105 protein-coding genes and 2 pseudogenes (2 of these 107 only partly in view) are annotated in these 111147 nt (G+C 60.8%); 60 read left to right on the forward strand and 47 right to left on the reverse strand.

The window, feature by feature from the left end; genetic code table 11:
- On the forward strand, nt 1–1152 hold the 3' portion of the coding sequence (locus FGZ14_RS15535) for a zinc-dependent alcohol dehydrogenase (RefSeq protein WP_139925124.1). 6 nt of this gene lie to the left of the window's left edge; 1152 of the gene's 1158 nt are visible here — the last part of the coding sequence; its start codon lies beyond the left edge, outside the window; the stop codon is at nt 1150–1152.
- Nucleotides 1153–1165: 13 nt separating this feature from the next.
- Nucleotides 1166–1678: a hypothetical protein gene (locus FGZ14_RS15540; protein WP_139925125.1), complete on the forward strand. Its 513-nt coding sequence runs from the start codon at nt 1166–1168 to the stop codon at nt 1676–1678.
- 157 nt (nt 1679–1835) lie between these two features.
- Here FGZ14_RS15540 and FGZ14_RS15545 read toward each other — a convergent pair whose 3' ends face one another.
- Entirely contained in the window at nt 1836–3107 is a 1272-nt protein-coding gene (locus FGZ14_RS15545; RefSeq protein ID WP_308217154.1) for a multidrug effflux MFS transporter, read from the reverse strand.
- Between the two features lie 245 nt (nt 3108–3352).
- Between FGZ14_RS15545 and FGZ14_RS15550 the strand changes: the two genes are divergently transcribed.
- The 7 genes from FGZ14_RS15550 (at nt 3353) to FGZ14_RS15580 (ending at nt 9363) form a co-directional block, all read left to right on the forward strand.
- Nucleotides 3353–3613, forward strand: a complete 261-nt coding sequence (locus FGZ14_RS15550; RefSeq protein ID WP_139925127.1) for a 4a-hydroxytetrahydrobiopterin dehydratase — start codon at nt 3353–3355, stop codon at nt 3611–3613.
- Nucleotides 3614–3809: 196 nt separating this feature from the next.
- Nucleotides 3810–4547 carry a 16S rRNA (cytidine(1402)-2'-O)-methyltransferase gene (gene rsmI, locus FGZ14_RS15555; RefSeq protein WP_139925128.1) on the forward strand — a complete coding sequence of 246 codons (738 nt, stop codon included), beginning with the start codon at nt 3810–3812 and terminating at the stop codon, nt 4545–4547.
- Nucleotides 4547–6241, forward strand: a complete 1695-nt coding sequence (gene lnt, locus FGZ14_RS15560; protein WP_257883246.1) for an apolipoprotein N-acyltransferase — start codon at nt 4547–4549, stop codon at nt 6239–6241. The genes rsmI and lnt overlap by 1 nt, the downstream gene beginning before the upstream one ends.
- 134 nt (nt 6242–6375) lie before the next feature.
- The gene (locus FGZ14_RS15565) at nt 6376–7170 is read left to right on the forward strand and encodes an inositol monophosphatase family protein (protein ID WP_139925129.1); all 795 of its coding nucleotides are present in this window, start codon (nt 6376–6378) and stop codon (nt 7168–7170) included.
- 130 nt (nt 7171–7300) lie between these two features.
- Nucleotides 7301–7501, forward strand: a complete 201-nt coding sequence (locus tag FGZ14_RS21790; RefSeq protein WP_180754373.1) for a FeoB-associated Cys-rich membrane protein — start codon at nt 7301–7303, stop codon at nt 7499–7501.
- 132 nt (nt 7502–7633) lie between these two features.
- The gene (locus tag FGZ14_RS15575) at nt 7634–7972 is read left to right on the forward strand and encodes a hypothetical protein (protein ID WP_139925130.1); all 339 of its coding nucleotides are present in this window, start codon (nt 7634–7636) and stop codon (nt 7970–7972) included.
- A 95-nt stretch (nt 7973–8067) separates the two neighbouring features.
- Entirely contained in the window at nt 8068–9363 is a 1296-nt protein-coding gene (locus tag FGZ14_RS15580) for an erythromycin esterase family protein (protein ID WP_139925131.1), read from the forward strand.
- 101 nt (nt 9364–9464) lie between these two features.
- Here FGZ14_RS15580 and FGZ14_RS15585 read toward each other — a convergent pair whose 3' ends face one another.
- From FGZ14_RS15585 to radA, 5 genes are all read right to left on the reverse strand, one after another.
- On the reverse strand, nt 9465–10439 hold the full coding sequence (locus tag FGZ14_RS15585) for a hypothetical protein (RefSeq protein WP_139925132.1): 975 nt from the start codon (nt 10437–10439) through the stop codon (nt 9465–9467).
- Between the two features lie 131 nt (nt 10440–10570).
- Nucleotides 10571–11188 carry a helix-turn-helix domain-containing protein gene (locus tag FGZ14_RS15590; protein WP_139925133.1) on the reverse strand — a complete coding sequence of 206 codons (618 nt, stop codon included), beginning with the start codon at nt 11186–11188 and terminating at the stop codon, nt 10571–10573.
- 241 nt (nt 11189–11429) lie between these two features.
- Nucleotides 11430–12452 (reverse strand): SPASM domain-containing protein, encoded by a 1023-nt coding sequence (locus FGZ14_RS15595; protein WP_139925134.1) that lies wholly within the window; start codon nt 12450–12452, stop codon nt 11430–11432.
- A 171-nt stretch (nt 12453–12623) separates the two neighbouring features.
- Nucleotides 12624–14078 (reverse strand): redoxin family protein, encoded by a 1455-nt coding sequence (locus tag FGZ14_RS15600; protein WP_139925135.1) that lies wholly within the window; start codon nt 14076–14078, stop codon nt 12624–12626.
- A gap of 278 nt (nt 14079–14356) precedes the next feature.
- The gene (gene radA / locus FGZ14_RS15605) at nt 14357–15748 is read right to left on the reverse strand and encodes a DNA repair protein RadA (RefSeq protein WP_139925136.1); all 1392 of its coding nucleotides are present in this window, start codon (nt 15746–15748) and stop codon (nt 14357–14359) included.
- Between the two features lie 308 nt (nt 15749–16056).
- Between radA and FGZ14_RS15610 the strand changes: the two genes are divergently transcribed.
- The 4 genes from FGZ14_RS15610 to FGZ14_RS15625 all read left to right on the forward strand — a co-directional run bounded on the left by FGZ14_RS15610 (nt 16057) and on the right by FGZ14_RS15625 (nt 20967).
- Nucleotides 16057–17463: a sensor histidine kinase gene (locus tag FGZ14_RS15610; RefSeq protein ID WP_139925137.1), complete on the forward strand. Its 1407-nt coding sequence runs from the start codon at nt 16057–16059 to the stop codon at nt 17461–17463.
- A 133-nt stretch (nt 17464–17596) separates the two neighbouring features.
- The gene (locus FGZ14_RS22260; RefSeq protein WP_308217155.1) at nt 17597–19222 is read left to right on the forward strand and encodes an FAD-dependent oxidoreductase; all 1626 of its coding nucleotides are present in this window, start codon (nt 17597–17599) and stop codon (nt 19220–19222) included.
- Nucleotides 19223–19468: 246 nt separating this feature from the next.
- On the forward strand, nt 19469–20296 hold the full coding sequence (locus tag FGZ14_RS15620; RefSeq protein WP_139925138.1) for a metallophosphoesterase: 828 nt from the start codon (nt 19469–19471) through the stop codon (nt 20294–20296).
- Nucleotides 20296–20967, forward strand: coding sequence for a hypothetical protein (locus FGZ14_RS15625; protein ID WP_139925139.1), 672 nt, complete (start codon nt 20296–20298; stop codon nt 20965–20967). Before FGZ14_RS15620 ends, FGZ14_RS15625 begins: the two co-directional genes overlap by 1 nt.
- A 145-nt stretch (nt 20968–21112) precedes the next feature.
- Here FGZ14_RS15625 and FGZ14_RS15630 read toward each other — a convergent pair whose 3' ends face one another.
- On the reverse strand, nt 21113–22483 hold the full coding sequence (locus FGZ14_RS15630) for a lysophospholipid acyltransferase family protein (RefSeq protein WP_180754374.1): 1371 nt from the start codon (nt 22481–22483) through the stop codon (nt 21113–21115).
- A gap of 350 nt (nt 22484–22833) precedes the next feature.
- Here FGZ14_RS15630 and FGZ14_RS15635 point away from each other — a divergent pair, with 350 nt between their 5' ends.
- The gene (locus FGZ14_RS15635; protein ID WP_139925141.1) at nt 22834–23643 is read left to right on the forward strand and encodes a tetratricopeptide repeat protein; all 810 of its coding nucleotides are present in this window, start codon (nt 22834–22836) and stop codon (nt 23641–23643) included.
- A 139-nt stretch (nt 23644–23782) separates the two neighbouring features.
- On the opposite strand, the gene FGZ14_RS15640 is transcribed toward FGZ14_RS15635, so the two are convergent.
- The 5 genes and pseudogenes from FGZ14_RS15640 to FGZ14_RS15660 all read right to left on the reverse strand — a co-directional run bounded on the left by FGZ14_RS15640 (nt 23783) and on the right by FGZ14_RS15660 (nt 29559).
- Complete coding sequence (locus FGZ14_RS15640; protein ID WP_139925142.1) at nt 23783–24856, reverse strand: proline iminopeptidase-family hydrolase; 1074 nt, start codon at nt 24854–24856, stop codon at nt 23783–23785.
- A 311-nt stretch (nt 24857–25167) separates the two neighbouring features.
- The gene (locus FGZ14_RS15645) at nt 25168–26274 is read right to left on the reverse strand and encodes a chorismate mutase (protein WP_139925143.1); all 1107 of its coding nucleotides are present in this window, start codon (nt 26272–26274) and stop codon (nt 25168–25170) included.
- 209 nt (nt 26275–26483) lie between these two features.
- A pseudogene (locus tag FGZ14_RS15650) lies at nt 26484–27368 on the reverse strand (prephenate dehydrogenase); the annotation flags it as partial.
- A gap of 57 nt (nt 27369–27425) precedes the next feature.
- The gene (locus FGZ14_RS15655; protein WP_139925145.1) at nt 27426–28589 is read right to left on the reverse strand and encodes a pyridoxal phosphate-dependent aminotransferase; all 1164 of its coding nucleotides are present in this window, start codon (nt 28587–28589) and stop codon (nt 27426–27428) included.
- Nucleotides 28590–28728: 139 nt separating this feature from the next.
- Nucleotides 28729–29559 carry a prephenate dehydratase gene (locus tag FGZ14_RS15660; RefSeq protein ID WP_139925146.1) on the reverse strand — a complete coding sequence of 277 codons (831 nt, stop codon included), beginning with the start codon at nt 29557–29559 and terminating at the stop codon, nt 28729–28731.
- A 654-nt stretch (nt 29560–30213) separates the two neighbouring features.
- On the opposite strand from FGZ14_RS15660, the gene FGZ14_RS15665 reads away from it, so the two are divergent.
- Complete coding sequence (locus FGZ14_RS15665) at nt 30214–30996, forward strand: porin family protein (RefSeq protein WP_139925147.1); 783 nt, start codon at nt 30214–30216, stop codon at nt 30994–30996.
- Between the two features lie 333 nt (nt 30997–31329).
- Here the strand turns inward: FGZ14_RS15665 and FGZ14_RS15670 are convergent, their stop codons facing one another.
- The 3 genes from FGZ14_RS15670 to FGZ14_RS15680 all read right to left on the reverse strand — a co-directional run bounded on the left by FGZ14_RS15670 (nt 31330) and on the right by FGZ14_RS15680 (nt 34426).
- Complete coding sequence (locus FGZ14_RS15670) at nt 31330–33291, reverse strand: VWA domain-containing protein (protein WP_139925148.1); 1962 nt, start codon at nt 33289–33291, stop codon at nt 31330–31332.
- A 447-nt stretch (nt 33292–33738) separates the two neighbouring features.
- Complete coding sequence (locus FGZ14_RS15675; RefSeq protein WP_139925149.1) at nt 33739–34092, reverse strand: carboxypeptidase-like regulatory domain-containing protein; 354 nt, start codon at nt 34090–34092, stop codon at nt 33739–33741.
- Between the two features lie 43 nt (nt 34093–34135).
- Nucleotides 34136–34426 (reverse strand): hypothetical protein, encoded by a 291-nt coding sequence (locus tag FGZ14_RS15680; RefSeq protein ID WP_139925150.1) that lies wholly within the window; start codon nt 34424–34426, stop codon nt 34136–34138.
- Nucleotides 34427–34610: 184 nt separating this feature from the next.
- On the opposite strand from FGZ14_RS15680, the gene FGZ14_RS15685 reads away from it, so the two are divergent.
- Entirely contained in the window at nt 34611–35246 is a 636-nt protein-coding gene (locus FGZ14_RS15685; RefSeq protein WP_139925151.1) for an RNA polymerase sigma factor, read from the forward strand.
- On the forward strand, nt 35233–36663 hold the full coding sequence (locus tag FGZ14_RS15690) for a TonB family protein (RefSeq protein ID WP_139925152.1): 1431 nt from the start codon (nt 35233–35235) through the stop codon (nt 36661–36663). Before FGZ14_RS15685 ends, FGZ14_RS15690 begins: the two co-directional genes overlap by 14 nt.
- A 183-nt stretch (nt 36664–36846) precedes the next feature.
- On the opposite strand, the gene FGZ14_RS15695 is transcribed toward FGZ14_RS15690, so the two are convergent.
- Nucleotides 36847–37137: a hypothetical protein gene (locus FGZ14_RS15695; protein WP_139925153.1), complete on the reverse strand. Its 291-nt coding sequence runs from the start codon at nt 37135–37137 to the stop codon at nt 36847–36849.
- A 186-nt stretch (nt 37138–37323) separates the two neighbouring features.
- Between FGZ14_RS15695 and fumC the strand changes: the two genes are divergently transcribed.
- The 8 genes from fumC (at nt 37324) to FGZ14_RS15735 (ending at nt 46853) form a co-directional block, all read left to right on the forward strand.
- Nucleotides 37324–38730 carry a class II fumarate hydratase gene (gene fumC, locus FGZ14_RS15700; RefSeq protein ID WP_139925154.1) on the forward strand — a complete coding sequence of 469 codons (1407 nt, stop codon included), beginning with the start codon at nt 37324–37326 and terminating at the stop codon, nt 38728–38730.
- A gap of 93 nt (nt 38731–38823) precedes the next feature.
- Entirely contained in the window at nt 38824–39888 is a 1065-nt protein-coding gene (locus FGZ14_RS15705) for a DHH family phosphoesterase (RefSeq protein WP_139925155.1), read from the forward strand.
- A gap of 164 nt (nt 39889–40052) precedes the next feature.
- On the forward strand, nt 40053–40679 hold the full coding sequence (locus tag FGZ14_RS15710; protein ID WP_257883248.1) for a GNAT family N-acetyltransferase: 627 nt from the start codon (nt 40053–40055) through the stop codon (nt 40677–40679).
- Nucleotides 40672–41079 (forward strand): diacylglycerol kinase family protein, encoded by a 408-nt coding sequence (locus FGZ14_RS15715; RefSeq protein WP_139925156.1) that lies wholly within the window; start codon nt 40672–40674, stop codon nt 41077–41079. Before FGZ14_RS15710 ends, FGZ14_RS15715 begins: the two co-directional genes overlap by 8 nt.
- A gap of 110 nt (nt 41080–41189) precedes the next feature.
- A complete protein-coding gene (locus tag FGZ14_RS15720; RefSeq protein WP_139925157.1) occupies nt 41190–41657 on the forward strand; it encodes a hypothetical protein in 468 nt (155 codons plus the stop codon).
- 81 nt (nt 41658–41738) lie between these two features.
- Nucleotides 41739–42242, forward strand: a complete 504-nt coding sequence (locus tag FGZ14_RS15725) for a DinB family protein (RefSeq protein ID WP_139925158.1) — start codon at nt 41739–41741, stop codon at nt 42240–42242.
- A 119-nt stretch (nt 42243–42361) separates the two neighbouring features.
- Nucleotides 42362–42985: a thioredoxin family protein gene (locus FGZ14_RS15730; RefSeq protein WP_139925159.1), complete on the forward strand. Its 624-nt coding sequence runs from the start codon at nt 42362–42364 to the stop codon at nt 42983–42985.
- A gap of 397 nt (nt 42986–43382) precedes the next feature.
- The gene (locus FGZ14_RS15735; protein ID WP_139925160.1) at nt 43383–46853 is read left to right on the forward strand and encodes an Ig-like domain-containing protein; all 3471 of its coding nucleotides are present in this window, start codon (nt 43383–43385) and stop codon (nt 46851–46853) included.
- A gap of 72 nt (nt 46854–46925) precedes the next feature.
- Here the strand turns inward: FGZ14_RS15735 and FGZ14_RS15740 are convergent, their stop codons facing one another.
- Nucleotides 46926–47765, reverse strand: coding sequence for a DUF4382 domain-containing protein (locus FGZ14_RS15740; RefSeq protein WP_139925161.1), 840 nt, complete (start codon nt 47763–47765; stop codon nt 46926–46928).
- 115 nt (nt 47766–47880) lie between these two features.
- Nucleotides 47881–50964, reverse strand: a complete 3084-nt coding sequence (locus FGZ14_RS15745) for an AsmA-like C-terminal region-containing protein (protein ID WP_139925162.1) — start codon at nt 50962–50964, stop codon at nt 47881–47883.
- Nucleotides 50965–51242: 278 nt separating this feature from the next.
- On the opposite strand from FGZ14_RS15745, the gene FGZ14_RS15750 reads away from it, so the two are divergent.
- Nucleotides 51243–52280, forward strand: a complete 1038-nt coding sequence (locus FGZ14_RS15750; protein ID WP_180754376.1) for a PorP/SprF family type IX secretion system membrane protein — start codon at nt 51243–51245, stop codon at nt 52278–52280.
- A gap of 68 nt (nt 52281–52348) precedes the next feature.
- Nucleotides 52349–53605, forward strand: a complete 1257-nt coding sequence (locus tag FGZ14_RS15755) for an SUMF1/EgtB/PvdO family nonheme iron enzyme (protein ID WP_180754377.1) — start codon at nt 52349–52351, stop codon at nt 53603–53605.
- Between the two features lie 283 nt (nt 53606–53888).
- On the opposite strand, the gene FGZ14_RS15760 is transcribed toward FGZ14_RS15755, so the two are convergent.
- Nucleotides 53889–54593 (reverse strand): ComF family protein, encoded by a 705-nt coding sequence (locus FGZ14_RS15760; RefSeq protein ID WP_139925164.1) that lies wholly within the window; start codon nt 54591–54593, stop codon nt 53889–53891.
- Between the two features lie 203 nt (nt 54594–54796).
- Here FGZ14_RS15760 and FGZ14_RS15765 point away from each other — a divergent pair, with 203 nt between their 5' ends.
- The 3 genes from FGZ14_RS15765 to FGZ14_RS15775 all read left to right on the forward strand — a co-directional run bounded on the left by FGZ14_RS15765 (nt 54797) and on the right by FGZ14_RS15775 (nt 56412).
- On the forward strand, nt 54797–55174 hold the full coding sequence (locus tag FGZ14_RS15765; RefSeq protein ID WP_139925165.1) for a carboxymuconolactone decarboxylase family protein: 378 nt from the start codon (nt 54797–54799) through the stop codon (nt 55172–55174).
- Between the two features lie 2 nt (nt 55175–55176).
- Complete coding sequence (locus FGZ14_RS15770; protein ID WP_139925166.1) at nt 55177–55530, forward strand: hypothetical protein; 354 nt, start codon at nt 55177–55179, stop codon at nt 55528–55530.
- Nucleotides 55531–55641: 111 nt separating this feature from the next.
- Nucleotides 55642–56412 carry an exodeoxyribonuclease III gene (locus FGZ14_RS15775; protein WP_139925167.1) on the forward strand — a complete coding sequence of 257 codons (771 nt, stop codon included), beginning with the start codon at nt 55642–55644 and terminating at the stop codon, nt 56410–56412.
- 113 nt (nt 56413–56525) lie between these two features.
- Here the strand turns inward: FGZ14_RS15775 and FGZ14_RS15780 are convergent, their stop codons facing one another.
- The 6 genes from FGZ14_RS15780 to thrA all read right to left on the reverse strand — a co-directional run bounded on the left by FGZ14_RS15780 (nt 56526) and on the right by thrA (nt 64593).
- On the reverse strand, nt 56526–57815 hold the full coding sequence (locus FGZ14_RS15780) for an NAD(P)/FAD-dependent oxidoreductase (protein ID WP_139925168.1): 1290 nt from the start codon (nt 57813–57815) through the stop codon (nt 56526–56528).
- A 72-nt stretch (nt 57816–57887) separates the two neighbouring features.
- On the reverse strand, nt 57888–58724 hold the full coding sequence (locus FGZ14_RS15785) for a toxin-antitoxin system YwqK family antitoxin (protein WP_139925169.1): 837 nt from the start codon (nt 58722–58724) through the stop codon (nt 57888–57890).
- Between the two features lie 76 nt (nt 58725–58800).
- Nucleotides 58801–59478 carry a DUF3365 domain-containing protein gene (locus FGZ14_RS15790; RefSeq protein ID WP_139925170.1) on the reverse strand — a complete coding sequence of 226 codons (678 nt, stop codon included), beginning with the start codon at nt 59476–59478 and terminating at the stop codon, nt 58801–58803.
- 131 nt (nt 59479–59609) lie between these two features.
- Nucleotides 59610–60914: a threonine synthase gene (gene thrC / locus FGZ14_RS15795; protein WP_139925171.1), complete on the reverse strand. Its 1305-nt coding sequence runs from the start codon at nt 60912–60914 to the stop codon at nt 59610–59612.
- A gap of 88 nt (nt 60915–61002) precedes the next feature.
- The gene (locus tag FGZ14_RS15800) at nt 61003–61965 is read right to left on the reverse strand and encodes a homoserine kinase (protein ID WP_139925172.1); all 963 of its coding nucleotides are present in this window, start codon (nt 61963–61965) and stop codon (nt 61003–61005) included.
- Between the two features lie 99 nt (nt 61966–62064).
- The gene (gene thrA, locus FGZ14_RS15805) at nt 62065–64593 is read right to left on the reverse strand and encodes a bifunctional aspartate kinase/homoserine dehydrogenase I (protein ID WP_257883249.1); all 2529 of its coding nucleotides are present in this window, start codon (nt 64591–64593) and stop codon (nt 62065–62067) included.
- A 327-nt stretch (nt 64594–64920) separates the two neighbouring features.
- Here thrA and prfA point away from each other — a divergent pair, with 327 nt between their 5' ends.
- From prfA to FGZ14_RS15825, 4 genes are all read left to right on the forward strand, one after another.
- Nucleotides 64921–65991 carry a peptide chain release factor 1 gene (prfA, locus tag FGZ14_RS15810; RefSeq protein WP_139925173.1) on the forward strand — a complete coding sequence of 357 codons (1071 nt, stop codon included), beginning with the start codon at nt 64921–64923 and terminating at the stop codon, nt 65989–65991.
- Nucleotides 65992–66135: 144 nt separating this feature from the next.
- Nucleotides 66136–67662: a hypothetical protein gene (locus FGZ14_RS15815; RefSeq protein WP_139925174.1), complete on the forward strand. Its 1527-nt coding sequence runs from the start codon at nt 66136–66138 to the stop codon at nt 67660–67662.
- Between the two features lie 15 nt (nt 67663–67677).
- The gene (locus FGZ14_RS15820; protein ID WP_139925175.1) at nt 67678–68100 is read left to right on the forward strand and encodes a secondary thiamine-phosphate synthase enzyme YjbQ; all 423 of its coding nucleotides are present in this window, start codon (nt 67678–67680) and stop codon (nt 68098–68100) included.
- Between the two features lie 98 nt (nt 68101–68198).
- A complete protein-coding gene (locus FGZ14_RS15825) occupies nt 68199–68774 on the forward strand; it encodes a hypothetical protein (RefSeq protein ID WP_139925176.1) in 576 nt (191 codons plus the stop codon).
- Between the two features lie 207 nt (nt 68775–68981).
- On the opposite strand, the gene FGZ14_RS15830 is transcribed toward FGZ14_RS15825, so the two are convergent.
- On the reverse strand, nt 68982–69560 hold the full coding sequence (locus FGZ14_RS15830) for a hypothetical protein (protein WP_139925177.1): 579 nt from the start codon (nt 69558–69560) through the stop codon (nt 68982–68984).
- A complete protein-coding gene (gene gpmI / locus FGZ14_RS15835; RefSeq protein WP_139925178.1) occupies nt 69553–71100 on the reverse strand; it encodes a 2,3-bisphosphoglycerate-independent phosphoglycerate mutase in 1548 nt (515 codons plus the stop codon). The genes FGZ14_RS15830 and gpmI overlap by 8 nt, the downstream gene beginning before the upstream one ends.
- Nucleotides 71101–71244: 144 nt before the next feature.
- On the opposite strand from gpmI, the gene FGZ14_RS15840 reads away from it, so the two are divergent.
- The 7 genes from FGZ14_RS15840 (at nt 71245) to FGZ14_RS15870 (ending at nt 76035) form a co-directional block, all read left to right on the forward strand.
- Nucleotides 71245–71646 carry a DUF4783 domain-containing protein gene (locus tag FGZ14_RS15840; protein WP_139925179.1) on the forward strand — a complete coding sequence of 134 codons (402 nt, stop codon included), beginning with the start codon at nt 71245–71247 and terminating at the stop codon, nt 71644–71646.
- A 288-nt stretch (nt 71647–71934) separates the two neighbouring features.
- Entirely contained in the window at nt 71935–72795 is an 861-nt protein-coding gene (gene nadC / locus FGZ14_RS15845) for a carboxylating nicotinate-nucleotide diphosphorylase (protein WP_139925180.1), read from the forward strand.
- Between the two features lie 88 nt (nt 72796–72883).
- Nucleotides 72884–73504, forward strand: a complete 621-nt coding sequence (locus tag FGZ14_RS15850; RefSeq protein WP_139925181.1) for a hypothetical protein — start codon at nt 72884–72886, stop codon at nt 73502–73504.
- A gap of 67 nt (nt 73505–73571) precedes the next feature.
- The gene (locus FGZ14_RS15855) at nt 73572–73952 is read left to right on the forward strand and encodes a hypothetical protein (RefSeq protein WP_139925182.1); all 381 of its coding nucleotides are present in this window, start codon (nt 73572–73574) and stop codon (nt 73950–73952) included.
- Nucleotides 73953–73962: 10 nt separating this feature from the next.
- Nucleotides 73963–74235: a heavy metal-binding domain-containing protein gene (locus tag FGZ14_RS15860; RefSeq protein WP_139925183.1), complete on the forward strand. Its 273-nt coding sequence runs from the start codon at nt 73963–73965 to the stop codon at nt 74233–74235.
- Nucleotides 74236–74361: 126 nt separating this feature from the next.
- Nucleotides 74362–75105 (forward strand): cyclopropane-fatty-acyl-phospholipid synthase family protein, encoded by a 744-nt coding sequence (locus tag FGZ14_RS15865; protein WP_139925184.1) that lies wholly within the window; start codon nt 74362–74364, stop codon nt 75103–75105.
- A 198-nt stretch (nt 75106–75303) separates the two neighbouring features.
- Nucleotides 75304–76035 carry a ZIP family metal transporter gene (locus tag FGZ14_RS15870; protein WP_139925185.1) on the forward strand — a complete coding sequence of 244 codons (732 nt, stop codon included), beginning with the start codon at nt 75304–75306 and terminating at the stop codon, nt 76033–76035.
- A gap of 60 nt (nt 76036–76095) precedes the next feature.
- On the opposite strand, the gene FGZ14_RS15875 is transcribed toward FGZ14_RS15870, so the two are convergent.
- The 4 genes from FGZ14_RS15875 to FGZ14_RS15890 all read right to left on the reverse strand — a co-directional run bounded on the left by FGZ14_RS15875 (nt 76096) and on the right by FGZ14_RS15890 (nt 79723).
- Nucleotides 76096–76557 (reverse strand): hypothetical protein, encoded by a 462-nt coding sequence (locus FGZ14_RS15875; RefSeq protein WP_139925186.1) that lies wholly within the window; start codon nt 76555–76557, stop codon nt 76096–76098.
- A gap of 122 nt (nt 76558–76679) precedes the next feature.
- Nucleotides 76680–78251, reverse strand: coding sequence for an OmpA family protein (locus tag FGZ14_RS22265; RefSeq protein WP_139925187.1), 1572 nt, complete (start codon nt 78249–78251; stop codon nt 76680–76682).
- Nucleotides 78252–78422: 171 nt separating this feature from the next.
- Complete coding sequence (locus FGZ14_RS15885; RefSeq protein ID WP_139925188.1) at nt 78423–78755, reverse strand: chaperone modulator CbpM; 333 nt, start codon at nt 78753–78755, stop codon at nt 78423–78425.
- 44 nt (nt 78756–78799) lie between these two features.
- Nucleotides 78800–79723, reverse strand: coding sequence for a DnaJ C-terminal domain-containing protein (locus FGZ14_RS15890; protein ID WP_139925189.1), 924 nt, complete (start codon nt 79721–79723; stop codon nt 78800–78802).
- A 194-nt stretch (nt 79724–79917) separates the two neighbouring features.
- On the opposite strand from FGZ14_RS15890, the gene FGZ14_RS15895 reads away from it, so the two are divergent.
- The gene (locus FGZ14_RS15895) at nt 79918–80334 is read left to right on the forward strand and encodes a DUF6799 domain-containing protein (RefSeq protein ID WP_139925190.1); all 417 of its coding nucleotides are present in this window, start codon (nt 79918–79920) and stop codon (nt 80332–80334) included.
- A gap of 68 nt (nt 80335–80402) precedes the next feature.
- Here FGZ14_RS15895 and FGZ14_RS15900 read toward each other — a convergent pair whose 3' ends face one another.
- The 3 genes from FGZ14_RS15900 to FGZ14_RS15910 are packed head-to-tail and all read right to left on the reverse strand — an operon-like array spanning nt 80403 to nt 81867.
- Nucleotides 80403–80603 carry a hypothetical protein gene (locus tag FGZ14_RS15900; protein ID WP_139925191.1) on the reverse strand — a complete coding sequence of 67 codons (201 nt, stop codon included), beginning with the start codon at nt 80601–80603 and terminating at the stop codon, nt 80403–80405.
- A 34-nt stretch (nt 80604–80637) separates the two neighbouring features.
- Nucleotides 80638–81027 carry a septal ring lytic transglycosylase RlpA family protein gene (locus FGZ14_RS15905; RefSeq protein ID WP_139925192.1) on the reverse strand — a complete coding sequence of 130 codons (390 nt, stop codon included), beginning with the start codon at nt 81025–81027 and terminating at the stop codon, nt 80638–80640.
- Between the two features lie 15 nt (nt 81028–81042).
- A complete protein-coding gene (locus tag FGZ14_RS15910) occupies nt 81043–81867 on the reverse strand; it encodes a glycoside hydrolase family 25 protein (RefSeq protein WP_139925193.1) in 825 nt (274 codons plus the stop codon).
- 122 nt (nt 81868–81989) lie between these two features.
- Here FGZ14_RS15910 and FGZ14_RS15915 point away from each other — a divergent pair, with 122 nt between their 5' ends.
- From FGZ14_RS15915 to FGZ14_RS15925, 3 genes and pseudogenes are all read left to right on the forward strand, one after another.
- Nucleotides 81990–82265, forward strand: coding sequence for a VF530 family DNA-binding protein (locus FGZ14_RS15915; RefSeq protein ID WP_139925194.1), 276 nt, complete (start codon nt 81990–81992; stop codon nt 82263–82265).
- Between the two features lie 1180 nt (nt 82266–83445).
- Nucleotides 83446–84191 (forward strand): annotated as a pseudogene (locus FGZ14_RS15920) (IS5 family transposase).
- 162 nt (nt 84192–84353) lie between these two features.
- On the forward strand, nt 84354–84677 hold the full coding sequence (locus FGZ14_RS15925; RefSeq protein WP_139925195.1) for a hypothetical protein: 324 nt from the start codon (nt 84354–84356) through the stop codon (nt 84675–84677).
- A 96-nt stretch (nt 84678–84773) separates the two neighbouring features.
- Here the strand turns inward: FGZ14_RS15925 and FGZ14_RS15930 are convergent, their stop codons facing one another.
- The 3 genes from FGZ14_RS15930 to FGZ14_RS15940 all read right to left on the reverse strand — a co-directional run bounded on the left by FGZ14_RS15930 (nt 84774) and on the right by FGZ14_RS15940 (nt 87159).
- Entirely contained in the window at nt 84774–85157 is a 384-nt protein-coding gene (locus tag FGZ14_RS15930) for an Hsp20/alpha crystallin family protein (RefSeq protein ID WP_139925196.1), read from the reverse strand.
- Nucleotides 85158–85392: 235 nt separating this feature from the next.
- The gene (locus tag FGZ14_RS15935) at nt 85393–86493 is read right to left on the reverse strand and encodes an acyltransferase (protein WP_139925197.1); all 1101 of its coding nucleotides are present in this window, start codon (nt 86491–86493) and stop codon (nt 85393–85395) included.
- A 93-nt stretch (nt 86494–86586) separates the two neighbouring features.
- On the reverse strand, nt 86587–87159 hold the full coding sequence (locus tag FGZ14_RS15940; protein ID WP_139925198.1) for a GNAT family N-acetyltransferase: 573 nt from the start codon (nt 87157–87159) through the stop codon (nt 86587–86589).
- A 110-nt stretch (nt 87160–87269) separates the two neighbouring features.
- Between FGZ14_RS15940 and FGZ14_RS15945 the strand changes: the two genes are divergently transcribed.
- Complete coding sequence (locus FGZ14_RS15945; protein ID WP_139925199.1) at nt 87270–87695, forward strand: hypothetical protein; 426 nt, start codon at nt 87270–87272, stop codon at nt 87693–87695.
- 117 nt (nt 87696–87812) lie between these two features.
- Here FGZ14_RS15945 and FGZ14_RS15950 read toward each other — a convergent pair whose 3' ends face one another.
- The 4 genes from FGZ14_RS15950 to FGZ14_RS15965 all read right to left on the reverse strand — a co-directional run bounded on the left by FGZ14_RS15950 (nt 87813) and on the right by FGZ14_RS15965 (nt 90337).
- Nucleotides 87813–88064: an acyl carrier protein gene (locus tag FGZ14_RS15950; RefSeq protein WP_139925200.1), complete on the reverse strand. Its 252-nt coding sequence runs from the start codon at nt 88062–88064 to the stop codon at nt 87813–87815.
- A 54-nt stretch (nt 88065–88118) separates the two neighbouring features.
- Nucleotides 88119–88703, reverse strand: a complete 585-nt coding sequence (locus FGZ14_RS15955) for an efflux RND transporter periplasmic adaptor subunit (protein ID WP_139925201.1) — start codon at nt 88701–88703, stop codon at nt 88119–88121.
- Between the two features lie 147 nt (nt 88704–88850).
- Nucleotides 88851–89300: an Rrf2 family transcriptional regulator gene (locus FGZ14_RS15960; protein ID WP_139925202.1), complete on the reverse strand. Its 450-nt coding sequence runs from the start codon at nt 89298–89300 to the stop codon at nt 88851–88853.
- A gap of 182 nt (nt 89301–89482) precedes the next feature.
- Entirely contained in the window at nt 89483–90337 is an 855-nt protein-coding gene (locus FGZ14_RS15965; protein WP_139925203.1) for a pirin family protein, read from the reverse strand.
- Nucleotides 90338–90558: 221 nt separating this feature from the next.
- Between FGZ14_RS15965 and FGZ14_RS15970 the strand changes: the two genes are divergently transcribed.
- Nucleotides 90559–91632: an NADH:flavin oxidoreductase/NADH oxidase gene (locus tag FGZ14_RS15970; RefSeq protein WP_139925204.1), complete on the forward strand. Its 1074-nt coding sequence runs from the start codon at nt 90559–90561 to the stop codon at nt 91630–91632.
- A gap of 209 nt (nt 91633–91841) precedes the next feature.
- Here the strand turns inward: FGZ14_RS15970 and FGZ14_RS15975 are convergent, their stop codons facing one another.
- Nucleotides 91842–92417: a hypothetical protein gene (locus tag FGZ14_RS15975; protein ID WP_139925205.1), complete on the reverse strand. Its 576-nt coding sequence runs from the start codon at nt 92415–92417 to the stop codon at nt 91842–91844.
- 58 nt (nt 92418–92475) lie between these two features.
- On the opposite strand from FGZ14_RS15975, the gene FGZ14_RS15980 reads away from it, so the two are divergent.
- From FGZ14_RS15980 to FGZ14_RS16020, 9 genes are all read left to right on the forward strand, one after another.
- Nucleotides 92476–93684: a TlpA disulfide reductase family protein gene (locus FGZ14_RS15980; RefSeq protein WP_219601029.1), complete on the forward strand. Its 1209-nt coding sequence runs from the start codon at nt 92476–92478 to the stop codon at nt 93682–93684.
- A gap of 356 nt (nt 93685–94040) precedes the next feature.
- A complete protein-coding gene (locus FGZ14_RS15985; protein ID WP_139925207.1) occupies nt 94041–95270 on the forward strand; it encodes a TlpA disulfide reductase family protein in 1230 nt (409 codons plus the stop codon).
- A gap of 206 nt (nt 95271–95476) precedes the next feature.
- A complete protein-coding gene (locus FGZ14_RS15990; protein ID WP_139925208.1) occupies nt 95477–97591 on the forward strand; it encodes a M13 family metallopeptidase in 2115 nt (704 codons plus the stop codon).
- Between the two features lie 238 nt (nt 97592–97829).
- A complete protein-coding gene (locus FGZ14_RS15995) occupies nt 97830–99974 on the forward strand; it encodes a M13 family metallopeptidase (protein WP_139925209.1) in 2145 nt (714 codons plus the stop codon).
- A gap of 138 nt (nt 99975–100112) precedes the next feature.
- Nucleotides 100113–100478 carry a BlaI/MecI/CopY family transcriptional regulator gene (locus FGZ14_RS16000; protein WP_139925210.1) on the forward strand — a complete coding sequence of 122 codons (366 nt, stop codon included), beginning with the start codon at nt 100113–100115 and terminating at the stop codon, nt 100476–100478.
- Nucleotides 100475–102055 (forward strand): M56 family metallopeptidase, encoded by a 1581-nt coding sequence (locus tag FGZ14_RS16005; RefSeq protein ID WP_139925211.1) that lies wholly within the window; start codon nt 100475–100477, stop codon nt 102053–102055. Before FGZ14_RS16000 ends, FGZ14_RS16005 begins: the two co-directional genes overlap by 4 nt.
- Nucleotides 102056–102166: 111 nt before the next feature.
- Nucleotides 102167–102541 (forward strand): hypothetical protein, encoded by a 375-nt coding sequence (locus FGZ14_RS16010; protein WP_139925212.1) that lies wholly within the window; start codon nt 102167–102169, stop codon nt 102539–102541.
- A 135-nt stretch (nt 102542–102676) separates the two neighbouring features.
- Nucleotides 102677–103090 (forward strand): hypothetical protein, encoded by a 414-nt coding sequence (locus FGZ14_RS16015; protein ID WP_139925213.1) that lies wholly within the window; start codon nt 102677–102679, stop codon nt 103088–103090.
- Nucleotides 103091–103388: 298 nt separating this feature from the next.
- On the forward strand, nt 103389–103697 hold the full coding sequence (locus FGZ14_RS16020) for a hypothetical protein (RefSeq protein WP_139925214.1): 309 nt from the start codon (nt 103389–103391) through the stop codon (nt 103695–103697).
- A 131-nt stretch (nt 103698–103828) separates the two neighbouring features.
- Here FGZ14_RS16020 and FGZ14_RS16025 read toward each other — a convergent pair whose 3' ends face one another.
- The 3 genes from FGZ14_RS16025 to FGZ14_RS16035 all read right to left on the reverse strand — a co-directional run bounded on the left by FGZ14_RS16025 (nt 103829) and on the right by FGZ14_RS16035 (nt 106493).
- Nucleotides 103829–105130, reverse strand: coding sequence for a YgcG family protein (locus FGZ14_RS16025; RefSeq protein ID WP_139925215.1), 1302 nt, complete (start codon nt 105128–105130; stop codon nt 103829–103831).
- Between the two features lie 166 nt (nt 105131–105296).
- A complete protein-coding gene (locus tag FGZ14_RS16030) occupies nt 105297–105920 on the reverse strand; it encodes an Hsp20/alpha crystallin family protein (RefSeq protein WP_139925216.1) in 624 nt (207 codons plus the stop codon).
- A gap of 105 nt (nt 105921–106025) precedes the next feature.
- Entirely contained in the window at nt 106026–106493 is a 468-nt protein-coding gene (locus FGZ14_RS16035) for a hypothetical protein (protein WP_139925217.1), read from the reverse strand.
- A gap of 418 nt (nt 106494–106911) precedes the next feature.
- On the opposite strand from FGZ14_RS16035, the gene FGZ14_RS16040 reads away from it, so the two are divergent.
- The 4 genes from FGZ14_RS16040 (at nt 106912) to FGZ14_RS16055 (ending at nt 110007) form a co-directional block, all read left to right on the forward strand.
- Nucleotides 106912–108369 carry an aldehyde dehydrogenase family protein gene (locus FGZ14_RS16040; RefSeq protein ID WP_139925218.1) on the forward strand — a complete coding sequence of 486 codons (1458 nt, stop codon included), beginning with the start codon at nt 106912–106914 and terminating at the stop codon, nt 108367–108369.
- Nucleotides 108370–108560: 191 nt separating this feature from the next.
- A complete protein-coding gene (locus FGZ14_RS16045; RefSeq protein ID WP_139925219.1) occupies nt 108561–109004 on the forward strand; it encodes a hypothetical protein in 444 nt (147 codons plus the stop codon).
- 190 nt (nt 109005–109194) lie between these two features.
- Nucleotides 109195–109524 carry a hypothetical protein gene (locus FGZ14_RS16050; RefSeq protein WP_139925220.1) on the forward strand — a complete coding sequence of 110 codons (330 nt, stop codon included), beginning with the start codon at nt 109195–109197 and terminating at the stop codon, nt 109522–109524.
- Nucleotides 109525–109605: 81 nt separating this feature from the next.
- Nucleotides 109606–110007, forward strand: coding sequence for a nuclear transport factor 2 family protein (locus tag FGZ14_RS16055; RefSeq protein WP_139925221.1), 402 nt, complete (start codon nt 109606–109608; stop codon nt 110005–110007).
- 42 nt (nt 110008–110049) lie between these two features.
- On the opposite strand, the gene FGZ14_RS16060 is transcribed toward FGZ14_RS16055, so the two are convergent.
- The gene (locus FGZ14_RS16060) at nt 110050–110937 is read right to left on the reverse strand and encodes a DUF5694 domain-containing protein (RefSeq protein ID WP_139925222.1); all 888 of its coding nucleotides are present in this window, start codon (nt 110935–110937) and stop codon (nt 110050–110052) included.
- Between the two features lie 139 nt (nt 110938–111076).
- Nucleotides 111077–111147 carry the 3' portion of a hypothetical protein gene (locus FGZ14_RS16065; protein ID WP_139925223.1) on the reverse strand. Its footprint extends 493 nt past the window's final position, so 71 of the gene's 564 nt are visible here — the last part of the coding sequence; its start codon lies off the right edge, out of view; its stop codon occupies nt 111077–111079.

Below are 111147 nucleotides of genomic sequence, written 5' to 3' on the forward strand. Positions count from 1 at the left end.
GCAATGGACTACCGGGGCCCTAAAAGGGTCCGTGCCACACAGAAACCCATGCCGGAAATCAAGCATCCGCAGGATGCCATTGTCCGGGTTACCCGTTCGTGCATTTGCGGCTCCGACCTGCACCTATACAATGGCAACGTGCCCGACACTCGGGTTGGCATGACCTTCGGCCACGAGTTCTGCGGAATTGTGGAGGAAGTAGGATCTGAAGTAACCAAAATCAAAGTAGGCGACCATGTGCTGGTGCCTTTCAATGTGGCCTGCGGCGAATGTCACTTCTGTAAGCAGGGCATGTTCGGCAACTGTCACGAGTCCAACACCCAGGCCAGCGCCGTGGGCGGTATCTTCGGCTACTCGCACACCGCCGGCGGCTACAACGGCGGCCAGGCCGAATATGCCCGGGTGCCTTATGCCAACGTGGGCCCCACGGTAATCCCGGAAGGCATGGACCCCGATGATGCCGTGCTGCTCACCGACGTAGTACCCACCGGTTACCAGGCCGCCGAAATGGCTGGTATTCAGAAGGGTGACACGGTAGTAGTATTCGGTGCCGGTCCGGTAGGCATTATGGCTGCCCGTTGCTCCTGGCTGTTTGGCGCCGGCCGCGTTATCATCATCGACAAGGAAGACTACCGCCTGGAGTTTGCCCGTAACTATGCCAACTGCGAGGCTTACAACTTTGAGAAGGACATGGACGACCCGGTGGTGTTCATCAAGAAGCAAACCGACTTCATGGGTGCCGACTGTGTGATTGACGCCGTGGGCGCTGAGGCTGCCGGCAACGCCATGCAAACCATTACGGGCCGCAAGCTGCTGCTGCAGGCCGGCTCGGCCACGGCTATGCACTGGGCCATCAACTCCGTGAAGAAGGGCGGGGTAGTGTCGGTAGTGGGTGTATATGGCCCCACCGACAACCTGATTCCGATGGGTAACGTGCTGAACAAAGGCCTGACCATCCGGGGCAACCAGGCCTCGGTGAAGCGCCTGCTGCCGCGCCTGATTGAGCACGTGCAGAATGGCGTGATTAACCCCAAGGCGCTGATTACGCACCGGATTCCGCTGGAAGAAGTAGCAGAGGGCTACCGCCTGTTCTCGGCCAAGCTCGACAACTGCATCAAGCCGCTGCTGGTTTTCCCTTCCTCCAACATTTAACCTCGCCTGACCCATGGAAAATACTCTGAGAGACCCGCAGAAGCTACCCGGTTGGGGAATTGATGCGAACCCCGAAAACGACCCGACCTACCCCATGCGGGAGCCCCGCATGAACGTGTCGCAAGACCCCGACAGCAAGCACCGCCCGGCTTCCTTGCAGCCCGAGGATGTGGAAGTATTGAAGTCCATTGAGCGGCCCAACGTATCGGCCGTGTTCGGTGAGTCGTCGCCGCCCGTGGGGCTGAGTGGCATGATCCGGCGCTTTGCCTTTAAGTACAGCGAATCGCACTACGGCCACTGGCTGCCCCTGCTGCTCGCCGACCGTGTGAACGTGGTAGAAGGCATTATTGAGGACCTAGGCCAGGGCAAAGTGCCCAACATCTTCGCCGAGAAAGGCTACGCAGCCGAGTGGAAGCACAACCGCACGGCCTTTGTGGCAAAAATGGCAACCATTGCCGCCGTTACCATCGGTAGCATCCTCATCCTGACCCGCGACAACGACAAAAAGAACAAGTACCAGTACTAAATGCTGGTAGGCTTCTGCATTCAGCAGAAGCGCAGAACACAGAAAAGCCCCACCGTTGCTTTCCGCAACGGTGGGGCTTTTCTGTGTTAGAGCTATGTTGACGTTGTGCGGCAAAAACAGTAGCTCGAAACAGATTTTCGCGCTACTGGTGTGCTTCTTAGTGCACTAACACCACAGCATCCTCGGAGGCGGCTACAGGCTCCCCGATAACGCGGTGGCCGATGAGCTGAATGAGCAGAGCCAGCAGGGCGGTGGAGGCCATAATGGCTACCATAGGCACGGCCGTACGGGTGTTGAACATGCTGACCCCAAACGAGGCCAGCGCGCCCACACCCATTTGGGTGGCCCCCATGAGGGCAGCGGCGCTACCCGCGTTTTTCGAGAAAGGAGCAATGGACAAAGCCGACGCATTGGGGTTGGCGTAGCCCAGGCAGCACAAAAACAGGAATAGCATGACCACGGTGCCTACCACCCCGAACCAACCCTGCCAGGTCCCCACCAGAAACACCAGCCCAATAACCGACTGGCAGGCCATGGCCGCCAGCACAATTTGCTCGCTGCGGTAGTAGCGCAGTACCCAACTGTTCACCTGGCTGGAGCCAATAAAGCCTACTGAGAGTAGGGCGAAAATCCAGCCGTAGGTTTTCTCACTGACCCCGAAGATGTCCATGAACACCAGGGGCGAGCCTGATACGTAGGCCAGTAGCCCTCCGAACGTCATGGCGCCGGTGAGGGCGTAGGTGAAGAACTGCGGCTCCCGTAGCACCGACCAGAAGGTGGTGAGGATAGGTTTGGGGTGCAGGGAGTAGGTAGGGTCGGGCTGGTAGCTTTCGGGCAGCCAGAAGATGCTGGCCAGCAGCATCAGGGCCCCCATTAGAAACAGCACCAGAAACACCGACTGCCACCCGTAAGCCGATATCATATAGCTACCAATGGTAGGCGCCAGCATGGGCGATACGCTGATAACCAGCGTAAGCAGGGAAAACACCTTCGGCGCATCCTGCACCGGAAACAGGTCACGTACCATAGCTACGGCGGCCACGGTAGCCGCACAGCTCCCGATAGCCTGCAGAAAGCGCAGGGCTACCAGCGCATCAATGGAGTGGCAGAGGTAGCAGCCCACCGAAGCCGCCACGTAGAGCAGCAGGCCCACGTACAGCGGCTTCTTGCGCCCGAATCGGTCCAGCAGGGGCCCGTAGAGCAGCTGCCCGGCCGATACGCCCACAAAAAAGCTCGATAAGGACAGGGCTACTTTGGCAGGCGTGGTGTGCAGGTCCTGGGCAATGGCCGGAAAACCCGGCAAGTACATGTCAATGGAAAAAGGACCTAGCGCCGACAATGTGCCCAGGATCAGAATCAGAAAAAAGTAGCGTTGCTTGCTCATGCAGGGGTAGGAAATGCCGCCCGGCCACGGGTGGGTCGGGGGCATTTCGGAAAGAAAAACCGGGGGGTTGAAGTAGTTGGGGTTTTAAACCACGAACGGCCCGAGAAGATTAGCTCGACAGGGAAATGTTTTTTTGCCAGCTGCTCCGTGGGGCGCCGCCGAAAGCACAAAGGTAGAACCGGGGTAACGGTTGGCTGCTTGGTACTCGTTGCATGCCGGTCAGGGGGCCCGCATCGGTTTCCGAACTGCGAAGCCTACCTTGCGCTACCCCTTTCCAACCCCGCAACCCTATGTGGACCCAGCAAGACAACGCCCTGACCCGCACCTTCCGCTTCAAAGATTTCAAGATGGCCTTCAGCTTCATGAGCGACGTAGCCGAGGAAGCTGAGTACCAGGAGCATCACCCTTGGTGGAGCAACGAGTACAACGTGGTCAGCTTCCGCCTGCGCACCCACGACGCCGGTAACACCGTCACGGAGAAGGATCAGAAGCTCGCCGCCGCCATCGACCAGCTGGCCGCCGAGTATGGCGGCGTGGTGCAGGAGGGGTAGGAGCTTTAAGAAGATCATCCTGATAGAACGTCATTCCGAGCTTGCCGAGGAATCTCGCGTGCTGATGTACGAGTACTACTACAACGTCAGCACGCGAGATTCCTCGGCAAGCTCGGAATGACGTTTCAGTAAGCAGCGGTGCTATTCGTCTGATGTTCTGTTACCAACCAGCAACCTCCCGCTACCTTTGCTTTCTATGACAACTGCTACCCCCGCCCCTACGCTTTTGTACCTGGTGCCCACACCCATCGGTAACCTGGAGGATATTACCCTGCGGGCCATTCGGGTGCTGGGCGAAGTGGATACGGTGCTGGCCGAAGACACCCGCACCAGTGGCCGGCTGCTGCAGCACCTGAATATCAAGAAGCCCATGCTCAGCTACCACCTCCACAACGAGCACCAGCAAGTGCAGCGCCTGCTGGAGCGGCTGGAAAAGGGCGAAACCATGGCCCTGGTATCAGATGCCGGTACGCCCGGAATTTCCGACCCCGGCTTTTTGTTGGTGCGGGAGTGCCTAGCCCGGGGGCTGAAAGTGGAATGCCTGCCCGGGGCTACCGCCTTCGTGCCGGCCCTGCTAAAATCAGGATTCGGGGCCGAGCGGTTTACCTTCGAGGGCTTTCTGCCCGTGAAGAAAGGCCGGCAAACCCGCCTCAGGGAACTGGCCCAGGAAACCCGCACCATGATTTTCTACGAGTCGCCGCACCGGATTGTGAAGACCCTGGAGCAGCTCGCAGAAGTGCTGGGCCCCGGGCGCATGGCCTCCGTGAGCCGGGAGCTGACCAAGCTGTTCGAGGAAACCCTGACGGCCCCCCTTGCGGAGCTGGCTGCCAACTTCGCAGCCCGCTCGGCCATCAAGGGCGAAATTGTGCTGGTGGTGCAGGGCCACAAGGAAGAGCGCACCAAAGAAGACCGTTATACTGACGACGAACGATAGTGCTGACACAAACTACTTCTGCTGCTGCCGCCGCGCCGGTGGCCGCTTCTGATAAGCTCGCGGCCTGGCAGCCGGCTTTGCTGGCCGTGCTGAGCGCGGTGCTCTTGTGGCTGGGCTGGCCGGTGCACCCCGCTGTACTGGCCTTGCTACTGCTGGTGGGCTGGGTTCCCTACCTCCGCATGGAGCAGCAACTCACTACGCGCGGTGCCAGCGGCTGGAAGGTGTGGCGCTACAGCTACTTGCTGCTGGTGCTCTGGAACCTGTTTACTACCTACTGGGTGAGCTACAGCACCTTGGGCGGTGGCATTACGGCCGTGGTCTGCAATGCGTTGCTGATGAGCCTACCCCTCACGGCGTTCTACCACACCAAGAAGCGCTTCGGCCCGAAGCTGGGCTACCTCTCCCTCCCTATCTACTGGATTGCCTTCGAGCAAGTGCACCTGCACTGGTTCCTGACCTGGCCCTGGCTGACGCTGGGCAACGGCTTCGCCCAAGCCAACCAGTGGGTGCAGTGGTACGAGTACACCGGCTTCCTGGGCGGTTCCGTCTGGGTCTGGCTGGTGAACCTGCTGGTATTCCGGGCGTGGTTTGGCTTTCGGCAGCCTAGCCCTACCCCCCATCCTCAGGGCAAAGCCTCCGAGAGGAAGGTAAGCTGGCTGTGGCCCGTGCTGGCGGCCGTACTACCGATAGGGGCATCCTATCTCATTGGGAGCCAGTATCAAGAGAAAGGCCCCACGGCCGAGGTGCTGGTGATTCAGCCCAACGTGGACCCGTTTAATGAGAAGTTCGAGGGCGGCGCCAACTTTATTTCCCACGACTTGCAGCTGCAGCGCATGCTCACCCTCACCGAGCAGAACCTCACCCCCCAGACCAAGCTCGTGCTCTGGCCCGAAACCTCCCTCGATGAAACCTACTTCGAGTCGAATATCGACGGCTACCCCAAAATTCAGCACCTGCGCCAGTGGTTGGGCCAGCACCCGGGGGTAGAGCTGATTACGGGCCTGACGACGGTGGAGCAGTACGGCCCGCAAAAGGAAAAAGCTAGCCCCACCGCCCGCTTCCGCGAAGACCTGGGCTACTACGACATTTTCAACGCCGCCCTGCACCTGGGTAGCGCCACCGGCCCGGCCGAGTTCTACCATAAGTCGAGGCTGGTGCCGGGGGTAGAGGGCGTGCCGCCGTGGCTATCGGCCTTCGTGATTGACCTGGGCGGCACGGCCGGCGGCCTGGGCTCCCAGCCTGAGCGCACGGTGTACCGCACCGCTACTCCGGGCCTAAGCGTAGGGCCGGTTATCTGCTACGAATCGGTGTACGGCGACTTTGTGGGCGACTACGTGAAGAACGGGGCCTCCCTCATCGGCATCATCACCAACGACGGCTGGTGGTCCGATTCGCCGGGCCACAACCAGCACCTGCAGTACGCAACCCTGCGCGCCATCGAAACCCGCCGCGACATTGCCCGCTCGGCCAATACCGGCATCTCGGCCTTCATCAACCAGAAAGGTGAAATTACCCAGCGCACCGGCTGGTGGGTGCAGGCAGCCAGCCGCGCCACCGTGCACCTGAACACGGAGCAAACCTTCTACGTCCGCTACGGCGAGCTGATTGGCCCCGCCTGCCAAGTGCTGGCTGTGCTCTTGCTCGTGCTAACGGTGGTGCGGGCCGCGCAGAACCGAAAACAACTAGCGGCGTAAAGCCTGTTCTTGTCATCCTGAGCCCAAGCGAAGGACCTCTACCCCTGGTTAACTACACAAGAGTTACCTCCGGTAGAGGTCCTTCGCTTAGGCTCAGGATGACAATTTTTTCCCGACGACACTACCTTCGCTTCATGGATTACAACCAACTCAGCTTTCAACTCGCCGCCGTAACGCGCCACGCGGGCCAGTTTATTCGCCAGGAGGCGGCCACCTTCGACCGGAGCCATATCGAAACCAAAGGCGTGCACGACCTGGTATCGTACGTGGACAAGGAAACCGAGAAGCTGCTAGTGGCTGGTTTGCGCGAGCTGCTGCCCGAGGCCGGCTTCATTACCGAAGAAGGCACTGAGGGAGCCGACCGCGCTGAGGAATACAACTGGATTATCGACCCCCTGGACGGCACCACCAACTTTGTGCACGGCCTGCCGGTGTACTGTGTGAGCGTGGGCCTTATCCACCACCAGGAGCTGGTAGCTGGGGTAGTGTATGAGGTAGTGCGCGACGAGTGCTTCCGGGCCGCTAAAGGTGCCGGCGCCTTCTGCAACGAGGTGCCCATCCACGTTTCCGACGTGCCCGAGCTAAATAGCTCCCTAATTGCCACCGGCTTCCCCTACACCGATTTCACCCAGCTCACGGAGTATCTGCAGTTGCTGAGCGCCTTTATCCAACGCTCCCACGGCGTGCGCCGGGTAGGCTCCGCCGCCGCCGACCTGGCCTACGTAGCCGCCGGCCGCTTCGAGGGCTTCTTCGAGTTCAATCTCAACTCCTATGACGTTGCCGCCGGCATCCTGCTGGTGCGCGAAGCCGGGGGCCGCGTCACCGCTTTCCTGGAAGAGGGCGACCCGCTATTCGGCCGCCAGGTAGTAGCCAGCAACGGCCACGTACACGAGGAAATGCAAGCCACCATCCGGGAAACCTGGAAGTAATGTAATGTAGCCCGGACTTTAGTCCGGCCCCACAACTGTCGCCTTTCTCAAGCCGGAATCGAAACGCCTACCGGACTAAAGTCCGGGCTACGGCAAACTTTTCCCGGTGCGGCGTAGTTTTGTGAGCATCATGTGGATACAGTACCTCATCATCGCCTTGCTTTTTGCCGGAGCTGCCTTCTACGTGGGGCGCATCTTCTGGCGGGCCTTCCTTTCCAAAGATCAGTCGGGCTGCGCCAAGGGGTGCGGCGGTGCCTGCTCTGTGATTGATGTGGATCGGCTGCAGCGCACCATTGAGCTGGCCGCTGCCCGCGAAGGGACCGGGCGCTAGCTGCGCAATATTCTTGCTACGGGATATAACCTGCCCCCGCACTGGCTACGTATAGCCGGTGCGGGGGCTTTCCGTTGATGGCCTTGCCTACCCCCGGAACCTCTTCCAACCTCCCTTAAAACGCCCCTCATCATGCAAGACAAAGAAGAAGAACGCTCGCTGGTTAACGTAGAAAGAAAGCTTAACGAAGAAGGCTACACCGCTGATTTCAGCGTGCAGAATGGCCGCCTCTACGCCATGAGCGACGAGAAGAAAACCTACGGCCCCGAGGATGTAACTATTGTGGACTTCTACCGCTTCGAGGGCGAAAGCAACCCCGACGATATGTCTATCCTCTACGCTCTGGAAACCGCCGACGGCGTGCGCGGCACTATTTCCTCGGCCTACGGTACCTATGGCGAATCGGACTCGATTGAGTTCCTGAAGCAGGTAGAAGACCTGGGCAAGAACCTGAGCAAGAAGTTCAAGTAAGCTCATCCGCCCTGCCCGTTCCTTTCCCACCAGAGTGCGCCGCAGCGAAAGTTGCGGCGCACTCTGCCATTTCTGCCCTACCCAACCTCAACGCTATGAAAACCCCGCTGCCTACCCACCCCCTCCGTTCCAGCCGCGACCTGGACCCGCTCATCGAAGCCATCGGCGACGCCCGCGTGGTACTGCTGGGCGAGGCCTCCCACGGCACCTCCGAGTACTATACCTGGCGCGCGGCCCTTTCCAAGCGGCTCATTCAGGAGAAAGGCTTCCACTTCATTGCCGTGGAAGGCGACTGGCCCGACTGCTTTGAGGTAAACGCCGCCATCAAGCAGGATGAGCCCACCTACGGGACTGCAGCTAAGTTGCTGAGTACCTTCAACCGTTGGCCTACCTGGATGTGGGGCAACTGGGAAATTGCGGCCCTGGTGGAATGGCTACACCAGCACAACCGGCAGTTGCCGCGCGAGCAAAGGGTAGGCTTCTACGGGCTGGACGTGTACAGCCTCTGGGAGTCGTTGCAGGAGATTATGCACTACGTGGAAAAGCAGGGCGACGGAGCCGTGCAGGCCGCCCACCGGGCTTTCCAGTGCTTTGAGCCCTACGGCGACGACCCCCAGGAGTACGCCCATGCTGTGGCCTACGTCTCGGAAGATTGCGAGGATGAGGTAACCGAGATGCTGCGGGCCCTGCGCAAGCAGGTAGCCAGCCAGCAAACCGACGGCTTGCCGGACCGGGAGCAGAAATTCAATGCCGAGCAAAACGCCCTGGTAGCCGTGAATGCGGAGCGCTACTACCGGGCCATGATACAGGGCGGCTCGGCCTCCTGGAACGTGCGCGACACCCACATGATGGAAACCCTCACTCGCCTCCTGGACCTGCACGGCCCCGATAGCAAGGCCATCATCTGGGAACACAACACCCACATCGGCGACGCCCGCTACACCGACATGCGCAGCGACGACATGGTGAACGTGGGCCAGCTCGCCCGCGAAGTATATGGCCGCAACAACGTGTTTGCCGTGGGCTTCGGCTCCTATCAGGGCTCCGTTATTGCCGGCCGCAAGTGGGGCGCTACCCCCGAGAAGATGACCGTACCCGAAGCCACCCGCGGCTCCTGGGAAAACCTGCTCCACCAGCAGCTCCAGGGCGAAAACGCCCTGCTGTTTTCCGAGGATCTGCGCGGCCACGATGCCCTGCGCCAGTCCATTGGCCACCGGGCCATTGGGGTGGTGTACCGCTCGGAGTTCGAGCGGTTCGGAAACTACGTGCCCTCCATCATTCCGGACCGCTACGACGCCTTCCTGTTCCTCGACCAAACCCAGGCCCTGCACCCGCTGCCTACCCACCACGACGAGCACACCCCACCGGATTTGTACCCCTGGGGAGAGTAAGGGTGAGAGGGTAGGAGGGTGTGCGTTCAGGAGGGAAAAGCGGGTTGATCCTGCGGCGGCTTCTGCGGCTTCCCGGCTTCATTCCAGAAGAGAGTGCGCTACTACATCACCAGCCCAAAACGGCCGCCTTGGGTATCGAGGATGATGGTGCGCTCGGCGAAGGGCTCGTTGCCGAGCATACCGCCCATACCCGAGAAGCGCATCAGCAGGCTCTCCTTCAGACTGGTGCCTTCAATGTAGGTCACCGTCCGGAAGGGGAGGGCTACCTGACCAAGCTGCATGGCCGTGGTGGTGGGGGCGGTGTAGGCGTGCAGCGTCCGGCCCAGAGAGTTAACGGCGGCATGCTGAACGTCGGCGCCGGGCTGGGTCATGGTCTGCCAAGTGTCCTGGCTGGTGAGCAGGGAAAAGGCGCTGCTGCCGGAGTCGAAGAGCAGCTGGCGGGGCTCGTCCTGCACGGTGGCATTAAGTAGCACCCGGCGGCCGGTGAATTGCAGGGGCACAAAGGCTGCCTGGCGGCTTAGGCTGGCCGGCACGGTAGCCTCCAGGGTAAAGTGCTGCCGGGCGTAGTCAAGCACCAGCACCCGGCCCTCCAGCACATCCGTCCCCAGCGTCCCGATGATGAAGGGCTGGGTGGTATCAGCGGGCAACTCCGTTTTGCCATAGTCGAAGACGCGCATGCGGCGGGCGGTTACCTGGCCGCTGCCTAATCCAAACCGGAAGTTGCGCAGCGTATCAGCCTGAGCGGGCAAGCTCTGGGCCAGCGCCGGGTAGCTACCTCGCAGTGCTGCCAATGCCTTGCCATACATGAGGGAGGTAGGCGCGCCCGTATCAAACTGGAAGTAGCAGGTGCGAGGGCAGCCGGGCAGGCGCACGGGCAGCAGCAGGGCGGCGTGGGGCATGGCGGGCTTGGCCGTAGTATCGGCCAGCCAGGTAAAGCGGCAGGTAGCAGGTAGGCCCGCAACGGCAAGCTGACTGGGGGCTGGCATAAACTTCCGCTTCATGTAGAAGTAGCCGCCGATGCCACTAACAACAAGTAGAATCAGTACTCCGAGCAGAATTTTGAAGAGCGGTTTCATGGGACGCGAGGCGTGGTGGTTAATGGCCTAAAAGTGCGGCAGCCAGCCCCTATGTCCGTGCGCCATTTCTACGTCATTTCACCGACGCAAAATATAAACACCTGGTAATTAAGGATTTGATAAATGGCGCTCTACAGATGGATGGGATACACATTCAGGCTGCCCTGCCGTAACCGCCAGGCATTGTACCCAATTACCAAGACGTTGGTAGCGTAGGTAAACACCAGTACCACGAGGTACAGGCCCGGCATCAGGGAGCGGTGCGCGCCGGCCAGCAGCAGCTGCGCCATCACCACCACCAGAAAGGCGAGCGAGCTTCCTACCTGCCACAACACCTGAAAACCCAATACCCGCCGCCCCACTTCCGCCGCGTGCTGCACCTCCGCGCGATGCTTCCGCCAGAGCCACCACGGCACCAGAATATTCAACAGGGGTAGCACCAGAAAGCTCAGGGCGCTTAGGTTGAGCAGCTGCAGAAAGTCGGGGTCGGGGCGCAGGGTGGGGGTAGGCGCGGCCAAGACAGGTGTAGTAGCAACGTGTTCCGGCAGAGGCTCCGGCTCCGCCCGAAAGGCCTCGAGTGGCACTTCAAGGGCTGCGGCTAGGGCTTGCAGGGTATGGCCCCGGGGCACCGTCTCGCCCTGTTCTACCCGCTGAATCGTGCGCAAGCTCACCCCCGACTGCTCCGCCAATACTTCCTGCGAAAGACCTTTACTTTTCCGGAGTGTAGCAATGCGGGCAGCCGAGAACATAGGGATAGGGTAGAAGCGAGGACCCAAGATAGGCTTCTCGTTTCACCTAAAGAGTATGAACAGTAAGACAAGACCGTCATTCCGGGCTTGTTGAGGAATCTCGCGTGCTGACGTCTGATTACTACCACAACATCACCACGCGAGATTCCTTGACAAGCTCGGAATGACGTTCCTGGCAGGCGCAGGCAATAACCCTGTTTAAACTCCTGCCCTCACACCCTCACACCCTCCTACCCCACTCTTACCCCCACACCTTAGTGCCTTCGGTGCAGTTGCGGCACATGTCTATCTGGTCGCGGCCTTTGAGGAGGGAGGCGCGGAAGCGCTGGTACTTGGTGCCGTGCCAGAGCTGGCGGAAGGTTTGAGTTTTTAGGTCGCCGAGACGGTATTCGGCGTCTTTGTCGAAGCAGCAGGGCACCACCAGTCCATCCCAGGTGATGACGCAGCTGTGCCACATCTTCCAGCAGTGGTTCACCAGCTTGTTCTTAATACTCCAACTGCCATCCACGTTGTTCTCGTAGCGCGAGTAGTAGTCGATGGTAGGGATGAGGGGGGAGCCGTTCTGGTAATCGTAAATCTGGGCCGTTTTGAACCACACGTCATCTACTCCCAGCTCCTTAGCCAGGCGCTTGGCGTCTTCAATCTGGTGCTCGTTGGGGCGCACCACCAGAAACTGAAACACTACCCGCGGCGTCTGCGACTTCAGCTCCCGGCGCCACTTAATCAGGTTGCGCGTACCCTCCAGCACCTTGTCGAGCTTGCCTCCTACCCGGTACTGCTGGTACACAGCCTGGGTGGTGCCATCCAAGGAAATAATCAGCCGGTCGAGCCCGCTCTCCACGGTGCGGCGCGCGTTTTGGTCGTTGAGGTAGTGGGCGTTGGTGCTGGTGGCGGTATAGATGCCCTTATCGGCTGCGTACTTCACCAGGTCCAGGAAGTTGGGGTGGAGGTAGGGCTCCCCCTGAAAGTAGAAAATCAGGTACCACAGCCGCGAAGCCACCTCGTCTATCGTCTTCCGAAACAGCTCATCGGGCAGCATGCCAGTGGGCCGCGTGAAGGAGCGCAGGCCGCTGGGGCACTCCGGGCAGCGCAGGTTGCAACTGGTCGTCGGCTCGAAACTCAGGGCTACCGGCAGGCCCCAGTGCCGGGCCTTGCCCGTGAGCTTGCTCAGCACGTACCCGCCCACTACCTGTGCCCCGTTCCAGAGGCGGCCGGGGGTAGCTTTCGAGAAGAAGTTGAGTCCGTCGGTGAGTAGGGAGGCCATGCGAGGGTAAAGGTAGGCTATGAGCTGTCATTCCGACGCAGGAGAAATCTGGGCCCAACATCTAGGTGCTAACTCAGATTCCTCACTTCGTTCGGAATGACAGGGGTAACAAACAGAAACGCCTTTCGCCGCGCGGCGAAAGGCGTTTTTTGGTAACTGTCTGTATCAGGCTTACTTACCAGAAGGTAGAGTGCTGCTGTAGGTGTTTGCCTTGCCAAACGACTCCTTGATTTCGTCCACGGCGGCGCGGCTGCTCAGGCGCTTGGGCTTGGTGTTGAGGAAGGTCCCATCCTCGGCCAGCAGGAAGTAGCTGGGCACATCCTGCACGGCGTAGGCCCGGGCAATGGCCGAGCGCAGCCCACCGGAAGTCCGGACGTGCACGCCGGGCAGCTTCTTGCTAACCACCAGCTGCTTCCAGGCGCCTTCGTTTTCGTCGAGGGCCACGTTCAGGAACACGATGTTTTTGCCATCAAACTTCTTGATCAGCTCGGCGGCGTAAGGCAGGTCGCGCAGGGCCAGGCCGCTGGTGGTGCGCCAGAAGTTGAGGTACACCAGCTTGCCGGCAAACTGCTTCAGGCTCACAGTGTCGCCCTTGGCCGAAATCAGCTTAAAATCCGGAGCCGGGGCGCCAATGGCGAAGGCTTTGTGAGTGTCGAAATCCTGGCGGAGCAGGGGGAGGTACTGGTTTTTAGGGTCAACTGAGCGAAAGTCTTCCAGCATGGCCGCCGACTGCTTCACGTGCCCGAAGCGGAACGACTCCTTCAGCACCCGACCCATAATGATGGGCTGCACCGGGCCGCTGAGCTGCTTTTTGGCCATGTCGTAGCACACCTGGTAGAAATCGGGGTCGGTGCGCTGTTTGCCGCTGCTGGTAGCCAGGTAGTGGATGTAGTTGAGCAGAAACTCCTGGTACATCTCGCTCTGCACCGCCGCCGGGTTGTTAATCAGAGCTTTGTCGTTGAGGAAGTCGAAGTAGGTCGGCGACATCTTCAGGCGGCTCTCGGTGGCTACCACCTGTTCGCGCAGGTCGGGGAAGGTCAGCCGGTCGTTGGCGTAGCTGTAGGCAATTTCCGCCTTGATGTACTCCTTAAACGCCGGGCTCATGCCCTCCATGCCGCCTTCCATGAACTTCTGCTCCTCCTTGCGGCGGTAGTCCAGGAAGGAAATAAAGCCGGGCTCATAGAGCATGATGTTGTCGGGCAGCACCTGAAAACCATCATTCTCCACAAACTTCTCGTCCATCTCCGACATGAACGTATTGGCTTCCGCGCCCCGGCCTTTGTACCGCACCGAACTGGCCAGGTCCGAGCCCTTGAAGCGCACTTCCAACTGGTTGCCGGGCTCCAGAAACAGGTCGGCAACGTCGTCGCCGTACACCAAGTCGGCGCGGGTAGGGCCATTTACGGTCAGAGCCAGCCGAAACTCGCCTTTATCATCAAGGCGGGCGTAGGTAATCTGTTCTTTGATGTCGAGCGGATTTTCGCGTACCGATACGGCTACCGTATCGGAGGTGCGGCCGCTGACCTTACCGGTCAGAACCACGGTACCTTGGGCCCGGCCCAGCAGTGGGGCAGCCAGTAACCCGGCCCAGAGCAGGGCGGCGGCGAAGGTAGATCTAGAGGCCATCGGAAGAGGCTACGTCGGGGTGGGCAGTTGAAACCGACCAACACTCGGCCAGAACAGAATGTTTAGGTCAGGTAATTCGCGGTAAAAGTCAATTCCTGCACCGAAGATACGTCTAAAAGGTCAAGAAAGTGCAATATGAAAGCCTACTTTTTTAGCAATCCGCAAACGGAACCCAAAGTTTTACACGCAGCAAAAAGCCCGACTACAGCCAAAAGGCTTTGTAGTCGGGCTTCATTCTGAGCAGGTTAGCCGCGCTGCTGTTGAGCTTGGGCCACGCCCTACCCGAACAGGCCCGTCAGTACCTCATCGAGCCGCCCCGCCGGGTGCACCCGAATCCCGTACCGGGCCAGGTCGAGGCCCTTGGCGTTGAACTGCGAAATGTACATTTCGGCGAAGCCCAGCTTTTCCGATTCGCTCAGGCGCTGATCCAGGCGGCTTACCGCCCTGATTTCGCCGCTTAGGCCTACCTCCGCCGCCAGGCAGATTTCGTTCCGGATCGGCACGTCATTCAGGGAGCTAACTACTGCGGCGCACACGGCCAAGTCCAGGGCGGGATCTTCCAGGCGCAGGCCGCCGGCAATGTTCAGAAACACGTCGTGCTGTCCCAGGCGCAGGCCGCTCCGCTTTTCCAGTACAGCCAGCAGCATCTGCAGGCGCTTACTGTCGAAGCCCGTGGAGGAGCGCTGGGGGGTGCCGTATGTGGCCGGCGTTACCAGAGCCTGCACCTCCACCAGCAGGGGGCGGTTGCCTTCCAAAGTGGCCCCAATGGCAATACCGCTGAGCTGCTCGGTGCGCTGGCTCAGCAGAATCTCGGAAGGATTGTTTACCTGCCGCAGCCCGGCACCCTGCATCTCATAAATGCCCAGCTCAGAAGTGGAGCCGAAGCGGTTCTTGATGGTGCGCAGAATGCGGTAGGTCAGGTGCCGGTCGCCCTCAAACTGCAGCACGGTATCTACCATGTGCTCCAGAATTTTGGGGCCGGCAATGGAGCCATCCTTGGTGATGTGGCCAATGAGCAGCACCGGCACACCCGTGTCCTTCGCGTACTTGAGCAGTTCGGTGGTGCACTCGCGCACCTGGCTCACGGAGCCCGGCCCGGCCTCCACAATGGTGCTGTGCAGGGTCTGGATGGAATCGACGACTACTACGTTAGGCTGTAGCTGGTCGATCTGGCGGAAGATGTTCTGGGTATTGGTTTCGGTGAGGATGTAGAGGCCCTGGTGCTGCTGGCCCAGGCGCTCGGCTCGCATCTTGATCTGCTGCTCGCTTTCCTCACCCGAAACGTAGAGGATGCGCAGGTTGCGCAGCTGCATAGCAATTTGAAGCATCAGGGTGCTTTTGCCAATGCCCGGCTCGCCCCCAATGAGCACCAGGGAGCCCGGCACCAGCCCGCCGCCCAGCACGCGGTTCAGCTCCGCGTCGTGAGTATTCAGGCGCGACTCTTCTTCATAAATAATGTCGCCGAGGGGCTTGGGCTTGGCCGCTTTATTGGTAGTTGAGCCCACGGAGGTGGAGGCCTTCCAGGCGTTGGCCGCCGGGTTGTTGTCAGCCTTCTCAATTACCTCTTCCACGTAGGTATTCCACTCGCCACAGCTGGGGCAGCGGCCAATCCATTTAGCCGATTGAGCGCCACAGTTCTGGCAGAAAAACAGGGTTTTTACTTTGGCCATGCCGGATATGTAAGGAGCAGGGTAAAACTAATTAATGCAGCGCGAAGCCAAAAAGTTTGGCAAGAAACGGCTTTTTAGCTGGGTTGGGAAGCTTGCGCTACCTTGGGGTAGGGCCTCAATAGACAGTGGGTAAGAGCTTGATTATCAAAATAACATCGTTCTTTAAATGAATAGAGAACGGCGGTTGCCTGAACAGGAAAGTGAAAGGATAATCTTCTGCTTTGCTATCATACCAGCGCACTGTGCTATCTAGCCGCCCAGAGCTGAGCGGCCCGGGGTTGGCAGTACTACTTGTTGAAGGAAAAACGATGACAACTCCCGCACCTATTACACTCGCCGACCTCGCGCGCATTGCCGCCTTTGCCGAGTTGCCAACTGCCACCCTGCAGTGGCTGGCCGACCACGGAGAGCGGCGCACGTTTGCCCCCAACGAGGTTGTTCTGCAGCCCGGCGACGAAGCCGAGTTTATGGTGGCCCTGCTGCGCGGGAGCCTGCAGTTTTACCTCATGCGCAACGGCAACCGGGAGCCCGCGTTTCGTATTGAGGCCGGCCAGATCAGCGGGGTGCTGCCCTACTCGCGCCTGCGCATTATTCAGGCCCAGGGCGTGGCCGTAGGCGAAACCGAGACGTTTCTGCTCCACCGCAACCTGTTTCCGGAGCTGGAGCAGGTGAGCCCCGAGCTGGTACAGCACCTGGTAGGGCTGATGAGCGACCGGGCCCGGCAAGAGGCCCGCATTCAGGAGCGCGACGACAAGCTGCGGGCCCTGGGCAAGCTTTCGGCCGGCCTGGCGCACGAGCTGAACAACCCGGCCGCCGCCATTATGCGGGCCACCGAAAATCTGGCTACCCTGCTGCAGGCCAAGCCGGCCCTGTTGCTGGAGTTCGTGCGCCACTGCCCCAGCCCCGAGGTCCTGCAAGCGCTGGCCGGGCTGGCAACAGGCCCGGTAGCCGCCGTTCCGCCTACCCAGTCGGCGCTGGCGCGGGCCGACGCAGAAGATGAGCTGGCGGATTGGCTGGAAACTCAGGGCATTCCGGATGGCTACCAGCTGGCGGGCGGCTTGCTGGATGCGGGCCTGACCCTGAGCCAACTAGAGCCCGTAGTAGCCGACTTGCCGGAGCCGGCCCGCCCGGCGGCCCTCAACTGGCTGGAAGGCCAGCTGACTACCCGGCGGCTGGTGCTGGATGTGCAGGAGGCAGGCTCGCGTATTACTACCCTCGTTGCCAACGTAAAGACCTACAGCCACATGGACCGCGGAAGCAACTTCGCGCCCCTGGATGTGCACGATGGTCTGGAGAGTACGCTCAATATCATGAGCTATTGCCTGCGCGAAGAGAAGATCAGCGTGGTGCGGGACTACGCGCCCACCCTGCCGCCCGTGCGCGGCCAGGTCAGCAGCCTCAACCAGGTCTGGACCAACCTCCTCGACAATGCCATTGACGCCCTACCCCCCGGCGGCGAGATAACCGTGCGCACCCGGCAGGAAGGCGACTTTGTGCGCGTGTTCATCATTGATAATGGTCCCGGTATTCCGCCCGAAGTGCTGCCGCGCATCATGGAGCCCTTTTACACCACCAAGCCCGCCGGCGAAGGCACCGGCCTGGGCCTCGATATAGCCCTGCGTATTGTGGAGCAGCACGGCGGCCGGCTGGAAGTGCAATCGGTGCCGGGCCGCACCGAGTTTGGCGTGTGGCTGCCGGTGATAGGGCGCAACTAAGCCAAGACCACAAAAGCCAGTGCTGCCCGATAGCGCATTTCAGTATTTCTTTGGACTGCTACCCCACCCGGCAGCAGTTGTATTGACCAGTCTCCCCTCCTTCCTATGAAAAAGCCTGTATTGCTTTGCGTTGATGATGACCCTCAAGTGCTTAGCGCCATTGACCGGGACCTGCGCCAGGAGTTTCGGCGCGACTACCGGGTGCTGCGGGCCAGCTCGGGCCGCGGCCCTGGCTACCATTCAGGAGCTGAAGGAACGGGAAGAACCCCTGGCCCTGATTCTGGCCGACCAGCGCATGCCCGATCTGGAAGGTGTGGAGGTGCTTACCCAGGCCCGCCAGCTCTACCCCGATGCCAAGCGCGTGCTGCTCACGGCCTACGCCGACACGGAAGCCGCTATTCGGGCCATCAACTTGGCCCACCTCGACCATTACCTCATGAAGCCCTGGGACCCACCCCAGCAGCTGCTGTACCCTACCCTGCATGATCTGCTCAGGGCCTGGGAAATGACGTACAAGCCGCCTTTCCGGGGCGTACGCCTGATCGGGTTTCAATGGTCGCCCCGCTCCCACGACCTCAAAGATTTTCTGGCGGGCTACCTCATCGGCTACCAGTGGCTTGATTTCGAAACCGATTCGGAGGCGCAGGCCCTGCTGGCCCAGAAAGGATTGACGGCCAGCGACCTACCGGTGGTAGTGCTGGAAGACGGCACCGCCCTGCCCAACCCCACGGCCACGGAAGTTGCCACCCGCATTGGCTTGGTGGTGCAAGCTTCTCAGGAGCTGTACGATGTAGTGGTTATTGGCGCCGGCCCGGCCGGGCTGGCCGCTGCGGTGTATGGCGCTTCGGAAGGACTAAAAACGCTGGTGATAGAGCGCCAGGCCCCCGGTGGGCAGGCCGGTACCAGCTCCCGCATCGAAAATTACCTGGGCTTCCCAACGGGGCTCAGCGGCAGCGAGTTGGCCCACCGCGCCTGGACCCAGGCCGTGCGCCTGGGCGCCGAGTTGCTGGCTCCGCAGGAGGTAGTAGATATGTGCGTGCAGGATGGCTATAAAGTGCTGACCCTGAGTGACGGGGCCAAAGTTCAGACGCGGGCCGTGGTGCTCACTACCGGGGTCAGCTACCGCACCCTGGCCGCGCCGGGCATGGACCGCCTGAGCGGAGCGGGCGTGTACTACGGGGCCGCCCGCACCGAGGCCCGCACCTGCCAGGAGCAGGATGTGTACATCGTGGGTGGGGGCAACTCGGCGGGGCAGGCGGCTATGTACCTGGCTACCTATGCCCACCGGGTGTACATCGTGATTCGGGGCGCTAATCTGGCCGCGTCCATGTCGGCTTACCTCATTGAGCAGATTGGCCAGACGCCCAACATCGAGTTATTGCCTTTCACGGAGGTGGCCGAGGTGTGCGGCGACGACCACCTGGAAGAGGTAATACTTAGCCGCCAGGGGCAGCTGGAGCGGCGGCCGGCCCGAGCCCTTTTTGTGTTTATTGGAGCCAAGCCCAGCACCGAGTGGGTTTGCAACACCATCGTGTGCGACGCGAAAGGCTTCGTGCTGACGGGCCGCGACCTGGTGACGGACCCGCGCTACGCCACTTCCTGGAAACACCCGCGCCGGGAGCCCTACCTGCTCGAAACCTGCGTACCCGGCGTGTTTGCCGCCGGCGATAGTCGGGCGGGAGCCATGGCCCGGGTTGCCTCGGCGGTAGGCGAGGGCAGCATGGCCATCAAGTTCGTGCACCAGTATCTGGATGAGTAGGGAAGGGTTGTTGTCGAGGAATTTCGCTGGAAACTGAGGCTTTCTAGGGCGCCGGACATTGGGCTGATTTTTGGCTGTCAAAGGCCGGTAAGGACGCTTTGCCCAGGAAACGCTTCAGATGAAAGCCTCCTTCGTGTGTCTGGGAATGGCCTTTCAAGCTCAACAAACCGTAGGCTTCGCTGGTATATAGTCACTGGGCTATCCCGTTGGGTAGCTCCTCTGATTGTTGTTTTTGTGCCGAGGCCTATGCGCTCATTTTTCCGAACCTTCCCCTCCCGTGCGCTCCTGCCCGCCGCGGCCGCCCTGCTATTTGGCGGCTGCGAGATGCTGGAGTTTAGCCCCAACGACCACCGCGCGCCCGCCCGCCAGCAGGACCTGACGGCCAAAAACCTGGCCCGCCTTAACCAGAACCCGCTACCGGCCGGCGACACCCTGCGCTTTGTGTTTACCGGTGATTCTCAGCGCTTCTATGATGAGGCCGAGGACCTGGTGAAAAGCGTAAACCAGCAGGCCGGTGTGCAGTTTCTGATTATTGCCGGCGACATTTCCGACTTCGGCTTCGGCCGCGAGATGCGCTGGGTAGATGACCACCTGCGCAAGCTGAAAATCCCTTACGTCACCGTCATCGGCAACCACGACTCGGTGGGCAACGGGCGCAAAGCCTACGAGGCCATTTTCGGGCCCCTGAACTACTCGTTTGCCTACGGCGACACGAAGTTTATCATGACCGACACCAACGGGCGGGAGTATGACTTCGATGGCAAGATTCCGAACATGCCCTGGGTCAATCAGGAACTGAAGGATACCTCCACGCGCCGCCACGTCATCATTTCGCACGTACCGCCTCAGGATGAGGATTTTGACCCCGCCGTGCGCGACGCGTACGTAACGGCTCTGCGCAACGACCCGCGCCTGGCCTTCGAGATGAACGGCCACCGTCATGATTTCAGTATCGGGGAACCTTTCAACGATGGCGTTACCTACATCAACTCCTACGGCTTCGAGAAGCGCCAATACGTGATTGTGACCGTGTGGGGCGACAAGCAGTTCCGGCTGAAAAAAGTACAGTTCTAATGGTACAGCGACTACTCCTGGCCGCCCTGGCGGCTGCTCCGCTGGCCGCCCTGGCGGGCCCCAACGGCCCTGCAACCCTCTTGCCCGACACCACCGGTGCTACCCCCCCGGCTGCCCTGAACCCGACTCAGGCTGCTCCGGCCGAGCCCCTGCCCTGGTACCGGCCACGCCACCTGGTAGCCCAAACGGGCGGGGGCCTGGGCATGGTGGCCGCAGGCGCCGGCTACTCGCTCAAGGACCGCCTTGATCTGGACATTCTGATCGGCTACGTGCCGCGCAAGTACGCGGGCTCCCGCCTATCTATTTACTCAGCCAAGCTGCTGTACTCGCCCTGGACGCTACCCCTGGGCAAGACCCAGAAGTGGGCGCTTAAGCCCCTGATGGTGGGCGGCTACTTCAGCTACACCCACGGCACCCTCAACGATGAGGAGCCCAACCAGTACTACCGCGGCTACTACTGGTTCTCGACTGATACGCGGGTGGGGCCTCTGCTGGGCAGCCGCCTGAGCTACGCCCTGCCTCCCATGGCCAAAGGCCGCTCCCGTAACCTGTCGGCGTACTATGAGCTGGGCTCCAACGACTTGTACCTGATTAGCTACGTGCAAAACCTGAAGGGCCTGTCGCCGATTGATATCCTGACCCTGAGCCTGGGCCTGAAGCTGGACATCTAGTCTGGGCCGCATCAGCCTTGGCAGGCCTACCCTATAGCAACGACAAACCCTTGAGCTCCGCTTTGGAAGCCAGGGGTTTGTCGTTGTTATAGGGGTAGGGAGCTACGAGCAGACAGACTCATGCCCATACCGACGCAATTGGAGCCTACCGCCGGGCCAGGTACGTTTCGCGGGCTTCACGTAGCAAATGCAGCAGCTCGGTGCGCTGCCGGAGCAGCTGCTCCATGCGGGGCCGCTGCTGCCGGAACAAGCGCAGGGCCCGCAGGCGCCGCAGTCGGCCAGCCAGGTTGCCCCAATAGCTCAGGGCGTAAAACCCCGACAGGGGCAGGCTTAGCAGATACAGCAGGGCCCACCCCCGGCTCTGGGTAAGGTGGTACACCAGAGCGGTTTGCCCCACATAGGCCAGCGTGAACGTGAGCATGCCCGTCACGAGCATGATGGGGGCCACAAATTCCGCATCCTGGGTGGCCCGCTTGGCCACCATCGACGGGATGATGTAGGGCAGGTAGTTGTTCAGGGCTCCGTAGAGGTAGAACGGTGCCCCGGCCAGCAGCCGCAGGCTTGCCCCAAAGGCCCGGACCGCCCGGCTGCCGCCGCCGGGGCGCGCCTCCAGGGCTTCATCGGTCAGGCGCAGCTGGTGTAGCTGCTGGTGGTAGGCCCGCAGCTTCTCCTGGGCCTCGCCGAGGCGGTCGGCATCGTGCTCCTCAAAAAAGCGCACGGCCTTAAGTAGGGTACGGCTGAGCTGGAAGTTGTCGTAAAGCGTTTCCTCATCGTCCTGGATCAGGTGCTGGCCGAAGGTGCGCTCCACCTGCGTTACCAGCTCGTCTTCCTCATCGGTGCGCGTAATAACCAGGCGCGACTCCAGGCGGCGGCGAATTTCCTCGGTCAGCACGTCGGCGGCGGCCTCGGGGTTCTGGCGGTACTGCTCCGCGTAATCGGCTACCCGGATGGGCGGGGCCAAATCCATGAACACATCGGAGCGGAAGCGCTGCGGATCGAAGTAATTGATGCCCAGGGGCAGGATGTGCAGGCCCAGCTGAAAGTTGTGGCGGGCCTCAGCCCCCAGCGCAATGCGGGCCGCCCCGGTTTTCAGGGGCCGCAGCCGTCGCTCCGACACGCTGGTGCCCTCGGGAAAAATCATGATGGTACCACTGCGGTCAAAGTAGTCGTAGCAGCGCCCGAAAATCTTCTCGTTGAGGGCTTCCAGCTGAGCCGGCGTCAGGGTTTCGGCCCCGGTTTCCACATCCTGGCGGCGGTAAATTGGAATGGAGTTGCCCGATTCCATGATGGCCCGCAAGATGGGGTTCTTGAAAAACGTGCTCTTGGCCAGAAAGGCAATGGGCTGCCGCCGGTTCACGGCCGCCACCAGCGGGTCCATGAGGGTGTTGGGGTGGTTGCTGGCAATAAGCAGGGGCCCCGGCATGCGCAGCCGCTCCGGGTGGCGCACCTCCAGGCGACGAAAAAATACGCGCAGGGCCACCTGCACGAGGGGCTTCATCACTGTGTAAAAGAGCATGGCCGCAAGAAAGCTGTTTTTGGTGGGGTGGGAATTATACTCAACCATAGCCCCGGAGTTGCCGGGCACCTGCCGGCAACCTGCGCATTTTTCCGCCGGGCCCTTCCCCACAAGTTACCGGCTTCAGACTTTTCGGACCGGCAGAACCGGGGCCGCGAAACCGGCCCTGCGGACTGTGGCTGGGCTGCCTGGGTGCAGCAGGCCCGGCCGGCGGGACTTTTTGCTGGCCCGGGTGAAAGCGAAACCAGGCCGCCGGGGCCGACAAACCTTACCGCCGTGCCGTAGAAGCCGGGCCGGGCAGGTCCGCGCAAATTCCCGCATCTTTGAAGCCCATGTTTGTTTTGCCCGTTATGCGCCTGCCCCTGCTTCTGCTGCTCCTGTTACTTGTGCCGGCGGTAGGATGGGCCCAAACAGCGCCGGCCACCGCCGATGCCGCCCAGGCTACGGCCCTGCGCCGGGCAAACCAGTTGGTGCTGGAGCGCAAGTACGAATCGGCGTGGAAGCTGCTGCGGCTGCTGGACCAGATGAACCTAGACCCGGCCGTGGCCCTGCAGAAAACCAGTCTGGCCCTCAACTACTACACTGCCACCGACGACCTGAAGCGCTTCGCCTTCCGCGACCTGAAGCTGCTGGACCTCTCCCCTGACAGCCTGCGCCAGCTGGGCGTCGATACCCCGTACTACTCTTTTCCGGCCCGGCGGGTACTGGAAAAGCTCAAGAACAAGTACCCCGATAACTACAAGCTTAACCGCGCCCTCGGCGACTATTATTTCACGGTGCAGCAGTGCGACTGCGCCGAGGAGGACTTGGGCGAGGACGAGGTGTTCCGGCGTACCATTCAGTATTACCAGCAGGCCCACGACCACGGCCAGGGCGACTACCTGTCGTATTTTGCCCTGGGCTACTCTTATCAGCGGCTGGGGCAGTTTCAGGAAAGCCTGGCGCCGTTCGTGCGCTCTATTCAGCTGCGCCCGAACTACGCCACGGCGCACCTGAATCTGGCCTTCGTGTATCTGGAGCTTAAGGACTTTGAAAAAGCCCAGACCCATGCCCGCCGCGCCGTAGAGCTGTTTCCCGATGACGCGCATAAGCAGGACGCCGCCTTCCTGCTCAGCCAGATTGAGGAGCGCATGAAGGCCACTGCTGCGAAACCGGAGTAGCCAGAGCGCACCAGCCTCACGCACGGCCACAACAACTTGCTACCCTACCCCCGCCTGTCAACCTGAGCGGGAGCAAAGGATGAACAGGCGGAGGACACGTAATTAGTTTGTCTGGTAACCTCTCACTGGGCTTGGACTACTACAGCGTAGTACCAGCCTTGAATGAGCCATCGTCCACGGATTTCAGGAAGCGGGTGAGGCCCCGGAAGTAGGTTTGCTGGTCGTCCCACATGCTCATGTGGCTGCCCTGGGGGCAAAGCAGGTAGTTGCCCTGCTTCACGCGGCGGCTCATTTCCTCCATGTCCTTGGGGTTCATGGTGTCAAACTGGCCACCAATCATGAGGGTGGGCACGGTAATCTGGCCCAGGTCGTTCCACCGGTCCCAGGTGAGCAGGCGGCCGGCGGTTTTGAACTCGTTGGGGCCCTGCATCAGCTCATACACATGCTGGTTGACGTGCTTAAAGGAGCGCGCCGCTGGTTCGGGCACTTCGGGCAGGCGCAGCAAGTGTTTGGAATAGTAGTTCTTGACTACCAGCGCCTCATAGGTGGGGTTGTGGTAGTCCTTCTTGGCCTCAAACTTCTCCAGCGAGTCCAGCAAGGTAGGGCGCAGCTGAGCCCGTAGGGTTTTGTTGTAGGCATCGTAGCGCGGAATGCTGGCTACCATATTCGAAATGACGAGGCCCGCCAGATGATCCTGGTGCTTAAGGGCGTACTCCAGGGCCAAGATGCCGCCCCAGGAGTGGCCCAGCACGTAAAACTTGTCAATGCCCAGGGCCTGGCGCACCTGTTCTACCTCATCCACAAACCGCTCGGTGCGCCACAGGTCGTCGTCCTTGGGCTGGTCGGAGTAATGGGAGCCGAGCTGGTCGTACTCGTAGAACTCGATGCCTTCCTGCGGAAAGAAGCTCTCGAAGCACTCAAAATACTCGTGGGTCATGGCCGGGCCGCCGTGTAGCAGCAGCACCTTGATCTTGCCCGTCCCGAACCGTTTGGTCCAGACGTTGAAGGCCCCCTTGGGCGTTTTGATGGGAATCATCTTCACGCCCCCATTGCGGACGCCCGATTCAAAGGGTTTCAGGTAAGCCGAGGGGGTAGCATTCGGGGCGGTGCTGCCAGGGGCCGAAGCCGCATCGGGCTTCTGCTGACAGCTGGTTATAAGCAGAGTAGCGGCCAGCAGTAGGCTGGCGGCGCGGGCGAGGGTAGGGATGGGCATAGGGCGGGTTTAGTTGATTTCTTAATGATAGCAAGAACGAAGTAAACCTGCTGCCGTCATAGCGAGTACGGCGAAGCTATCCGCCCTGACCAACGTGCTACCCCCACTAACGCGGCAAACCCTTGACGGCTGGTAGCGCCAAGGGTTTGCCAGGATGAAGTGCTATAAGGTGTGGAAAGCAGCAAAACCAAAACGTCATGTCGAGCTTGCCGAGACATCTCGCATGCTGACGTAGGAATTACTACCCCAACGATTCGAGCGAGATGTCTCGGCAAGCTCGACATGACGTTCTGGCTTTACCTTATCACCCACTACTCCAGATTCTCGCGGTTCATCACGCGGTTCTGGCGGTTGATGGACTCCAGGTGCACGGCGTCGAAGTATTTGAGGATGAAGTCGCGGGTGAGGCCCAGCCGGTTACCCTGCTGAATGCCGCGCTCCAGAATCTCGTTCCAGCGGCTGGTTTGCAGAATGGTGATGCCGTTATCCTTCTTGTACTGTCCGATGCTCTCGGCTACCTGCATGCGGCGGCCCAATAGGTGCAGAATCTCATCATCGAGCTGGTTGATTTGGGTACGCAGCTGATTGAGCTTGTTGAGAAACTCCTGCTGGTCGGTGGTTTCGTGGCGCCAGATCAGGCCGTCGAGCAGCTCCGCGAGGCGCTGGGGCGTTACCTGCTGCTTGGCGTCGCTCCAGGCATTGTCGGGGTCAATGTGCGACTCCAGCATCAGCCCGTCGAAGTCCAGGTCGATGCTTTTCTGGGCCACGCTGGCCAGGCCAGTGCGGTTGCCGCAGATGTGGCTCGGGTCGCAGATGATGGGGAGGTCGGGCAGGCGGCGCTTCATCTCAATCGGCAGGTGCCACATGGGGGCGTTGCGGTACTCGGTGTTGCCGTAGCTGGCGAAGCCCCGGTGAATCAGCCCGATTTTCTGGTTGCCTACCTTGGCCAGGCGCTCCACGGCGCCCATCCACAGCTCCAGGTCGGGGTGCACGGGGTTCTTGATGAACACCGGAATATCTACGCCCCGCAGCGCATCGGCCAGGGCCTGCACCGAGAAGGGGTTTACCGTGGTGCGGGCCCCAATCCAGAGCACGTCCACATCGAAGGCCAAGGCGTCTTCTACGTGCTTGGGTGTAGCTACTTCCACGGTGGTGGGCAGGCCCGTCAGCTGCTTGGCGCGCTGCAGCCAGGGGAGGCCCTTGGTGCCAATGCCCTCGAACAGACCGGGTTTGGTGCGGGGCTTCCAGATGCCGGCCCGGAGCATATCTACCTTGCCGGTGGCGGCTAGCTGAGTGCAGGTGGCAATAAGCTGTTCCTCGGTTTCGGCCGAGCACGGCCCGGAAATGATAAGCGGCTTTTTGGCAAGGAATTTCGGGTGCTCAGCCGCGTCGGCAGGAGAGGTGAGTAGCTGTTCCATGAGTATGTTGAGGTTTTGTGTCTGCGATGGGGTAGCGCGGACTTTAGTCCGCTGCCAGCTTTTTAGCTGAATCGGAGCGGCAGATTAGCGCTAGAAGCTAGAAAGTTAGCTCCCCTCCTTTCTAAAGAAGGGAGTGTAGCTTAGCTCTAGTCCGCAACTTGAGTTACCTAAATCGGAGCGGCGGACTAAAGTCCGCGCTACACGGGTTCCTACTTCAAAATCTTCCTGATCAAATTCGCCTGTTCGATTTGCTGATAAACAGCCGAGTAGTCTTCCTGATGGATCAGCTCACGCAGATGCTGCAGCTGGTGAATGTGCTCGTCGAGCACGTCCAGCACGTTCACGCGGTTCTGGCGGAAGATGGGCACCCACATATCCGGCGAGCTTTTGGCCAGGCGCACCGTCGATTCAAAGCCGCCGCTGGCCAAAGCAAAGATTTGCTGTTCTTCCTTTTCCTTCTCTAACACCGTGAGGGCTAGCGCGAAAGAGGTAATGTGGGAAATATGCGAGATGTAGGCCGTGTGCAGGTCGTGGGCCGTGGCATCCATGTACACCAGCTGCATGGCCAGGCGGCCGAATACGGCCTCCACCCGGGCCACGGCGTCCTCGGCGCTGCGGGCCGCGTCGCAGATAACCAGGGTTTTGCCCTTAAACAAGCCCGGCACCGCCGCCGAAGGGCCGGAGTACTCAGTGCCGGCCATGGGGTGCACGGCCACAAACCGGGTGCGGTGGGGGTGGGCTTCCACGGCGGCCAGCAGGGTAGCCTTGGTCGAGCCCACATCGATGACCACCTGGCGGTCGGTGGCCGCGTCCAGTACTTGGGGTAGCACACCCAGCATGGCGTCCATGGGCACGGCCACCACTACCAGGTCGGCGCGCTGCACGGCTTCGGCTAAGTCGTTTGCTACCTCATCTACCAGCCCTAAAGCTATGGCTTGCCGCTGGTTTTCAGGGCTGTGGTCCACTCCAATGATGTGGTGGGCTAGGCCGGTTTCCTTGAGGCTAAGGGCCAGCGAGCCGCCAATCAGGCCTATTCCGATGATAGTAACTACCATGTGGTGAGATAGTGAAATGGTGAGTTTGGATGATCTGCCGTCAGCACGACTCTGCGCCTTCTGCGAAACCCTCTGCGCCCTCTGCGGGCTAAAAAATCAGGATACAGCCCGTACCCGCTCCAATGCCGCCTGCAGCACCTCCGTGGTCTGGCACAAACTCACCCGGATAAACCCGTTGCCGTTGCTGCCAAAGATGCCGCCCGGCGTAATGAACACATTGGCGTTATAGAGCAGCTCGTCGCTGAGGGCGTAGCCATCGGCATACCCGGCCGGAATGGTGGCCCACACAAACAAGCCTACCTGGTTCCGGCTGTACGAGCACCCGATGACGTCGAGCAGCTCAAACACCAGTTCCCGGCGGGCGGCGTAGTGGGCGTTCAGCTCCTGGTACCAGGTAGCATCCAGGTTGAGGGCTTCCACGGCGGCCAGCTGCACCGGCAGAAACATCCCGGAGTCGAGGTTGCTCTTGAAGCGCAGCACCTCCTGCAGCAGATCGGCCCGGCCTGCCAGCATGCCCACGCGCCACCCGGCCATGTTGTGCGACTTACTCAGAGAGTTCAGCTCCAGCACCACCTCCCGCGCGCCCGGCACGGCCAGCAGGCTCTGGGGCTGCTCCGTGTTCAGGATAAAGCTGTACGGGTTGTCGTGAACCAGCAGGATGTTATGCTCTGTGGCGAAGGTCACCAGCTTCGCGAAGAACGCGGTATCGGCGGCGGTACCAGTGGGCATGTGGGGGTAGTTTACCCACATCAGCTTCACCCGGCTCAGGTCGCGGCGGGCCAAAGTTTCCAGGTCGGGCAGCCAGTGGTTGCCGGCGGTTAGGTCGTACTCCACGGGGGTAGCGCCGCTCAGGTGGGCGGCAGCCCGATAGGCGGGGTAGCCTGGGTTGGGAATCAGCACCTCGTCGCCGGCCTCCAGAAATGTCATGCTCACATGAATAATGCCCTCCTTGGAACCCAGCAGGGGTAGGATTTCCGCTTCCGGGTCTAGCGTTACGCCGTACTGCCGCTGGTACCAGCCGGCCATGGCCTGGCGCAGGGCGGGCACCCCCTTGTAGCTCTGGTAGGCGTGCGTATTGGGCTGCTCGGCCGCTTGCGTGAGAGCCGCTACTACCCTGGGGTGAGGCGGCAGATCAGGAGAGCCAATGCCCAGGTTGATGATCTGCTTGCCGGCTTTGTTGAGGCCGTCAATTTCCCGCAGCTTCTGCGAGAAGTAGTACTCCTGAGTATGCTGAAGGCGGCTGGCTACGGAAACGTGCATAGGGCTTTTTATGAGTTCTTTTCTGTCGTCCTGAATGAAGCGAAGGACCTTAACCGCTTCGTTGGGGGTAGGGAAAATGAGCTTCTTTAGAGGTCCTTCGCTCTGCTCAGGATGACGGAGAAAGGCAGTTGCTGTATTCTTAATGCGTATCGCCCTTATGATAAACTCCCAGCACTTCCAGACCCTCCGTAAGTGGAGTAATGGCCTGGATAGCAGCCTGCAGCTGTTCAGGCTGCTCGAATTCCAGGTCGGCGTGGAAGTAGTAGTGCCAGGTGCTGCCCGGCTTGGGGCATGACTGCAGCTTGGATAGGTTGATGCCCAGCTCGGCAATGCGCACCAGTACCCGCGCCAGACTGCCCTGAGCGTGAGCAGTATGGAAGTAGAGCGAGGCTTTGTTGGGCTGCTCCACCTCCCGGGCATTTTCGGGGCGGGCTACCACCAGAAAACGGGTGTAGTTCTTTTTCTCGGAGTGGATATCGGCCTGCAGAATGGGCAACCCGAACAGCTCTGAGGCCAGGGTGCCGGCCACGGCCGCCACGCCCGCGCGGCTACCCTCCCGGATGCGCTGGGCGCTCAGGGCCGTATCCTCCGTTTCCACCAGGCGCCAGTGTGGGTAGCGGCTGAGGTAGTCGGCGCACTGCAGCAGGGCCATGGGGTGGGAGTGCACTTCGGTAATATCCTCCAGTTGCTGTCCCGGCAGGGCCATCAGGTGCTGGCGGATGTGCAGATACGTCTCGCCCATCACCCGCAGCCCCGACTTGCGTAGCAAGGTGTAGTTGGGCAGAATGCTGCCGGCAATGGAGTTTTCGATGGCCAGTACCGCCGCCCCGGCCGTGCCCCGCACCACCGAATTCACTACCTCTCCAAACGTGGCGCAGGTCACTACCTCCACCGCCGGGCTAAAGAAGCGCCGGGCGGCTATCTGGTGGAAACTGCCTTCGAAACCCTGAATGGCAACGGCTGGGAGCATGATATTGGTAGTGAAAGGGTACTAAAAAAGGCCTCCGGAGTGCGGGGCCTTGGGTTTGTGGTGAAGGCTGCTCGTAGGTCAGCTTCGGCAAACAGGGCCCGGCTTCTTTGTAAAAAAGAAGCGGTAATAGCCGTAATAAAAGAAAGCTGGGGTGAGCATGAGAAGCTAGTGCGTAAGCGTAAAAAAAGCGCCTCCCGAGGTTGTCGAGAGGCGCTGTATGGTTTCGGTTAAAAAAGCTACAGGAGGGCCGCTCGACTACGTGGTGGCGTAGTAGAAGTAATAGCTAAAAAAGAAGCGGCCGGTGTGCTGACGCATGAAAATCAAGTGCTTTGTGCTGGCAAGGTGAAGCGCATCTGCGGCAATTCCAAATTAATTTTTCAGAGATATATACGAACAAACGTTCGGGAGCAGCGGGCCACCAGCGCAAACAGCCCGGATAGCGGAGGGTCAAGTATCAACAATTATTTATGTAATCAAAGTGTTGTATATCAATAAATTGCAATGATAATAGGGGTAGGTTTCGGTCTTTGGGGCAGGCAGTACGAAGGTTAGTTCTGGAAATTGGCACGGTTTTGTAATACTACCTCTTCAGAAGCCGGTAGCCACCCGCTGCGCACCCTTGGTAGCCGGCCCTTCCTTCCAATCCTTCCTGCCATGAATACGAAGCGACTTTTCGGCCGCCTGGCCGCTGCTGCCCTTTTTGTTACCGCATTTGCTACGGCCTCCGAGGCTCAGATCCAGCCCCACCGCGTACCGAAGTATACGGGTCCGGCTCAGGCCCGCCCGGTTCGCTCTACGCCATCTTATTCTTCCTCGTCTTCCGCTACCGATGGGGTCAAGTTCGGCATCCGGGCCGGTGTGAACGTAACCGACTGGTCGGGCGACGCGGTGAACAGCGTGATGGACCTGGCCGACTACACCAACGGGGCCATAACCAAGGACATGAAGACCGGCTTCCATGCCGGCCTGTATGCTACGCTGCCCCTGGGCCCGCGCTTTGCCATTGAGCCGGGGGTAGGCTACTCCGAGAAAGGTACCGTGCTTACGGGCCGCATTCCGCTGGAGCAGTTCGACTTCCTGAACGCCAAGGTGAAAGCCACCGCCCGCATGGCTTACCTTGATATTCCGGTGCTGGCTAAAGCCTACCTCACCGATGGGTTCTACGTGTTTGCCGGTCCGCAGGCTTCGGTGCTGCTCTCAGGTAAGGCCCGCGTGAATGCCAGCGCCCTGGGTTTCTCGGCCTTCAATGAGAACTTCGACATCAAAGACCAGTTCCGCCCCGTGGACTTTAGCGTGACGGGTGGCCTGGGCTACCAGTTCCAGAACGGCCTGGGCCTGAGCGCCGGCTACGACTACGGGCTCTCTTCCCTGGACAAAAACAATAATTTCGACGCCCAGAACCGCGTGATTAAGGCCTCCGTCAACTACTCGTTCTAATTCTCTCTCCAACTCCTATTCCCGCACAAAGGCCCCACCGATTTTCGATGGGGCCTTTTTCATGCACAAGAAATACAAGCGTAAGAATAAAGCACGGCAATCAGCTGTAAAGCCGAAGTCGGCCCGGCGGCGCTTACGGCGGCGCGTCTGCAACCGGCGCTGCCCGGCCGCTGGTGCGTGGGGTTGGGCCGACTTCGGGGGGTAGGAAGAGCGGCAGCAAAACGCCCGAAACTACCCGCGTAAACGGATGGTGCTGGCAAGAGCCAATGAGGGCTTCATAGGTTGCAAGATCTTGACAGTAAGATTTTTAATGAGCTGTATCTGATGGGTTTACTACCGCGCGCCTACCTCCGCCGGGGCCGGGCGCAGGCCTTCCGCCAGCTTCACCAGGCGTACCAGCTCGGCGCGGTAGCCATCGGGGTCGAAGCGCCGGGCACCTTCGGCCAGGCGGGCCGTTGATTCCCAGGTGGCCGAGCCGCGGTAGTCGCTCTGGCGCAGCAGCATCCCGAACTGGGCTACCGCCGCCGCGAAACGCAGGTTTTCACTGGCTTCGGTAAGGGGGCGAGGGGCACCGGTCAGGGCTTGTTCCAGGAGTTGGCTTTTGCTGCCCTGGGGCTCTTTGTAGCGCAGCTTCACGGTGAGCAGCTCAGCGGAGGCGCTACCCTTGGGTGCCGGCACCGACTGATACTTAAGTGGATCGACGGTGGAGCGGGCCCCCACGGGCACTACCTCGTAAAGGGCCGTAACGGTGTGGCCCGCGCCCAATTCGCCGGCATCTTTGCGGTCGTTGTTAAAGTCCTCGGCGGCCAGCAGGCGGTTTTCGTAGCCTACCAGGCGGTACTCCCGCACCCGGGCCGGATTGAACTCCACCTGCAGCTTTACGTCCTTGGCAATAGTAAATAGGGTGCCACCAAACTGCCGGACCAGCACCCGCCGGGCTTCGTCGAGGTTATCGAGGTAGGCATAGTTGCCATTGCCTTTGTCGGCGAGCAATTCCATTTTCTTATCCTGGTAGTTGCCCTGGCCTACCCCCAGCACCGTCAGGAAAACGCCGGTTTCCCGCTCCTGGGTGATAAGGTGTTCCATGGCCGCGTCGCTTTGCTCACCCACGTTGAAGTCGCCATCGGTGCAGAGAATGACGCGGTTGTTGCCCTCTTTATCAAAGTTCTGACGCGCTACCTGGTAAGCCAGGCGCAAGCCGGCCCCGCCGGCCGTGGAGCCGCCCGCCTGCAGCTGGTCGATGGCCGCCAGGATGTCGGCGCGACGGGAGCCGGGGGTAGGGGGTAGCACCAGCCCGGCGGCTCCGGCGTACACTACCAGCGCTACCTTGTCCTGGGGCCGCAACTCTTTGGTGAGCAGGCGCAAGCTTTGCTGCACCAGTCCCAACCGGTCCTCGCCCATCATGGAGCCCGACACATCAACCAGAAAGACCATATTGGCGGGTGGCAGCTTCTCGGTAGCCACCCGGCGGCCCTGCAACGCCACCTGCACCAGCTGGTGCTCGGGGTTCCAGGGGCACTCGGCCAGCTCCGTAAGTACCCGGAAAGGCTCAGAGGAGGTAGGGGCCGGGGCGGGGTAGTCGTACTGGAAGTAGTTGATCAGCTCTTCGGTGCGCACCGCGTCGGGCGGGGGCAGTTGGCCCTGCTGCAAGAAGCGGCGCACGTTGCTGTAGCTGGCCGCATCCACATCAATGCTGAAGGTGCTCAGCGGGTCTTTGGTAGCATTGTGGAAGCCGTTTTCAGCCAGCGAGGCGTAGGTTTCGCCCGCGCCGGGTTCAGGGCGGGGCATCATGTAGCCGCCGCTCGGGCTGATAGCCACTCCGGCTGCCCGGCCTTGCAGGGCAGTAGCGCGGCGCTTCTGCTTCTGTCCGTTGATGGGCGCGCCAGTAACGGTGGCTACGCTACCTGTCACCTCCCGATGCATAACGGGGGCACTACCCGTCACTACCACTTCGCTTAGCTGGGCAGCACTAGCTTTCAGCTGTACATTCAGTAGGCGCTGTGTGGTAAGCTTTATTTCTTTGGAGACAAAGCCAATGGCGCTGAAAACTAAAGTCTTGCTGCTGCCAGGAACACGCAGTTGGTAACGGCCCTCATGGTCGGTGCTGGTGCCAACGGAGGTGCCTTTTACCAAAACAGTGGTGCCTGGGAGGGGCTGGCCAGTTTCATCAGTAACTTGGCCCTGCACAGTATAGCTGGCGTGTACCTTGTTTATAGTTGCATTCTTTTGGGCGAAGCAGACGCCAGGTGCTGCCAGCAATCCGGCGGCCAGTAAACTGCACAGGAGAAGTTTCATCGGTTCAGAAGAATAGAGGTGGATAAGGCTGGCTTAGTAAATGGGTTCAGCACTAGGGCTTAGCAGTAGTCTGCAGCCCAGCGGTGCAGCCGCTTCTCCCGGCACGTAGTCCTGCCGGGACGCCGCACGGGCTTCTTCAGCCCGAAAACTGGCACGCTCTTGAGCGTTGGGCAGCCATCACGGCAGCACCGGTGAAGGGCGAGAGGCTGCCGACGCTGCTCCTGCGGCTACGGTATCGGGCGTTTAGGCGCAGGCCAGGGGTAGGGCGGCCAGATAGGCCAGTGCGCAGCAGCTGTAAACGAAAGAAGGAAGGCAGCATAACGGAGGGCGCTGGGGGCTTTCCGTGTCAGATGCCATTGGCGGTTGGATTCCACACGCCCACCGAGGATTTTTTTTGAATCTTGAGGAAATAAACCTTGATATATGGCCGGTAACTACTACGCTTAGCTACCGCCGGTCCGACTCGAGAGCAATAGTGGGCACTACAGTCTGGCCCGGACGCATGATAAGCTCCCGTGTTACGCAGCCAATGGAGCTGAAAACCAAGGTCTGATGCTCTGCTTTCAATTCCAGCTGGAAGTAGCCTTTCGACATAGAAGTAGCCCCGTTCCGGGTGCCTTTTACCAGCACTGTAACGCCGGGCAAGCCACGTTTGGTGCGGGCATTAATTACCTGGCCTTCTACAAAAGACTGCGCTGCAGGATTTTGTACGCGGTAGCGCGCGGGAGCCGGCTGCTGAGCCAGCGTTGGTGAACCAATGAGTAAGCCGGCTACTAAGGTGCAATACAGGAAACGGGGCATGGCAGATACCAGTAGAAGTGAAAGGATCAAATCGGTTACCTATTCAGGGCTTGGCAGTGGTTGGCTCAGGCTGTTCTGCCGCCCAGCGGTGCAGCCGCTTTTCCCGGCGCTGGGCCTGCCGGGGCGCCGTGCGGGCTTCTTCGGCCCGAATGCCAGCACACTCCTGGGCGTTGGGCAGCCACCATGGCAGCACCGGCGAAGGGCGAGAGGCTGTGGCTGGGGGCAAAACTGAAGAGTTCAGCGTATCGGGAGGGGTAGGGAGCTGGGCCTGCGCTGGCTGGGTAGCGACGAGGGCCAGGGCCGAACCGGCCAGCAGGAAGTAGAAAGGCGACATAACCGAGGGCGTTAGGATAGTAGCTTGTATTTCAGATGCCCCCGGCCTGCAGATTCCACACGCGGCTCAAAAAATATTTTTACCAGTTTTTCTTTCGGGCTCTTACCGTATGCTTCTGGGCAATCAACCCCATGCTTTTCCGGCCTGAAAGCGTAGCTTTCGGTTCTGGCCCTCTTGCCCTGGTATGTTCTTTCGTCGCTCCCGCCGTCCTGCGCCTGCTGCCGAGCTCTCCGATGCGGAGCTGCTCCGGCGCTACCACGCCGAGGGCGACGTGCACGACCTGGGCGCGCTCTATGATCGGCACATGACGGAAGTGCTGGCTATCTGCCGGCGCTACCTCCGCGATGAGGAAGATGCCAAGGACGCCGTAATGCAACTCTTTGAGCAGTTGGTAAGTAAGTTGCGCCAGCACGAGGTAGAAAACTTCGCGCCCTGGCTGCACGCCACGGCTCGCAACCACTGCCTGATGGCCCTGCGGGCGCGGCAGCGGGCCGGGCCCGCGGCGGGAGGGGCGCTGGTGGTGCATTTTCCGGATGCCGCCGGTATGGAATCGGCGGCGGCCCGGCATCTGGCAGATGATGACCCCACCGAAGCCGACCTCCACGAACAGCAGCTTCAGCACCTGGAGCACGCCCTGGCTGAGCTACCTCCGGGCCAACGACGATGTCTGGAGCTGTTCTACCTCGAAAAGAAATGCTACCGCGACATTGCCGAGCTCACCGGCTTCGACCTGAACGCGGTGAAAAGTCACCTCCAAAACGGCAAGCGCAACCTGCGCCGCCACCTCGAAACTACTGCTGCTTCCAATGCTTCGCCCTAACCCTGCTTCTGCGCCTACCCCTCCCGCCAGCCGGCACCTGCCGGTGGAGGTGCTGCGCCAGTACGCAGCCGGGACGCTGACGCCCGCCGAGCAGCATAAGGTAGAAGCTCACACCCTCGACTGCCCCCACTGCGCCGATGTGCTGGAAGGCCTGGAGCTGCAGCCCGCCGCCGTTACCGATGCCAGCATGGCTGAGCTGCGCCAACGCCTGGGAGCCCGAGTAGAGGAACTGGCTACTGAATCGAAGCCCAAGCCAGCCCTGGGGCTGGCCTGGCAGCAGTTGGCGGCCGCGGCCGTGCTCTTGCTCACGTTAGGTGCGGCCGCCGTGTGGTTTACTCTGCTGCGCCCCGCCCCACAGAATACGGCCGCGCGGCCTGCCGCTATGCGGCGCGAAGCCGTTGCTACGGTTCCTATTCCGCCGTCTGTGCCCGCACTGGTACTGCCGGAATCAGCGGACAGTGCCCCGGCAGTTGCCTCGGTTACACCTGCCCCTGCTTCCGCTCCTCGTCCTTCTCTGCTCCCGCGGCGTTCCGTCGGGCGCATGTCCCGGGGGCAGGCGCAGCCCATTGGGGCAGGCAACCCTGATGCGCCCCTTGAGGTAGCCGGCGCGGGAGCAAATCAAGGCTGGGCTGGGGAGAAGGAAAGGGCTGAAGTAGCGGCGGCCCCGGCTGCCATTACAGTCCCCGACTCCGCCGGCACTACCTCAGTTCGTGAAGCCAAAGCCTACACCATGGCTACTCCACCCGCCGCAGCCATGCCCATAGCGGCAGCCAGGCGGAAAATGGCGGCCGTAGCTTCGGCTACCGCCCCGATGGTGGCTGGTACCCGGCTGGTGCAGGGGCGTATCACGGACAAGTCTTCGGGAGAAGGTATGGCCGGGGCTACTGTTCTGGTTCAGGGCACTACTACGGGCACCGTAACAGCCGCCGATGGCTCGTTTCATCTGGTGGTGCCCGCTACGGCAAAGCAGCTGGTCGTCAGCTCCGTGGGGTATGCGGCGCAGGCGGTGCCCGTTCCGGCTGAGCCTGCTAACCTGGCCCTGGCATTAGCCCCCGACTCTCGGCAGCTCAGCGAGGTAGTGGTCGTGCGCCGCGACGCTCCGCCGGCCCCTATGGCGGTAGGCGCCATGCCGGCCGGGGGCTACGCGGGCCTCAAAAAATATCTGCGCGACAGCCTCGCCTACCCCGAAAAAGCGCTCGAAGACCGCCGCGAAGGCAACGTGAAACTGCGCTTTGTAGTGGGCGTGGATGGCAAGCTCTCCGACATCAAAGTCGTAAAGAAGCTCTCCGAGGAGTGCGACGCCGAGGCCATTCGGCTGCTGCAGGAAGGCCCGGCTTGGTTCCCTGCCATCCAGAACGGCCGCCGCACCGCCCGTACCGTCGAAATTACAGTGCCTTTTAAGATAGAAGAGCGGTAAAAGCTGCGCATCATTGCGAGGAGGCACGACGAAGTAATTCATCCTAGCGATGTGCTACCCCCTATAACCTGACAAGCCCTTACTTCCAGCACGGAGGCAAGGGCTTGTCTGTTTACAAGGGCTGTCAGAAGAGAGGACGGATGGCTTCATCCTGCGTCCTCTCCTCAGTTACTCAGCTACTCTCTACCCACTGTAGCCGCCGCCACTTTCGGGCTCGGTGGCGCTGCCGCCGGCTTTATCGGGGGTAGGGAGGTCGGGCTCGGTTTTCACGTCCACCTGGCTGTAGTCAGGGGCACCGTTGCCGGCTACGGGCACGGGCGTTTCATCCGTATTCGTGTTGATATCCTGGGCCGAAGGCGGGGTAGGGGCGGTGTTCTCCTGGGCGGGCGGTGTTACCGCGGAAGGCTGCGACGTGGTCGGCGTTTCTGGCTGCACGGACAGAGCGTCGGATTCAGATTCAAAGGTCTTGTTCATGGCGTGGAGTAGCTAGGTAGAATGCTTGAGCTAGGCTATACGCAGCCCGCCGGTCCGGGGCCAAGCTAACCTGACGCAGAATTTTGGGGTAGGGGTGGCGGGCGGTAGGCTGTTGCGTACTTTTGCGCCGTGCCGGCTTGCCGCGCGCTTTCTTGTCACCTTATTCTCTTCTCACCCACTAGAAGCATGACTCAGTTTCGCACCGAGAAAGACACCATGGGCACCGTGCAGGTGCCGGCCGACGCCTACTACGGCGCCCAGACCCAGCGCTCCATCGATAACTTTCAGATTGCCCAGGACATCAACAAGATGCCCAAGGAAATCATCCGCGCCTTCGCCTACCTGAAGAAAGCCGCCGCCCTCACCAACCGCGACGCCGGCATTCTGTCGAACGAGAAAGCCGAGCTGATTGGCCGCGTCTGCGACGAAATCCTGGAAGGCAAGCTCGATGCGGAGTTTCCGCTGGTGGTGTGGCAAACCGGCTCGGGCACCCAGAGCAACATGAACGTGAACGAGGTAGTCGCCTACCGCGGCCACGTCCTGAACGGCGGTCAGCTTTCCGACGAGAAGAAGTTTCTGGCTCCCAACGACGACGTAAACAAGTCGCAGAGCTCGAACGACACCTTCCCGACGGCCATGCACATTGCGGCCTACAAGATTCTGGTAGAGAAGACAATACCTGGCATTGAGAAGCTGCGCGATACGCTGAAGGCCAAGAGCGAGCAGTTCATGCACATCGTGAAAATCGGCCGCACCCACCTCATGGATGCTACCCCCCTCACGGTAGGGCAGGAGTTCAGCGGCTACGTGTCGCAGCTCGACCACGGTCTGCGCGCCATCAAAAACACCCTGGCTCACCTTTCGGAGCTGGCTTTGGGTGGCACGGCCGTGGGCACCGGCATCAACACGCCTCCCGGCTACTCCGAAAACGTAGCCAAGCACATTGCCGACCTCACCGGCCTACCCTTCATTACGGCTGAAAACAAGTTTGAGGCCCTGGCTGCCCACGACGCCATCGTGGAAGCCCACGGCGCTCTGAAGACGGTTGCTGCCTCCTTGATGAAGATTGCCAACGACATCCGTTTGCTGGCTTCGGGCCCGCGCGCTGGCATCGGTGAGCTGCACATTCCCGATAACGAGCCCGGCTCCAGCATCATGCCCGGCAAAGTAAACCCCACCCAGTCGGAAGCCATGACCATGGTAGCGGCGCAAGTGATGGGTAACGACGTAGCTATCAACATCGGCGGCATGAACGGCCACTTCGAGCTGAACGTGTTCAAGCCCCTGATGATCTACAACTTCCTGCACTCGGCCCGCCTTATTGGCGACGTGTGCGTGTCGTTCAACGACAAGTGCGCCGTGGGCATCGAGCCCCTGGAAGCCAACATCAAGAAGCACGTCGATTCGTCGTTGATGCTGGTAACGGCTCTGAACCCCCACATCGGCTACTACAAAGCCGCCGAAATTGCCCAGACGGCCCACAAAAACGGCTCAACCCTGAAGGAAACTGCCCTGCAGCTCGGCTACCTCACCGAGGAGCAGTTCAACGAGTGGCTCAAGCCCGAGGACATGGTAGGCGAGATTAAAAAGTAAGAAGTAAAGTTAGGGTTAGGCTCTGGGCCATAACCCAAGCGCAGTCCTTTACGAACAACGGGCAGCCGGCTACCATGCGGGCTGCCCGTTTTCATGCCTGCCTATCCGCAATTTGTAGCGCCCTTTCGTGCCTTCCTGGACAAGATTCCGGAAGGTGGCCGCGTGGCGGTCTTCTGCCATTTCGATGCCGATGGGCTGGCTGCCGGTGCCCTGTTCGGGCGCGGTCTGAACCGCATCAACCCCAGCTGGCAGGTGGAGGTAGTGCCTTCAGGCAAGGGCGAAAACGCCTTCCTGACCCCCGGTGCCCACGAGCGGCTGCTGGCCCTGAAGCCAGATGCCCTGATTGTGACAGACCTGGGTGTGCATGCCCATGGCACTCTGGAAGCCCACGGCATATCTGTGCTCTACGTGGACCACCACATTCCGGAAGGAGAGCCCCCGGCCGGCAGCACCGTGCTGACGGGTTACGGCCTGGAGCCGGTGCCCTGCTCGGCCTGGCTGGCCTACGAGCTGCTAGCTGCCGAAGCGGACATGACTGATCTGCAGTGGGTAGCGGCCATTGGTATTCTGTCGGACCTCGGTGACCAGGCAGCCTGGCCTCCGCTGGCCGCCGTGAAAAAGCAGCACACCGCCAAGTGGCTCAAGGAAGCCGTGGCCATGTGCAATGCTGCCCGCCGGGCCGGGGAGTTCGACCTCGACCGGCCCCTGCGCTACCTCCTCCACGACGACAACCCCCGCGGCCTGGCCCAGGATGCGGTGCTGGCTGGCTACCGGGCCGAAGTAGCTGCCGCTTTGGCTGCGGCCCGCAAGCTACCTCCCAAGTTTCCGCCCAAAGGCCCCGATGCCGCGCCCGTGGCTATTGTCACCATCAACTCCCCCTGCCAGATTCACCCGCTTATTGCCCAGCAGTGGATTACGCGCCTCTCCGATAGGGTAGTGCTGTGCGCCAATCTGGGTTACCTGCCCGAGGGCATGGTTGCCATTTCCGGGCGGGCCGCGGGCAGCCTGCACATCCCGGATATGCTGCGGGCGGCCTTCGCCCGGGTAGGTGCTACCCCGCCAGCCAACTTCGCCCACGGTCACCCCCAGGCCAGCGGCGGCCACCTCTCCCTGGCCGACTACGCCCTGCTCCTGCGGGGCCTGGGCTTCGAGGCATAGCCCCCGGTACTACGCCGGCGGCATCCGCCCAGCTGCCGCCCCGCCCGCCTACCCCCTCAACCGGCCCAAACCCGGTCGGGCACCCGTCAGCCGTGCGGGTCGTGCCAGTGAGGCCGTATGAATCTGCGAAATCATGTAAATCAGCGTGAATCTGTGCTTTATCTTTGGCGCCTCTTCCCCTCGCCCGCCTGCTTATGGATTTCGCCCGCTGCATCACCTTAGAGAATAGCCGCGTCCGCCTGCGCCCTCTGGAGCTCACCGACTTCGATGACCTGAAGGAGGTAGCCTTCGATCCGGCCATCTGGCAGTACACCACCACCCCCATGCCCCAGAACAGCGTGGAGCTAGCCGCCTGGCTTACCCAGAGCGTGCGCGACCGGGAAGCGGGTCGGCGCTACCCCTTTGCTATAGTGGATCGGCAGAGTGGGCGCGTGGTAGGCAGCACCAGCTACGGCAACATTGCCCTGGATGAGTGCCGTCTGGAAATTGGCTGGACCTGGCTGGGCCGGCCCTACCAGCGCACTGGCCTCAACCGGGCCGCCAAGCACCTGCTGCTGAAGTACGCCTTCGGAGAATTGGGCTGCGAGCGGGTAGAGTTGAAAACCGACGCCCGCAACTGGCAGAGCCGCGAGGCCATGCGCCGCATGGGCGCCACCGAGGAAGGCATTCTGCGCAGCCACATGAAAACCCAAGGCGGCCTGCGCCGCGACTCCGTGTATTTCAGCATCCTGAAGCCTGAGTGGGACCAGCTGCGCCACACCGTGTTCCAGCAATTCGACGCCCGTGGCTGAGCCTCAGGTTCCTACCCCCCGCCGGACTCCAAACCTGCTGCGCCGCCGGGCTGCTAGTTTCGGCTACGCGTTTCGGGGCGTGTGGGCTGCCCTGCGCACCGAGGTGCACCTGTGGTTTCATGCCGCCGCTACGGTGGTAGTGGTGGGACTAGGGTTATACTGCGGGTTGGCGCGCTGGGAGTGGGTAGCGGTGGCCCTGGCCGTGGGCGCCGTGTGGTGCGCCGAGCTGGTGAATACGGCTATTGAAGCCGTCGTGAACCTGGTGTCGCCGGAGTATCACCCGCTGGCGGGCCGGGCCAAGGACGTAGCGGCGGGGGCGGTGCTGGTGATGGCCCTGGCGGCCCTGGCCGTAGGACTGCTGATTTTCGGGCCGCGCTTGTGGGTTTTGTTTGGCGGGTAGGGGCGGAGGCAGCCGAACTACTGACGACGGGCTGCGTAACCAAGCTTTGTGTGCATATTTGCCGCCCCTTCAGCCCTTCGGCGCGGGGAGAGTTTCAACCCTGCTCGCTTATGCGTTCTTCCCTGCTTCTCGTCCCGACCCTGGCAATGCTGCTGCACCTGGCGGCCTGCCAACGCAACGTGGCCGTTACTACCCCCACCGATGCGCCCCAGACCGGCATGGCTGGCAGCGTATCGACCCCGGCGCCTACCTCGGCTAATACCATTGAGCCTACCCCCCGGCCCGATGCCGTGTTCGATGCCGCCCGGCGCCCCAAGTGGCTGGCCGACCGCATTCAGCAGCACCTCAACAACGAGAAGCAGAACCCGCCCATTCATATTTACAGCTACCAGTACAATGGGGCCACGGTGTACTACGAAAGCAGCCCTTGCTGCGACCAGTTCACCAACCTCTATGCCGCTGATGGTAAGCTGCTCTGCCACCCCGATGGCGGCCTGACTGGTCGCGGCGACGGTAACTGCCCGGACTTCACCAAAACCCGAACCGACGAGAAGCTGGTTTGGCAAGACCCTCGCTAAAAGGAAAGCGGTAATGAAGTGACAGGGCATCAGACTTCATTACCCCCTCACTTTATTACCCCATTACCTTCTTTCTTACCCATGATTAACACCATTGAAAAGCTGGGGGCCTACACCGTGTGGGCCAACGAAACGCTCCTCCACCACCTCGATGGGCTGGTGACCCAGGGCGCTGCCATTCCGGCCGGAGCCCTGCGCCTGTTCAGCCACGTACTCAATGCCCAGGCCATCTGGCTGGGCCGCATGACCAACACGCCCAGCCCCGTGAAGGTGTGGCAGGAGCACGATCTGGCTACCCTGCACCATTGGCACGAGCAGACCTCGGAGCGCTTTCATCAGTATGGCATTCAGGCCGATGACACGGAGATGCAGCGCCTGATTACCTATACCAACTCCATCGGGGAGGGCTACACCAGCCAGATTTCCGACATTCTGACCCATGTGCCCGTGCACGGCAACTACCACCGCGCCCAGGTAGCCAAAGAACTGCGCGCCGCCGGCCTGGAGCCCATCAACACCGACTTTATCACCTACTGCCGCGAGCTGTCGGTTAAGGCCGAGGCCGCCGACGTGCCCAGCCTGTAACTTCAGGCAGCGCTGCTGGTTAAACCCTTCCGGATGGTGGCATGTCACCATCCGGAAGGGTTTTCCGTTGATATACCCATACCCTCAGACCACTTACCAGCCCTGTTTCTCTTTGTTTTATGACAACTTCCGCCCCCCAGCCTGCCGTGCTCAGCCAGGAACGCCTGAACGGCGCCTACTCCTACGCCGCCTACCGCCGCCTCATTGATGAGCTGCTGGCCCAGGGCAAAACCACCGGCCCCAACCAGTCGGAGATGCTCACCAACTATACCCGCCTGAATGTGCAGCGCATGGAGCGCCTCGATAAAAAGGCGGAGTTGCTGCCTGAGCTGCAGGAGGCGTTGAGCAAGCTGCAGCAGCAGTACGTGTGGGTTATTATCACGGAAGGCTGGTGCGGCGACGCGGCCCAGATTGTGCCCGTACTCGAGAAGGTAGCCCAGGCCAGCCACGGCCACCTGACTACCCACTACCTGCTGCGCGACGAAAATCCGGACCTGATGGACCGGTACCTGACCAACGGCGGCCGCTCCATTCCGAAACTCGTGGTGCTGTACGCCGACACCCTCACGGAAGTAACCCAGTGGGGGCCGCGCCCCGCACCCGCGCAGGATTTGTTTCTGGAAATGAAAGCAGCCGGCGCCACTCACGAGGAGTTTGCCGAGCGGCTGCACGGCTGGTACGCCCAGGATAAAACCCGCCACACCCAGCAGGAGCTGCTGCACCTGCTGACCGGCCTGGTTTAGTCCGGTCCCGGTTCAATTCATTATCCGCTCAGCGCCCATTGGCTTTACCTCTTGGTAAAATAAAATGGGCGCTGAGCGGATTTTTTGTTGAATTAAGTATTATTTGAAAAGTTCAATAAGTGATAAAATACTGACTATATATTGAAGGGTGCTTGTCCCATGGAAGGAAAAGCCAAGTATTTGCTGATTCATATCGGGATATAATTCTAAATTATGGAAAATATGGCTTAAATATTTGCACAAACATCATTTATAGCTACTTGTGCTTTTGATGCCAGGCAGTCATTAAAGTTGTCTAAAGTGGAAAAGTTATATATCCTGCAGTAAGTTTGTATAAACTCTTGCCCGGGTGAGCGTGCCGGGTAGGCAGCAGGTTCTTTCCTTTTTACAACTTTCTATGAAAACACATTTCCGCAATGCACCTTGGGGAATCGCGTCGGGTAAGCGTCGGTTGCGCCGAGTTGGTGGCATAGCTGGTGTGCTGGTAGCCCTGCCCGGCTTGGCCTGGGCCGTGGCGCCGGTAACCCGCAACGATGCCGTAGTGATGCTAAGCACAACTACCTCGGCCACCATTGAGGTGCTAAGTAATGATACCCGGGGCGGCCTAGGTGTGGGTAGTGATGCCATCGACCCGACCACTGTAACCCTGCTCAGCGCTTCCGGGGCGAGCAGCACGACTACCATGGCCGGCAGCAACGGCGGCACTTTCTCGGTGAATCCTACTACAGGTGTCGTAACGTTTTCCTTACCTGTCAATCCTCAGCCGGGCAGCCGGTTCCAGACTACCGTGCGCTACACGGTAAAGAGTGTAGGTGGTTTTCTGAACGGCGTAGCTACCTCTGACCCCGCCACCATTACCGTAACGGTCAGCACTCCGCCCACGGCCGCCAACATCCGCACCGGGGTCATGCTGAGCAGCGCTGCGGCCACGGCCATTACCAGCCTTGCGGCCACTGCGGCCCCTAACACCACGGTTACCGGCTTCAGCCTGAAAACCCTGCCCCAGGGTGGTACCCTGTTCCTGAATACTACCCCCGTTACGGCGACCCGCCTCTTCACCACCGAAGAAGCCAAACAGCTGTACTTCGACCCGACTGGCAATACGTCCGGGGAGTTTACCTTCACCTACACCGGCATCAACAACGATGGTCTGGAGTCGGCCCCGGCTATCTATACCCTGCCGGTGGCCAACACGCCCCCCGTGGCCGTGAACGATCCTACCGTGATTGTGGCCCGCAACACCATTGCCACTATTGCCGTGCTCAACAACGACTCGGACGCCGATGGGCAGTTGGCCCCGGCTACCGTGGACCTGAACCCCGAGCAGGCCGGCATTCAGGCCGAGCGGACCGTGGTTGGTCAGGGAAAATTCACGGTGTCGGCCCAGGGCATTGTTTCCTTTACGCCCGTGCAGGACTTTGCTGGCACCAGCACCATTACCTACACCGTGCAGGACGATAAGGGCCTGACCTCGAACCCGGCTTCCATCCGGGTTATTGTCAATAGCGTGACCTCGGCCTTCGACGATAGCAACGAGGTAGAGAAAAACACCACTGTTTCGGGCAACGTTATTCTCAACGATACCGACCCGCAGAACACCGGCTTTACCGTGACGCTGCTTACCAACGTCAAGCACGGCAGCCTGACCCTGGACCCCGACGGCTCCTATACCTACACCCCACAATCGGGCTTCTTGGGCGAGGACAGCTTTGTATACCAGGCCTGCGACCGGGCTGCTACGCCCCAGTGCGCTACCGCTACGGTGCACCTGAACGTGTACGACCCGGCCGTGCAGTGCATCGCGGCCACCGGCCCGAACCAGCTGGTCAACCCGGGCTTCGCCAGTGGCAACGTGGGCTTCAACACCAACTACGAGTACCAAGCCGACGACCCAACGAGAGCCAATGAACTGACGCCGGAAAACACCTACGCCATTGGGCCCGATGCCAGCAAGTACCACGGCAGCTTCCGGGGCAACGGCTTTGGTGGAGCCAACGACAACTTCCTGATGATCAACGCTACGTCGGCCATCCGGACGCTGTACAGTCAGACGTTTAAGGTGCAGCCCAACCGCTACTACACCTTCTCGGCTCACTTCAACAACCTGATTCCGCCGACCACGAACATTGCCGACCCGATTGTGGGCTTTGTTATCAATGGGGCCTCTACCTCCGGCACGATTACGGTACCGGAGTCGCCGGACCAGTGGGTGAAATACTCCGACGTGTGGTACTCAGGCAATAACACTACGGCCACTTTCGAAATCCGCAACCTTACCCTGGACCTACTGGGCAACGACATCGGGATTGATGAGCTGTACTTCGGTACCTGCAACGCCGTGCCCGTAGCCAACAACACGGCCACCGGCTCTCTGCCGACCACGGCTCCCGCCACGGCCATTGTGCCCATGGAAGCCACCGACCCCGACGGTACTATTGTATCCTATACCATCACCTCCCTACCCCAGCCCGGCGCCGGTACGCTCTACGTGAATGGCCTGCCGGCCACGCTCAACCAGGTAGTGCTGCCCGCCGACAACGCCCGTCTGTCGTTTGACCCGAGCGGCACCCAGAACGGCAACATCACCTTCACGTTCCTGGCAACGGACAACAACGGCTCCACCAGCAATACGGCTACCTATACCATTCCGGTTGGCCAAACGGCCCCCCTGGCCGAAAACGTGCTGATGGCTCCCGCCATTCCGAATACGGCGGCGGCCACCACCCTGAAGCCAATGGTAGCCACCGACGGCGACGGCACGATTGTAAAGTATGTAATTACCAGCCTGCCCAATGCTCAGGCAGGTACGCTGCTGCTCAACAACCTGGCGGTGAAGGCGGTACCCCAGGAGGTACAGCCCAGCCAGCTGAGCCAACTGGCCTACGACCCCTCGGGCAGCTACGCCGGCACGGTAACGTTCAACTACTACGCCGTTGATAATCAGGGTAACATCTCGAACTCGGCCATCTACACCATCCCGATTGGCAACCAGATGCCGGTAGCGCACGACAAGAACGCGCCGGCCCTGCGCAACACCAGCGGCGTAACCCCGCTCAGCGCCCTGGAATCGACGGATGCTGATGGCTGGATTGCCTCCTACACCATCGCGGCCCTGCCCGCGAAGGGTACCCTCACCCTGAACGGCGTACGGGTACAGGCCGGACAAACCATCCGGCCTGAGCAGGCCAGTGAGCTGTCGTACGCGCCGCCTCAGACGGAAACGGGTCAATACTCCTTCGCTTACTACGCTACCGATAACCTGGGTGGCCCCTCCAACATGGCTACCTACGTGGTGCCCGTAACGGGGCCGCTACCGGTTACCCTGGTCAGCTTCACGGCCAAGGCCGTGGGCACTACCGCCCGCCTCACCTGGAGCACATCCGCCGAGCTGCACAACGACCGGTTTGAGGTAGAGCGCAGCACCGATGGGCAGCAGTTCCGCCGCATCGGGCAGGTGCGGGGCCAGGGCACCACGGCCACCGGAGCTACCTACCAGTTCACAGACGCCGCCATGCCTAGCCCAGGCGCTGCCGGGCTGGTGTACTACCGCCTCCGGCAGGTAGATACGGACGGGTCAGCAACCCACAGCCAAGTATGCACGCTGTCCTTCTCGCGCCCCGAAGCGCAGGCTACCGTTGTGGTGGCCCCAAACCCCTTCCGGACCCACGCCAGCCTGAACCTGGCCTCTCTGCCGGCCGGTACCTACCAGGTAACCGTTATTGACGGTGCCGGCCGGGTAATGTACCAGGGTGCCCTAGGCGGCGGCCAGGTACATTCCCTGCAGGTGCAGAACTGGCCGGCCGGCCTGTACACCGTGCTGGTGCGTGGCAACAACGCCAAGTTCAGCCAGCGCATCGTGAAAGAATAAGTGGCGCCCCCTGATTAACAAAAAGGCCCTGGCTATACAGCCAGGGCTTTTTTGTTGCCAGAGACGGAACCGTTAGTTCAAAGAAGTTGCCCCGAGCTCCGTTACTTGGTTGTTGGTGACGGTAATGCCCGGGCGCACTACCAACTTGTAGGCAGGCTGCCCGCTGGGGGCCGTGGTGCTGGGATAGATGCGTACTTGGTAGGTGCCGGCCGGAAGGCCACTGAACTGATAGCCCCCCGAGGCATCGGCGGCGGTGCTGAACGTATCGGGCACGGTTACCGCGGAGCGAATAGCCAGGATCTGGGGTAGGGCTGCGGCGGGCGTAACGGTGCCGCGCAGGCCACCGGCTAGCTCCTGGGTTACTACCCTAATCACAGGCTTGAGCAGGTACCGCTCCTTTTTATCGTTGCCGGGCTTCCAGTTACCGCGCTCTACAATGGATTTGGCTACATCAAAGTCGAGCAGCAGCTGAAACGTTTCCCGCTCCCGCAGCGTGGTTTTATCCAGCTTCAGCTTTACGCCGGCACTCTGGCCGCTGGGCGTTTTCAGGTCGTAGCGCTGGCCGTCGCGCCCTATTACGTAGCTGTCGGGACCCAGCAGCATCCGGACTTCTTTCAGGTCGCCGGGCTCGAAATCGGTGCTTACCAGCAGGGCCGATTTGCCGTTCACGTAGTCCAGCACATTAATGTTCTGAGCCTGGAAGGGCAGCAGCTGCCAGCCGTCGGGGTTGGCTTCATCCTTTAGGTGCACCTCCAGCTGGCGCACGTCCAGCACCACGTTGCGGAAGTCGCCGGGGGCATCCATCAGGCGGATTTCCAGCTTTGCGGCTTCAGAGTCATTGTCTTTGCTGCAGCTGGCCAGCGCCAGCGGAGCGGCCAGTAGGGCCAAGGGGAGTAGGCGGGTTAGGTTCATGTGGGGGAGAAGGTGGGAAATGAAAAACGGAGCCGTTGGCTTACTACGCGCAAGCCAACGGCTCCGTTCGGGCAAGAAGTTAGCCAACTTTTGCCGGGAGCAAAACAAAAAAGTGCTATTGCCCCGCCTTCGTGCTATCGGAGGGGGTAGGGGCCGGTTCTGCTGGCTTAGGCTGCTCCGGGGCAGGTTTGGTGGGCTGTGCCTTAGGCTTGCCGAAGAGGATGTTATTGAGGCCCTGCTTGGCCTTGTCCTGCAGCTTGGCCTGGGCTTCGAGACGCTTCTTTTCCAGCTCCAGCCGGGCCTTGTCGGCTAGCTCCTGCTGCTTGCGCTGCAATTCCCGCTGCAGGCTGTCCTGGGCTACCTTGGCCTGAGCCTGCAGCTTCAGCTTGGCATCATCCACCTTGGCCTGTACAATGTTGCTCACCAGGTCTTTGGCCTGGGCTTTCACGCTGCCGCTGGAAAGCTTTACCTGCGGGTTCGTGACGGTGCCTCCAATGGTCAGGCCCAGCGTTACCCGGTCGGTGCCCTGCAGATTCTGCACGCCCGTCAGGCGGGTAAGCTGGGAGTTGAGCTGGTTGCCAAGCTTGCCGGTGGGCACGTTCAGGGCCGTTACGTACTCCAGACCGCCGGTACTCACGTTGTTGGAGCCGCCCACCGTCATCTTGATCTGGCCCACGGTCAGGTCGAAGGGTTTCACCACAAAGTTGCCATTGATAATTTCAGCGGCTACGTCCTTGTTGTCCACAGCAAACTTCTTCAGTTCCTGAAACTGAGTGAGTGAGCTGATTTTGTTGAGCACGGCCGAGTTGGTCACGGCGGCCCGCACCACCTCAAACAGGCCCTTGCCCGTGAGCGTGCTGTACTTCGGCATCATGTCGGGGCCCATTTCGCCGCTCACATTGAAGTTGGTGGAGAACACACCCTCCAGGCTGCTGGCCAGCGGTACCATGGCCTTCACCGAGTTGAAGGCCTGGAAGGCACTCTGGAAGTTCAGGTTCTTGATGTTCAGGCCCAGGTTGAACTTGGGGTGCGCCAGGTCCTTGCTGCTGTAAGAGCCGCTGGTAGAAAAGGCGCCGCCCAGGGTGTTAAAGGTCAGGCCGTTCAGGATAGCAGCCTGGTCGCGCACGGTTACTACCCCCTTCACGTTGTCCAGCTTCAGGTTGTCGTACACCACCTGGTTCACGTTGGTATTCAGCACCAGGTCAAACTCCTTCGGAATCTGGAGCACGCCTTCGGCCTTGGCCGGCGCCTGACCGGTAGCGGCTACCGTGGGCTTCTGCGACACCTCATCTACCATCCACTCGTTCACGTTGAAGCGGTTGCTGTTCACCGTCAGGTTGCCGCGCAGGGGTTGGCCCGGCACGAAGAGGTAGCCCATGTAGTTGCTGATGGTGCCCGAGGCGGCAATGTCGGAGGAGCCTACCGAGCCAGCCATGTTCTGGAGCACAATCTTGTCGTTGTTGAACGTGGCCGTGGCCCGCGTCACCTTCATGCCCTGGGGCAGGTCAGTGCTCTTATACGTAATGTTCTGGGCATTCACGGTGCCCGAGGCTACCACAGTCTGGTAGCGGCCGGCCTCAATATCGGCCATGTTGCCTTTGGCAGCCACGTTGCCGTTCAGGCGGCCCGTTACTGTCATGCCCTGCAGCGGGAAGATCTTCGTGAGCTTGGTCAGGTCGATGACGCCTTGCACGTCGGTATCGAAGCGCAGCTTGTCCACGCCCTGCGTTGCCACGCGGCCCTGCAACGGCTCGCCATCCAGCAGCATCCGGAACTGCGGAATATCCACGCGGGTATCGTTTAGCTGGCCCGTGGGGTTGGTGACGGTGCCGTTCATGGTCAGGTTCTCGATGGGGGCCGGAAACTGCTTGCTCTTCACGTAGCCGTTGGTCAGGTTCAGCTTGGCCTGTACTACCGGCATCTGGGTGCTGGAGTACGTGCCCTTGGCCGTGCCATCCACGAACAGCTTGCCGCGCAGCAGCAGATCCTGCACTGGGTACACCTTCATCATTTCGGCCAAGTCCACGTTAGCTTTCACGCGGCCGTTCACCTTCATCGGCTCCAGTCCATCAATGGCCACGTTGCCATCAATGGGGTTCGAGCCCAGGTCGAGGTGAAACTGTTTCACGTTCACCTTCACATTGTTCGTGAAGCCCGAGGGGTTATCCACGGCCAGGTCCACGTTGATGTTGCGGGCCCGCTGGGGCAGGTCGGGGTACTTGAAGCTGCCGCCCTTTACCTGCAGGTTCAGGCCGTAGCCGGGCATTTTCACGGCGTTCTGTACACCCTTGAAGTAGCCGTCAAACGCTACCTTGCCCGTGGCCTCCATGTCCTTGAACTGGTCGGTATAGGCGCCAGGCACCAAGCTCAGAATGTTCTTGAAGTCGGTTTCGAGAGCCTTGAAAGTCAGGTCGTAGGTAATGTCGGTGGCGTTGGGCAGGCCAATAGTGCCCTGAAACGTCGCTGGGAAATCGTTCAGCTTCACCTTGTTGTCTTTGAAGGTGAAAAGCATCTTCTCCAGGTTCATGGCCAGGGTCACGTCAGCATCGAGCTTCTTGTTGGTGATGTACTCCGTGCCGGCGTACTGCATGGAAATGCCTTCGGCCGTGGTCTGGCTTACCATGTCGAACACGTTCTGCTCAAAGTCGCCGGAGCCGGAGTGGTTTATGCCCCGCAGCTGCATCCCGAACGGAATGGTCAGGTCCTCGTAGCGCAGCCGTCCGTTATTGATCTGCCAGCCCTGAATGGCCAGGCTCACGGCCGTAGTATCCTGCCCTCTGGAGGCCGCCGCCGAGTCGGATACGTACACGTCCCAGTTGGCACGCCCGCTCTTCAGAACCCGCAGGCTCAGGTCGGGCTGCTCCAGGGTCACATTCTTGATCTTGATCTGGCCGCCCCCGAGTACGCTCATCAAATCCAGCCCTACCCGTACCCGGGGCAGATAGGCCAGCGTATCGCGGGCAAACGAGTCCTGCCCAATCACGCGCAGCTGGTCCAGCTGCAGGGCCAGGTCGGGGAAGGAGCGCAGCAGGGTCACGTCCACGTTGGCCGGGTCGTACTGTACTGTCGCCTTCACGCGCTGGGCCAGCTGCTGGTCGAAGGCGGCCTTTATTTTATCCTTAAACAGCAGCGGAGCCAAGGCCAGAGCGGCTATCAGTACCACCAGAAAAATCAGGAGCCCGACAAAAAATTTACGCATAGCTAAAGAGGAGAAAGGAAAGCGGAAAAAGCCCTTGGCAGCGCCCTGGCGCAAGCCGGCAAGGTACCGGGCAAAAGTAGTGCGAAACCTTGCCGGCCCGGGAAAGAGCCCGAAAAAAACGTCCGGGTTGAATAGGCTAACGTTCGGCTCCCGGCCTCTGGTGCCGGCAGTCAGGAAAGAAAATCCCATTTTAGGCCCGCGGCCGGGGCTGGCGCGTACCAAATTGCTGGTTTTCACCGTTAGGTTGTGTGCGTATGATGATGCTTGGCTACCCTTGTTTGTCCCGTCATCGGGGTTTCCGTGCCGGGCGGCGGTGGGCCCTGGTCGCCAGTCTGGGGGTAGGAGCGGTAGGGGCCGGCCACGCCCAGGACCTGTACTTCGCCCAGCCCTACGCCAACCGCCTGCAGCTCAATCCGGCCTACGCCGGCCTGCTCGACGACTACAGCCTCACGCTCAGCTACCGCAACCAGTTCCCCACCCTGGCCGGCACCTTTCAGAGCAGCCAGTTGGCCGCCGACTACCGCCTGCGCGACCAGCGCAGCGCCGTGGGCCTGCTGGTAAACTACGACCGGACCGGGGGCATCGGCTACACTCGCTTTCAGGCCGGCGGCGTGTATGCCTACCACCTGCGCCTGAATGAGCAGTTGAGCCTGAGTGGCGGGGCCTCGGTCAGCTACGGCCTGCAGCGCGTAAGCTACGGCAACCTGGTTTTCGGCGACCAGCTTTCCGACGAGGGCGTCACGCGTGATTTTAGTTTAGAGGTAGCAGACTATAAGCCAGTGCACTACGTTACTGCCAGCGTAGGCGGACTGCTTTATACGGAGCGGTTTTGGTTGGGCGTGGCGGCCCATCACCTGAACCAGCCCGATCTGGCTTTCGTCTCACAGACTACCCTGCCGCTGCGCCTGAACCTGCAGGCCGGCTACAAGCACTATGTTGTTCGCTCCACTACCAAAGGCGAGTATCATGAAATCAGTGTGGCTCCTACCGTGGCCTACAGTCAGCAGGGCGGGTCCCGGCGGGCCGAGGCCGGACTGTACTTTACCGCGACGCCCCTCACGCTGGGGGCCGTGTACCGGGGGGTACCGCTGCCCGGTGCACCTAAGCCCCAGCAGGTTCTGACGGTGCTGGCCGGGGTAGGGGTCGGGAGTTTTCGGCTCGGTTATAGCTACGATATGAGTCTCAGTCAGTTCAGCCGTGATTTAGGTGGTGCGCATGAAATTTCTCTGGCCCTTCGGGAGTTTGATTCGCTGGAAGCAGCCTGGCGCCGGCTGAAACGACGGAATTACCCGTCAATTCCTTGCCCGGCCTTTTGATTTTTTGTATTATTGCAGCCGACTTGCCTTGTCTAAACGCTTTTCTAACAGGTAGTTTCAACTTGATCATGAATTTTTCCAAGTACTTGCGCTTTGCTGTAGTGGGAGCTTGCGCGCTGGCCGCCTGTAAGGGTGGGCCTCCTACCGCCACCAAACCCGGTAAGTATAGCTCGACTACGGGCATCGAATACAATACCGAGGAAGGCATGAAGGTGTCTGACTACAAGGGCATTCCCGAAGGCCCGGGGCTTGTGTTTATCGAAGGTGGTCGTACGGTGCTGGGCTCCTCCGAAGAGGACGTGGCCATGACCCACGACAACATCGAGCGGACCGTGACGCTGGCATCCTTTTATATGGATGAAGCCGAGGTAGCCAACATTCACTGGCTGGAGTACCTGCACTTCGTGCGCAAAGACTCGGCGGAAGAATTTTATCAGTCGGCCCTGCCCGATACCACCGTGTGGGCCCGCGAGCTGTCGTTCAACGACCCTTACGTAGATTACTACCTGCGTTACCCCGGTTTCCGCTACTTCCCGGTGGTGGGCGTAAGCTGGCTGCAAGCCAATGACTACTGCACCTGGCGTACGGCTAAAGTAAACGAGCGTCTGGCCGGTGAAAGCGGCGAAGGCGACGAAGGTGGCAGCAAAGGCGGCGGCCTGTTTGGCCGTAAGAAGAAAGGCGGCGACGCGGCTGAAGGCACTTCCGATGACGGAGGCAAAGCCAAAATTGCCATTGAGAACGGCAACACGCTGCCCAACTACCGCCTCCCCACTGAGGCGGAATGGGAATATGCCGCTCAGGCTCTCATTGGTACCCAGGAAACCGGCAACGAGAACCAGGAAAACAAGCGCATCTATCCCTGGGATGGCCGCCAGGTGCGGAACCCCTACGGCAAGAACATGGGCCAGTTCCTGGCGAACTTCAAGCGGGGCCGTGGCGACTACGCCGGCATTGCTGGCGCCCTGAACGACGGCGCTATGATTACGGAGTACATCTACAACTACCCGCCCAACGATTACGGCCTGTACAACATGTCGGGCAACGTGAACGAGTGGGTGCAGGACATCTACCGTCCGCTCTCGTTTGAAGATGTGGAAGACCTGAACCCCTTCCGCCGCAACGGCTTTCTCGACCCCTCCGAGCGCTACGACAAGAAGGGCTATCAGTCCCTTATCGACGACCACGTGCGCGTGTACAAAGGCGGCTCCTGGCGCGACGTAGCCTACTGGCTCTCGCCCGGTACGCGCCGCTTCATGGCTGAAGACTCGGCAACGGCTACCATCGGTTTCCGCTGCGCCATGATCAACGCCGGCTCGAACAAGTAAGAATCACGGATTTAGACTGATTCGCTCTGATCGACTTCACAAACAGAAAGGCCACCTCAGTTGAGGTGGCCTTTCTGTTTGTTTGACTCCTAAGTACTTGGAAGAGACAGGGGATAGGATCTGCTTATCCCTACCTCCTGCTTTGGCTTAAACCGCATTTTCGGCTGCACTACCGGCATAAAGGCCCGTAAACCTGATAAGCACTGGATAATGCCGCGGGGCGTTGGTACTGCTGCTACCGGACCAAATCTGTGTAATCCGATGAATCCGTCTAGATCCGTAGTTAGCGGTCGGCGGTGGCAATGGCGGCCACGCTGACGGTAGTGGCGCCGGCGGCCAGGAGCACGGCAGCGCAGGCTTCCAGGGTAGCGCCGGTTGTCAGCACGTCATCCACCACCAGTATGCGGCGGCCGGCTACCAACTCCGGCTGCGCTACCTCAAAAACCTCTGCCACGTTCTGCCAGCGCTGCAAGCGGCTTTTGCGGGTCTGCGACTCAGTTTTGGTAATGCGCCGCAGGCCATCGGGCTGCCAGGGGCAGTGAAGGCCAGCGGCCAGGCCCTCAGCAAAACTATCGGACTGGTTGTAGCCGCGCTGAGCCAGTCGGCGGGCATGCAGGGGTACCGGCAGAATCAGGTCGAAGTTGGGGCCGTAACCAGCATCGGCCAGCTCCTGCCCAAACCAGCGACCCAGCACTTTCCCTACTTCCTGCTGGTTGCGGTACTTAAGCTCATGCAGTAAATGCTGCACGCGCCCTTGTTTCTGGAAGCGTAGGTAGCCAAACGCATGCTGTACCGGCAGCTTACCCCAGAACCGCCGGGCCAGCGGATTCTCGGCGGCTGGCAGGCGGTGGTAGTCGGTGTACGGCAGCTGGGCGCGACAAATGGTGCAGATGTGGTCCTCACCCCGGGTCAGCGGTTCTTGGCAGGCCAGGCACACCTGCGGGAAGAGCAAGGCAATAAAATCGGTAATAAGCGTAGGTAGGGGCATAGCAGATAAAACACAGGAGGTAGCCAGATGCGGTGTTTGCCGCAACGCCCGGCCTCGAACATAAGGCACTGGCGAACTTCTCCCTAATTTTAAGGTTTAAACCCGACTCCCGGAAATGATGGCGACCCGCGGGCCCCAACGGAGCCGCGCTTACCCCGCGCGGTGCCGGATTCGGGATATTCATCCTTTAACGCAGCTTACTTATGAGCCTCGTCTCAGAATTCAACGACTACCGTCAGCGCATGAACGAAAAGATCATGGCGGCGGATAACAAGGTGATCAAGCGGTTTTTTAACCTCGATACCAATACCTACCAGGAAGGCGCCCTCGACGTAAAAACCAAGGAAATGCTAGGCCTGGCCTGCTCCATGGTGCTGCGCTGCGACGACTGCATCAAGTACCACCTGGGCAAGTGCTACGAGGAGGGCATCAACGACGAAGAAATCTATGAGGTCTTCGCCATTGCCAACCTTATTGGGGGTAGCATTGTAATTCCACACTTCCGCCGGGCCGTAGAGTACTGGGAGGCCCTGAAGGAAGAAGCTGCCGTGGCTGCCCCGCCCCATTCCCACGACGCCTAGCCATGCTCGACCCCCAGGAAACGGAGGCCCAGTTTGAGCAGCGCTGGTGGGAGCTGATGAACCAGATGCGGCAGCGCTTCGGTAAAAAGCCAGACCTGAACGCCCTGCTCCTGCTGATTGGGGTGCAGGAGCTGGGCCAGGGCGCCGGGCCCTTCACCAAAGAGCAGAAGCAGGACCTGATGCACATTGCTACCTGCCGCCTGTTCAGCATCTCAGGTTACTACGAGCTGGAAAGGGTGGACGAAGATGGCTGGCCCCACTACCGCCTGTTGCATCCAGTTCCTTTCGCTAACCTGAAAGAGCAGGAACGGATGCTGAAGTGGCATATTCTGGAGTATTTCGACTCGGCTGAGTAACCTGATTTCACTAATTCCGCTGTTAGGGTGGCCTGCTAACCGCGCATCACCAGTGGTTAAAGAAGACTCAGCCAGTTGGTGTAATCAGTATAATCCTCTAAGAACCAGCGCTTGAATATTATTTCCTATAACGTGAATGGCTTGCGCTCGGCCCTGAGCAAGGGGCTGGTGGACTGGGTACGCGAAGCCAGCCCCGATGTGCTCTGCCTGCAGGAAATTAAGGCCGGCCGCGAGCCGCTGGATGTTTCCGGCCTGGAGGCTCTGGGCTACTACGCCTACCTGCACCCCGCCCAGAAACCCGGGTACAGCGGCGTAGCCACGTTCTCGAAGCAGAAACCCATAGCCGTGGTGGAAGGCTGTGGCACGGCGCTCTACGATACGGAAGGCCGGGTATTGCGGCTCGACTTTCCGGAGTACTCGGTGCTGAACGTGTACATGCCTTCGGGCACGAGCGGGGCCGAGCGCCAGGCATTTAAGGTGGAGTGGCTGCACTTTTTCCGGCGCTACGTGCGCGAGCTGCAGGCCGCGGGTACTCCCCCGCTCATCATTGGCGGCGACTTTAACTGCTGTCAGAGGGAAATTGACCTGCATAACCCCAAAGCCAACCAGCAGAGCCCCGGCTTCACGCCCGAGGAGCGGCAGTGGTTCCGCGACCTGCTGGCCGACGGCTACACGGACTCTTTCCGCCACCACCACGGCGACGCCACCGGCCACTATTCCTGGTGGACTTACCGGGCCGGCGCCCGGGCCCGCAACGTAGGCTGGCGCCTCGACCACCTGCTGGTGGATGAGGTGCTACAGCCCCGCATTCAGGAGGCGCATCTGCTCCGCGACGTGGTGCACTCTGACCACTGCCCGGCCCAGCTGATACTAACCGACTAAGCGCACCCCGGCAGGGCGGCAGCTGCCTACCCCCACAGCCCGCCTCAACCCGGCCGGCCAGGCCTGCGCAACATCAACCGGTCCGGTGCCTTTGGCGCCGGACCGATTTGTTATCAGGATGCGCTGATGAGAGCTTCGGCTACCTCGCGGCCCGAGGCCATGGCGGCGTTCAGGGAGGGGTAGGCCGTATGGTCGCCGCAGCGGAACAGGGTGCTGTGCAGCTTCAGAGACTGGCGGGCGGGCTGCCCGGCCGCATACACCGGCAGGGCGTGCGGAATGAAGTAGGTGCGCAGGTGCCGCCACTGGGTTGCCTCGGGGCCAAACCAGGCCGCCAGCTCCGTCTGGAGTTGCCGGGTCAGGTCTGCTTCCGAGAGGCCATGCTCGCCGTGGGTACTCACAGATACCAGCCGCTGGCCGGCGGGGGCGTAGGCCGGCGCCACATCAGAGGAAAAAGATACGTTGTGAGCCAGGCCGGTAGGTGAGGCGTTGAGCCGCAGCAACTTGTCGGGCCGCTGGGGGGTAGCGGGGGCCGCAAAGTACGTGCAGGTGGTCTGGCGCCACTGCACCGGGGCGGCCTCAGAGGCCGGCGGAAGCAGCCGGGCCGCCGCCGCGCCGTCGGTGGCTACCACTACGGCTGCGGCTGCAACGGTTTTGGTGGTTGATAGTCGCACCAGGTTTCCTTCGAGAGCGGTAACGGCGGTATTGAGCCGGATGCTGCCCGCGGGCAGGCGGGCGGCCAGCTGCTCCGGAATCTGCTGCATTCCCAAAGCCGGAATGGCCGCTTCACCCTCCACAAACTGCTTGAATACAAACTCAAAGAAATTGGCTGCTGTGCTCAGGCTCCGGTCGAGGTACACGCCCCCGAAAAAAGGCCGGAAGAAATTCTGAATGATCTGCTCACTCCAGCCGTACTGCCGCAAAAAAGTAAGCGTATCCAGCTGGTTGGTGCTGTTGCGGCTGATGAGCTGGCCGCTGGTGTAGCCGCGCACATGCTGCACCAGGCTGGCAATACGCAGCTTATCGGGGAGGGTGCCTACGCGGGAAGTCAGGGCCGAAAACGCCGCCGTGGGCTGTTGCAGCGGGTTCTGCAGGGTAGTCTGTTGTCCGTTGGGCAGGCGGATTACGGCTCCGGAGCGGAACGCCTGCAGCTGCAGGGCGCCATAGTCGATGAGGTGTTGCACCTCGGGGTACTTGGTTTGCAGCACCTGAAAGCCCCGGTCGAGGCGGAAACCCTCCGGCGTCACATCCGTCCGGACCCGGCCTCCCACCGCATCCGCGGCTTCCAGCACCAGCACGGGTCGGCCGGCACGGTGGAGGTAGCAGGCGCAGGTGAGGCCCGCCATGCCGGCCCCGATAATCACAACGGGCAGTTCAGAATCAGAAGTAGTAGCGGCAGTAGTCATACCCTGCCCAAACTCCGAAACCCACCCGAAGGTTAGGCTACGTGCCAAAACCTGGCGCACGGCCCGCCCCGGTTACTGGGCCGCCGCTTTCGGTGGCGCGGATGGGCAGTCAGGATACACCACGAATTCTTCGGCCTGGCTGTAGGTGTCTAGGTCGGTGATGTAAATGCGGGAAGCATCGTAGTAGTACACGCCGGATGGCCGCGTGACGCCGGTCCGGAAGCGGCCCTGGCTGAAGGTTTCCTCGGCCAGCACCTTCTGCTTGCCCGTGGTTTCCTGTACGCGCCATTTGCCATCGGGCCGGCCCTTGGCTACGGCGCCGCTTACGCGCAGGTCCCCGTCAATCCGGTACCAGGAGCCCTGCCCATCCTGCACGGTCTGCTGGCCGTCTTCGGTCCAGAATTGCTGAATAAGCAGGGTGTTGCCGGCGCCGAAGCTCAGCACCTGGCGCTTCTGGCCCGAGGGGTACCAGTAGGCCCAGTTGCCTACGGCTTTCCCCGCACGATAATAGGCCCGAACGGCAAGTGTGCCATTGAGGTGAAACACCTCAAACATGCCATCCTTGAGGCCGTTGCGGTAGGTGCCGGTCAGGGCCGGTTGGGCGTTGTGCATCCAGAAGTCGCGCACGTAGCCGAAAAACTGACCGTTATCATCGAAGCGGGTATGGCGCCGAATAGCCGAGCAGCCGGGTGGGCACAGGTCGTAGTCGGCGTTGTAGAACAGGGCAATGCTATCGGGCCCCAGAATGCGGTAAGACTGGCTGGCACTGATCTTCCTGGCGGGGGCAGGGGTAGCGCGCTGGGCCGAGTCGGGCTGTTGGGCCAGGGTAGGCAGACTGGTGAGTAGTAACGCCCCTGCCAACAAGAAGCGCAGACTGCGGAAAAGCAGAAGAAAGCGACGGTAGGGCATGGGCGCAGAACGGGGCTACTGCCGGGGCAGGACGAAAACAGATAAGCTTCGGGACGGGCCAGGGCTGAAAACTACGCTAAAAAAGCGGCTTGCGCTTCTTCATAACCTTGCGGGTTTTCATGGTATAGAACTCGGCCACGCCCGGGCGCTTCAGGCTGGCGCGCCACACGCCCATGCTCTGCCCCAGCCGGTAGCCGGTAGCCTGGTCTTGGGGGTACTGCTTCTGAATCAGGGCGTAGTCGGCGGCCGTAATGTCCTGGCCTACCGTACCATGGCAGCGCAGGCACAGGGCATCGGAAAGCACCACCGGGCGCTGGTAGGTGAACTCCTCGGTGCCGGGCCGGGCTACCTGGCGCGCGGTATCAGCGGGGTCAAGGTCGGGAGCCGACAGGGCCGCGTGGTTGGAAGGGTTGCGGGGTCGGGCACTCACCCAGGTAAGCGAGGCCTGCAGCACCCGGGCCAGAGAATCGGTAGCGGGCAGGGCCGAGGGGCGGCAGTAGGGTAGGGCCGCGGCCACTCCGCCGTCCTGCAACCGGGCGGCCAGCACCTGGCGCAGCTCCCGCTCGGCCGTGCGGGTGAGGGAGTCACCGGCCCAGCGGGTAGCGCGGAGCAGGTCTTTGGGCATGATGCGCTTTACCTGCCAGTTTTCGGCCTCAATAGCCAGCTCCTTGGTATTGCTCAGGTGATCTACCTGATCGGCATTGCAGGCAGAGAGGGGTAGCAGCAGCAGGGCAGCGCGAAAGATAAAACGCATGGGAGGCAGCTTTTAAAGTCGGCAGAACAGGCGCAAAGGGACGCACTTCTGCCCATTCAACCAAAAGATACCCCCGGATGATTTAGCCCGCAACCTCAGATGGTGACACGGCCGGCGGGGGTAGGCATTGCCTACGCTGTTTCCAGCAGGTAGGCGCGCAGGGCCTCGTACTCCGGCTCCAGAAGAATGCTACGCTTGGGTTGGCGCATAAGCTCCTGCAGCTCGGTCGGCACGGGCACGGGCTCACCAATGGCCGACTCTACGGCCGCCGGAAACTTAACGGGGTGGGCCGTTTCCAGCAGCAGGCCCTGGGCCTGCGGATGCTGGCGCAGGTAGTCATCGAGGGCGAAAAAGGCTACGGCGCCGTGTGGGTCCAGCAGGTAGCCAGTTTGGGCATGCACGCGCCGGATGGTGGCGCTGGTTTCCTCATCCGATACGGAGTAGCCCGTCAGCAGCTTCCGGATAATGGGATAGTCGTGCCGGAACAGCTCCAGAATGCGCCCGAAGTTGCTGGGGTCACCTACGTCCATGGCGTTGGAGAGGGTAGGCACGGCGGGCCGGGCGGCGTATTGGCCCGTGGCGAGGTAGGCGGGTACGGCCGCGTTGGCATTGCAGGCGGCTATAAAATGCGCTACCGGCAGCCCCGAGACGTAGGCCAGCAGCCCCGCGCAGAGGTTGCCAAAGTTGCCGCTGGGCACGGCCACTACCGGCGGCTGGCCCGTGGTGGCCCGCGCCTGGGCTACCCCGTAGCAGTAGTACACCTGCTGGGGCAGCCAGCGGGCCACGTTAATGGAGTTAGCCGAGGTGAGGTGGCGCCGGCTCCGCAGGGCCTCATCGCGGAAGGTCTGTTTCACCAGGCGCTGGCAGTCGTCGAAGTTGCCGTTTACTTCCAGTGCCGTAATGTTCTGGCCCAGGGCCGTAAGCTGCTGCTCCTGCACCGGGCTCACGCGGCCGGCTGGGTAAAGCACCACCACCTCTACGCCCGGCACCCCCAGAAAGCCGCTGGCTACGGCCCCGCCGGTGTCGCCGGAGGTGGCTACCAGCACGGTTAGGGGCCGGGTTTCGTGGCGGGAGAAGTAGCCCAGGCACCGACTCATAAACCGGGCTCCTACATCCTTGAAAGCCAGGGTTGGCCCATGGAACAGCTCCAGCGCACGGATGTGGCCGGTAACCGGCACCACCGGAAACGGGAAGTTTACCGTCTCCGCGCAAATGCGGCGCAGCTCCGGCTCCGGAATGGTGCCGCCAACGTACGGAGCCAGCACGGTATAGGCTACCTCGGCCGCCTCCAGATGGGGCAGCTGCCCCACGAAACCGGGCGTAAAGCACGGAATAGCGGCCGGAAAGTAGAGGCCGCCATCGGGGGCCTGCCCGGCTACGGTAGCGACCCGGAAATCAACGGTATCAGCCTGGCGGCTAAGGCTGTAGTAGCGCATGGGGGGTAGGAGATAAGGAGCGTGTTGGCGGCAGAACCAGCGAAGGGCGTTTCCCGGAGCGCTTTGTGGTGCCACCCGAAAGGAAGGTTTAGCGGCTTTCCGGACCGGCCGCAGATTCGCTGCTTACCTGGCAGCCGGTGGGGTGAATAGTCGTGACGTAGGTATGGTAGTCGAGGCCGAGGCGCTGATAGGTAGCGTGCATCACGTTTTCCACGGCGCGGGCTGTGGCCTCATCCTGGCTGAGCATGAACAGGGCCGGCCCGGAGCCAGAAATGCCTCCGCCCAGGGCCCCGGCCACCCGGCTGCCGTCCTTCACCTCTGCAAAGCCCGGAATCAGGATGCTGCGCACGGGCTCTACCACTACGTCTTCCAGGGAGCGGCCAATCAGGGCATAATCGTGCTGAAGCAGGCCCGCCACCAGCCCGCCCACGTTGCCCCACTGCCGGATGGCGTCGCGCAGGGGTACTTCCTGCCGCAGAATCCTGCGGGCATCGGCGGTTTTTATCTCAATCTGAGGGTGCACCACCGTCACGAACAAGGGCGGCGCATCGAGGGGCACCACGTCGGGGGAAGGCAGGGTAGCCCGAATCAGCGTGACGCCGCCGTAAATGGCCGGTGCAATGTTATCGGCATGGCGGGCGCCGGAGGCCACTTCCTCGCCGTACATGGCGTAGTGCACCAGCTCGGGTTGGCTGAAGCGGTTGCCCAGCAAGGCGTTCAGGCCCACTACGGCCCCGGCGGCACTGGCCGCGCTGCTACCAATGCCGCTGCCCGGCCGAATGGTTTTGCGGATGTGGATGGCCACGCCTACCTCCTCGGGTACGGCCCGCAGCATGGCCAGCAGGGCGGCCCCGGCCACGTTGCGCGCCGGCTCGGTGGGCAGGCCGAAGTCATCTTCATGCGTAATCACTACGCCGGGTTGCTCGGTCAGGCGCAGCTGCATCTCGTCGGCGGGCTCGGCCAGGGCAAAACCCAGCACATCAAACCCGCACACCACATTGGCAACGGTGGCGGGCGCTAGTACGGTAACGGGTTGGGAAGAAAAACTCATGCAGGGAAAGTAGAGAAGGTTGCGGGCGAAGGGCAAGGTAGCGCCCCAGCCCGGAAAGCAGTAAGCGTAGCCGGCGCGCAAGCCGCCACCCGGGCCGCTTCAGGACTGTACGGCCCGCAGCACGTCGGCAAACACGCCGGAGGCCGTTACCTCGGCTCCCGCACCGGCTCCTTTAATAACGAGCGGCTGCTCCGTGTAGCGGTTGGTATAGAACAGCACGGCGTTGTCTTTGCCTTGCAGGGAGTATAGGTCGTGGGAGGGGGGTAGGGCCTGCAGGCCCACCCGGGCCCGGCCATCGGTGAGGCTGGCCACAAACCGCAGCTTCTCGCCTCGGGCCGCCGCGGCATCGTACAGGGCCCGAAAATGGGGCTCGTGCAGGGCCAGCTGCTCATAGAAAGCAGGCACGTCGCCTTCCAGGCAGGCAGCAGGTAAGAAGGGCTGGTTGTTTACCTCACTCATTTCCAGTGGATAGCCGGCTTCGCGGGCCAGAATCAGAATCTTGCGGGCCACGTCCACGCCGGTCAGGTCGAGGCGGGGGTCGGGCTCGGTGTAGCCTTCGGCCTGGGCCTGGCGCACTACCTCCGCAAACGGCCGCGACCCATCGTAGTTATTGAACACAAAGTTCAGGGTGCCCGACAGCACGGCTTCCAGGCGCTGTACCTCGTCGCCGCTGCGCAGCAGGTCGCCCAGGGTCCCGATGACGGGCAGGCCCGCGCCCACGTTGGTTTCAAACAGAAAGTGCGTATTGAACTCCTGGGCCAGTGCCTTAAGGCGGGCGTAGTTTTCGTATTCCGATGAGGCCGCCACCTTGTTGCAGGCCACTACGGCTACGCTGCGGGCCAGCAGCCCGGCATATACCTGGGCCACGTCGGCACTGGCCGTCACGTCCACGAACACGGTATTGCGTAGGTTCAGGGCCAGAAGCTGCTCCGTCAGGACCGGCAGGTTAAGAGGTTGCCCGGCGGCCAGGGCCGGTTGCCAGCTCGTGAGGTCCAGGCCTTCCTCATCGAGCACAAACTGCCGGCTGTTGGCCAGGCCCACCACCCGCAGGTTCAGGCGCAGCTTTTCGCGCAGCCAGGGCTGCTGCCGGGCCAGCTGCTCCAGCAGCTTGCCGCCTACGTTGCCCGTGCCCGCAATAACCACGTTCACCTGCCGGGTGGTGGCCTCAAAGAAGGTTTCGTGGAGCACGTTGATGGCCTTGCGCACGTCGTGCTGCCGGATAACCGTGGAAATGTTTTTCTCCGAGGAGCCCTGGGCAATGGCCCGAATGTTGACCCCATTCTGCCCCAGCGCCCCGAACAGGCGGCCACTGATGCCGGGGTGGTTTTTCATTTGCTCGCCTACCAGGGCCACGATGGCCAGCTCATCTTCGCAATAGAGCGGGTCCAGGCGGCCTACCCCTATTTCCGGGGCAAACTCCGCGTCGGCGGCCTGTCGGGCTCGGGGGGCGTCGGCGGCGCGTACGGCCACGGAAATGGAGTGCTCCGAGGAGCTTTGGGTAATGAGAATCACGTTGATCTGCTCCTGAGCCAGGGCCGCGAACAGCCGCCGCGAGAAGCCCGGAATGCCTACCATGCCGCTGCCCTCCAACCGCAGCAAGGCCACCGGCCCGATGCTGGAAAGGCCCCGCACGATGGCCGGACTGGCCGGCGCGGCTACCTCCACCAGCGTCCCGGCGTCTTCGGGGGCAAACGTATTCTTGATCCAGAGCGGAATACCCCGCTGCATAACCGGTTGAATGGTGGGCGGATACAGCACCTTGGCCCCAAAGTGCGACAGTTCCATGGCCTCCTGGTAACTGATGCGCGGAATGGGGCGCGCGGCGCGCACCAGGCGCGGGTCGGCCGTCATCATCCCACTTACATCCGTCCAAATTTCCAGCCGACTGGCCCCCAGCGCCCCGGCAAAAATGGCGGCCGTGTAGTCGGAGCCCCCGCGGCCCAGGGTAGTGGTGCTGCCATCTGGGGCCGCGGCCACGAAGCCCGGCGCTACGTACAGCGTCCCCTCGGCCCCGCTTACGGCAGCTTGTATCTGGGCGTTGGTGGTGGCAAAGTCCACGGTGGCGTGCCCGTAGTGCGCATCAGTCCGGATCAGCTGGCGGCTGTCGAGCCACTGGTGGGCCGTGCCCCGGGCCGCTAGGCCGGCCGCTACCACCCCCGAGGATAGTAGCTCCCCGTAGCTCACCAGCCGGTCGAGGGTGCGCGCCGACAGCTCTCCCAGGGCGAATACGCCTTGGCAAAGGCTTTCCAGCTCATTGCAGTAGGTTTTCACGAAGCTCAGCACGCCGCTCTGCCCGGCAAGGGGTAGCAACTCCCGCACTACCGCCAGGTGGCGCTGCTCCAGCTCCTGCAGCTGCTCCCGGTAGCCAGCATCGGCGGCCGCGGCGAGGCGGCCGGCCCTGATCAGCGCATCTGTTACCCCACCCAGCGCCGATACGATTACCACGGTGGGCTGCTGCCGGGCGGCGGCCTCGGCCAGCTCCAATACGCGGCTGATGTTGGGGGCCGAGGCCACGGAGGAGCCTCCAAATTTCAATACCTGCATAGTATGTCGTTGGGTCAGAAGGAACAAGAAAAGGCCCGCGTCGGTCCGGTAGCTCTGGGAGCTGACCGGCGAGGCGGGCTGCATGGAAAGAAGAGAGTAAGGAGTTCCGCAGCCCGCTTAGCGGGTTGTTGTCACGGTAGTTCCTGCTGAGGTGGCCAGGCCGGCCATCAGGGAGCGGGGTGAAACAGAAAGGGCTCGGAAGGAGGCCATACGTGCGGATTGCTGGCCCCAAAGTAGGAATTTTTTGCTACGGCCAATCGTTTAAGCCAGAATAATTTACCATTCCGACGGCAAGGTGCGGTTCCGGTCGAAACAAGACGCAGGCTGCTTTCTGCGCTACTGCTGCGGGCGTATATATGGTCAGCTTCGTTTCCGTACCTTTGCACTCCCCATACATTTTCTGAAGGCAAGATGCTAGATAAACTGGAGGCCATTCAACGGCGCTTTGAGGACGTGAGCGAACAGCTTACCCAACCCGAAGCCATGAGCGACATGAAACGCTTCAAGGCCCTCAACAAAGAATATAAGGACCTCGGCAAGATCGTAACCGAGTATAAGGCCTACCAGAACGTGCTGGCCAACATCGACAGCGCCAAGGAAGTTATTGCCACGGAAAAGGACGAAGAGTTTCGTCAGATGGCCAAGGACGAGCTGGAAGCCCTCTACCCCGAGCAGGAGCGCCTGGAAGCCGTTATCAAGGAGCTGCTGATTCCCAAGGACCCCAATGATAGCAAGGATGTTATCATGGAAATCCGGGCCGGCGCCGGCGGCGACGAGGCGGCTATTTTTGCCGGCGACCTGCAGCGTATGTACATGCGCTACGCCGAAAAGCAAGGCCTGCGCATGGACCTGATTGACGCCACTGAGGGCACTTCGGGCGGCTACAAGGAAATTATCCTGGCCGTGAAGGGCGAGGACGTGTACGGCAAGCTCAAGTTTGAATCGGGGGTGCACCGCGTGCAGCGTGTGCCGGCCACTGAAACCCAAGGCCGCATCCACACCTCCGTGGCCTCCATTGTGGTGATGCCCGAGGCCGAGGAACTAGACGTGGAAATCGATATGAACGAGGTGCGCAAGGACCTGTTCATGTCCAGCGGGCCCGGCGGTCAGTCGGTAAACACCACCTACTCGGCCGTGCGCCTGACCCACATTCCCACCGGCATCGTGGCCCAGTGCCAGGATCAGAAGTCTCAGCTCAAGAACTTCGATAAGGCCTTGCAGGTACTCCGCTCCCGTCTCTACGAAATCGAGCTGGCCAAGAAAAACGAAGCCGAAGGCGCTGCCCGCAAGAGCATGATTGGCGGCGGCGACCGGTCCGATAAGATCCGGACCTACAACTACCCCCAGGGCCGCGTAACCGACCACCGCATCGGCTACACCGTGTACAACCTGAGCGCCGTGATGGATGGCAACATCGACGACTTCGTGGAGCAGCTCCGCATTGCCGAAAGTGCTGAGCGCCTGAAGGAAGGCGTAGCGTAATAAGCGGCTTTTATCAAGCGTTTGTCATGCCGAGGCGCAGCCGAAGCATCTCGCAGGCTGATGTTGCACTAGTAACTACAACGGCAGCACGCGAGATGCTTTGGCTGCGCCTCGGCATGACCACCTGGTTTATCCATCCTATCTATGCGCTTTCTACTCCCGTTGCTTCTGCTGCTTTCAGCCGCTATGGTATTGCTACCCGGCTGCGAACCAAAAGAAGATATTGTCACGAATGATGGCAGCGCCCGGCTGGAGTTTTCGCTGGATACCGTGAAGTTCGATACGGTATTCGTGACGGTAGGCACGGTAAGCAAGCGCCTGTGGGTGTACAACCGCAACCCGCGGGCCGTGCGCGTATCGGAAATCAGCGTGCAGAATCAGCCGGGCATTACCTACAGCCTGCTGGTAAACGGCGACGCCGGCAACACGGCCCGCGACGTGGAAATCAGGGGGAAGGACAGCCTGCTGGTGCTGGTACGCGCTACCATCGACCCTACCCCCAACGACCTGAAGCCCTTCCGGCTGATTGACGACCTGCACTTCCGCACCAACGGCAACGAGCAGCAGGTCAAGATTCTGAGCTACGGGCAGAACGCCTACTTCCACACCCGGGACGAAATCACCCGGAACACGTTGTGGAAGGCCGATAAGCCCCACGTCATCTTCGATTACGCTCTGGTGGACTCGGCCGTAACCCTGACTATTGAGCCCGGTGCCCGAATTTATGCCCACGCCGGGGCCGCGCTGCTGGTGGGAGGGCAGCTGTTGATTAACCCTACCTACCAGCCTACCGGCGAGCTGAAGCCGGACAACCGCAACTTCGTGCGCTTCCAGGGCGACCGGCGCGAGGAGCAGTACGCCAACACCCCGGGCCAGTGGGCGGGCGTCTGGTTTCTCTCCAGCAGCCGCAACAACGTGGTGCGCTTCGCCGAAATCAAGAACAGCGCCTTTGGGCTGCTGGTAATTAATCCGCGCAATCTGCGGCCTTTCCCCAGCGTCACGGTCGAAAACGCAACCATCCAGAATATCTCCAGCGCCAAGCAGGCCTTCACTAACTCGGGCCTGACCATTGGGCTGGAAGGCGCCGCCATCCTGGGCCTCTCCGGCGATTTTGCGGTGCGCAACACGCTCATCACCAACTGCGAACAGTACGCCGTGTTCGGTGTGCAGGGAGGCAATTACCAGTTTGAGTATTGCACCATTGCCAACTACACTATTCAGGCGAACCGCCAAACCCCTACGTTTCTGCTGGCCGATGCCATTGAAGTAAACGGCAAGGCCCGCCCGGCCATTGCCCCGCGCCTGACCATGCGCAACTCCATATTGTGGGGCAATGGCCGGGAAGGGGAAGAGCTGGCTTTTGTGAATGGGGAGCAGTATGCCAGCAATATCAGCATCAGCACCAGTGTATTGCGTACCAAAAAATACGACAACACCGGGCCTCTGGGGCAGGCCCGGAACGGCAACATCCTCAACCCCCTGGAAGGTCAGACCTACCTGTTCCGGAGTACGCCCTACCGCCCCCGCGGCAAAGCCTTCGACTATCAGCTTGATACTCTCTCGCCCGCCAGCAACAAGGCCGTAGCCCTGCCGGGCCTCACGACTGATCTGCTCAACCACCCGCGCCTCAGTCCGCCCGATATTGGGGCCTTTGAGCGTAAAAACCCATAGTAAGCAGCCCCGCGTATGCAGTTTATTCAGAAGCGTTTGCGCCTGCCGGCCGTCAGCCGGGGCTTTCATCTGATTACCGATTTGCTGGTGGCCGAGTTGCCCGAGCTAGAGCAGCTGCAGGTAGGTACGGCTCATTTCTTTATTCAGCACACCTCGGCCAGCCTCAGCATCAACGAAAACGCTGACCCCACCGTGCGCCACGACTTCGAGCAGTTTTTCAACCGTACGGTGCCTGAAAACGCGCCCTACTTCCGCCACACCCTGGAAGGCCCCGACGATATGCCCGCCCACCTTAAGGCCAGTCTGCTGGGCCACGCCGTGAGCGTGCCCATCAGCAACGGCGCGCTGGCCCTCGGCACCTGGCAGGGCATTTACCTGGGCGAGCACCGTAACCACGGCGGCCGCCGCTGGGTGGTAGCTACCCTAATGGGCCGCTAGCCCGCGGGCGCGGCAACTGCCATAAATCGAAGAGAATAGGGCTCCGTAACCGTACCGGCAGACAATAGTTTGCGTATAGGGCAGAAAGCCTCCTGATTATGCTTGCCGCCCCGCTTATAGCCGCCGCTAAAGTTGTTTCCGCTACCTCTGTGTATGTGGTACTGCTGGCTGCTGGCTCCGTGGAGGCGAGCGGTAGTGAGGAGCCGCCTCGCAAGGTGGCCGCGCAGCAGCGGCCGCGGGCGGTTCGGACGGCCGCGCCCGTGCCTGCTCCGGTAGCCCGCCTGACCATCGATTCCCTGGCTGGTCAGCCATTTGGGGAAGAGCCCACGGTGCGGGAACTACTGCGGGCCGGCGGCCGGGTAGCGGCCCGCCGCCCGTTTAAGAATCTGTACGAGGCCGGGCAGATTGACACCATTCTGCTGGTGCGGCATTCGGGCAACGTGTTCGAGTTCTACCGGACCCCGGACAAAGACCTGCTCCGTAACGCCACCATTACCAACTTCCAGCCTGCCTACGGCCGTCGCCTGCGCACCCGCCTGGAGCCAGCCTGCCGCGCCGCCGCTACTGCCACCGATAGGGTCCGGATTGGCGATACGGAGCGAACCAACTACGTTTCGGTGATATACCAGGGCGGGCGGCTGCGCGCCGTGCGCGTGGAGCCTTACCTGGAATAGCGCGTGTAACTGTACTGTTATGGCAGCACCGCGTTCAAAACAGTGCTCCCCTAACATGTACAGCGTATCGCCAAACAAGCGGTTCAGAATGACCAACTCCAGCCAGGAACTCCGGATAAGCTTTTCCCGAAGCAAAAAGCAGAGCGAGGCTGCTACCATGTAGGCAGCGCAATGAAAATCAGTCCACTGGCTTACAAAGCTCAGGCTTTACAACACCCGTGCCCGAACCGCGTACCGCACCGAATCGAATAACACCAGTTTCTGCACACCGCTCACTTGGTAGCTGCTGATTTGCCCATTCTGGCAGCGTAGCGTTAAGGTTTTGGCCGAATACACCAGCGGGTTGTCCTGAGCTACGGTGGCGGTTACCGACTGCACCACCCCGCCCTGGCTTAGCACCGTGAGCTGCTCCACCGGGTGCTCGGTGCCTGGCAGCCGCCGGTAGCGACGTTGGACCAGCCCGCCGGGGGTAGTAGCGGAATCAGTCTGATACAGGCCGCGCAGAGCTGGCTTATTGATGTCGGCCTGCTGAAAAATCTGCAGCTCCTTGGTCCAGTCGGTTTGGGCAACGCGGGTGGTTTCCTGATGACCGTCGCGGAGGACTACCTGCTTTTCTATGGCGGGCTTCTGCTGGTTCAGCAAAGCTTCCTGCTTTTCCAGGAAGCTCAGTAAGTTGAAATACTCTGGTTTTCGGTTGGCGGGATTGGGGCGCACGGTAGCATCCTCGCCGGGCTCACAGGCCGAGAGGATGGCTACCGTGCCCGCCAGCCAGAAGAAGCTACGCATTCGGCGTGGTTTCGGGGCGCAGCAGGCTCTGGCCGCCCATTACCTCCGGCTGGGGCAGGCCCATCAGCTGCAGCACGGTTGGGGCAATGTCGCCCAGCTTGCCATCGGCCAGCGTCCCGCGGAAGTCGTTGGAGGCCAGAATGCAGGGCACCAGGTTGGTGGTATGCGCCGTGTTGGGTGTGCCGTCGGGGTTAATCATCATGTCGGCGTTGCCGTGGTCGGCAATGATGATGCAGGCATAGTCCGAGGCCAGAGCGGCTTCCACTACACCCCGGGCGCACTCGTCCACGGCCTCGGCTGCTTTCACGGCGGCAGCAAACACGCCGGTATGGCCCACCATGTCGGTGTTGGCAAAGTTGAGCACCACAAAATCAGCCGATTTGGCCTGTAGTTCCGGTACCAAGGCGTCGCGTAGCTCATAGGCGCTCATCTCGGGCTGCAAATCGTAGGTAGCCACTTTGGGTGAGGCCCGCATGATGCGCTTTTCCCCTTCAAACTCTACCTCGCGGCCCCCCGAAAAGAAGAAGGTAACGTGCGGGTACTTCTCCGTCTCGGCAATCCGGATCTGAGTTTTATGGTTGGCGGCCAGCACTTCGCCCAGGGTTTCTTCCAGGTTATCCTTCTCGAAGATGGGCGTGACGCCGGTAAATGTGGCGTCGTAGTTGGTCATGGTGAGGTAGTGCAGGCTCAGCCGGCGCATCTCGAAAGCGTGGAAATCCTGCTGGGTCAGGGCCTGCGTAATTTCCCGGCCCCGGTCGGTGCGGAAGTTAAAGCACAGCACCACGTCGCCCTCCTTGATAGTGGCCAGCGGCTGCCCATCGGCACCCACTTTCACAATGGGCTTCAGGAACTCGTCGGTTACCCCCTCTTTGTAGGAGTCCTGCATGCTCTGGATCAGGTTCTGGGAGGGGGTGCCCTTGCCGTTCACCAGCAGGTCGTAGGCTACTTTCACCCGTTCCCAGCGGTTGTCGCGGTCCATGGCGTAGTAGCGGCCCACAATGGAGGCGATTTTGCCGCTGGCCCCGCGCTGCAGGTGCTGCTCCAGGTCGTTCACATAGCTAACGCCACCCTTGGGGTCGGTGTCGCGGCCATCCGTGAAGGCATGGATGAATACGTTGTGAATGTCAGCGTCGTGCGCCAGCGTGCACAAGGCTTTCAGGTGCTCCAGGTGGGAGTGGACCCCGCCATCGGAGAGCAGGCCCATCAGGTGCACCGGTTTGTTGTTGAGGCGGGCATACTCGAAGGCCTTCACCAGGGCGGGCATGTTGCCCAGCTTCCGCTCCCGGATGGCCTTGTTGATGCGCACCAGGTCCTGATAGACTACCCGGCCGGCCCCGATGTTCATGTGGCCTACCTCGGAGTTTCCCATCTGCCCGTCGGGCAACCCCACGGCCTCCCCGGAGGCCTGCAGGCGACTGTGCGGAAAGCGCTGAAACAGTGAATCGACGAAGGGCGTACGCGCCTGATCAATAGCCGATACTTCCTTATTCTGCGCCAGGCCCCAGCCGTCCAGAATCACCAACAATACCTGTTTGTTCATGGTCGCAAAGATAGGCCAGAAGGGCCAAAACGCCCGCATTTTCCCTAACTTGGCAGTCTCGCCTCCCGGGTAAGCAGTCAAATACCGGCCTGGGTAGGGTTGGCATAGTTTTCGCACGCAGCATGACGTACTCTATACACTAACATGAAACGCAACTTTTTTCTGGCCTTCGCCCTGGTGTGGGGCCTGTTGCTATCGGTGGGAGCCCTGGCGCAGAATGAGTCATTTGGCCCTGTGCGCAACGCCATTCGCAGTTCCTCCTCGCGCGACCTGGCCCAGTTCTTTGCCCCTACCGTGGAGCTGAGCTTTGATGGAGACAAGCAAAGCTACAGCGCCACCCAGGCAGAGTTTGTGATGAAGGACTTCTTCGCCAAGCACTCGCCGGCTTCTTTTGACTTTATTCACTACGGCGGCAGCAACGAGGGTACGCCCTATGCCGTGGGCAAGTACACGGGCAAAGACGGCGCCTACCGCATGTTCGTGAAAATGAAAGCGGCGGGGGGCAGCCTTAAAATTGCCACCATCGACTTCACCAAAGAGAACTAGCTTCTCACCTTTTAGTCTCTCCCAGCGCCGCGAAGCTTCTTCGCGGCGCTTTTTTTTGCTCCGTCTCACTCGATCTGGCCTGGCGTGCGGAGCCCGGCTAAAGAGTTTTACGACTAACACCCGTTCCGTTCGCGCCGCCAGAAACGCCTGTCCCTACCCCCATTGCTACCCCAAACGTAAGCCCGTACCAACCAGCCAGGCGGGCTTCGCGCGCCAGGCCAGGGCAAGCAGGGCGGGCCCCCAAACGATAAGTGGGTAAGTAGGGGCATTTTTGACTATTTTTGCTCCGTGCAAACGCCCCCCTACCTCACCCCGGAAGCCCTATCCTCGTTTATCCGCACGGCGCTGGCCGAAGACGTCGGCGACGGCGACCATTCGGCTCTGTCGGCTATTCCGGCCGAGGCCCGCAACCGTGCCCACTTGCTTATCAAGGATGAGGGCGTACTGGCTGGCGTTGAGCTGGCTCAGCACATCTTCCGGGCGGTAGATGCCGACCTGAGGGTAGAGGTACGGTTGCAGGATGGCGCCCGCGTAAAACACGGCGACGTTGCCCTGATTGTGGAGGGCCGCGCCCAGAGCATACTGACCGCTGAGCGGCTGGTGCTCAACTGCATGCAGCGCATGAGCGGTATTGCTACCCGCACGGCTCACCTGACCAGTCTGCTGGCCGGCACCCGCGCCCGCCTGCTCGATACCCGCAAGACTACCCCCAACTTCCGGCTGTGCGAAAAGTGGGCGGTACTGATTGGGGGCGGAGTCAACCACCGCTACGGCCTGTTCGACATGATTATCCTCAAGGACAACCATGTGGATTATGCCGGCGGCGTGCGCGAAGCCATTGAAGCCTCCCGGGCCTATTTGGCCCGCACCGGCCGTCAACTGCCTATCGAAATAGAAACCCGCAGTCTGGCCGAAGTACAGCAGGCACTGGAGGCCGGCGGCATCGACCGGATCATGCTCGATAACATGGCGCCCGCTCAGCTACGTGAGGCAGTGGCTCTGGTAGCCGGCCGCTACCCCCTGGAAGCCAGCGGCGGCATCACCGAGGAAACCATTGCCGAGGTAGCCGCCACCGGCGTTGACTACATCTCGGTTGGGGCCCTGACCCACTCCATCCGCAGCCTCGATATGAGCCTGAAAGCGTTTTAATGAGTTGTCAGTTGCGGGTTGCCAGTTGTCAGTACTGTTTCAATGGCAACCGGCAATCGGCAACTGACAACCGACAACTCAACTACCAATGCAACTTCCTAATCAACGCGGCGGCTACCGGCAGCAACAGCAGCAGCAAGGCGCCTCGCCGCTGGCTATCCGCACCAAAAAGCACCAGCTCGATACCGATACCTACACTAAGCTGGCCATGGGCCGGGTGTGGCGCAAGGAGTGGTGGTACGCCCTCATTCCGTTTGCGCTTGGCTTGCTGCCGGCCCTGATATGGCCCTCGTGGTGGTGGCTGGCCGCGGCCCTGCTGCTCACGCTGCTCTACGTGCTGTTTCGCTCGGCCCAGGTAACCGGGGTTACCCAGGTAGAGCAAACCAGACCCCTGTTTGAGAAACTGGGCTACGAGTTTGATAACAAGCAGATTGTGCTGCGCCGCAACGAGAAGGAAGGTATGCGCCTGACCTGGGATATGATCGGCGACGTAAAGCGGGAGGCCGATGGCTACCTGCTTTCCCTGCGGGCCCCGGAGCTGCCGCAGGAGCTGAAAGGCTGGCGCTTGTGGATGGCTAAAAACTTCGATACTCCCATTTTTCTGCAGGTACCGGACCGCATCTTTAACTCGCCCAACGACCAGAAGCTGTTTGATGCCATGCTGCGTCGTAAGAACCTGCTGCCCGGTGGCGGGCCAGCCGCCGCCTAACGCCCGCGGTCAACTTAGCGCGCCGTTTTTTCGTCATTACTTCTTACCGATTTCTTTTTCCCTTCTCATGAGCAAGCAACTCGTACTTTCCGCTCTGGCCTTGGCTACGCTGACCCTGAACGCATGCAGCAGCGAACCGTCAGATTGGCGCCCCGACAAAAAAGTGTCGGTAGATATGGTAGAGCCGGGCAGCCGCTCCTCCGACAACTTCGATCAGAACACTTCGGCCGCCGCCGACCAGTCGAAGGGCGGCGCTATTGAGCGCCCCGTTAGCTCGGAGGTAACCCTGGACGAAACCAACCAGCGTGACCGGGTAAATGCCGAGCAGGTTCGGACTGCTGATGCTAAGGATGCATCCCACACCAGCAACTCCACCGCCATCGAGAGCGACAAAAAAGCCAACAGCGACCAGAAGGCCGAAACGGCTGAGCCCGCCCCGAAGCAATAGCCTGACGCGCATGAAATCTTTCTGGAAATCAGGGGTAGCGGCCGCGCTGCTGTTGAGCGGTCTAGCCTTGGGCAGCTGCCAGTCGAAACCCGCGGAGCAGGGTGCGGCCGGTGCCGCTGCCACTACGGCCCCCGCCGACAGCACGGCTGCACCGGTTGCTACGGCGGCTTACATTTGCCCTATGGGCTGCGAGGGTAGCGCCAGCGACAAACCCGGCAAATGCCCGGTGTGCGAGATGGATCTGGAGGCCAATCCGGCCGCAAAGCCAGCCCAAGCACTTTGATTTAAGTAACCGGGAGGCCATATTTGCAGCCATGTTGCAGATGTGGCCTCCCGTGTCTGTTTTCTAAAAACTGAGGAAGGGGCGTGAAGACGCCCTTTTTTCATGATATCCTGTTGCTTACTGCCCATGCCTTCCGCTCCGCCCACAGAATGGTTTAGTACCTGGTTTGATTCACCATACTATCATCGGCTGTACCGGGAGCGGAATCATGAGGAAGCCCGGGCCTTTCTGGGGCAGCTGCTGCGGCATGTGCGCCCCCGGCCCGGAGCGCGGCTGCTGGACCTGGCCTGCGGCAAGGGCCGCCATGCCTTGTACCTGAGTGAGCAGGGCTACGACGTAACCGGCGTTGATCTATCGGCGGAAAGCATCCGCTACGCCCGACAGTTTGCCCACGAGCACCTGCACTTCTATGAGCACGACATGCGTGAGCCGCTGCCCACGGGCTCGTTTGATCTGGTTCTGAATCTGTTTACCAGCTTCGGCTACTTTGAGCAGGAAACCGATAACGTGGTGGCCCTGCGCAATGCGGCGGCCGCACTGCGCCCCGGCGGCAAGCTGATCATCGATTTTATGAATACCCGGCTAACCCTGCGCGAGCTGGTAGCCCACGAAACCAAGCAGATAGACCACACCACGTTTCAGCTCTACCGCCACTTTCAGAACGGGTTCATTGTCAAAGAAATCCGTTTCCGCGACGATGAGCAGCAGGAGCAGTACTTCGAGGAGCGGGTGCGGGCCCTGAGCCAGGAGCAGTTTGAGGAGTATTTCCAGATAGCCGGCCTGCGCCTGATGACCGTTTGGGGCGACTACCAGCTTGGTCCTTTCGAGCCGGAGAGCAGCCCCCGGATGATTTTTGTGCTGAAAAAGTGAGGCAGTGGTAGTAATGAGGCAAAGTCCTGAAAAATAGGTGGTAACGGGCATAGGAGGTGAGGGGAGCAGCCTGGTATGGCCCGTTCGTCAAATCCTACTTACTGTTTGCCTTGTTAAACCCCGCTGTCTTACCTCCCACTGGTCGCCTTCGCACCCTACCCCCCGCATTACCTCCTACCTTTCCCTTCCTCACTTCCTATGTGGTTTGCCGTTTTTGCGTTGTTCTTGACTGTACTGGGGGCCGGGTGGCTCACCCGGCTGGTCCCAACGGCCCGCACCACCTGGATGAAGCCCTTGCTCGCGTTCAGCGGCGCCTACCTCTTTACTCTCACTGTAACGCACCTGTTGCCGGAGGCCCTGCAGATGCTGCCCGGACACCGGGTTGGCTACTTTGTGCTGGCTGGTTTTTTCGGGCAGATGCTGTTGGAAGTGTTTTCGCAGGGTGTGGAGCACGGGCACGTACATCACCACACGGAGCATGCCGGGCGGGTGCCATTTCTGCTGCTGTTCTCACTTGTGCTGCACTCGTTTCTGGAGGGTAGCATTCTGGTAAAAACTCCTGCCGCCGGTGATATCAGCCAGAATTTCTACGCTATTCTGGCGGGTGTGGCCCTGCACCACATTCCGGCGGCCTTCGCCCTGATGGCGGCCCTGCTGCTGCGCCTCAGCTCGTTTCGGCGGGCCTTACCCTACCTGCTGCTGTTTGCCGTGGCTGGGCCAGCCGGTATTGTGGTTAGCAACTTTGTGGTGTTGGAGCAGCTGCTGACAGGCGGCCTGTACGCGGCCTTGCTGGGACTGGTGGCCGGCAATTTTCTGCACGTTTCTACCACCATTCTGTTTGAAACCAGCCCCGACCACAGCCTGAACCTGCGTAAGCTGCTGGCCACCCTGGCTGGTCTGCTACTGGCTTTGCTGGTAGATGTGGGGTAGGGTCGCTGGTACAGGCGCCGTCCGGCCGGTGTGGGCGCTGGCGGTAGCCTGAGTGCCATTTCAGCGCAGTGGGTTACTGAACAGACCCCACTCATCTTCCACATCCGTAGTGGGGTCGAAGTCCTGAACCCAGGCCACGAATAGTAACCGGAACTGCTCTACCTCATCGCGCAGCAGCTGCCAGTACTCGGGGGCGCCAATGCTGAGCATGTGACAGGTGCTGGTTTGGGTCAGCAGGCCTTCGGCGGCTACTTTAATCAGCACGGCCAGCTCCATCCGGCGCGAGTAGTAAGGCACGGCCCGCGACGCGGCCAGTTTGGCGCCCAGCACATAGCTGTTCTCCAGCATCATCTCGCCTAGAAGCGGAATTTCCGGGGGCTCGGGCAGGCTTTGCACAAAGGCCTGGGTCAGGTGGGCCAGCTCTTTAGCCTTCTCGAAGAGGGCCCGGTGCTTGAGGTACTCCAGATCCTCGTGGTCATCAAAGGAGAAATTTTCGGGCAAGAAATCATCGTCGTGGGGCATGGCAGATGCAGATAGGGAGAGAAGGGAAGCCTAGCAGCAGTGGGCCGCAGACTCAATCAACCTTCATAAAAAAGCGGCCCGCTCAGCTGAGCGGGCCGCTTTTTATTACCAACTACCGGAAATTACTTCCGACGCGGGGCAGCTTTCTTTACCGGGGCCTTTTTGGCCGGAGCGGCTGCCTTTGCGGGGGCGGCCGGAATTTCCGGAGCCGGGCCGTACTTGGTTTCCGACGGATTCGGGTCGCCGGGCAGGTACACGTCAAACTCTACGCGGCGGTTGAGGGCGCGGCCGGCTTCCGTGGTGTTCGGGGCAATAGGCTTGCTTTCGCCGTAGCCGTGCGACACGATGCGGTCGGCGGGGATACCTTTGCGCAGCATGTAGGCGCGGGCCGAAGCAGCACGCTCATCCGAGAGACGCAGGTTGTAGGCGTCGTCGCCCTTGCTGTCGGCGTGGGCCGAGATGCCGAGGAAGTAATCCGGGTAGTCGTTCAGGATTTGCACCAGCCCGTCGAGGGTCGGGAACGAAATCGGCTTCAGGGTCGCCTTGTTGAACTCGAACTGGATGTACTTAGTGGCTTCCTGGAGGCGCTTTTTCTCTTCCACCTTCATTTCGGGGCAGCCTTTGTTCGAGGCCGGGCCGGGGCGCTGCGGGCAGCGGTCCTGGTAGTCGGGTACACCGTCACCGTCGGTATCCACGGGGCAGCCGTTGGCATCTACTTTCACGCCGCCGGGCGTGTCGGGGCACTTGTCGTTCTGGTCAATTACACCGTCGTTATCGGAGTCGGGGCAGCCCTGCAGCTCGGCTTTGCCGGGCGTATCGGGGCACTTATCGTCACCGTCGCGCACACCGTCACCGTCACGGTCGGGACAGCCTTCCAGTGCGGCCAGGCCTTTTTCGGTGGGGCACTTATCCTGGTAGTCGGGTACACCGTCACCGTCGCCATCAAGCGGGCAACCATTGGCATCCACGGCTACGCCGGCAGGCGTGCCGGGGCACTTGTCTTTCCGGTCAGAAACACCGTCGTTGTCCTCGTCCTTCGTCTTGCCCAGGGCAATGTTCAGGCCTACGGTATGCTGCAGGAACTTGTCGTCCCAGGCGTTATCGTCGCGGGCAGGGTCGCCGTCGATGTTGGCTTTAAGCGGAATGTGCTGGCCGGTTTGCACGAACAGGTTTACCGCATCGCCCAGGCGGAAGCTCAGGCCCGCCGCCCCAAACAGGTCGAAGTAGCTCTTGTCCTGGTCAGTGTTGATGGTTTGGTTGTTGCGGAAGATGGTTCCTTCGCGGCTGGTGTACGTCCAGCCTGGCGCGGCCAGCAGGTAGGGCCGCAGGAACGATTCTTCCTTGAGCAGCTTGAATTTCAGGCCCAGGTTTACATTCACCACGTTGGTAGCGAAGTTGCTGCCGAAGTACGGAGCGCCGGCCGGGGCATTTTTCTTGAACTCCACGTAGTTACCACTCAGCTGCAGATCGAGGCCTTTGCTGAGGTACTGGCTGATGGTGATGCCGGGCGCGTACTTGTTTTCGCTCCAGTTCCAGTAATCGGACCCGAAGTTGCCTTTGTACTGCATGGCACTCACGTTGATGCCGATGGCCGTTTTGCGGTCGGCCGTTTGAGCGTGCGAAGCCAGTGGCGCCAGAGCCCAGGCCGAAAGCCCAAGCGTCAGTGCCTTGATTAAGGGGATGCGTGGAGGCATATGAAGAAGTGGAAAATGGTGGCGGAAATACTAGCCTGCAAGACCAGGCTGGGCCTTTATACCCAGCTGGGCCGGAAAAGTTGCCCGGCTGCGTCCAACCCTACCCCCGAATTCTTCAAGAGTTGTTCTGGCTTAGGCTCATCAGTAAGCTCAACGGTAGCAAGCGCAGCATTACCGCAGGTCCAGGTCGAAGGTAGGGCCGGAGCCGTGCAGAAATACTTCCAGCTGCCGCACCCGCGCCCGTTGCCGGGTCAACTCCTGCTGCAGCTGCTCCAAGCGGCGGCGCATGGCCATTACCACCTCCAGGCTGTCCTTGCTCAGGCCCAGCTCGTGGTGCAGGCGGACCAGCCGGGCAATATGGTCGGGCTCCTCCTGCAGGCTGTCGGGGGTGCCGGGGGCGGGGTGCAGCAGACCCAGGTCCACGAATTCGCGCACGTCGGCTTCGCTCAGGCCATATTGCGTGGCACACTCCCGGATAGTGAGGATGATAAATTGCGTTTCCATGGCAATTGACGCGGTTTTGGTTGCAAACAGGAGCCAGTGCGCGGCTATTTGCGCAGCTCAGCCAGCTGGCGGAACAAGGTTTTTTCCTGTTCCGTCAGGTGCTGGGGCAGCGTTAGCGTCAGGCGCAGGTACAGGTCGCCGAACTGCCCGGGCTGCCGGTACACCGGAAAGCCTTTGCCCCGCAGGCGCAGACGGGTACCGTTCTGGGTTTCGGGCTTGATGTTGATTTTTACCGGCCCCGACAAGGTTTCCACCACTTGCTCACCCCCGAGCAAGGCCGTATAAATGCTCACGGGCACGTCCATGGTCAGGTCGTTGCCGGTGCGGGAATAGCGGGCATCGGGGGCAATGCGCAGGGTAATGTAGAGCGAGCCGCTGGGCCCGCCGTGGCGGCCGGGGCCGCCCTGGTCGCGCAGCCGGATGGTCTGGCCGTCTTCTACCCCCGGCTGAATAGTGATGCGCAGGTTTTTGCCATTCACCGTGAGCGTACGCGGCCCGCCCCGGTAGGCTTCCTCCAGCGTAAGCTCCAGCTCGGCCTGGTAATCCTGCCCGGAGCGGGGCCGTGTGCTACCCCCGGCCCCGCCGCCCATACCCCCGAACATGGAGCTGAAGAAATCGGAAAAGTCGGCCCCGCCGAAGGGGTCATCATCGGGGTTGCCGCCCCGGAAACTGCCGCCCTGGGTGTACTGCGACCAGTCGAAGCCGCCGCCCTGGCCGCCGCGGCCCCCGCCGGCCTGCTGGTAGCGCTGCCAGTCGGCCCCCAGCTGGTCGTATTTCTGACGCTTCTCGTCGTCGCTGAGCACTTCGTGGGCCTCATTGATTTCCTTGAACTTCCGTTCCGCCTCCGCATCGTTGGGGTTCACGTCGGGGTGGTACTGGCGGGCCAGTTTGCGGTAGGCCTTCTTGATCTGGTCTTTGGTGGCCGTCTTGTCAAGGCCCAGAACCTGGTAGTAGTCTTTGTAGTCCACGGGGCGAGGGGAGGGAGAAACAACAAAAAGAGGGCGCGGCGCGCGGCCGGCAGCCCTAGTGCTCTGTGTAAAACGCGCGCAGGCGGCGCGGGGTTACCCCCCGAAGGCAGCCGAATCTGGTCCGGTTTTCGTATAGTAGCGAGGCTGCCCCCGGCCGGGTTATCGTATCGTTTTCCCACATTCCACCCACGTATATGAAACTGTCTTCTGCTCTGCTCGCCTCGCTGCTGTTGGCGGGAGGTACCCTCCTCAGCGCCCAGGCGCAAACCAAGCTACCGCCGCGCAAGCCTGCCCAACCCCGCCCCCGGGCCGCGGCCCCCGTTGGAGTCACCCTGAAGGATGGCTTCGTGATGAAGGAAGGAAAGGTAATGATGACGCGCGACGCGCACACTGAGGCGCTTACCGCGGAAACAGCCCTGGTAAACGGCACCAAAATAGGGGCCGATGGGACCGTAACCATGGCCAACGGTACTACCATGATGCTAAAGGAAGGCGACTATATGTCCCTGACCGGCCGCCTGACTACCAAAGCCATGAAAGCCGAACAGGATAGCCTGCTGCAACTCTCGAAAAACGGGGGCAAGGTGAAAATGAAAAAGAAAATCAAGTAGCCTGAAGCGGCTGACGATCAGTGCGACGGGGCGGTCGGGCGTAAGCGCCGGGCCGTCCCGTTGTGGCGTTAGCGCACGGGCTGGGTGTAGTCCTGGAAGATGAGGGCTACTTCGGCCTCGTCGCGGGCTTCTACCACCTCATCCATCACAAACTGAATTTCAGCCTCCGACCAGCCCTGGGTTTCGGCGGCTTTCACGAAGGCTCCGAGCTGCACAAAGCGGCTGGCTTCGGCCGGAATAGTCCACTGAACTTTCTTACGGATACGCATGGCGGGGAGGGGTAGGGAAAGAGGATGAAAAGGGCTACTTGGCTTTGCGGATAACCTTGAGCTCGACGGGGGCCACGCCAGCCTCCACAATACCAATTTTACGGGCAGCCTTGCGGGAAAGGTCGATGATGCGGCCTTTGGCGTGGGGGCCCCGGTCGGTGACCTTTACGCGCACCGAGCGATGGTTGCGCGGGTTGGTCACGCGCACAATGGTGCCAAACGGCAGCGTATTGTGGGCCGCCGTGCGCTTGCCCGGCCGATAAATAGATCCGCTGGCCGTTTTGCGGCCGGCAAACTTATCGGCGTAGTACGAGGCCTTGCCCGACTGCGTGACGCCACTGCCGGCGCAGCCCGTAAACAGCAGAGCCAGCAGTAGCCAGCAACAGGAAAAGCGCGACAACGAAAGCAGGGCGGCAAGCGGCATAGAAATCAAGAGCGGTTAGTGAGGCGCCGGGGACCGACGCGGCGGAATACGCAGGGCCAGCAGGCGCTGAAAGTTGCCCTGAAATACGTTAAAGTCCACAGTACCCCGAATGCCGGGCACGTAGGCTTCGTCGGAGTGCTGCCAGATAATCCACTTTTCGGGGGGCAGAACCGGCTGGGCTACCTCGTAGTGGGCCAGCCAGAGCGGGTACTTATCGAAGTGGCCGGCCAGGTGGCGCTTATAGAAGCTGTAGTTGGAGTACAGAATGGGCCGTACGCCGTAGTGGCGCTCTACCAGCCGCAGCCAGGTAGCCACGCCGCGGCGCATCTGGGCCACGTCGTGAAACTCGGCGTGCTCCACATCCAGCACCGGAGGCAGGTCGCCGGGGGCCAGGGGTACGGTGCGGGTAAACAGGTTGGCCTGCTGGGCACCATCGTAGTTGGGCTGGAAGTAGTGGTAGGCGCCCCGGTAGATGCCGGCCGCCCGGGCACCCTGCCAGTTGCGCTGAAAGCGGGCGTCGCGCAGGGTTACGCCCTCGGTGGCCTTAATAAAGGCAAACCGTACCTGGTGCCCGGCTACCTCGGGCCAGTTGATGCGCCCCTGGTAGGCCGATACGTCAATACCGTGCACGGAGTAGCCGGCCAGCAGGGGCGTTTTTTCGCGGCCCGTAAGCCGGCCGCTGATAAAGGAGGCATAGGTGCGCCGGACGTAGCGGTTAAGCTGCCGCTGGTGCCGCCAGTAAAACACCAAGCTACCCAGCAACACAGCTGCTAGGCTTAGCAGCAGAGCCCGGCGCCAGACCACACGCGAGCCAGAACGGGAACGGCGAGAAGCATTCATAGAGGCAATGGCAGTTGCCAAAGGTAACGCCCGGTCGGGCCTCCGTGGTGCCTTCGGCCAGAGAATAGAGCCAAAAGACGCCTGCTTTTTCGCATTTTTACCGGGCTAAGCTGCCCCTACCTATGCCCGATCTGCCTAACCTCCCCGATGCCCGCGACGAATCCGGCCACCTGATCCGTGAGCTGCACGGCATTACCCTGGCCCAGATTCTGGAGTACCTGGTAGCGGCCTACGGCTGGCCTGAGCTGGACCGGCGCATCCGCATCAACTGCTTTTCGGTAAATCCCAGTATCAAATCCAGCCTCACGTTTCTGCGCCGCACCCTCTGGGCCCGGGCCAAGGTAGAGGAGCTGTACATCCGCACCCGTACGGCCGAGGTGCTGGGGGAGAAGAAGTAGGCAGCTAAGTAATTATGCGGTTAGTCAGATAGGCTAATCAGATTATGCTTCGGGCAATAATCATTTTGGCGTTGCTACTCAACCCAATCGCCGCTGGTGGAATCGTATGCCTTCAGGACTAGAGATCCACAGCTCTTACGGTGATGTTGCAAAAGTATCAATTGGCATTCTTACCATTTACACTCCCTTTGGGTGGGTTTATGGGATAGCAGACCTAGCAATACAATTGGGTGCTGGAGCATCTATTACAGATCGGACAGGTGCAATTGATGGAGCAATACAGAGCCAGGAATACTCCTCAAACCTCAAGGATATTTACTTGGAGAAATAAATGGCCTTTAAATTTTATTTCTAGAATGAATAGTCTCCGAAAGCCTTTCGATTATATATATTACAGAGTGGCTAGGTTCTACTTCAAGCGTGAAGGTGAAAATTCCACTACTGCCGCAATATCTGTATCAACAGTTCAAAGTTTACCGGTATTGTCGATGATTGCTATTTGGCTTATTAGAAATCACTATGTAAGCCCAATCGACTCCAAAAGAAACGCATTTTTATTTGTGTCATTAATGCTTATATTATTATTTATAAACGAGATTTATTATAGGAATAAGTATCATATTTTTGAAGATAAATGGGGTAAAGAAACTTATTGGCAGAGAATTGTTAGAGGTTTTTTTGTTGTTTTGTCGATAGTGATATCATGGATTTGTGGGTTATCTATAAGTTTTTTTGTGTAAATTTTTAGATATTCTACTCAAATATGAATACACGATCTATTGTCACACCTGTATGTCTGGCTGGAATCTTAGCGTTAACACATACAGTTACTCAACCATCCACGCCAGTAGTTTTTTAATCTGCTACTGTCTTTGCTACTTCTGTAGGAGCACAACTTAGTGCCATTGTGGTTTCTGATTTTAATAATGATGGCTTATCTGATATTGCCGCAACAGAACGTGACCTATATCGGGTAGCCGTATACGTTCGAGGCGCTACAGGCTTTGCTACTCCAGCGGCAGCAACTGCAGCAGGTCAGTCTCTTAGTACGTTAGCAGCGGTTTGCCTTACCCCGAATGGGCCAATAGACGATCTTGTCGTTGCTAGTTGCCCGGATGGACTGATAACCTCTTTGTTAACTAGGAAGTGTTAACAGTGAATATCTTGCGGTATGGAGCAGATGTTAACCGAGGCACAATGGGCGCGGCTAGCGCCGCTGCTGCCGGGCCGGCCGGGCACGAGCGGGGGGCGAGGGCGCGACAACCGGCAGTTCGTGGAGGCCGTGCTGTGGCTGGCGCGCAACGGGGCCCGGTGGCGGGCGCTGCCGAAAGAGCGCGGCAATTGGCACACGACGTACACGCGCTTCCAGCGCTGGGCCGCCTCGGGCGTGTGGCAACGCGTGTTCGAAGCCGTACAGGACGAGGCCGCCCTGCACACGCTGCTGGTGGACTCGACCACCGTGCGGGCGCACCAGCACGCGAGCGGCGCGCGCAAAAAAACGGGCCGCAAGCCCTCGGCCGTTCGCGCGGCGGGCTGACATGCAAGCTGCACCTGGCCGCCGATGCGCGCGGCCGGCCGCGGCGCTGCCGCCTGACGGCGGGCCACAGCCACGACGCCCCGCAGGCCTTGCCCTTGCTGGAGGGCCTGGCGCCGGCTTATGTGGTGGCCGACCGCGGCTACGACTCGGACCCGCTGGTGGCCGCGCTAGCCGCCCGCGGCACGCAGGCCGTGATTCCGCCCCGGCGAAACCGCCGCCAGCCGCGGGCCTACGACGCGGCCCGCTACGCCCAGCGCCACGCCGTGGAGCGGCTCTTCAGCCGCCTCAAGCAGTTTCGCCGCGTCGCCACGCGCTACGATAAGCTCGATGCCCATTTCTTGGCCTTCATCCATCTCGCGGCAACCGTCGTCTGGTTACGTGATTGTTAACACTTCCTAGTATTGTATTGTTGCCGGGCAGCCCTTTTTCTTCCTGCCGGAACGCACTAGTTTGAACCGCGCCAGCTTGCGTGGGCAAAACCCTCGCCTATTAGCGTAGCGGCCTAGCTCCGCCCTGCCTCTTACTCAGTTCCTCCCTTATTCCGCTACTCCATGGCAGATGTATCGCAGAAATCCGGGCCGTTGGCCTTGCTGGCCGGGGCCGCTTTGTTCGTGCTGTTTGAGGTAGTGGCCTACCAGGTGTTGCGGTTTGCTACCTCGGGCCTGGGCATGAGCAATCAGCTGCAGCCTGAGAATACCATTGTCAGCAACTGGGTGAAAACGGTGGTGTTTCTGCTGCTGCATCTGGCGCTGGTTGTAACGGTCGTGCTGGTGCTCAGCAACCGCCTGCCCCGTCGGCACCGGGGGCAGCTGATGGGCTGGTTCTACCTCTCGCTGCTCACGGGGTTCGGGCTGCTGTGGCCTTTGTTCAACTAGCGGCAAGGCACAAAAAAGCCACTACCGAACCGGCAGTGGCAGGTGAAACCATAAGGCAGGCCGGTCGGTCCCGGCGTTATGAGCAGCTATAACAGGCTAGCGCTGCTTGATGATTATTTCGCGGGGCTCGGTGGCGGCGTCGCGGTAGGGAATGCGAATCTGCAGTTCCTGACCCTCAAACACGGCATCGATGCGGCTCAGGTCGAGGGTGGCGGGCAGGTTCAGGGTGCGGCTGAACAGCGGAGCCGCCAGCTTATCCTCGGGGGTGTGCCGGTACTCGGCAAATACCGTCAGCACGTTGTTGTTGAGTACGACGTGGAAGTTCTCAGGGCTTACCGACGGAGCGGCTACCCGAACCACCACGCCCTTCTCGCGCTTGTCAATCCGCATCGTGGCCTGCGCAATGCCTCCACCCAGCGTGTTCAGCAGGTCGAGTTGCGGGACGATGTTGCGGATAAAATCCTTGCTGATAAGATTCATGGTCAGGTTCCTCTCTTGATGTGTACAAGTCTTATTTCAAATCCTGTACCAACCTACGTTACCGCCCATTTATTCAATATTTCAGCCACAATGGCTGGAATCAAGTTCTGTTTACTAGTTTTTGTGCCACTTTGGCTGTAAGCTTTAGTAGTTGAACCAGAAATCAGGGCCAAGCTGCCAGGGCATGCACGTTTTTGATATACCGCTTATACAAGGGAATCCTCCTATGCGCCGCCTATGAACGTGCTGCCTCGTTCCCGGCAGCCGGAGAGTAGGCCAAATGGCGCTTAAGGCGGCCCAGGGGGGCTTCAATAAGGTGCCAAGAGGCTGCGCTGAGTAAAATCAGCAAGGGAGCCAGTACCAGCACGGTGGGCAGCGGGCCAAGCAGTACCTCGCGCCACTCAGAGCCGGCCGGCCAGAGCTTGTACACCAAGCGCTGCCAGAACACCGGTAACAGCAAGTGGTAAAGATAGGTGCCGAAGCTGCGCTTGCCCAGCCAGAGCAGAGCCGGATGCAACAGACCGGCCTGCCGCGCCGCAACGGGGTAGTGCAACAGCCAGCCCAGAGTCAGGAAGGAAGCTATGGCCCCTACCGTCGGGAATACCATCAGCCAGATAGCCCCGCCCTGATAGTTATGTAAGGCTGCCCACAGCGTCCACCACAGCGCCCAGGCTAGCAGGACATTATGCCCGCGTGCCCAGCGCCCCAGCCCCTGAGACTTCTCGAAAAACCGTAGTAGGGAGCCGGCCGCGAACAAATCGAGAGAAGAGGGCAGCAGCACCAGCACAAAACCTGGGGTAACCAGCAGGCTCCAGCCCACCCGAAAGGCTAGGCCGCCTACCCCAACCAGGAGCAGCCACTGCCAGCGGCGGCCTACCACCGCCAGCAGCGCCGGCCAAAGCAGATAGAACTGCTCATCCACGGCTAGGGTCCAGAGGTGGCCCAGACCTTCGCCCCAGCGTTGCAGGTAGTAGAACAGGTGGTTGGCGGCCGGCAATAGAAACCACACCGGATACTCCCGGATGGTGGCCAGGGGTAGCAGGGCGCTTAGGGCCAAGGCGCAGTAGTAGGGCGGAATGATCCGCAGCAGGCGACGTAGGTAGAAGGTGCCCAGCCGCCGCCCCCATGCCCCCGGTGCTCCGGGGTACACCTGCTGCTTCCAGACAATGCCCGAAATGAGGTAGCCGCTGAGTACAAAGAACAGCTGTCGGCCCATTTCACCCATCATGATGGGTGGCGCAACCCAGTGCTGCACCACCACCACCCATACCGCAAGGGCGCGTACCCCGTTCAACTCAGGGCGGTAGGCAAGAGGAGCACCGGTGGGTTCAGGCATATATGACCGGGTAGGGAAAGCGCAAAAGTACCTCGCGCATCCCACACAATCAGGCGGAACGGTAAAAACCAACGTCGGCCTGCTGGCTGAGGGCTAGGCTGAAACCTTCGGGGGTGTTTTATCGGCGCCGGTGATGTCGCGCACGAACTGCAAGTGGCCTTCCGCGTCGGGCTCGGGAGCCGGCAGGCGGAAGCCGTTCTGCTCCAGAATGCGCCGGGAGGCCAGGTTGGTTGGGGTGGTGCGGGCCGTAAGCTGGCGTACCAGTCCCGTATCGGCGGCGTGGCGCACCAGGCCGGCTACCAGCTCGGTACCCAGGCCACGGCCCCGCCAGTCGTCGGCTATGGAAAAGCCTATTTCCACGGTTTCATCCTGGGGTGGGCCGTGGAAGCCCCCAGCTCCAATCAGAGTGTTTTTGGGCGTTTCGGGGCCGGCTTTCAAAATGGCGTACCAGCCGTACCAGCCCGCCGCCGTGCGGCCCCCGGCCGTGAGCTGCTCCAGAAAGTAGCGCATGGCCTCCTCATCGTACTGGCCCGGGGGCCAGTGGGCGGGCAGCTGAGCCCCCAGCAGAATGGGAAAATACTGAGGCTTCGTGAGTTCGGCGGTAAGCAGGGCCCGGCTGGCGGCAATCAGCGTAAGGCGGGGCGTATAGGCAATCAGCGGAATCATGGACGAGAATACGGGTTTGGTCGGAAAAAAGACAAAATACTACCCGGCGCCTACCCCCCGTACCCGCCTGAATCCTACCTTTGGTGCTCGCCCCTTGCCCGCTTTTCCTGATGCTGCCAACTGCCCCGGAGTACATTGAGGTTACCTACCGCTCCGATCTGGACGTGCTGCTGATCCGGTGGATGCGCAAGGTTACGCTGGAGGAAATGTGCCAGGGCTACCTCTACCTGCTGGAAGTGGCTGCTCATCATCGGTGCCGCCACTGGCTGCTGGATGCCCGCCGCCGCTTCAACACCGACCGGGAAGGCGCCCAGTGGATGATTAATAGCTTCCTGCCCACCCTGCACGCGCGGCTGGGCGGGCGCACTTACCTGGCTTATCTGCTGGTGCCCGTGATTATGCGCGACGCCGAAGCCGATGCGGCTTTTCCGCCTGCCAGCTTCTTTCTAGGGAAGCCGTATTTATCGGAGCGGTTCATTGATGAGCGCGCCGCCATTGAGTGGCTGCAGCAGGCCCGGCAGCAGCAGTTGGCCTAGCCCTGCCCTCGGGCCCCAGAGACCTGAAAACCCGAAAACAAAAGCAGCCCCTGCTTCCGGCGCCGGAGGCAGGGGCTGAGCGTCTGACAGAGGGTAGCAACCCGGAGCCCGCCGAACTTATCTTGCCGGCTCGCTGAGGTGCTCATCTACGCAGGTAAGCACATCCTGCACGGTGCGCAGGCGCTCCAGCTCCGGGTCCGGAATTTCAATGTGGAAGCGGTGCTCCAGGTTTATAACCAGCTCCACCATATCAATGGAGTCGAGGCCCACGTCTTCGTGCAGGCGCGAGGCCGGGGTGAGGTGCAAGGCCGGGTTGCGGTGCTTGCGGCGCAACATGCGCTCTACTTGATAGCGAACGAGCTGTTCCATAGTCCGATACGGTAACAGGAAAAAACAGAGAACGAGAGGAAAGACCCAGCGTGATTACTCAACGCTGGAAAGCAGAAGCGTGGTATCGGCCAAGGGGCCGGAGAAAAGCTCGGCTACCGTGGCCTCAGCCGCCAGGTAGTCGCCAGCCCGCACCAGTCCGCCCGAAATGGTGCCATCGGCCGGCGCCGTCACGAACGCAAAGCTGAGCATGGGCACTGCCCGGCTTAGCTGCTCGCGGGTGGCAGCCAGCTGCTCGCGGGCAGCCGCCAGCGCTGCCTCGGGGGCGGCTGGCTGGCTGGCTACCAGGGCCTCGTAGGTGTGCTGCTGCTGGGCCAAGCGGGCCTGCAGCTGCTGCTGCGCTACGCTGGGCAGCTTTTCTACCAGCTTCAGCAGCAGCTGGCCTTTGCGTACCCGCTGGCCTTCGTGAAAGTACAGCTCCCACACCCGGCCGGCTGCCTGCGTCCGGATGGACTGGCTATTGGCTGAGGCTTTGGCAGCGGGGCGCGCCGGCAGGAAATTAGCAGTAGGAACGAGGGGCAGGTCAGCAACCGGCGCATCGGCAGGGGTAAACCAGAGGGGGAGCACAAAGCTGCCCACGGCGACGAGGAGCACGAGCCCCACGCCAAGTATTTTTTTCATGGGATAAGTACCGGCTTGCCCGGCAACCCGGGCGGCGCGCAAGCGCTACCCGGCAAATGGTGTCCGCTGGGGCCGAAGCCGCGCGGAAAGCAGTGAAAAACAGATAGTAACCAGTTTGGTTACATTTTGGGGTAAATAAAAAACGCGCTACCCTGAAGCGCCGGAGCAGGTGCCCGGCAGGCGCTTGGCCAGCTCCTGCATTACCTGCGCCACCGTGATGCTAGCCAAAGCCGCCCGCATGGCCTCAATGGCCGGCCCGAACATATCCTCCAGCGTGGCCTGCATCACCCCGCCCAGGTCGCACTGGGTATTGGGGTTGGTGTTGCCTACCTGAAAGATATCGGGGTCCGACTCGCGCATGGCCCGGAACACTTCCAGCAGCGTAATGTCGGCGGGCGGGCGGGCCAGAATGGTGCCGCCCCCGGCCCCGCGCTGGCTTTGCACCAGTCCGGCTTCGCGGAGGCTGCTCATCAGGCGGCGCACCACCACCGGGTGCGTGCCCGCGCTGCTGGCCAGTACCTCCGACGACACCGGCTGGCCCTGGGCGTGCGCCAGGTAGGCCAGAATGTGCGTCGCGACGGCAAAGCGAGTGTTCATGAGGAATTAGTAACAGATTTGGTTACAAATGTACGACGCAGAAAGGTTGTGCGCAATCTTTCACCTGAAAACTCCGGGGCGAGAAGTAAACCGTCTTTCATAAAGCATGTTGTGCGGCCAGGGAGCAACACTCTATAGCAGACGGTGGGTGGCCTCGTTTACCTTAAGTCCGCTCCCATTATTTACTCTTCCCAGCGCCCAAATTTTCTGGCCTGATAATCTTGGTACGCCTCCCGGATTTCCTGCTCGGTGTTCATCACGAAGGGACCGTAGGAAACAATGGGCTCCCGGAACGGCCGGGCGTGGCCCAGCAGCAGCACGGCGTCTTCCGGAGCTTCCAAGTGCAGCTCGTCGCCATCGTAGTTAAACTCTACGAGGCGGCGGGCTTCCGTATCCTGGCCGTTCACGCGCAGGCGGCCCCGCACCGTGTAGAAGAAGATGGTGTGCTCGGCGGGAATGGGTAGGGTGAGCTTGCCCCCGGCCTGGAAGTTGATGGTCGCCAGCTGAATATCCGAGAGGGGCGTTACGGCGCCCACCGTGCCCAGCCAGGTGCCCGACACGGCGTGCAGCACCACCCGGCCTTCGTCGAGGGGTAGGGCCGGAATTTCGGGCTCTTGCAGCCCGATGTAGCGGGGCTCCACCATCTTATCCTTGGCCGGCAGGTTTACCCACAGCTGCAGAATTTCCAGCGGCCCGCCCGTGCGCTTGAACTCCGGCGAGGAAACCTCGGCGTGAATCAGGCCCCTACCCGCCGTCATCCACTGAATGCCGCCCGGCCCGATGATGCTCTGGTGCCCGCCAGTGTCCTGGTGCATAATGTCGCCGTCCAGAATAAACGTCACCGTCTCGAAGCCGCGGTGGGGGTGGGGGCCAAAGGGCAGGCCCTGGTTGTTGGGCCGGTACACCTGGGGCCCGTGGTGATTCAGAAACAGAAACGGGTCGAGGTGCTCTACTGAATTCGTGGGGAGGGCCCGGTAGGTAACCAGATCAGCAATCGGCGCGCTTTGGGCGCGGTGCTGGGCTTTGATGGTGCGCATGGGGGTAGGCGGAGAGGGCAGGGTTGGGGTGAAGCGCCGGTCAGCTTGCCGCCAGCGCCAGATGCATACCAACTACCGGCCCGAATGGTTTTCGTGCTTCGCTTTTAGGGCCCGGCTTCCTACCCCCTTGCGTGGCGCAAACCTCCACCGTAAAAACCCTGGGCCCCGGCCATCGGTTTATCAGGCTTCCACTCCGACTTCATTCCTCTGTTTTTCCTATAATGGCTCAACTCTTCACGCCGCTCACCCTGCGCGGCCTCACCCTGAAAAACCGCATCGTCATCTCGCCCATGTGCCAGTACAGCGCCGAGGATGGCTTCAGCAACGACTGGCACCTGGTGCACCTGGGAGCCCGGGCCATAGGTGGTGCGGCGCTTATCCTCTTGGAAGCCACGGCCGTAGTGCCCGAAGGCCGCATCACCCCCGACGACTTGGGCATCTGGAAAGACGAGCACCTGCCGGGCCTGCGCCGCATCGTGGACTTCCTGAAAAGCGAAAACTGCGTGGCGGGCATTCAGCTGGCCCACGCTGGCCGCAAGGCCAGCCACAGCAGCCCCTGGAAAGGCGGCACCGTAGTACCCGAAGCCGAAGGCGGCTGGCAGACGGTGGCCCCCAGCCCCCTGCCCTTCACCCCCGACGAGCCCGCCCCGCGTGAGCTGAGCCTTGCCGATATTCAGGGGGTAGTAGAAGCCTTCCAGGTGGGCACGCGCCGGGCCTTGTCGGTGGGCTTTGAGGTGATTGAGCTGCACGCGGCCCACGGCTACCTGCTCCACCAGTTCCTCTCGCCCCTGAGCAACCAGCGCACCGACGAGTACGGCGGCTCCTTCGAAAACCGCATCCGGCTGCTGCTGGAGGTAGTGGAAGCCACCCGCGCCGAGCTGCCCGACCACCTGCCGCTGCTGGTGCGCATTTCCGCCACCGACTGGACCGAGGGCGGCTGGACCGCCGCCGACTCCGTGCAGCTAGCCGCTATCCTGAAAGACAAGGGCGTGGACCTGCTCGACTGCTCTACCGGCGGCAACGTAGCCCGCGCCGATATTCCCGTGGGCCCCGGCTACCAGGTGCAGTTCGCCGAGCAAATCAAGCGTGAAACCGGCCTGGCTACCGGCGCCGTGGGCCTCATCACCGAAGCCCAGCAGGCCGAAGACATCATTGCCACCAACCAAGCCGACCTGGTGCTGCTGGCCCGCGAGTCCTTGCGCGACCCGCATTCCCCCCTGCACGCCGCCTATGAGCTGGGGGTAGAGGTAGCCTGGCCCGAGCAGTACGAGCGGGCGAAGCCGCGCCGGAGGTAGGTAGTTATTAGCGGAAGCCTTCTACTGGAGGGTGGGGGTAGCAAGACCTGCCACTATCCTCTAGTAGAAGGATAGCCTATAAGCAAAAACGGCCCTCACTATGCCATAGCATTGGCTGCCCTGTTGCTGGAAGGAGACGAGAAATTTGCCTAAATACCCTGAGTAGTGAAGATTATGGCAAGAACCCAGGGCCAGATAGAATAAGGCTTCTAAGCAGGATGCCAGAGTGCAAAATCAATACTGTCAGACTCAAAGGCTGGTGGTAACAGCGGGAGGGTTTCTACTCTTTCTAACAGTAATTCGTAGCCAATATTTTTAGGGCCGCGCCCCTCATACTCTCGTTCAACGAAGCCATTAATTAGTGCCTTGTACTGACCAGGGTGCAGTGCGGTAGCCGCCTGGGAAGCAAGGCAGCCAGGGTCAGTTACGGCTTGGTAAAAACTTGCGTCCCACTCCATCAAGGCATACATATCTGCTACTACTAGTTTGCCCTGTTGGCCTACGGTAAGCGGAAGGGGAGGGCTCGTCAGGCGCAGCCAGCTCGGGCGGACACTACTTGTGCCCGTGTTATTGATAATGACCTGATAGTCGATAGACGGTATGGGGTAGATCGGCAGAATGATTCCCTGCGTTATAACCTCGTCGCCTAGAGCTGGATCATCAAGGAACAGCTGGAATAGGTTGGTTGTCGCCAGCTTCCGTTTGCTGAGGAAGGCGGCTACCACATACGGGTCGAAGAAGACGATACCCGGTCCATCTATAAGCAGGTCGAATTGCTTGATCATGCCTTTAGTTTAAATATCAATTCTTAACTATATGGCAAAGCTGAATACTATGTGGGTTATGGCTAATTACAAAAGCGGTTGGATTTTCCTGCTGTGGGTAGCATTGCTTGGCGGCTGCCAACAGAAGCAGCCAAAAGAATACCGCTACCTGATTGTCGCGGACATAGAGGGGTGCGCAGAATGTAAGGCAACGCTGTGGCTGGAAGACTCCACTATTCAGGCCGTAGCTGCTGCCCAGGGCCGCTTCTCTATGCAGGGGAAAATTACCCAGCCCGGACTCTACGGTATCTATTACAAAAGTGAAGCGGACAAGACGGTTTCGGGCTGGGTCCAGCTTTATATGCCCACCGACTCGATTCATATCAAGGCCACGAAAAAACAGATTCGGACCAAGTTCTATCAGCGGGCCGGTGTGGGTTCTTATCTGAAAAATACGGTAGTCTTCTCCACCTCCCCTCAGCAAAAAGAGTGGGAACAGTACCTGCTCACGCGCGACAGTCTCTGGCAGAAGTTCTTTGTTGATAAAGCCCTGGTCACGGCGAAGTTTCGTGAAACCTTCAACTCTGGCAACCAAGCCCTGATAGCGCAATGGGCGGATTCCGTCAGAAACTTCGACTACCGGGCTTCCGGTTACTGGGCTTCGGCGGCTGATCTGTTCGTTCGGCAGCACCCTACCTCCGAAGTGGCCATCTACGCCATGCTGGACAACCGCAACGACCGGCCGGCAGTGGAGCGCTTCCGACAGTACTACCAAGCCCTGCCTAAGCCGTTGCAACAGAGTTTCTACGGCCAGCTACTAGACAAGCAATTAGCCAAAAACGAAGGCCGCAACCAGAATAGCCAGCGCTTTGTAGGCAGCTACGTCCGGAGTCTGGCTGGCAAAACGCCGACGGGTCAGGAACTGGATGCCGCGCAGCTCTTCAAACAGAATAAACTAACGCTGGTCGAGTTCTGGGCCAGCTGGTGCGGCCCCTGCCGCATGGAGATGCCCAAGTACCGCCAGCTCTATAGCCAATACCATAGCAAGGGCTTTGGTATGATTGGCGTCTCACTGGACAACAACTACAACAAGTGGGTGCAGGCCATTGCCGAGGACAGCCTGCGCATCCCGCACCTCTCGGAGCTGCGAGGTGGAAATGGAGAGGATATCCAGCGGTTTGGCATTACCGGCATCCCGGCCAACTTACTCGTGGACAGCACCGGCCGCATTGTTGCCGTCGATGTCCCCTACCCAGGATTGCAGAAGAAAGTACAACAAACCCTCTGATGGTAGGCTTTCCTTGTGGGCACCAAGAAGCGGACAGCAGCTTGCTTCCCGGCCCACGCCTCGGCCGCTTGGTGCACCTGTATATGGCTTATAAGGAGCCATAACTTGGCATTCCTGCTCGGAGAAGTGCTACTACTTGAAACCAGGGAAGGCATCTGGTTTCGAGTTTACGGAACTCGCCAGTCATTGCAGCGACCTGCTGGCGGTTCGTGCAGGGCAGCTGTTCAAGAGCAGGCGCGTTTTGCCGAAATACTGGCTGACTTCTATCAACGGCCTTGGCTTGTGCTACTGTTGAAGAAAAGAGAGCTAGGCCGTAGCTTGGGTGCTTATTACTAGCCCTTCATACCGAACGTCCAATGCCCTATATTCTTGCCAGCTGTGCGCAGCTTGATTTGAAGAGAGGAGCAGCTCGTTGGGGACTCTCGTTGCTGCTAGTCATCGTCTGCGTCTTGAGCGGCGCCGCGCAAGACGTTGTCGGAATTCCTTTGGTACAGGAGACGGGCAGCAGTCGGTTTGTATTTTCCACGCAGCTCGACACGGTGCAAACCCCAAGCTCCGTACCGAAGGGGGTTAGCCGTTACCTGCTCAAGTACGTTGAGTTCGGCGGAAGTCCCGGGCCACTGCCCACCCAGCGGGTGAACTTCCTCATCGGGCGCGACGCCCAGGAGCGCATCGTTCTCGTGCCCGCGTCCAGCCCCAATTCATTAACGTTTCGGGCCCGTGACCAGCAAGTGCTGCCAACAACGCCGGGCAACACCCCGCCGGCGGCTTTCCGCATCGCCTTGGAGGGAGCACACGGCTCCCGGCTGCTCGAACTTCGACCGGTGGTCTATGCCACGGGGGAACGGTACGCCTCCGCCCGCGAACAGGACTTGTTTCTTCGGCTCGAACTTCAGGGACATCGGTCCATGGGAACCCTGCCCTTGGGCTCGAACAGCCTCGCCCTCCGCGTAACCCATCCCGGCTACCCCGGCCTCCCCCATGACCTCGTCTACCCAGACTCCAGCACGCAGGTGCGAATGTGGGATGAAAAAAACGCGCCCGTTACCTACCGCCTGGGCGAATCGTTTCTGATGCATGGACACTTGGTCCGGCTTAGCCACCTCAGCCCCGCGGGCGACAGTTTGTACGTAACGGTCACGGGGCCCGAGAAGGCGCCCTCCGCCTACGGGAGTACTCCGCAATTGCTGTTTCAGCCCACGGAATCGACCGATGTACAGGGCCAACGGGTTCGGTTGACGGGCGCCGAGCGGCCCCTCGTGCTGGACTTCTGGGGAACCTGGTGCAAGCCCTGCGTCGCGCTTACCCCCGCCCTACAAGCGCTACACCGACAGTATGGAGCTTCCATCGACCTGGTTGGGGTAGCCCTGGACGAGCCGGAGAAGGTAAAAAACTACGTGGCGGCCCATTCCATCCCGTGGCCTAACATCGTCGTGCCGGCTAACAAAGCGCATTCCTTGCTCACGCAGTTGGAGATTCGCGAGTACCCTACCTTTATTTTAGTATACAGGGGAAGAGTTCTCTACCGTGGATTGGGAGCGCCGGGGCTTCAAGAATTGACTAAGCGCCTATCTCAATTGCACTAGGAGACGTTCACGAAAGCTGTCCGAGAAGTCAAACTATGTTAAGTGAAACTAAACTACCGCAATAGATAGAAGTAATTACAGAACAAGTGACTGTTTGGCTTATCTAACTCGCCCGCCACTGGCCTGTTACACCCCACTACAAACCCGCGCAACCTTCCCGGCGCAAGCTGCGACCTTAGCGGAAATCCCTTCCTCTAATTCGCTGAATGAAACACCGTTCTGCCTCACCGCGCGCCGGGGCTGCGGCCCTGCTGCTCACGCTGGCCGGCTGCGCTACCAGCCAACCCACAACCACCGCCACTACGGCTACCCCCGCCGCTGCTGCCAACCCGGCCGCCGTGGCTTTCACTACCGGCGGGCGCAGCATCAACCCCCAGGACGTGGACCGCTCGGTGTCGCCCTGCGAAGATTTCTTTCAGTTTTCGGGTGGCAACTGGCTGAAGAATAACCCCGTTCCGGCCTACGCCTCCAGCTGGGGCCCGCGCAACCTGCTCGGCGACCGGACCCAGGCCACGCTCCGCCAGATTCTGGAAGAGGCTGCCGCCAACACCTCGGCCGCCAAGGGCTCCAACGCCCAGAAAGTCGGCGACTTCTACGCTTCGGGCATGGACTCCACCGCCATTGAGCAGGCGGGCCTGAAATACCTGCAGCCCGAGCTGAAGCGCATAGCCGCCATCAAAGACCTCAAAACCCTGCAAACCGAGCTGGCCCGCCAGCAGACCTTGGGCACCGGCGCCTTCTTCCGGGCCGGGGTGGGGCCCGACCGCAAGCAGAGCACCGTGTACGCCGTGAACCTGAGCCAGGGCGGCCTGGGCATGCCCGACCGGGACTACTACCTCAAGGACGACCCGCGCTCCAAAGCCGTGCGCACGGCCTACCTCACCTACCTCACCAACACCTTTAAGCTGATGGGCGACAGTGAGGCCACCGCTGCCCAGAAAGCGGCTACCGTGGTGCGCGTGGAAACCCGTCTGGCCAAAGCCAGCAAGGACCGCGTAGCCCTGCGCGACCCCAACTCGACGTACAACAAAATGACCCTGGCGGAGGCCAACAAGCAGTTTCCCAACATCGGCCTACCCGGCATGCTGGCCCAAAACGGCTTTGGTGCCGCTAAGGAAGTGATTGTGGGTCAGCCGGATTTCTTTCGGGAAGTCAGCGCCATGATGAAAGAGGAGCCCGTGGCCGACCTCAAAACCTACCTAACCTGGCAACTGGTCAGCTCCCTACCCTCGGCTTTGCCCAAAGCCTACGCCGACGAGGCTTTCCGCTTCCAGCAGGTGCAGAGCGGGGCCAAGCAGCAGGCCGCTCGCTGGAAACGCATGCAGTCGGCTACCGATGCTACTCTCGGAGAGGCGTTCGGCCAGTTGTACGTGGATAAGGCGTTTTCGCCGGAAGCCAAGCGCAAGGCCCTGGAAATGGTAGCCAACATCAAGGAGAGCATGGCCGAGCACATCCAGACGAACACCTGGATGAGCGACGCCACCAAAGCCGAAGCCCTTAAGAAGCTGAACGCCCTGCGCGTGAAAATCGGCTACCCCGATAAGTGGAAGGATTACTCCGAGCTGAACATTTCACGCGAGTCATACCTGAAAAACGTGCTGGCCGCCCGGCAGTGGAACTACCGCCAGAACGTGAAGAAATTCGGCGGGCCCATTGACCGCAACGAGTGGGGCATGACCCCGCCTACCATTAATGCCTACTACAACCCGCCGATGAACGAAATCGTGTTTCCGGCCGGGTACCTGCAGCCGCCCTTCTTCGACCCCGAAGCCGACGACGCGGTAAACTACGGCGCTATTGGCGGCGTAATGGGCCACGAAATGACCCACGGCTTCGACGACCAGGGCCGGCAGTACGACTCCGAAGGCAACCTGCGCGACTGGTGGACCAAGGCCGATGGGGAGGAGTTTACGCGCCGGGCCGCCGTAGTGGGACGCCAGTACGATGCCTTCTCGCCCCTCGATTCCGTGCACGTAAATGGCAAGCTGACCATGGGCGAAAACCTAGCTGACTTCGCCGGTCTGACCATTGTGTACGGCGCCCTGCAGAAGCAGCTCGACAAAACCTACGGCAAAGGCAACCGCCCCCTGATTGACGGCTTCACGCCCGAGCAGCGCTTCTTCCTGAGCTGGGCCCAGCTGCGCCGTCAGAACATCCGTCCGGCTGCCCTGCGCCAGCAGATCCTCACCGACCCCCACTCGCCCGGCCAGTACCGCACCATTGGCCCCCTGATGAACATGCCCGCCTTCTACCAAGCCTTCGGCTGCCAGCAGGGCCAGAAAATGGTGCGCCCCGACGCCGAGCGGGCTGTTATCTGGTAGCCTGATGTCACCGGCCCCGGTCCGACGCGCAGCGTCGGACCGGTTGCCGTTGCACACATCCGCGCCGCCGGAACAGCATCTGCCTACCCCTGGGCCTCCTACTGAACCTTACCGGGCAACCATCAGCCCGAAGCCAACCGGCCCGATGGGCGGAGCTCGTCGGGCCGGGGCGGGGCACTGGCGTAAGTGACGCTTCCGGTTGTATATTTCACGAGTATAAATTCACTTTCTTTCCCACATGACCTCCAAAAACTACCTGTTGCTCACCCTGGGCACGGCGGCAGGCCTGGCCCTCACGGGCTGCGCTTCCAGCACGCCAGCCGCCTCGGCCTCTTCTGCCACCGATACCACAGCCAGCACGGCCACTGCTTCCACGGCTGCTACCCCCTCGCAGGCCCCGAAGGGTCCGGTAATGCCCGGCGTTGGCCTCGACCTCTCGGCCCGCGACCTGTCCGTGTCGCCCTGCGACAATTTCTTCCAGTACGCCTCGGGCACCTGGCTTAAGAACACGCCCATTCCGGCCGCCGAGTCGTCGTGGGGTTCCTGGAACACGCTGATTGACCAGAACAACGCCGTGCTGCGCAATATTCTGGAAACGGCCGCCGCCAACAAATCGGCCGCCAAGGGCAGCAACCTGCAGAAAGTGGGCGACTTTTACGCCTCGGCCATGGACACCGTGGCCATCGAGAAAGCCGGCCTGAAGTACCTGCAGCCCGAACTGGCCCGCATCAATGGCGTGAAAGACCTGAAAGGCCTGCAGGCCCAGCTGGTGCGCCAGCAGATGCTGCAAACCCGCTCGGTATTTGGCTTCGGCGTACGCCAGGACTCCAAGAAAAGCACCGAGTACGCCCTCTACCTGGGCCAGGGCGGCCTTACTCTGCCCGACCGGGACTACTACCTCAAGGACGACGCCCGCTCCAAAACCATCCGCTCGGCCTACACTACTTACCTGACCAACATGTTCAAGATGTTGGGCGATAATGAGGCCACCGCTTCCAAGAACGCCGCTACCGTGCTGCGCCTGGAAACCCGCTTGGCTAAAGCCAGCAAGGACCGCGTAGCCCTGCGCGACCGGTACGCCAACTACAACAAAATGACGGTAGCCGAGGCCAACAAACAGTTCCCGAACCTGGGGCTGTCCGCCATGCTGCCTCAGGTTGGCCTGGGCTCGGCCAAGGAGATTATCGTAGGGCAGCCTGAGTTCATGAAGGAAGCCAGCACGGCCCTGCAGCAGGAGCCCGTGGCCGACTGGAAAACCTACATGCGCGCCCACCTGGTGAACTCCGTGGCCTCGGCCCTGCCGAAAGCCTACGTGGATGAGTCGTTCCGTTTCCAGCAGGTGATGAGCGGCGCCAAGCAGCAGCAGCCCCGCTGGAAGCGCATGCTCCGCGCCACCGACGGTACCCTGGGCGAGGCCTTCGGCCAGATCTACGTGGAGAAGGCTTTCACGCCGGAAACCAAGCAGAAGGCTCTGGAGATGGTAGCCAACATCAAGGAAGCCATGGGTGAGCACATCCAGGCCCTGGAATGGATGAGCCCGGCTACCAAAACCGAGGCCATGAAAAAGCTCAACTCCTTCACCGTTAAAATCGGCTACCCCGATAAGTGGAAGGATTACTCGGCCCTGAACATCTCGCGCGAGTCGTACCTGAAAAACGTGCTGGCCGCCCGCGAATGGGAGTACAAAGACAACCTCAGCAAGTTTGGTAAGCCCATTGACCGCGGCGAGTGGGGCATGACCCCGCCCACGGTGAATGCCTACTACAACTCATCGATGAACGAAATTGTGTTCCCGGCCGGCATCATGCAGCCCCCGTTCTTCGACCCCAAAGCCGATGACGCTGTGAACTATGGCGGCATGGGCGCGGTCATCGGCCATGAAATCACCCACGGTTTCGATGACCAGGGTCGCCAATCGGACGCCGAGGGCAACCTGCGCGACTGGTGGACCAAGGAGGATGCCGCCGAATTCACGAAGCGGGCCGGCCTCGTGGGCGCTCAGTACTCCGCTTTCCAACCCCTGGACTCGGTGTTCGTGAACGGCAAGCTGACCATGGGTGAGAACCTGGCCGACTTTGGTGGTACCGCTCTGGCTTATTCGGCCCTGCAGAAGCAGATCAAGAAGCAGTACCCGAATGGCAGCGTGCCCCAGTTCGACGGCCTGACGCCGGAGCAGCGCTTCTTCCTGGCCTGGGCTCAAATCTGGCGTACCAGCGCCCGGCCCGAGTACATCCGCCAGCAGGTGCTCACGGACCCGCACTCCCCGGCTCAGTACCGCACTAACGGCCCGCTCATGAACATGCCCGAGTTCTACGAGGCCTTCGGCTGCAAGCAGGACGCCAAGATGGTACGCGCCGACAACGTGCGCGCCCGCATCTGGTAAGCCTTACGTTAAATCAATCAAAAAGCCCGTTTGCGTGTTGCAGGCGGGCTTTTTTGCGCTTTATCGAAAATAATCTGCGGAATAATGTATCTAATTACGAAATATTCGTAGTATTACGAAAAGATAGTAAAGGTTGATATGGAACGACTTACCCAACCTGAAGAAGAAGCCATGCGCGGCTTCTGGCACCTGAACGGTGCTTTTATCAAGGAGGTGCTGGAGCTGCTGCCCGAGCCCCGCCCACCCTACACCACCCTGGCCTCCACGGTGCGCAACCTGGAGCGCAAGGGCTACCTGCGCGGCGAAAAGCTGGGCAACACCTTCCGCTTCACGCCCCTGATTCCGGCCGAGGACTACCGCAAGCGCTTTCTGGGCACCTTCGTGGGCGACTACTTCCGCAACTCCTATAAAGAGCTGGTTTCCTTTTTCGCCAAGGAGCAGAAAATCAGCGCCGAAGAGCTTAAGGAGATTGTGCGCATGATTGAAAAAGGCGAGGACAAATGAGCACGCCCGAACTGCTACCCTACCTGCTGAAGGTGAACGGAGCCCTGCTGCTGTTCTGCGCCGGGTACTACCTGCTGCTGCGTCGCCTGACCTTCTTCCGCCTGAACCGGGCCTTTCTGCTGGTGGTCCTGGTGTTCGCGCCGCTTTATCCGCTGCTGGATGTCAGCCAGTGGTTTGCCCGGAGCCAGCCCCTGCCGGTGCCGCTGCTGGAGCTGGCGCCCACCTGGCAGGCACTGCCGGTAGGCGCGGCCACCGCGCCCGAGGCTATCAACTGGCTGGGCTTTGCCTACTGGACGGGGGTAGGGGTGCTGGCGGTGCGGTTTCTGCTGCAGCTGCTGTCCTTGTACCGCCTGCACCGCCGCTCCCGGCCCACAGAGTTTGAGGGGGCAGGGTTTCGGGCCGTGCCGGAGCCGGTGGCACCCTTTGCCTTCTGGCAAACGGTGTATCTGAACCCCAACCAGCATGGCCCCGACGAGTTGCCGGCCATTCTCTGCCACGAGCAGGTGCATGTGCGCGAGTGGCATACCGTGGATGTGCTGCTGGCCCAGCTGAGCCTGGTGTTCTACTGGTTTAACCCCGGCGTGTGGCTGCTGCGGCAGGCCCTGCACGAAAACCTGGAGTTCCACACCGACTACCGGGTGCTGCAGTCCGGTCTGCTCGATTCCAAAGCCTACCAATACCGCCTGCTGCGCCAGAACGTGCAAAGTCAGGCCCATTCCAATGCCTTGGTCAGTCATTTCAACTTTCACCTGTTAAAAACCCGCATTGCCATGATGAATAAGCCCCGCACTGCCCCCCTGCAGGCCGCCCGCTACCTGCTGCTGCTACCGCTGGCCCTGAGCCTTTTGAGTTTCTCGGCTCCCAAAGTAACGTTGGCCGTAGGAACGGCTTCCGACCTAGCTGCCCCTACCCCCACCGACGTGGAGAAAGATGCTCCTGTTAGCGCGCTTCCGCCTGCGGCCCTGGCCTACATTGTGAAGGAATATCCGGAGTACCGCCTTATTGGAGTGACCGAAGTGCGGGCTGCCGATGGCAGTAACCTGCGCTACCGGGCGGAAATAGCTTACGGGCGCCGCCCCGTCAAAGTGCTCTTCGGCGCGGAAGGCCAGGCGCTGGTAGCCGCCGAGCCTTTGTACTTTCTGGATGGCAAGCCAGCCACTAAAGCTGAAGTAGAAGCACTTAGCCCAGCTGCCATCGAAAGTGTGAATGTGCTGAAGAAGGAGGACGCTAAAGCTTTCGGTGAAAAAGCGAGCAGTGGAGTTATCCTGGTTATCACGAAGAAAAACAAAGACTCGGCAGAGGTCCAGGCCTTCCTGAAGGCGCACAACATTTCCTATACACCGCCAACGCCGGAAGTACAGCAGATAATAAACGCCGTAACTGCGGGTAAAGGCCTCCCAGCCGCAGATCTGCAGGGCCGCCTGCTGCTCATCAATGGCAAAGAGGCTACCCCCGGCGAAACGAAACTGCCGGCAGGTAGCGTGCAGAGCGTGTATGTGCTGGACGCCGAAAAGGCTACCGCCAAGTATGGCGAGAAGGGTAAAAACGGCGCGGTAATTATCACCACCAAACAATAGGCCGGCCGGCAGGTTATCAACGTGTTATTATTTGCCGAAAAGCCCGGTTTCTGACGGAAGCCGGGCTTTCTGTTGCGCTTGCGGCACAAACTTTGCGCCCGGCAGCCCACTATGTCCCTTTACTCCTCCTTCCGCCAAACTGCCTTCGGAACCAGCCTGCTCTTGCTGCTGGGACTGACTACCCCCACCGCCCAGGCCGAGCCAGAGCCGGCCGCTCCCGCCGGCCAGATAGATGGCCCCAGCCTGTATTTTCTCGACGGAGTGGCTTCTGACCAGAAAACCATTAATGCGCTGAACCGCCGCACCATTGCCTCCGTGAACGTGGTAAACGGGGAAGATGCGGTGCGTGTGTTTGGCCCCGAGGCCGCGGCCGGGGTGATGATTGTGGTAACGAAGCGCAACGTAGGTTCGGCCGCGGTGGCGGAGTTCAACCGCCGCTACGACATCCGGCCCGTGGAGGCGCCTGCCGCACCCGCAAAGTCGTAGGCTGCTACCCCTTGCGGAGGTGCCACCCCGGGCCAGGGCGCACCGGGCGCGGTTTCAGGGTAGCTCAACGCGCCATGCCTGGGCTTCGTATCGGGAAAACGCTTTTTGTTGGTTTTGCTTTTTCGCCCTGACTGCATGATTTCCACTACCCTTGCCGATTTCCTGCACCTGACCCACCGCCCCGACCTGGGCATCGTAGCCGTGCGCTGGACGCGCCCCACGGCTTCACACGAGCTGCGGGCTGGTTACCAGGAAGTGCTGCGCTACGCTACGGCCTGCGACCTATGCCACCGGTGGCTGATTGACTCTCGCCGCCGCCTGGAGGTGGATGCCCGCGACGTGCACTGGTTGACCACTGTATTTTACCCTCTGCTCCGCCAGCACCTCGGCAATCATGCCTACCTGGCCTTTCTGGTGGCTCCTCACCAGCTCAACGACGTGCACGACGATACCTTACCCCCCTTGCCCTATACGCACGGCAACTACTGCTCCCTGAACCAGTTTACCGATGAAGGCGAGGCCGTCCGGTGGCTATGCTCCCGTGGGTAAGCCCTGAAGTTGCTGACGTTACGGAGTGGTTGCTGCCACGCCCACTACCCCTGCCTGAGCACGCAGACTGCCACGAAAACCGGGGGGTACCAGGTTCAGTAAAAACAGGTAGTTACATTGGTTTTATAAGAAAAGTTAAATAAAATAAAGCTAATATTCGAAATCTTGCTGGCTTGGTATTAGTATGATGTTTTCCAGATAAAATCTTTATATCAGGTGGTTATGTGAATTATAGGAAGATTTATTCTACCTTGGTCTTCGTTACGAGGTAGTGTTCTTCCACTTCTTATTCTTTCTTATGTTCAAAACAATACTCTTGTTGTTTTTGGCTTTTCTGATGTTCCTGGAGCCCGAGGCGGCGCGGGCCGAGGCAGAGAGCAGCCCATCGGTCGGCACGGAAATGGTGGAAAGCACGCCGTTATTCCGGCGCACCTACAAGCGCGGCCGGCCCAACTACAAACGCTACCGCGGTAACAGCCGCCACAAGATGAAAAAGCTGGGCCCCTTCCGCCGCTGGAAGCTCCGTCTCAAAGCTCAGAAGAAACGCAAGCAGCGCACCCCCAGCGTGCAGGTAGGAGCACCCACCCGCAGCATGCCCAAAAAATAGCAGCACCCCCTCAGGCAAAAAGCCGGTTTCCGCACGTCGCGGAAACCGGCTTTTTGCTTTTCAAGGCTACTTAACGCCGCCGGGGGTAGGGCCGGCCGGCGCGGGAGAGTGACCCAGGCGCCACAGGGGAGTTACCAGCTACCGCTATTATCGTCGCCGCCATCGAAACCACCCCCGCCCGTGTCATCCGACGACATATCATCGTAGGAGGAAGCATCGTCAGAGGAAAAGTAGTCGGGCTCATTAGCCGTGTAGTCCTCCGAGAAGTAGTCCGGGCCGGCCTCATCCGAGGTGCCGGTGTTGTCCAGGGCCGGGAAGCCGCCGGATGCTGCTCCGGCGCCGCCTATGGCTCCGGCGGCAGCATCAGTGCCCAGGGAAGGAGGGGGAGTGTCGGGGTTGAGGGCACTGCTATCCGGCCGGTCGTGGCCCTCGGCCATGCGGTTGCCGAGGTAAGCGCCGGCTGCGGCCGCCGCTCCGGTCATGAGCATGCCGCCCATGCCACTGCCCAGGCCGCTACCCCCACCACCGCCGAAGCCGCTGTTGCGGTTGGGCAGAAAATCAGGAGCGCCGCCGGGTTGGGTAGCGCGTGGCCCGTAATTGCCAGCCGGGGCGTTGGGCTGGCGGGGCAGGAAATCGGGGGCCGGGGCAGTGCCGGCAACATAGGTGCCGGGGGCGGTGGGCGCTGCCGGGCTGCGCCGCCGGAATAGCTTTGATACCAGCCAGATGCCCCCACCTATTACCACCACGCCCAGTACCAGCGTACCAATGCCAAAGCCCGAGGAGGCCGGCTCAGGCGCGGCAGCGGGCGTCATCATGGGGTCGGGAGTAGCAGCACTGGCGGGCAGCTCGTTGCTGAGGCCGCTGTTCGGGGCGGCGCCCATATCGTTGGGGGAGGCAGAAGGGGTAGCAGCGGCGGCCGGCTGGTTCTGACGCGGATCGGAGCTGGGGTTGGCGGCCAGCATCAGAGTATTCAGACCGGTGCGCAGGCCGGCAAAGTAGCGGCCCTGCTTGAAGCTAGGCGTCATCTGCTCCCTGATTACCCGCTGAGTCAGCTCGGGCGTAATGCGGTCCTGCAGGCCCGAGCCGGCCTGAATGCTTACCTGCCGGTCCTGGGCGCCCAGCAATACCACCAGCCCGTTGTTTTTGTCGCGCTGCCCAATGCCCCAGGCCGTGCCCAGGGCCCGGGCGTACTCGGCGGCGCTGCGCCCACCCAAGGAAGGCACCGTTACCACCACAATCTGGGTACCGGTTTCATCGGCGTAGCGGCGCAGGCCGCTCTCCAGGGTTTTGGCGTTGGCAGGGGGTAGGAGCTGGGCCTGGTCGTTGAGGAACTGAAACGGCGAAGGTCGGGGCGGCAGCTCCTGGGCCGTGCCCGTGGCCGACCAGCCCAGGCCCACCACGAAAAGCCACAGAAAAAGAAGAAGGCGGTGCATAATGTCGGGGAGTTAGGGTGAAGGAAATACAGCCTTCTTGTACGTTCGGGGACCTGAAGTGGCTATGGTTCAGTAAGTGGAGAGCTTCGCGGGGCAATCTGGCTAACGCAGCAAGGCTGGCCCCACGGGGCCGGCCTTGCGTTTGATACTCCATCGATAAGGCAACTCAGGAACCTACCCCGGAGCTTTGGGGCCGGTTTCTCATTTCCTCAACGGGGTCAGTGGAGGCTGCGGTGCCATTCGACGGATGTCCGTTGCCGGGGTGGGCGCCCGACGACTGCACTGCTACATCGGTGGCCTGCTGGCCCATGCGCTCCGACATCTGGCCGGGGCTGCTGTGCTGGCCCTGGCCGCCGCGCACCTCAATCTGGTGGCGCATGGTTTTCTTCTCGTCCTTGGGTACGCTTACGTGCAGAATGCCGTCCTCGAAGCGGGCCGCAATGCCGCTGGCCTCCACCGTATCGGGCAGTTGGAAGGCGCGGTGGAAAGAGCCGTAGGAGCTTTCCACCATGTGGTAGCGCCGCTCATTCTGCTCCTGGCGGAAGTGCCGCTCGCCCGAAATAGTCAGGCGTCCCTGGTGAAAGTCCACCTTAATGTCTTCGCGCTTCAGGCCGGGTAGGGCCGCTTCTATCTCGTAGCTTTTCTCGGTTTCGTAGGCATCAACGTGGGGCGAGAAGCTGTTCACCCGCCCCCGGGAAGCCAGCGAGTCGCTGAAAAACCGGTCGAGCATGGTGCTGAAGCTAGAGGAGTTCATGTCAGAAAACGAGTCCTGATACTTCTGAATAGCCATGATTGTAAGCCGTGTTAAAGTGAAACATCACTAAAAGCGGCAGTTTATACGTATCTGAAAATCAGATGTTACCAGGAGGCGATATGTTTTCTGAGGCCTTGTGAGCTACAGTTGCCGGTTATAAAATCGTACACTATCCACTGGCAACCGTACCAGCTTGCCCTGCGGGGTGAGTTCGAAATCGGTTACCGTAGAGTCAAGCGCGTAGCGTTGCTTATTCAGGGCTGCCAATGTTGCGGCCGTATCCAGTGAAATATCGGCCTCCTCTACCTCTACGGCATCTACTTCCCGACTGATTACCCGGAGCCGGCCATTCGGGAGCAGAGTCAGCGTGCTTGTTTTGCTCCAGTCACCATCGCCCCCACTGGAAGCTACTTCCTTCACGTCCACTAAAGTGCTACCCTTGAAAGTTAAGTAGTACAGCTCTTGGCAGCAGTCCTCATGCTGGTGCAGCAGTGGTATTAGCGTAAAGCCAGCGCAATGCAGAGTGTCCAACGCAAATATGCCATCATAGCTGCCGTAGTTTCCGAACCGCGTCCGGAAGATCGGCGCGTGCGAGAGTAGCGTTTGCACCGTCGCTTCGCTGAGCCGGCTGCTGCGTGCGGGCTCTACTTCTGGCGAGTATACTGGTAATTGACAGGTCTTTGACTCAGTAGGCGTAGAAATAATAGTCGGCGAAGCAGAAGTTTTAGCTGATTCCGGGGCCGACGAGCCGTTGCAGCCGGTTAGTGATAAAGTGCCGGTTAGAACGATTAAGTAGAGGAAACGGGAGAGGCAGAGCACGGCGGGAAAGGGAATTTTATGGGCAAGCAAGATAGTCTGGCAATTGTGGAAGCGCGAACGGCGAGTTGAAAAGCCTCTGTGAGCTATTGCCAGCTCAACCCCAGATTTTATTCAAACTATTGGTATTTGATCAAGGTTGATTTGCATTGCCTACCTGCTGCGGGCCGGCAACCTGCTCTTTCTCTCACCCCCTCGAAAACAACTTTTCATGCAACCCTACCAAGGTCTCGAACTGCAATTCATCAACGGCGAGTGGAAACCCGGCCGCGAAGACGACTACATCAAGGATATCAACCCTTTCGACAACTCCGAGCTGCTGACCATTAAGTGCGCCGGCCTCGCGGAACTCGACGAAGCCTACGGCGCAGCCAAAGCCGCCGCTACGGGCTGGGGCAACGCCCTACCCCAGGAGCGGCGCGACATCCTGATTCGGGCGGCCCAGCTGCTGCTCGAGCGCAAAGACGAAATTGCCAACTGGATAGCCCGCGAAGCCGGTGGGGCCCACGCCAAGGCCGAAGCCGAAATCATGCTGGCCCACGAGGTGCTGATGGAGGCCTCGTCGTTCCCGAACCGCCTGCACGGCTTTATCCTTAACTCCAGCACCCCCGGCAAGGAAAGCCGCGTGTACCGTAAGCCGCTGGGGGTAGTGGGCATCATCAGCCCCTGGAATTTTCCGGTGCATCTGTCCATGCGCTCCATTGCCCCGGCCCTGGCCTGCGGCAATACCATTGTGGTGAAGCCCGCCTCCCAGACGCCCGTAACCGGCGGCACGCTCCTGGCCAAGCTCTTCGAGGAAGCTGGCCTGCCCAAGGGCGTGTTCAACGTGGTGGTAGGCAAGTCGTCCGTCATCGGCGACGCCTTCGTGCAGCATCCGGTGCCCAAGCTGATTTCGTTTACCGGCTCCACGCCCGTGGGCAAAGGCATTGGCAAGCTGGCCGGCGAGGCCCTGAAAAAGGTAGCCCTGGAGTTGGGCGGCAACAACGTGTTTATTGTGATGGAAGACGCCGACTTGGATAGGGCCGTGGCTGCTGCCATGATGGGCAAGTTTATGCACCAGGGCCAGATCTGCATGGCCGTCAACCGCTTTCTGGTGCACGAGCCGGTGTATGATGCCTTCTGCGAAAAGCTGGTGGCGCGCACCAAGGCCCTGAAAGTAGGCGACCCCCAACAGCGCGACACCGACATCGGCCCCCTCATCGACGAGAAGCAGGTGCAGCGCATCCAGAAAGACCTGGAAGAAAGCGTGGCCCAGGGCGCCAAAATCGTGTGCGGAGGCGAGGCCGACGGCGCCACCTTGCACCCCACCGTGCTGCGCGACGTGCGCAACGATATGCCCATTGCCCAGAATGAAATCTTCGGGCCCGTGGCGCCCCTGATTCCGTTCCGCGACGAGGCCGAGATGCTGCAGCTGGCCAACGAGCTGGACTTTGGCCTGAGCGGAGCCCTACACACAGGCAACGTAACGCGCGGCGTGCAGCTGGCCCGCCAGATTGAAACCGGCATGATTCACGTAAACGACCAGAGTGTAAACGACGAGCCCAATGCGCCCTTCGGCGGTGAACGGGAATCGGGGCTGGGCCGCTTTGGGGGCGAGTGGGTGATGGAAGAAATGACCCGGGTGCAGTGGGTTTCGGTGCAGCACGAGCCCCGCGACTACCCCATCTAGCCCGCGCCAGGTCTGACAAAGGGCTTTAGCAGGCCGGGAGGAAAGCGTTGTGCCGTGGGGCACCGCTTCTCCCGGCCTTGCTGCGTGAGAAGGTTTGGGCCCGGCTGAGGGGTAGGCCGGTGATGCTCTGTTCACCAAAATTGGCGTAGCAGCTGTATTTCCTGCCTGGCAATAGCGTACTTTTACTCTTCATGAAGCAAGCCGCGTCCTCGCCTGTTGTGTATTTCGAAAATGCTGCGGGCACCCTGCTGGAAGAGCCCGCGGGCTATATCCGGGCCATTTGGGGCGGGGGAGCCCAACAGTACCCGACGCCCGCTGTGCAGGCCTTGTTTACGCAGATGATGCTGGGCATGCAGCGGCGCAACTGGAGCCGCATGCTTATCGACCAGACCCGGATGCGGCCTTTCACCCCCGAGGAGCAGCAATGGATAGCCCACGAGTGGCTGCCGCGGGCCGTAACGGAAGGCGGCTACCGCTATGGGGCCGTGGTGGTATCGCCGGAGGTAATGGTGCGCCTGGCAACGGCTTATGTCACTACCCAGAGCCAGGAGCTGCCGCTTACCTACCGCTCCTTCGACACGGAAGCCGCTGCCCAGGCCTGGCTGCTGCAGCAGGCGCCCTCTCCAATAAAGTAGCCTCGGCCCCGGTACTGCCCAGGCAGGTCCCTACCCCGCGTGGCGCCCGCAACCCCCGGGGCTTGGGAGGGAGCGCACCTACTCACGGCTGAACTTGGCTCCGGTGCGCCTCGTATGCCATAAAGCCTGGCAGCAGGTGCTGCGCCATGGTGCGCAGCTGTTCACCTAACGGCCGTGTGCTCCCTGCTTTATGTCTCGTACTCTGTTTTTTGGAATAGCTTTCCTGGGTCTTGCCGCATCGGCGGCACAGGCCCAGAACCGCCCGCCAGTGCAGCCCGTGCGGCGCCAGCCCACCGAGCGGGTAAGCCCGATGCCGGGCGTAACGCTGCCCGCCGGGGTAGGGCAGGGCAAAGCCGAGCCGGTGCCCGCCCCAACCCAGGTATTGCCCGGCCACCCGCTGCCCCAGCCCTCGGTACCCAGCGGACAGGTAAGCGTAGGCCCTCTCGACTCGGGGCAGGTGAAGCCCGCAGAGCGGCCCCGGCCTGCCACACCGGCGCGCAACCCGCGCCGCCGACCCTAACCCCGTGTTGAACACGAGCCTGTGGCAATGAAGTAAGACGCTTCGCTTATCTTCGAATCCCATTTTAGTGCTTCCCACCTCATGAGTGCGCAACTTGCTGTAATCAACTCTTATTTTGAACTGGTTCAGGCCTTTAACACCGAGCCCGAAGCCTACGCGACTATTCTGCACCCCGAGGTAGAGCAGACGGAGTATCCCAATCTGATTTTCAAAACGATTCAGCGCCGCTCCTTCACCGACATTATGGACAATCTGCGCGCTGGCCGGGAGCTGCTGCGCGACCAGCACTTCGAGGTGGAGCACATGCAAACCAACCCCGATGGGAGCGTAGTGGTGGAAGGCCTTTGGCACGCCACCACGGCCAGCGACGTAGGGCCGCTGCTCCGTGGCCAACGGGTGCAAGGGCAGCTGTGCCTGGTGTTTGAGTTCAAGGATGGCAAAATCTACCGGCAGCGACGCTACCCCTGCTACTACATGTCGTAGCCCGCGCCTTGGCTATTGGCCCGCCTGCTAAAGCAGGCGGGCTTATTTTTTTCTGATATAAGCCGTAGCTGGCACTACCCGGTAGGCCGGATCAGTCCCCAGAATGCCCTGCAGTGACGCTACGTGCCGGCCCCCGATAACGGTCAGGATGCGGGCGCTGCCGGTAGCCAGTTGGGTGGTTACGATGTTGGAGTAGATCTTCAGGTCGCGGTTGTAGATGACCGAAATAAACTCTGCTCCCACGTAGTGAGGCTTGATGAAGCTGGCGTCCACCATGGGGTCGGGTTTCAGGGTGCCGTCCGTCACGCGGGCCGGGGTGCGGTACACCATCGTGTGCAGCTGCTCCAGCATGGGCCGGCTGTTCAGGAAGTACAGCAGCCCCGACATCGATACCTCCCCGCTTTCCCACTTCTGCACAACCGGGGCGTAGTAGACCCGGTGCTCGGTAGTGGCGTCCTCATACAGCTTGATGTTCTTGCCTTCGTGCAGAATGCTTTGCGAGGTGCCGCCTTCCGAGTTCACGCAGTAAATACGCTCCAGGCCCAGACGCTTGCCCAGCGCGAACCCCAGCTGATACACCTCGCTGCGGCCGCCGGGCAGGGTACTCAGGTCCAGCTTGTCTTGCCGGTAAAGCGCGTACAGGCTGTCGATGCGGGGCTGCTCCTGGGGTAGCTCTTCCACCATGATGGCATCGGGCCGGAAGCGTTGGAGCTGACCCAGGAAAGCTCTTATTTCGGCCTGGCGCGGGGGCGTCAGCACATCGGTGGTGGGCTTGTCGGTTTTGCGGAGCTGGGAGAGGTGGGGGCAGGCCACCAGCATAATATCGGTAGGGTGCTGGGGAGGGGTGGGCAGAGGGCCGGTGGCTGGCAGGCGGGTACAGCCGAGCAGGCTTGTGAGGGCCAGCAGGCAAGGGGCTAGAGATAAACGCATCAGGAATAGAAAATAAGGAACGCTGGCGAAGATAGGAGAAGTACTGAGCCTGACTGCTTCCCCGGCACCCGCCCCACCGGCATCCACTCCCCGCTGCTACCCTCAGAAACAGATAAGCCAGCGGCCAAACCCCGCGAAATCAGCTCTGGCGGCCATCCGGTACCGCCCCCAGCCGCACCCGCAGGTACTGCTGCAGCCAGATGGGGTATA

Source organism: Hymenobacter sp. DG01 (assembly GCF_006352025.1).
GTDB lineage: Bacteria > Bacteroidota > Bacteroidia > Cytophagales > Hymenobacteraceae > Hymenobacter.

Excerpts from the sequence above, each read along its gene's own strand:
- fumC (WP_139925154.1), top strand. The coding sequence starts at position 37,324 with ATGACTCAGTTTCGCACCGAGAAAGACACCATGGGCACCGTGCAGGTG.
- FGZ14_RS15895 (WP_139925190.1), top strand. The coding sequence starts at position 79,918 with ATGAAACTGTCTTCTGCTCTGCTCGCCTCGCTGCTGTTGGCGGGAGGT.
- FGZ14_RS15735 (WP_139925160.1), top strand. The coding sequence starts at position 43,383 with ATGAAAACACATTTCCGCAATGCACCTTGGGGAATCGCGTCGGGTAAG.
- FGZ14_RS15995 (WP_139925209.1), top strand. The coding sequence starts at position 97,830 with ATGACCTCCAAAAACTACCTGTTGCTCACCCTGGGCACGGCGGCAGGC.
- FGZ14_RS15620 (WP_139925138.1), top strand. The coding sequence starts at position 19,469 with ATGCGCTCATTTTTCCGAACCTTCCCCTCCCGTGCGCTCCTGCCCGCC.
- FGZ14_RS15820 (WP_139925175.1), top strand. The coding sequence starts at position 67,678 with ATGCAGTTTATTCAGAAGCGTTTGCGCCTGCCGGCCGTCAGCCGGGGC.
- FGZ14_RS15870 (WP_139925185.1), top strand. The coding sequence starts at position 75,304 with ATGTGGTTTGCCGTTTTTGCGTTGTTCTTGACTGTACTGGGGGCCGGG.
- FGZ14_RS15745 (WP_139925162.1), bottom strand. The coding sequence starts at position 50,964 with ATGCGTAAATTTTTTGTCGGGCTCCTGATTTTTCTGGTGGTACTGATA.
- FGZ14_RS15685 (WP_139925151.1), top strand. The coding sequence starts at position 34,611 with ATGTTCTTTCGTCGCTCCCGCCGTCCTGCGCCTGCTGCCGAGCTCTCC.
- FGZ14_RS16050 (WP_139925220.1), top strand. The coding sequence starts at position 109,195 with ATGTCTCGTACTCTGTTTTTTGGAATAGCTTTCCTGGGTCTTGCCGCA.
- FGZ14_RS15915 (WP_139925194.1), top strand. The coding sequence starts at position 81,990 with ATGCCCGATCTGCCTAACCTCCCCGATGCCCGCGACGAATCCGGCCAC.
- FGZ14_RS15725 (WP_139925158.1), top strand. The coding sequence starts at position 41,739 with ATGATTAACACCATTGAAAAGCTGGGGGCCTACACCGTGTGGGCCAAC.
- FGZ14_RS15630 (WP_180754374.1), bottom strand. The coding sequence starts at position 22,483 with ATGCTCTTTTACACAGTGATGAAGCCCCTCGTGCAGGTGGCCCTGCGC.
- FGZ14_RS15695 (WP_139925153.1), bottom strand. The coding sequence starts at position 37,137 with ATGAACAAGACCTTTGAATCTGAATCCGACGCTCTGTCCGTGCAGCCA.
- FGZ14_RS15690 (WP_139925152.1), top strand. The coding sequence starts at position 35,233 with ATGCTTCGCCCTAACCCTGCTTCTGCGCCTACCCCTCCCGCCAGCCGG.
- FGZ14_RS15910 (WP_139925193.1), bottom strand. The coding sequence starts at position 81,867 with ATGAATGCTTCTCGCCGTTCCCGTTCTGGCTCGCGTGTGGTCTGGCGC.
- FGZ14_RS15665 (WP_139925147.1), top strand. The coding sequence starts at position 30,214 with ATGAATACGAAGCGACTTTTCGGCCGCCTGGCCGCTGCTGCCCTTTTT.
- FGZ14_RS15765 (WP_139925165.1), top strand. The coding sequence starts at position 54,797 with ATGAGCCTCGTCTCAGAATTCAACGACTACCGTCAGCGCATGAACGAA.
- FGZ14_RS15780 (WP_139925168.1), bottom strand. The coding sequence starts at position 57,815 with ATGACTACTGCCGCTACTACTTCTGATTCTGAACTGCCCGTTGTGATT.
- FGZ14_RS15675 (WP_139925149.1), bottom strand. The coding sequence starts at position 34,092 with ATGCCCCGTTTCCTGTATTGCACCTTAGTAGCCGGCTTACTCATTGGT.
- FGZ14_RS22265 (WP_139925187.1), bottom strand. The coding sequence starts at position 78,251 with ATGCCTCCACGCATCCCCTTAATCAAGGCACTGACGCTTGGGCTTTCG.
- FGZ14_RS15885 (WP_139925188.1), bottom strand. The coding sequence starts at position 78,755 with ATGGAAACGCAATTTATCATCCTCACTATCCGGGAGTGTGCCACGCAA.
- FGZ14_RS15670 (WP_139925148.1), bottom strand. The coding sequence starts at position 33,291 with ATGAAACTTCTCCTGTGCAGTTTACTGGCCGCCGGATTGCTGGCAGCA.
- FGZ14_RS15635 (WP_139925141.1), top strand. The coding sequence starts at position 22,834 with ATGCGCCTGCCCCTGCTTCTGCTGCTCCTGTTACTTGTGCCGGCGGTA.
- FGZ14_RS15860 (WP_139925183.1), top strand. The coding sequence starts at position 73,963 with ATGAAATCTTTCTGGAAATCAGGGGTAGCGGCCGCGCTGCTGTTGAGC.
- FGZ14_RS15625 (WP_139925139.1), top strand. The coding sequence starts at position 20,296 with ATGGTACAGCGACTACTCCTGGCCGCCCTGGCGGCTGCTCCGCTGGCC.
- FGZ14_RS15720 (WP_139925157.1), top strand. The coding sequence starts at position 41,190 with ATGCGTTCTTCCCTGCTTCTCGTCCCGACCCTGGCAATGCTGCTGCAC.
- FGZ14_RS15590 (WP_139925133.1), bottom strand. The coding sequence starts at position 11,188 with ATGTTCTCGGCTGCCCGCATTGCTACACTCCGGAAAAGTAAAGGTCTT.
- FGZ14_RS15980 (WP_219601029.1), top strand. The coding sequence starts at position 92,476 with ATGGCTAATTACAAAAGCGGTTGGATTTTCCTGCTGTGGGTAGCATTG.
- FGZ14_RS15575 (WP_139925130.1), top strand. The coding sequence starts at position 7,634 with ATGCAAGACAAAGAAGAAGAACGCTCGCTGGTTAACGTAGAAAGAAAG.
- FGZ14_RS15740 (WP_139925161.1), bottom strand. The coding sequence starts at position 47,765 with ATGAACCTAACCCGCCTACTCCCCTTGGCCCTACTGGCCGCTCCGCTG.
- radA (WP_139925136.1), bottom strand. The coding sequence starts at position 15,748 with ATGGCCAAAGTAAAAACCCTGTTTTTCTGCCAGAACTGTGGCGCTCAA.
- FGZ14_RS16040 (WP_139925218.1), top strand. The coding sequence starts at position 106,912 with ATGCAACCCTACCAAGGTCTCGAACTGCAATTCATCAACGGCGAGTGG.
- FGZ14_RS15830 (WP_139925177.1), bottom strand. The coding sequence starts at position 69,560 with ATGCGTAGCTTCTTCTGGCTGGCGGGCACGGTAGCCATCCTCTCGGCC.
- thrA (WP_257883249.1), bottom strand. The coding sequence starts at position 64,593 with ATGCAGCCCGCCTCGCCGGTCAGCTCCCAGAGCTACCGGACCGACGCG.
- FGZ14_RS16030 (WP_139925216.1), bottom strand. The coding sequence starts at position 105,920 with ATGGCTATTCAGAAGTATCAGGACTCGTTTTCTGACATGAACTCCTCT.
- FGZ14_RS15965 (WP_139925203.1), bottom strand. The coding sequence starts at position 90,337 with ATGCGCACCATCAAAGCCCAGCACCGCGCCCAAAGCGCGCCGATTGCT.
- FGZ14_RS15855 (WP_139925182.1), top strand. The coding sequence starts at position 73,572 with ATGAGCAAGCAACTCGTACTTTCCGCTCTGGCCTTGGCTACGCTGACC.
- FGZ14_RS15850 (WP_139925181.1), top strand. The coding sequence starts at position 72,884 with ATGCAACTTCCTAATCAACGCGGCGGCTACCGGCAGCAACAGCAGCAG.
- FGZ14_RS15655 (WP_139925145.1), bottom strand. The coding sequence starts at position 28,589 with ATGCACGTTTCCGTAGCCAGCCGCCTTCAGCATACTCAGGAGTACTAC.
- FGZ14_RS15600 (WP_139925135.1), bottom strand. The coding sequence starts at position 14,078 with ATGGCCTCTAGATCTACCTTCGCCGCCGCCCTGCTCTGGGCCGGGTTA.
- FGZ14_RS15935 (WP_139925197.1), bottom strand. The coding sequence starts at position 86,493 with ATGCCTGAACCCACCGGTGCTCCTCTTGCCTACCGCCCTGAGTTGAAC.
- FGZ14_RS15960 (WP_139925202.1), bottom strand. The coding sequence starts at position 89,300 with ATGAACACTCGCTTTGCCGTCGCGACGCACATTCTGGCCTACCTGGCG.
- FGZ14_RS16020 (WP_139925214.1), top strand. The coding sequence starts at position 103,389 with ATGTTCAAAACAATACTCTTGTTGTTTTTGGCTTTTCTGATGTTCCTG.
- FGZ14_RS15580 (WP_139925131.1), top strand. The coding sequence starts at position 8,068 with ATGAAAACCCCGCTGCCTACCCACCCCCTCCGTTCCAGCCGCGACCTG.
- FGZ14_RS15565 (WP_139925129.1), top strand. The coding sequence starts at position 6,376 with ATGGATTACAACCAACTCAGCTTTCAACTCGCCGCCGTAACGCGCCAC.
- FGZ14_RS15585 (WP_139925132.1), bottom strand. The coding sequence starts at position 10,439 with ATGAAACCGCTCTTCAAAATTCTGCTCGGAGTACTGATTCTACTTGTT.
- FGZ14_RS15760 (WP_139925164.1), bottom strand. The coding sequence starts at position 54,593 with ATGCCCCTACCTACGCTTATTACCGATTTTATTGCCTTGCTCTTCCCG.
- FGZ14_RS15800 (WP_139925172.1), bottom strand. The coding sequence starts at position 61,965 with ATGAGTTTTTCTTCCCAACCCGTTACCGTACTAGCGCCCGCCACCGTT.
- FGZ14_RS22260 (WP_308217155.1), top strand. The coding sequence starts at position 17,597 with ATGATGACCCTCAAGTGCTTAGCGCCATTGACCGGGACCTGCGCCAGG.
- FGZ14_RS15925 (WP_139925195.1), top strand. The coding sequence starts at position 84,354 with ATGGCAGATGTATCGCAGAAATCCGGGCCGTTGGCCTTGCTGGCCGGG.
- FGZ14_RS15640 (WP_139925142.1), bottom strand. The coding sequence starts at position 24,856 with ATGCCCATCCCTACCCTCGCCCGCGCCGCCAGCCTACTGCTGGCCGCT.
- FGZ14_RS15985 (WP_139925207.1), top strand. The coding sequence starts at position 94,041 with ATGCCCTATATTCTTGCCAGCTGTGCGCAGCTTGATTTGAAGAGAGGA.
- FGZ14_RS16025 (WP_139925215.1), bottom strand. The coding sequence starts at position 105,130 with ATGCACCGCCTTCTTCTTTTTCTGTGGCTTTTCGTGGTGGGCCTGGGC.
- gpmI (WP_139925178.1), bottom strand. The coding sequence starts at position 71,100 with ATGAACAAACAGGTATTGTTGGTGATTCTGGACGGCTGGGGCCTGGCG.
- FGZ14_RS15865 (WP_139925184.1), top strand. The coding sequence starts at position 74,362 with ATGCCTTCCGCTCCGCCCACAGAATGGTTTAGTACCTGGTTTGATTCA.
- FGZ14_RS16060 (WP_139925222.1), bottom strand. The coding sequence starts at position 110,937 with ATGCGTTTATCTCTAGCCCCTTGCCTGCTGGCCCTCACAAGCCTGCTC.
- FGZ14_RS15705 (WP_139925155.1), top strand. The coding sequence starts at position 38,824 with ATGCCTGCCTATCCGCAATTTGTAGCGCCCTTTCGTGCCTTCCTGGAC.
- FGZ14_RS16010 (WP_139925212.1), top strand. The coding sequence starts at position 102,167 with ATGTCCCTTTACTCCTCCTTCCGCCAAACTGCCTTCGGAACCAGCCTG.
- FGZ14_RS15540 (WP_139925125.1), top strand. The coding sequence starts at position 1,166 with ATGGAAAATACTCTGAGAGACCCGCAGAAGCTACCCGGTTGGGGAATT.
- FGZ14_RS15930 (WP_139925196.1), bottom strand. The coding sequence starts at position 85,157 with ATGAATCTTATCAGCAAGGATTTTATCCGCAACATCGTCCCGCAACTC.
- FGZ14_RS15595 (WP_139925134.1), bottom strand. The coding sequence starts at position 12,452 with ATGGCCTCCCTACTCACCGACGGACTCAACTTCTTCTCGAAAGCTACC.
- FGZ14_RS15825 (WP_139925176.1), top strand. The coding sequence starts at position 68,199 with ATGCTTGCCGCCCCGCTTATAGCCGCCGCTAAAGTTGTTTCCGCTACC.
- FGZ14_RS15660 (WP_139925146.1), bottom strand. The coding sequence starts at position 29,559 with ATGCTCCCAGCCGTTGCCATTCAGGGTTTCGAAGGCAGTTTCCACCAG.
- thrC (WP_139925171.1), bottom strand. The coding sequence starts at position 60,914 with ATGCGCTACTACAGCCTTAGCCGCCAGGCTGATACCGTTGATTTCCGG.
- FGZ14_RS15815 (WP_139925174.1), top strand. The coding sequence starts at position 66,136 with ATGCGCTTTCTACTCCCGTTGCTTCTGCTGCTTTCAGCCGCTATGGTA.
- FGZ14_RS15730 (WP_139925159.1), top strand. The coding sequence starts at position 42,362 with ATGACAACTTCCGCCCCCCAGCCTGCCGTGCTCAGCCAGGAACGCCTG.
- FGZ14_RS15550 (WP_139925127.1), top strand. The coding sequence starts at position 3,353 with ATGTGGACCCAGCAAGACAACGCCCTGACCCGCACCTTCCGCTTCAAA.
- FGZ14_RS15875 (WP_139925186.1), bottom strand. The coding sequence starts at position 76,557 with ATGCCCCACGACGATGATTTCTTGCCCGAAAATTTCTCCTTTGATGAC.
- FGZ14_RS15680 (WP_139925150.1), bottom strand. The coding sequence starts at position 34,426 with ATGTCGCCTTTCTACTTCCTGCTGGCCGGTTCGGCCCTGGCCCTCGTC.
- FGZ14_RS16055 (WP_139925221.1), top strand. The coding sequence starts at position 109,606 with ATGAGTGCGCAACTTGCTGTAATCAACTCTTATTTTGAACTGGTTCAG.
- FGZ14_RS15945 (WP_139925199.1), top strand. The coding sequence starts at position 87,270 with ATGCTGCCAACTGCCCCGGAGTACATTGAGGTTACCTACCGCTCCGAT.
- FGZ14_RS21790 (WP_180754373.1), top strand. The coding sequence starts at position 7,301 with ATGTGGATACAGTACCTCATCATCGCCTTGCTTTTTGCCGGAGCTGCC.
- FGZ14_RS15955 (WP_139925201.1), bottom strand. The coding sequence starts at position 88,703 with ATGAAAAAAATACTTGGCGTGGGGCTCGTGCTCCTCGTCGCCGTGGGC.
- FGZ14_RS15770 (WP_139925166.1), top strand. The coding sequence starts at position 55,177 with ATGCTCGACCCCCAGGAAACGGAGGCCCAGTTTGAGCAGCGCTGGTGG.
- FGZ14_RS15545 (WP_308217154.1), bottom strand. The coding sequence starts at position 3,107 with ATGCCCCCGACCCACCCGTGGCCGGGCGGCATTTCCTACCCCTGCATG.
- FGZ14_RS15905 (WP_139925192.1), bottom strand. The coding sequence starts at position 81,027 with ATGCCGCTTGCCGCCCTGCTTTCGTTGTCGCGCTTTTCCTGTTGCTGG.
- FGZ14_RS15990 (WP_139925208.1), top strand. The coding sequence starts at position 95,477 with ATGAAACACCGTTCTGCCTCACCGCGCGCCGGGGCTGCGGCCCTGCTG.
- FGZ14_RS15940 (WP_139925198.1), bottom strand. The coding sequence starts at position 87,159 with ATGATTCCGCTGATTGCCTATACGCCCCGCCTTACGCTGATTGCCGCC.
- FGZ14_RS15645 (WP_139925143.1), bottom strand. The coding sequence starts at position 26,274 with ATGGAACAGCTACTCACCTCTCCTGCCGACGCGGCTGAGCACCCGAAA.
- FGZ14_RS15610 (WP_139925137.1), top strand. The coding sequence starts at position 16,057 with ATGACAACTCCCGCACCTATTACACTCGCCGACCTCGCGCGCATTGCC.
- FGZ14_RS16015 (WP_139925213.1), top strand. The coding sequence starts at position 102,677 with ATGATTTCCACTACCCTTGCCGATTTCCTGCACCTGACCCACCGCCCC.
- rsmI (WP_139925128.1), top strand. The coding sequence starts at position 3,810 with ATGACAACTGCTACCCCCGCCCCTACGCTTTTGTACCTGGTGCCCACA.
- FGZ14_RS15840 (WP_139925179.1), top strand. The coding sequence starts at position 71,245 with ATGAAACGCAACTTTTTTCTGGCCTTCGCCCTGGTGTGGGGCCTGTTG.
- FGZ14_RS15900 (WP_139925191.1), bottom strand. The coding sequence starts at position 80,603 with ATGCGTATCCGTAAGAAAGTTCAGTGGACTATTCCGGCCGAAGCCAGC.
- FGZ14_RS15790 (WP_139925170.1), bottom strand. The coding sequence starts at position 59,478 with ATGCGTTTTATCTTTCGCGCTGCCCTGCTGCTGCTACCCCTCTCTGCC.
- FGZ14_RS15785 (WP_139925169.1), bottom strand. The coding sequence starts at position 58,724 with ATGCCCTACCGTCGCTTTCTTCTGCTTTTCCGCAGTCTGCGCTTCTTG.
- FGZ14_RS16000 (WP_139925210.1), top strand. The coding sequence starts at position 100,113 with ATGGAACGACTTACCCAACCTGAAGAAGAAGCCATGCGCGGCTTCTGG.
- FGZ14_RS15950 (WP_139925200.1), bottom strand. The coding sequence starts at position 88,064 with ATGGAACAGCTCGTTCGCTATCAAGTAGAGCGCATGTTGCGCCGCAAG.
- FGZ14_RS15755 (WP_180754377.1), top strand. The coding sequence starts at position 52,349 with ATGAATTTTTCCAAGTACTTGCGCTTTGCTGTAGTGGGAGCTTGCGCG.
- FGZ14_RS15970 (WP_139925204.1), top strand. The coding sequence starts at position 90,559 with ATGGCTCAACTCTTCACGCCGCTCACCCTGCGCGGCCTCACCCTGAAA.
- FGZ14_RS16045 (WP_139925219.1), top strand. The coding sequence starts at position 108,561 with ATGAAGCAAGCCGCGTCCTCGCCTGTTGTGTATTTCGAAAATGCTGCG.
- prfA (WP_139925173.1), top strand. The coding sequence starts at position 64,921 with ATGCTAGATAAACTGGAGGCCATTCAACGGCGCTTTGAGGACGTGAGC.
- FGZ14_RS15975 (WP_139925205.1), bottom strand. The coding sequence starts at position 92,417 with ATGATCAAGCAATTCGACCTGCTTATAGATGGACCGGGTATCGTCTTC.
- FGZ14_RS16005 (WP_139925211.1), top strand. The coding sequence starts at position 100,475 with ATGAGCACGCCCGAACTGCTACCCTACCTGCTGAAGGTGAACGGAGCC.